The sequence below is a fragment of the Pararhodobacter aggregans genome (assembly GCF_003075525.1).
GTDB classification, from domain to species: Bacteria; Pseudomonadota; Alphaproteobacteria; order Rhodobacterales; family Rhodobacteraceae; genus Pararhodobacter; species Pararhodobacter aggregans.
Map to the genome: position 1 here is coordinate 553,084 of NZ_QDDR01000001.1, position 111,757 is coordinate 664,840.

The 111,757-nt window shown below is 69.3% G+C and carries 102 protein-coding genes and 1 tRNA gene (2 of these 103 running past the window's edge); 68 read left to right on the plus strand and 35 right to left on the minus strand.

Annotated elements, in window-relative coordinates:
- Window positions 1-125 carry the 3' portion of a ComEC/Rec2 family competence protein gene (locus DDE23_RS02785; protein WP_238149879.1) on the plus strand. It extends 2,005 nt beyond the left edge of the window, so only the last 125 of its 2,130 coding nucleotides appear in the window; its start codon lies beyond the left edge, outside the window; it ends in the stop codon at window positions 123-125.
- Window positions 126-305: 180 nt separating this feature from the next.
- Window positions 306-1,262, plus strand: a complete 957-nt coding sequence (locus DDE23_RS02790) for a Hint domain-containing protein (RefSeq protein WP_157957958.1) — start codon at window positions 306-308, stop codon at window positions 1,260-1,262.
- A 14-nt stretch (window positions 1,263-1,276) separates the two neighbouring features.
- Here DDE23_RS02790 and DDE23_RS02795 read toward each other — a convergent pair whose 3' ends face one another.
- The gene (locus tag DDE23_RS02795; RefSeq protein ID WP_107749852.1) at window positions 1,277-1,606 is read right to left on the minus strand and encodes a YidB family protein; all 330 of its coding nucleotides are present in this window, start codon (window positions 1,604-1,606) and stop codon (window positions 1,277-1,279) included.
- Between the two features lie 124 nt (window positions 1,607-1,730).
- The gene (locus DDE23_RS02800; protein ID WP_107749853.1) at window positions 1,731-2,024 is read right to left on the minus strand and encodes a hypothetical protein; all 294 of its coding nucleotides are present in this window, start codon (window positions 2,022-2,024) and stop codon (window positions 1,731-1,733) included.
- Between the two features lie 416 nt (window positions 2,025-2,440).
- Between DDE23_RS02800 and rpsD the strand changes: the two genes are divergently transcribed.
- From rpsD to recQ, 8 genes are all read left to right on the plus strand, one after another.
- Entirely contained in the window at window positions 2,441-3,061 is a 621-nt protein-coding gene (gene rpsD / locus DDE23_RS02805) for a 30S ribosomal protein S4 (protein ID WP_107749854.1), read from the plus strand.
- A gap of 188 nt (window positions 3,062-3,249) precedes the next feature.
- A complete protein-coding gene (gene hisC / locus DDE23_RS02810; protein WP_107749855.1) occupies window positions 3,250-4,335 on the plus strand; it encodes a histidinol-phosphate transaminase in 1,086 nt (361 codons plus the stop codon).
- Window positions 4,335-5,252, plus strand: a complete 918-nt coding sequence (locus DDE23_RS02815; RefSeq protein ID WP_107749856.1) for a prephenate/arogenate dehydrogenase family protein — start codon at window positions 4,335-4,337, stop codon at window positions 5,250-5,252. Before hisC ends, DDE23_RS02815 begins: the two co-directional genes overlap by 1 nt.
- 5 nt (window positions 5,253-5,257) lie before the next feature.
- The gene (locus DDE23_RS02820) at window positions 5,258-6,268 is read left to right on the plus strand and encodes an extensin-like domain-containing protein (RefSeq protein ID WP_107749857.1); all 1,011 of its coding nucleotides are present in this window, start codon (window positions 5,258-5,260) and stop codon (window positions 6,266-6,268) included.
- Between the two features lie 97 nt (window positions 6,269-6,365).
- Entirely contained in the window at window positions 6,366-7,541 is a 1,176-nt protein-coding gene (locus DDE23_RS02825; RefSeq protein WP_107750224.1) for an acetyl-CoA C-acyltransferase family protein, read from the plus strand.
- A 129-nt stretch (window positions 7,542-7,670) separates the two neighbouring features.
- On the plus strand, window positions 7,671-9,890 hold the full coding sequence (locus DDE23_RS02830) for a response regulator (RefSeq protein WP_107749858.1): 2,220 nt from the start codon (window positions 7,671-7,673) through the stop codon (window positions 9,888-9,890).
- A gap of 70 nt (window positions 9,891-9,960) precedes the next feature.
- Window positions 9,961-10,248, plus strand: a complete 288-nt coding sequence (locus DDE23_RS02835; protein WP_107749859.1) for a YggT family protein — start codon at window positions 9,961-9,963, stop codon at window positions 10,246-10,248.
- Window positions 10,249-10,252: 4 nt separating this feature from the next.
- Window positions 10,253-12,316, plus strand: a complete 2,064-nt coding sequence (gene recQ, locus DDE23_RS02840) for a DNA helicase RecQ (protein ID WP_238149880.1) — start codon at window positions 10,253-10,255, stop codon at window positions 12,314-12,316.
- On the opposite strand, the gene trhA is transcribed toward recQ, so the two are convergent.
- A complete protein-coding gene (gene trhA / locus DDE23_RS02845) occupies window positions 12,313-12,987 on the minus strand; it encodes a PAQR family membrane homeostasis protein TrhA (RefSeq protein ID WP_107749861.1) in 675 nt (224 codons plus the stop codon). The genes recQ and trhA overlap by 4 nt on opposite strands.
- Window positions 12,988-13,180: 193 nt before the next feature.
- Here trhA and DDE23_RS02850 point away from each other — a divergent pair, with 193 nt between their 5' ends.
- From DDE23_RS02850 to DDE23_RS02895, 10 genes are all read left to right on the plus strand, one after another.
- Entirely contained in the window at window positions 13,181-13,708 is a 528-nt protein-coding gene (locus DDE23_RS02850) for an acyl-CoA thioesterase (RefSeq protein ID WP_107749862.1), read from the plus strand.
- Window positions 13,709-13,777: 69 nt separating this feature from the next.
- Window positions 13,778-14,338 carry a hypothetical protein gene (locus DDE23_RS02855; protein WP_107749863.1) on the plus strand — a complete coding sequence of 187 codons (561 nt, stop codon included), beginning with the start codon at window positions 13,778-13,780 and terminating at the stop codon, window positions 14,336-14,338.
- Window positions 14,339-14,863: 525 nt separating this feature from the next.
- Entirely contained in the window at window positions 14,864-16,432 is a 1,569-nt protein-coding gene (locus DDE23_RS02860) for a 2-isopropylmalate synthase (RefSeq protein ID WP_107749864.1), read from the plus strand.
- Between the two features lie 255 nt (window positions 16,433-16,687).
- Window positions 16,688-17,725 (plus strand): rod shape-determining protein, encoded by a 1,038-nt coding sequence (locus DDE23_RS02865; protein ID WP_107749865.1) that lies wholly within the window; start codon window positions 16,688-16,690, stop codon window positions 17,723-17,725.
- A gap of 28 nt (window positions 17,726-17,753) precedes the next feature.
- The gene (mreC, locus tag DDE23_RS02870; RefSeq protein WP_107749866.1) at window positions 17,754-18,767 is read left to right on the plus strand and encodes a rod shape-determining protein MreC; all 1,014 of its coding nucleotides are present in this window, start codon (window positions 17,754-17,756) and stop codon (window positions 18,765-18,767) included.
- On the plus strand, window positions 18,760-19,299 hold the full coding sequence (locus DDE23_RS02875) for a rod shape-determining protein MreD (RefSeq protein WP_107749867.1): 540 nt from the start codon (window positions 18,760-18,762) through the stop codon (window positions 19,297-19,299). The genes mreC and DDE23_RS02875 overlap by 8 nt, the downstream gene beginning before the upstream one ends.
- The gene (mrdA, locus tag DDE23_RS02880; RefSeq protein ID WP_107749868.1) at window positions 19,296-21,245 is read left to right on the plus strand and encodes a penicillin-binding protein 2; all 1,950 of its coding nucleotides are present in this window, start codon (window positions 19,296-19,298) and stop codon (window positions 21,243-21,245) included. The genes DDE23_RS02875 and mrdA overlap by 4 nt, the downstream gene beginning before the upstream one ends.
- On the plus strand, window positions 21,242-22,390 hold the full coding sequence (gene rodA, locus DDE23_RS02885) for a rod shape-determining protein RodA (protein WP_107749869.1): 1,149 nt from the start codon (window positions 21,242-21,244) through the stop codon (window positions 22,388-22,390). The genes mrdA and rodA overlap by 4 nt, the downstream gene beginning before the upstream one ends.
- Window positions 22,387-23,313 (plus strand): 2-hydroxyacid dehydrogenase, encoded by a 927-nt coding sequence (locus DDE23_RS02890; protein ID WP_107749870.1) that lies wholly within the window; start codon window positions 22,387-22,389, stop codon window positions 23,311-23,313. Before rodA ends, DDE23_RS02890 begins: the two co-directional genes overlap by 4 nt.
- Complete coding sequence (locus DDE23_RS02895; RefSeq protein WP_107749871.1) at window positions 23,313-24,521, plus strand: NAD(P)/FAD-dependent oxidoreductase; 1,209 nt, start codon at window positions 23,313-23,315, stop codon at window positions 24,519-24,521. The genes DDE23_RS02890 and DDE23_RS02895 overlap by 1 nt, the downstream gene beginning before the upstream one ends.
- On the opposite strand, the gene DDE23_RS02900 is transcribed toward DDE23_RS02895, so the two are convergent.
- Genes DDE23_RS02900 through clpS form a run of 3 tightly spaced genes read right to left on the minus strand, consistent with a single transcriptional unit; the run spans window position 24,518 to window position 26,737 of the window.
- On the minus strand, window positions 24,518-25,324 hold the full coding sequence (locus DDE23_RS02900) for an SDR family NAD(P)-dependent oxidoreductase (protein ID WP_107749872.1): 807 nt from the start codon (window positions 25,322-25,324) through the stop codon (window positions 24,518-24,520). The two genes, DDE23_RS02895 and DDE23_RS02900, sit on opposite strands and share 4 nt — an antisense overlap.
- The gene (locus DDE23_RS02905) at window positions 25,324-26,394 is read right to left on the minus strand and encodes a class I SAM-dependent methyltransferase (protein ID WP_238149881.1); all 1,071 of its coding nucleotides are present in this window, start codon (window positions 26,392-26,394) and stop codon (window positions 25,324-25,326) included. Before DDE23_RS02905 ends, DDE23_RS02900 begins: the two co-directional genes overlap by 1 nt.
- Window positions 26,395-26,413: 19 nt before the next feature.
- Window positions 26,414-26,737 carry an ATP-dependent Clp protease adapter ClpS gene (clpS, locus tag DDE23_RS02910; protein WP_107749873.1) on the minus strand — a complete coding sequence of 108 codons (324 nt, stop codon included), beginning with the start codon at window positions 26,735-26,737 and terminating at the stop codon, window positions 26,414-26,416.
- A gap of 104 nt (window positions 26,738-26,841) precedes the next feature.
- Between clpS and DDE23_RS02915 the strand changes: the two genes are divergently transcribed.
- The 3 genes from DDE23_RS02915 to rnr all read left to right on the plus strand — a co-directional run bounded on the left by DDE23_RS02915 (window position 26,842) and on the right by rnr (window position 32,032).
- Window positions 26,842-27,543 (plus strand): HAD family hydrolase, encoded by a 702-nt coding sequence (locus DDE23_RS02915; RefSeq protein WP_107749874.1) that lies wholly within the window; start codon window positions 26,842-26,844, stop codon window positions 27,541-27,543.
- A gap of 171 nt (window positions 27,544-27,714) precedes the next feature.
- A complete protein-coding gene (locus DDE23_RS25845; protein WP_420330154.1) occupies window positions 27,715-29,757 on the plus strand; it encodes a D-alanyl-D-alanine carboxypeptidase family protein in 2,043 nt (680 codons plus the stop codon).
- 61 nt (window positions 29,758-29,818) lie between these two features.
- On the plus strand, window positions 29,819-32,032 hold the full coding sequence (gene rnr / locus DDE23_RS02925) for a ribonuclease R (RefSeq protein ID WP_107749875.1): 2,214 nt from the start codon (window positions 29,819-29,821) through the stop codon (window positions 32,030-32,032).
- Between the two features lie 74 nt (window positions 32,033-32,106).
- Here rnr and DDE23_RS02930 read toward each other — a convergent pair whose 3' ends face one another.
- Entirely contained in the window at window positions 32,107-33,045 is a 939-nt protein-coding gene (locus tag DDE23_RS02930) for a class I SAM-dependent methyltransferase (protein ID WP_157957959.1), read from the minus strand.
- Window positions 33,046-33,202: 157 nt separating this feature from the next.
- Window positions 33,203-33,343: a hypothetical protein gene (locus tag DDE23_RS24990; RefSeq protein ID WP_157957960.1), complete on the minus strand. Its 141-nt coding sequence runs from the start codon at window positions 33,341-33,343 to the stop codon at window positions 33,203-33,205.
- Between the two features lie 105 nt (window positions 33,344-33,448).
- Here DDE23_RS24990 and hemC point away from each other — a divergent pair, with 105 nt between their 5' ends.
- Window positions 33,449-34,396: a hydroxymethylbilane synthase gene (gene hemC / locus DDE23_RS02935; RefSeq protein ID WP_107749877.1), complete on the plus strand. Its 948-nt coding sequence runs from the start codon at window positions 33,449-33,451 to the stop codon at window positions 34,394-34,396.
- Between the two features lie 85 nt (window positions 34,397-34,481).
- On the opposite strand, the gene mnmH is transcribed toward hemC, so the two are convergent.
- On the minus strand, window positions 34,482-35,531 hold the full coding sequence (gene mnmH / locus DDE23_RS02940; RefSeq protein WP_107749878.1) for a tRNA 2-selenouridine(34) synthase MnmH: 1,050 nt from the start codon (window positions 35,529-35,531) through the stop codon (window positions 34,482-34,484).
- Between the two features lie 348 nt (window positions 35,532-35,879).
- On the opposite strand from mnmH, the gene DDE23_RS02945 reads away from it, so the two are divergent.
- Entirely contained in the window at window positions 35,880-38,798 is a 2,919-nt protein-coding gene (locus DDE23_RS02945; protein WP_107749879.1) for a valine--tRNA ligase, read from the plus strand.
- A 323-nt stretch (window positions 38,799-39,121) separates the two neighbouring features.
- Here the strand turns inward: DDE23_RS02945 and DDE23_RS02950 are convergent, their stop codons facing one another.
- On the minus strand, window positions 39,122-39,823 hold the full coding sequence (locus DDE23_RS02950) for an arylesterase (RefSeq protein ID WP_107749880.1): 702 nt from the start codon (window positions 39,821-39,823) through the stop codon (window positions 39,122-39,124).
- Between DDE23_RS02950 and DDE23_RS02955 the strand changes: the two genes are divergently transcribed.
- Both DDE23_RS02955 and DDE23_RS02960 read left to right on the plus strand, forming a co-directional pair.
- Window positions 39,822-40,529 (plus strand): ABC transporter ATP-binding protein, encoded by a 708-nt coding sequence (locus DDE23_RS02955; protein ID WP_107749881.1) that lies wholly within the window; start codon window positions 39,822-39,824, stop codon window positions 40,527-40,529. The genes DDE23_RS02950 and DDE23_RS02955 overlap by 2 nt on opposite strands.
- Window positions 40,526-43,045 carry an ABC transporter permease gene (locus DDE23_RS02960; RefSeq protein WP_107749882.1) on the plus strand — a complete coding sequence of 840 codons (2,520 nt, stop codon included), beginning with the start codon at window positions 40,526-40,528 and terminating at the stop codon, window positions 43,043-43,045. Before DDE23_RS02955 ends, DDE23_RS02960 begins: the two co-directional genes overlap by 4 nt.
- Before the next feature lie 1,158 nt (window positions 43,046-44,203).
- Here the strand turns inward: DDE23_RS02960 and DDE23_RS02970 are convergent.
- The 6 genes from DDE23_RS02970 to fabI form a co-directional block, all read right to left on the minus strand.
- Window positions 44,204-45,328, minus strand: coding sequence for an aminotransferase class V-fold PLP-dependent enzyme (locus DDE23_RS02970; RefSeq protein ID WP_107749884.1), 1,125 nt, complete (start codon window positions 45,326-45,328; stop codon window positions 44,204-44,206).
- Window positions 45,329-45,359: 31 nt separating this feature from the next.
- Entirely contained in the window at window positions 45,360-46,082 is a 723-nt protein-coding gene (locus tag DDE23_RS02975; RefSeq protein WP_107749885.1) for a polysaccharide deacetylase family protein, read from the minus strand.
- A 70-nt stretch (window positions 46,083-46,152) separates the two neighbouring features.
- On the minus strand, window positions 46,153-47,772 hold the full coding sequence (locus DDE23_RS02980; protein ID WP_107749886.1) for an MBL fold metallo-hydrolase: 1,620 nt from the start codon (window positions 47,770-47,772) through the stop codon (window positions 46,153-46,155).
- Between the two features lie 89 nt (window positions 47,773-47,861).
- Window positions 47,862-48,380 (minus strand): xanthine phosphoribosyltransferase, encoded by a 519-nt coding sequence (gpt, locus tag DDE23_RS02985; RefSeq protein WP_107749887.1) that lies wholly within the window; start codon window positions 48,378-48,380, stop codon window positions 47,862-47,864.
- Between the two features lie 11 nt (window positions 48,381-48,391).
- A complete protein-coding gene (locus DDE23_RS02990; RefSeq protein ID WP_107749888.1) occupies window positions 48,392-49,006 on the minus strand; it encodes a LysE family translocator in 615 nt (204 codons plus the stop codon).
- 1 nt (window position 49,007) lies between these two features.
- Window positions 49,008-49,832, minus strand: a complete 825-nt coding sequence (gene fabI / locus DDE23_RS02995; RefSeq protein ID WP_107749889.1) for an enoyl-ACP reductase FabI — start codon at window positions 49,830-49,832, stop codon at window positions 49,008-49,010.
- Window positions 49,833-49,974: 142 nt separating this feature from the next.
- Here fabI and pdxH point away from each other — a divergent pair, with 142 nt between their 5' ends.
- The 14 genes from pdxH (at window position 49,975) to DDE23_RS03065 (ending at window position 64,194) form a co-directional block, all read left to right on the plus strand.
- On the plus strand, window positions 49,975-50,613 hold the full coding sequence (gene pdxH, locus DDE23_RS03000) for a pyridoxamine 5'-phosphate oxidase (protein WP_107749890.1): 639 nt from the start codon (window positions 49,975-49,977) through the stop codon (window positions 50,611-50,613).
- A 91-nt stretch (window positions 50,614-50,704) separates the two neighbouring features.
- Window positions 50,705-51,223, plus strand: coding sequence for a cold-shock protein (locus DDE23_RS03005; RefSeq protein ID WP_107749891.1), 519 nt, complete (start codon window positions 50,705-50,707; stop codon window positions 51,221-51,223).
- A gap of 6 nt (window positions 51,224-51,229) precedes the next feature.
- Complete coding sequence (locus tag DDE23_RS03010) at window positions 51,230-51,715, plus strand: DUF192 domain-containing protein (RefSeq protein WP_107749892.1); 486 nt, start codon at window positions 51,230-51,232, stop codon at window positions 51,713-51,715.
- Between the two features lie 51 nt (window positions 51,716-51,766).
- Window positions 51,767-51,843 (plus strand) — tRNA-Pro (locus tag DDE23_RS03015).
- 344 nt (window positions 51,844-52,187) lie between these two features.
- Window positions 52,188-53,855 (plus strand): thiamine pyrophosphate-binding protein, encoded by a 1,668-nt coding sequence (locus DDE23_RS03020; protein WP_107749893.1) that lies wholly within the window; start codon window positions 52,188-52,190, stop codon window positions 53,853-53,855.
- A complete protein-coding gene (locus DDE23_RS03025) occupies window positions 53,852-55,942 on the plus strand; it encodes a hydantoinase/oxoprolinase family protein (protein ID WP_107749894.1) in 2,091 nt (696 codons plus the stop codon). Before DDE23_RS03020 ends, DDE23_RS03025 begins: the two co-directional genes overlap by 4 nt.
- Window positions 55,935-57,557 (plus strand): hydantoinase B/oxoprolinase family protein, encoded by a 1,623-nt coding sequence (locus DDE23_RS03030; protein ID WP_107749895.1) that lies wholly within the window; start codon window positions 55,935-55,937, stop codon window positions 57,555-57,557. The genes DDE23_RS03025 and DDE23_RS03030 overlap by 8 nt, the downstream gene beginning before the upstream one ends.
- Complete coding sequence (locus DDE23_RS03035) at window positions 57,554-58,762, plus strand: pyridoxal phosphate-dependent aminotransferase (protein ID WP_107749896.1); 1,209 nt, start codon at window positions 57,554-57,556, stop codon at window positions 58,760-58,762. Before DDE23_RS03030 ends, DDE23_RS03035 begins: the two co-directional genes overlap by 4 nt.
- 1 nt (window position 58,763) lies before the next feature.
- Window positions 58,764-59,582, plus strand: a complete 819-nt coding sequence (locus DDE23_RS03040) for an NAD-dependent epimerase/dehydratase family protein (RefSeq protein ID WP_107749897.1) — start codon at window positions 58,764-58,766, stop codon at window positions 59,580-59,582.
- A complete protein-coding gene (locus DDE23_RS03045) occupies window positions 59,579-60,787 on the plus strand; it encodes an NAD(P)/FAD-dependent oxidoreductase (RefSeq protein ID WP_107749898.1) in 1,209 nt (402 codons plus the stop codon). The genes DDE23_RS03040 and DDE23_RS03045 overlap by 4 nt, the downstream gene beginning before the upstream one ends.
- Before the next feature lie 83 nt (window positions 60,788-60,870).
- Window positions 60,871-61,584, plus strand: coding sequence for an SDR family oxidoreductase (locus DDE23_RS03050; RefSeq protein ID WP_107749899.1), 714 nt, complete (start codon window positions 60,871-60,873; stop codon window positions 61,582-61,584).
- An 8-nt stretch (window positions 61,585-61,592) separates the two neighbouring features.
- Complete coding sequence (locus DDE23_RS03055) at window positions 61,593-62,342, plus strand: SDR family NAD(P)-dependent oxidoreductase (RefSeq protein WP_107749900.1); 750 nt, start codon at window positions 61,593-61,595, stop codon at window positions 62,340-62,342.
- Window positions 62,343-62,471: 129 nt separating this feature from the next.
- Entirely contained in the window at window positions 62,472-63,380 is a 909-nt protein-coding gene (locus DDE23_RS03060; RefSeq protein WP_107750226.1) for a LysR substrate-binding domain-containing protein, read from the plus strand.
- A gap of 19 nt (window positions 63,381-63,399) precedes the next feature.
- Window positions 63,400-64,194 (plus strand): GNAT family N-acetyltransferase, encoded by a 795-nt coding sequence (locus DDE23_RS03065; RefSeq protein WP_107749901.1) that lies wholly within the window; start codon window positions 63,400-63,402, stop codon window positions 64,192-64,194.
- Window positions 64,195-64,200: 6 nt separating this feature from the next.
- On the opposite strand, the gene DDE23_RS03070 is transcribed toward DDE23_RS03065, so the two are convergent.
- Window positions 64,201-65,577 carry an FAD-binding oxidoreductase gene (locus DDE23_RS03070; protein ID WP_107749902.1) on the minus strand — a complete coding sequence of 459 codons (1,377 nt, stop codon included), beginning with the start codon at window positions 65,575-65,577 and terminating at the stop codon, window positions 64,201-64,203.
- A 126-nt stretch (window positions 65,578-65,703) separates the two neighbouring features.
- On the opposite strand from DDE23_RS03070, the gene DDE23_RS03075 reads away from it, so the two are divergent.
- Window positions 65,704-67,368 (plus strand): chloride channel protein, encoded by a 1,665-nt coding sequence (locus tag DDE23_RS03075; RefSeq protein ID WP_107749903.1) that lies wholly within the window; start codon window positions 65,704-65,706, stop codon window positions 67,366-67,368.
- A 220-nt stretch (window positions 67,369-67,588) separates the two neighbouring features.
- Here DDE23_RS03075 and DDE23_RS03080 read toward each other — a convergent pair whose 3' ends face one another.
- Window positions 67,589-68,005 (minus strand): hypothetical protein, encoded by a 417-nt coding sequence (locus DDE23_RS03080; protein WP_107749904.1) that lies wholly within the window; start codon window positions 68,003-68,005, stop codon window positions 67,589-67,591.
- Between the two features lie 149 nt (window positions 68,006-68,154).
- On the opposite strand from DDE23_RS03080, the gene DDE23_RS03085 reads away from it, so the two are divergent.
- The gene (locus DDE23_RS03085) at window positions 68,155-68,541 is read left to right on the plus strand and encodes a cupin domain-containing protein (protein ID WP_107749905.1); all 387 of its coding nucleotides are present in this window, start codon (window positions 68,155-68,157) and stop codon (window positions 68,539-68,541) included.
- Window positions 68,542-68,575: 34 nt separating this feature from the next.
- Here the strand turns inward: DDE23_RS03085 and DDE23_RS03090 are convergent, their stop codons facing one another.
- Window positions 68,576-69,871, minus strand: coding sequence for an HlyC/CorC family transporter (locus DDE23_RS03090; protein ID WP_107749906.1), 1,296 nt, complete (start codon window positions 69,869-69,871; stop codon window positions 68,576-68,578).
- Between the two features lie 139 nt (window positions 69,872-70,010).
- A complete protein-coding gene (gene mepK, locus DDE23_RS03095; protein ID WP_107749907.1) occupies window positions 70,011-70,580 on the minus strand; it encodes a peptidoglycan L,D-endopeptidase MepK in 570 nt (189 codons plus the stop codon).
- Between the two features lie 531 nt (window positions 70,581-71,111).
- Between mepK and DDE23_RS03100 the strand changes: the two genes are divergently transcribed.
- Genes DDE23_RS03100 through DDE23_RS03115 form a run of 4 tightly spaced genes read left to right on the plus strand, consistent with a single transcriptional unit; the run spans window position 71,112 to window position 75,378 of the window.
- Window positions 71,112-72,722, plus strand: coding sequence for a L,D-transpeptidase family protein (locus DDE23_RS03100; protein WP_238149882.1), 1,611 nt, complete (start codon window positions 71,112-71,114; stop codon window positions 72,720-72,722).
- 43 nt (window positions 72,723-72,765) lie between these two features.
- Window positions 72,766-73,869 carry a UDP-3-O-(3-hydroxymyristoyl)glucosamine N-acyltransferase gene (gene lpxD, locus DDE23_RS03105; protein WP_107749908.1) on the plus strand — a complete coding sequence of 368 codons (1,104 nt, stop codon included), beginning with the start codon at window positions 72,766-72,768 and terminating at the stop codon, window positions 73,867-73,869.
- Between the two features lie 15 nt (window positions 73,870-73,884).
- Entirely contained in the window at window positions 73,885-74,169 is a 285-nt protein-coding gene (locus tag DDE23_RS03110; RefSeq protein WP_107749909.1) for an acyl carrier protein, read from the plus strand.
- Between the two features lie 3 nt (window positions 74,170-74,172).
- Window positions 74,173-75,378 (plus strand): beta-ketoacyl-[acyl-carrier-protein] synthase family protein, encoded by a 1,206-nt coding sequence (locus DDE23_RS03115; protein ID WP_107749910.1) that lies wholly within the window; start codon window positions 74,173-74,175, stop codon window positions 75,376-75,378.
- Window positions 75,379-75,387: 9 nt separating this feature from the next.
- Here DDE23_RS03115 and DDE23_RS03120 read toward each other — a convergent pair whose 3' ends face one another.
- The 3 genes from DDE23_RS03120 to DDE23_RS03130 form a co-directional block, all read right to left on the minus strand.
- Complete coding sequence (locus DDE23_RS03120) at window positions 75,388-76,005, minus strand: invasion associated locus B family protein (RefSeq protein ID WP_107749911.1); 618 nt, start codon at window positions 76,003-76,005, stop codon at window positions 75,388-75,390.
- Window positions 76,006-76,315: 310 nt separating this feature from the next.
- Entirely contained in the window at window positions 76,316-77,533 is a 1,218-nt protein-coding gene (locus tag DDE23_RS03125) for an MFS transporter (RefSeq protein ID WP_238149883.1), read from the minus strand.
- A 449-nt stretch (window positions 77,534-77,982) separates the two neighbouring features.
- Window positions 77,983-79,371: a diguanylate cyclase gene (locus tag DDE23_RS03130; protein ID WP_107749912.1), complete on the minus strand. Its 1,389-nt coding sequence runs from the start codon at window positions 79,369-79,371 to the stop codon at window positions 77,983-77,985.
- Between the two features lie 136 nt (window positions 79,372-79,507).
- On the opposite strand from DDE23_RS03130, the gene DDE23_RS03135 reads away from it, so the two are divergent.
- The 4 genes from DDE23_RS03135 (at window position 79,508) to DDE23_RS03150 (ending at window position 82,213) form a co-directional block, all read left to right on the plus strand.
- A complete protein-coding gene (locus DDE23_RS03135; RefSeq protein ID WP_107750229.1) occupies window positions 79,508-79,786 on the plus strand; it encodes a DUF3572 domain-containing protein in 279 nt (92 codons plus the stop codon).
- 2 nt (window positions 79,787-79,788) lie between these two features.
- Complete coding sequence (locus tag DDE23_RS03140) at window positions 79,789-80,475, plus strand: HAD family hydrolase (RefSeq protein WP_107750230.1); 687 nt, start codon at window positions 79,789-79,791, stop codon at window positions 80,473-80,475.
- A 65-nt stretch (window positions 80,476-80,540) separates the two neighbouring features.
- Window positions 80,541-81,170 (plus strand): heme NO-binding domain-containing protein, encoded by a 630-nt coding sequence (locus DDE23_RS03145; RefSeq protein WP_107749913.1) that lies wholly within the window; start codon window positions 80,541-80,543, stop codon window positions 81,168-81,170.
- Entirely contained in the window at window positions 81,167-82,213 is a 1,047-nt protein-coding gene (locus tag DDE23_RS03150) for a diguanylate cyclase domain-containing protein (protein WP_107749914.1), read from the plus strand. The genes DDE23_RS03145 and DDE23_RS03150 overlap by 4 nt, the downstream gene beginning before the upstream one ends.
- Here the strand turns inward: DDE23_RS03150 and DDE23_RS03155 are convergent.
- The 8 genes from DDE23_RS03155 to DDE23_RS03190 all read right to left on the minus strand — a co-directional run bounded on the left by DDE23_RS03155 (window position 82,200) and on the right by DDE23_RS03190 (window position 90,646).
- On the minus strand, window positions 82,200-83,366 hold the full coding sequence (locus DDE23_RS03155) for a M24 family metallopeptidase (RefSeq protein WP_107749915.1): 1,167 nt from the start codon (window positions 83,364-83,366) through the stop codon (window positions 82,200-82,202). The genes DDE23_RS03150 and DDE23_RS03155 overlap by 14 nt on opposite strands.
- 182 nt (window positions 83,367-83,548) lie before the next feature.
- Window positions 83,549-83,986, minus strand: a complete 438-nt coding sequence (gene dtd, locus DDE23_RS03160; RefSeq protein ID WP_107749916.1) for a D-aminoacyl-tRNA deacylase — start codon at window positions 83,984-83,986, stop codon at window positions 83,549-83,551.
- Window positions 83,986-85,164 carry a TFIIB-type zinc ribbon-containing protein gene (locus DDE23_RS03165; RefSeq protein ID WP_238149884.1) on the minus strand — a complete coding sequence of 393 codons (1,179 nt, stop codon included), beginning with the start codon at window positions 85,162-85,164 and terminating at the stop codon, window positions 83,986-83,988. Before DDE23_RS03165 ends, dtd begins: the two co-directional genes overlap by 1 nt.
- 6 nt (window positions 85,165-85,170) lie before the next feature.
- On the minus strand, window positions 85,171-86,298 hold the full coding sequence (locus tag DDE23_RS03170) for an SPFH domain-containing protein (RefSeq protein ID WP_107749917.1): 1,128 nt from the start codon (window positions 86,296-86,298) through the stop codon (window positions 85,171-85,173).
- A gap of 35 nt (window positions 86,299-86,333) precedes the next feature.
- Window positions 86,334-87,287: a DUF2927 domain-containing protein gene (locus DDE23_RS03175; RefSeq protein ID WP_107749918.1), complete on the minus strand. Its 954-nt coding sequence runs from the start codon at window positions 87,285-87,287 to the stop codon at window positions 86,334-86,336.
- The gene (locus DDE23_RS03180; RefSeq protein ID WP_107749919.1) at window positions 87,265-88,431 is read right to left on the minus strand and encodes a toxic anion resistance protein; all 1,167 of its coding nucleotides are present in this window, start codon (window positions 88,429-88,431) and stop codon (window positions 87,265-87,267) included. The genes DDE23_RS03175 and DDE23_RS03180 overlap by 23 nt, the downstream gene beginning before the upstream one ends.
- Window positions 88,424-89,413 (minus strand): 5-bromo-4-chloroindolyl phosphate hydrolysis family protein, encoded by a 990-nt coding sequence (locus tag DDE23_RS03185; protein WP_107749920.1) that lies wholly within the window; start codon window positions 89,411-89,413, stop codon window positions 88,424-88,426. Before DDE23_RS03185 ends, DDE23_RS03180 begins: the two co-directional genes overlap by 8 nt.
- A gap of 192 nt (window positions 89,414-89,605) precedes the next feature.
- A complete protein-coding gene (locus DDE23_RS03190; protein WP_107749921.1) occupies window positions 89,606-90,646 on the minus strand; it encodes a pseudouridine synthase in 1,041 nt (346 codons plus the stop codon).
- Between the two features lie 119 nt (window positions 90,647-90,765).
- On the opposite strand from DDE23_RS03190, the gene DDE23_RS03195 reads away from it, so the two are divergent.
- The 7 genes from DDE23_RS03195 to DDE23_RS03225 all read left to right on the plus strand — a co-directional run bounded on the left by DDE23_RS03195 (window position 90,766) and on the right by DDE23_RS03225 (window position 100,370).
- A complete protein-coding gene (locus DDE23_RS03195; RefSeq protein ID WP_107749922.1) occupies window positions 90,766-91,200 on the plus strand; it encodes a nucleoside deaminase in 435 nt (144 codons plus the stop codon).
- A gap of 288 nt (window positions 91,201-91,488) precedes the next feature.
- Window positions 91,489-92,226, plus strand: coding sequence for a hypothetical protein (locus DDE23_RS03200; protein ID WP_107749923.1), 738 nt, complete (start codon window positions 91,489-91,491; stop codon window positions 92,224-92,226).
- 50 nt (window positions 92,227-92,276) lie between these two features.
- The gene (gene bcsA / locus DDE23_RS03205) at window positions 92,277-94,688 is read left to right on the plus strand and encodes a UDP-forming cellulose synthase catalytic subunit (protein WP_170121772.1); all 2,412 of its coding nucleotides are present in this window, start codon (window positions 92,277-92,279) and stop codon (window positions 94,686-94,688) included.
- Complete coding sequence (locus tag DDE23_RS03210; protein WP_107749924.1) at window positions 94,688-96,916, plus strand: cellulose biosynthesis cyclic di-GMP-binding regulatory protein BcsB; 2,229 nt, start codon at window positions 94,688-94,690, stop codon at window positions 96,914-96,916. Before bcsA ends, DDE23_RS03210 begins: the two co-directional genes overlap by 1 nt.
- The gene (locus DDE23_RS03215) at window positions 96,913-98,007 is read left to right on the plus strand and encodes a family 8 glycosyl hydrolase (RefSeq protein ID WP_107749925.1); all 1,095 of its coding nucleotides are present in this window, start codon (window positions 96,913-96,915) and stop codon (window positions 98,005-98,007) included. The genes DDE23_RS03210 and DDE23_RS03215 overlap by 4 nt, the downstream gene beginning before the upstream one ends.
- Complete coding sequence (locus tag DDE23_RS03220) at window positions 97,992-99,476, plus strand: outer membrane protein assembly factor BamD (protein ID WP_107749926.1); 1,485 nt, start codon at window positions 97,992-97,994, stop codon at window positions 99,474-99,476. The genes DDE23_RS03215 and DDE23_RS03220 overlap by 16 nt, the downstream gene beginning before the upstream one ends.
- Before the next feature lie 12 nt (window positions 99,477-99,488).
- Entirely contained in the window at window positions 99,489-100,370 is an 882-nt protein-coding gene (locus DDE23_RS03225; RefSeq protein ID WP_107749927.1) for a hypothetical protein, read from the plus strand.
- A 3-nt stretch (window positions 100,371-100,373) separates the two neighbouring features.
- Here the strand turns inward: DDE23_RS03225 and DDE23_RS03230 are convergent, their stop codons facing one another.
- Together DDE23_RS03230 and DDE23_RS03235 are read right to left on the minus strand one after the other, a co-directional pair.
- Window positions 100,374-102,266, minus strand: coding sequence for a heavy metal translocating P-type ATPase (locus DDE23_RS03230; protein ID WP_107749928.1), 1,893 nt, complete (start codon window positions 102,264-102,266; stop codon window positions 100,374-100,376).
- Between the two features lie 207 nt (window positions 102,267-102,473).
- Window positions 102,474-102,809: a lysozyme inhibitor LprI family protein gene (locus tag DDE23_RS03235; protein ID WP_107749929.1), complete on the minus strand. Its 336-nt coding sequence runs from the start codon at window positions 102,807-102,809 to the stop codon at window positions 102,474-102,476.
- 156 nt (window positions 102,810-102,965) lie between these two features.
- Between DDE23_RS03235 and DDE23_RS03240 the strand changes: the two genes are divergently transcribed.
- The 3 genes from DDE23_RS03240 to DDE23_RS03250 all read left to right on the plus strand — a co-directional run bounded on the left by DDE23_RS03240 (window position 102,966) and on the right by DDE23_RS03250 (window position 106,254).
- On the plus strand, window positions 102,966-103,700 hold the full coding sequence (locus DDE23_RS03240) for a transglutaminase-like domain-containing protein (protein WP_107749930.1): 735 nt from the start codon (window positions 102,966-102,968) through the stop codon (window positions 103,698-103,700).
- Window positions 103,701-103,858: 158 nt separating this feature from the next.
- Entirely contained in the window at window positions 103,859-105,442 is a 1,584-nt protein-coding gene (locus DDE23_RS03245) for a tannase/feruloyl esterase family alpha/beta hydrolase (protein WP_107749931.1), read from the plus strand.
- Window positions 105,443-105,750: 308 nt separating this feature from the next.
- Window positions 105,751-106,254 carry a type III secretion system chaperone family protein gene (locus DDE23_RS03250; RefSeq protein ID WP_107749932.1) on the plus strand — a complete coding sequence of 168 codons (504 nt, stop codon included), beginning with the start codon at window positions 105,751-105,753 and terminating at the stop codon, window positions 106,252-106,254.
- Here DDE23_RS03250 and DDE23_RS25675 read toward each other — a convergent pair.
- A complete protein-coding gene (locus DDE23_RS25675) occupies window positions 106,239-106,370 on the minus strand; it encodes a hypothetical protein (protein ID WP_272947867.1) in 132 nt (43 codons plus the stop codon). The genes DDE23_RS03250 and DDE23_RS25675 overlap by 16 nt on opposite strands.
- Before the next feature lie 87 nt (window positions 106,371-106,457).
- Between DDE23_RS25675 and DDE23_RS03255 the strand changes: the two genes are divergently transcribed.
- The 6 genes from DDE23_RS03255 to DDE23_RS03280 all read left to right on the plus strand — a co-directional run bounded on the left by DDE23_RS03255 (window position 106,458) and on the right by DDE23_RS03280 (window position 110,294).
- The gene (locus DDE23_RS03255; protein ID WP_107749933.1) at window positions 106,458-107,360 is read left to right on the plus strand and encodes a LysR substrate-binding domain-containing protein; all 903 of its coding nucleotides are present in this window, start codon (window positions 106,458-106,460) and stop codon (window positions 107,358-107,360) included.
- 56 nt (window positions 107,361-107,416) lie between these two features.
- Entirely contained in the window at window positions 107,417-108,229 is an 813-nt protein-coding gene (gene proC, locus DDE23_RS03260) for a pyrroline-5-carboxylate reductase (protein WP_107749934.1), read from the plus strand.
- The gene (locus DDE23_RS03265; RefSeq protein WP_107749935.1) at window positions 108,226-108,558 is read left to right on the plus strand and encodes a tRNA-binding protein; all 333 of its coding nucleotides are present in this window, start codon (window positions 108,226-108,228) and stop codon (window positions 108,556-108,558) included. Before proC ends, DDE23_RS03265 begins: the two co-directional genes overlap by 4 nt.
- Window positions 108,558-109,514, plus strand: coding sequence for a 2-hydroxyacid dehydrogenase (locus DDE23_RS03270; protein ID WP_107749936.1), 957 nt, complete (start codon window positions 108,558-108,560; stop codon window positions 109,512-109,514). Before DDE23_RS03265 ends, DDE23_RS03270 begins: the two co-directional genes overlap by 1 nt.
- Entirely contained in the window at window positions 109,504-109,887 is a 384-nt protein-coding gene (locus DDE23_RS03275; protein ID WP_107749937.1) for a hypothetical protein, read from the plus strand. Before DDE23_RS03270 ends, DDE23_RS03275 begins: the two co-directional genes overlap by 11 nt.
- Before the next feature lie 71 nt (window positions 109,888-109,958).
- Window positions 109,959-110,294, plus strand: coding sequence for a hypothetical protein (locus tag DDE23_RS03280; protein ID WP_337589824.1), 336 nt, complete (start codon window positions 109,959-109,961; stop codon window positions 110,292-110,294).
- Between the two features lie 238 nt (window positions 110,295-110,532).
- Here DDE23_RS03280 and DDE23_RS03285 read toward each other — a convergent pair whose 3' ends face one another.
- On the minus strand, window positions 110,533-111,276 hold the full coding sequence (locus DDE23_RS03285; RefSeq protein ID WP_107749938.1) for a methyltransferase family protein: 744 nt from the start codon (window positions 111,274-111,276) through the stop codon (window positions 110,533-110,535).
- 150 nt (window positions 111,277-111,426) lie between these two features.
- Between DDE23_RS03285 and DDE23_RS03290 the strand changes: the two genes are divergently transcribed.
- Window positions 111,427-111,757: the 5' portion of an MmcB family DNA repair protein gene (locus DDE23_RS03290; RefSeq protein WP_107749939.1), read on the plus strand. It continues 110 nt past the right edge of the window; 331 of the gene's 441 nt are visible here — the first part of the coding sequence; it begins with the start codon at window positions 111,427-111,429; its stop codon lies beyond the right edge, outside the window.

Here is a 111,757-nt window from a genome sequence, read left to right on the forward strand (position 1 = left end):
ACCCGCGGACCTTGCGGGCCACGGGCGCGCTGGCCTTCGATGCCGAGGGCGGGATGCGGACGGCGGCCGAGGCCTCGGGTCACCGGCTCTGGAGCCCGGCCCCGCGCCCGGGTCGCGCGGATTGAGTCCTGACGGCAACACACGGCGGGGAATGCGCGGGAATGGGGGCACATAAGGCTCGCCCGGTGACTCGGCGTTTGTTACGCTTGCGGAAACAAACAGGCAAAACAATGAGCAGTGTATCCGGGTTCAGCGGCGTGTATGCCGTGGAATGGGCGCAGACTGCGCCTGGAGAGGAGTGGGGTTTGCCGCCGGACCTGCTGGCGGTGGGCATGTCCTGGCGCTGGCGCGGCGTGGCGCAACGGCTTGATGCCGGGGTGGCGGCGCTGTGGCTGGATCGCCCGGCCGACCGGGAAGACCCGCGCAGACGGGCCCGGCGCCGGATGCAGCGCCTGTCGCTGGCCGCCATGCCCGAGGGCGCGGGCGAGGATCTGCAGGACGACGCCCCCGGCGGCGGCTCGCTGGTGCTGACCGATGGCGCGCGGCTCTATCCCGCCCGGATTGTCGAGCGGCACGGGAGGCGGCTGGCGGTGTTCCATCCGCTGCTGCCCGCCCCCGACACCGAACTCTGGATCGCCGCGCTGAGCCTTGCACCCGCGCTGACCCGCCGGGGCGGGGTGATCTGTTTCCTGCCGGGCACGCTGATCGCCACGCCCCAGGGACCGCGCGCGGTTGAGGCGCTGGAACCCGGCGAGACGGTCCTGACCCGTGACAATGGCCCGCAGCCGGTCGTCTGGCGGGGCGAGACGCGGCTTTCGGGCGCGGAACTCTACCTGCATCCCCATCTCCGGCCCCTGCGCATCGCCGCCGGTGCCTTGCCCGGCGGCCGGCCGGACAGCGACCTGCTGGTCTCGCCCGCGCACCGCCTGCTGATGCCGGCGCCCGAGGGGCTGGGTGCGGGCGAGGTGCTGGTCGCGGCGGCGCATCTGGAGGACGGGCGCGGCATCCGGCGCGATTTCGCGCTGCCCGCGGTGCGCTACATCCATCTGATGCTGGAGCGCCACGAGATCCTGACCGCCAATGGTCAGCCCTGCGAGAGTTTCCATCCCGGCATGGCCGATCCGGCGGTGCTCAAATGGCACGCGCGCAGTCTGGAAAAGGCGGCGCCGGGGCTGGTGGGCGATCCCGCGCGTTTCGGCGAGACGGCGCGGCGCTGCCTGACGCGGGGCGAAGCGGCAATCCTGCGCTTCGCCACCGCCTGATTACGCGATCCGGCTCAGGAGGGCATCCGCCCGCCCGGGGTCATGCCATCGACCGCGCCGGGCAGGTGCTGCGCCAGCTGTGCCAGCAGCGCCTGCGGGTCGAGGCCGGTGGTCGCGGCGAGGTTGTTCAGCGCCTCGGGGCCGAGCGCCTGCTGCACCTGTTCGGGGGTGACCGTCTGGTTCTGGCCGTTGCCGACCCAGCTTTGCGCGATGCCGCCCAGCCCGTTGCGCTCGAAATTCTGGAGCAGGCCCTGAACGCCGCCGTTGTTCTGCAGGACCTGTTCGATGACGCGCGCCGCGCCCGCGCCCACGATCCCGCCGAGGATACCGTCGAGGAGTCCCATGGTGCCGTTTCCTTCTCGCTGTTACTGACGCCCCGGCCGCAGCCGGGCAAGTCCACCGGACCACGCAGACCCCGGCTTGGCAAGCGAGGAACGGCAGGGCGGGGGGATTTGGGCGGCGGCTGGCTCAGCGGCGGCGGAACCGGCGCCAGAGCGCCCGGCCGCGCACCAGCAGCGCCGCGACCCGCGGGCGCAGGCCCGGCAGGTCGACGGCCAGCAGGATCAGCCCCATCGGGATCATCCAGAAGCCCAGCACCGGCAGGAAGCCCAGGAACCCGCCAAGGATCAGCAGAATCGCCACCGGCAGCCGGATCCAGAACCGCCCCGGCGCGGCGAGGCCCCTCAGCGGCCCTCCGACGCCCGGCAGGCTGCGGCCCATGCGGTCGAGCTGGCGCTCGAATCGGCGGTGGTGGCGGTTCATCGGGGCCCTCTGGCTGGTTGGCGGTGGCGATGTGGGGTAGGGCAGGGGCCGCGGCAAGGGGCCCGCGCCTCAACTTCCGGTCAGCGCCCGGGACGATCTCTCTGAACCGCCCGATTTCTCTGAACCGCCCGATCTCTCTGAACCGATTGACAGTGCCGGGCGGGGCTGTATAAGCGCGCCGTCCGGGTGGTCCGCCCCTCAAGGCGTTGGCCCGGATTTTCATTGGTGTTGGGGGACCCCGCAAGGGGAAGCCTGTCGCCGGGGAAACCCGGAAAGGACAACGCCCTTTTACGTGACTTGGCCCTGAGGGCCGGAGCCTACGGTCGAGCAGAGCGGCGCAGAGCTGTTCGAGGCCCGAAAAGTGGGAACCGGTTTTCGGATCAGCCGAGAAAGCCAAAACGAAAAGGAGATCAGCCGTGACCAAACGCACGACTGCCAAGTACAAGATCGACCGCCGCATGGGCGAGAACATCTGGGGCCGCGCCAAGTCGCCGGTCAACAAGCGCGAATACGGCCCCGGCCAGCACGGCCAGCGCCGCAAGAACAAGCTCTCGGACTTCGGCACGCAGCTGCGCGCCAAGCAGAAGCTGAAGGGCTATTACGGCGACCTGACCGAAAAGCAGTTCAAGAAGATCTACGGCGAAGCCGCCCGCGTGAAGGGTGACACCGGCGAGATGCTGATCGGCCTGCTGGAGCGTCGTCTGGACGCCGTCGTCTACCGCGCCAAGTTCGTTCCGACCATCTTCGCGGCCCGCCAGTTCGTGAACCACGGCCATGTCACCGTGAACGGCAAGCGCGTGAACATCGCGTCGTACCGCGTCAAGGAAGGCGACGTGATCGCTGTCCGTGACCGCTCGAAGCAGCTCGCCATCGTGCTGGAAGCCGTCGCTTCCGCCGAGCGTGACGTGCCCGATTACCTCGAAGTCGACCATTCCAAACTGACCGCGACCTTCGTGCGCACGCCGGGTCTGGGCGATGTGCCCTACGCGGTTCAGATGGAACCGAACCTCGTCGTCGAATATTACGCGAAGAACTGATCCGGCCACGGCTGAGGTCTTGCCTTTGGGGAAGGGCCGCGCCGGGGAACCGGTGCGGCCCTTTCGCATGCGTGGCGCCCGAAGAGCGTATTTTCGGCAGAATGAAGCCAGCGGGGCGATACGAGGGACCCGGGCGGGTAGCCGCCAGGGTCATCACCGGATAAATGCGTTCTGGGGGACATGAGAACATGAACGACGCCATCCGCCCGCAACCCGGGATCATGGATATCGCCCTCTATGTCAGCGGCGAGAGCAAGGTCGCGGGCAAGACCGAGGTGCTGAAGCTTTCCTCGAACGAGAACCCCTATGGCCCCTCGCCCCGGGCGCAGGCCGCCTTCGCGGAGGCCGCGGCGTCCTTGCATCGCTACCCCTCGACCGACCATGCCGAGCTGCGCGCGGCGATCGGCGCGGTGCATGGGCTGGACCCCGAGCGGATCATCTGCGGCGTGGGCTCGGACGAGGTGCTGCAATTCATCACCCAGGCCTATGCCGGGCCCGGCGATGAATGCATCACCACCGAGCATGGCTTTTCCATGTACCCGATCCTCGCCCATGCGGCGGGGGCGACCCCGGTCACGGTGGCCGAGCGCGAGCGGCGGGTCGATGTGGACGCGATCCTGGCGGCGGTGACGCCCCGCACGCGCGTGGTCTTCATCGCCAATCCCGCCAACCCGACCGGGACCATGGTGGCCGAGGCCGATCTGCGCCGTCTGGCCGAGGGGCTGGGTGCGGGGGTGATCCTGGTGCTGGACGGGGCTTACGCCGAATTCGCGGGCGATTTCGACGGCGGCGTCTCGCTGGTCGAGGAGTTTCCGCAGGTGGTGATGACGCGCACCTTCTCGAAGATCCACGGCCTCGGCGGTCTCAGGATCGGCTGGGGCTATGCGCGGCGCGAGATCATCGACGTCCTGAACCGCATCCGCCAGCCCTTCAACCTGAGCCTGGCGCAGATGGCGGCGGCCGAGGCGGCGGTGCGGGATGTGGACTACACCCGGTTCTGCGCCACCGAGAACGCCAGGTGGCGGGATTTCCTGCGGAATGGCCTGGTGCAGATGGGCGTCGCCTGCGACGAGAGTTTCGCCAATTTCGTCCTCGCCCGCTTCGCCAGTTCCGACGAGGCCGAGGCCGCCGACCGCGCCTTGCGCGAGGACGGGATTCTGGTGCGCAAGGTGGGGGGCTACGGCCTGCCGCAGTGCCTGCGCATCACCGTGGGCGATGAAGCCGCCTGCCGCCGCATCCTCGGCGTGATCGCCACCTTCAAGGGAATCCGCTGATGGCGCAGGTCTATGAGCGGGTCGCCCTGATCGGGCTGGGGCTGATCGCGGGCTCGATGGCCCATGCGATGAAGCGGCGGGGCCTCGCCGGCCATATCGCCGGTTTCGCCCGCACCGACGAGACGCGCAAGGCCGCGGCCGAGATCGGCTTTGTCGACAGCGTGCACGAGAGCGCGGCCGAGGCGGTGAAGGGCGCGGACCTCGTGGTCCTCGCCGTGCCGGTGGGTGCCATGGGCAAGGTGGCCGAGGAGATCGCCCCGCATCTGGCCCCGGGCGCGACGGTCACCGATGTGGGTTCGGTCAAGCAGGCGGTGATCGACGCGGTCGGGCCGCATATCCCCGAGGGCGTGCATTTCATCCCCAGCCACCCGCTGGCCGGGACCGAACATTCGGGGCCCTATTCGGGCTTTGCCACGCTCTTTGAGAACCGCTGGTGGCTGCTCACCCCGCCCGAGGGCGCGGACCCGGACGCCGTGGCGCGGCTCCGCGCGCTTTACGAGGGCGTCGGCGCCAATGTCGACACGATGGAGCCCGGGCATCATGATCTGGTGCTGGCGGTCGTGTCGCATACGCCGCACCTGATCGCCTATACGATGGTCGGCGTCGCCGACCATTTGCGCCGCGTCTCGCAATCGGAAGTCATCAAGTATTCCGCCTCGGGTTTTCGCGACTTCACCCGGATCGCGGCCTCGGATCCGACCATGTGGCGCGATGTTTTCCTGACCAACAAGGACGCGACGCTCGACATCCTCGGCCGCTTCACCGAAGAATTGTTCGTGCTGCAACGGGCGATCCGCATGGGCGACGGCGACCACCTCTTCGACTATTTCACCCGCACCCGGGCCATCCGGCGCGGGATCATCGAGGCCGGTCAGGACACCGACGCGCCGGATTTCGGCCGGGTGCGGAAGGGCTGAGGCGGGTGGCGTTCTGGCGCATCTCCCTGCTGGTTCTGGCGCTGATGGCGCCGGGGCCGGGCTGGGGAGAGGCGCCGCTGACCTCGCCCGCTCCGCGCGCCCGCCCGGCCACCCCGGGCATCGACGCGGCCGTCGCCGCCGCCCTGACCGCCCCGCCGCCGCGTCCGCCCGGTGCCGTCCCCCTGAGCGAGGCGGTCGCGGCCGAGGCACTGGCCGCCCAGCAGGCCGCCGATGCCGCCCGCCACGCCGCCGAAGCCGCGCAGGCAGCGCGCATCGAGGCCGAGCGGCAGGTGGCCGAGCGCGTCGCGCATGACGACGACGCGGGAGCGGCCGAGATCAGCCCGCTTGCCGTCGCCAGCAGCCTGTTTCCCCGGCGCCGGACCGCCTCGGTCGTGCAGCGCTTCGCCACGCTGGCGGGGATCCGGGCGCAGGCAAGGGCCGAACAGCAGGCCGCCGTCGCCGTGCCGAACCGCACCGGCGGCCCCTCGGGCAGCGGCCTTTGCGGCGTGCGGGGCCTTGCCGGGCGGGAATTGCCGCGCATCACCTCGTCCACGCAGGGCTGCGGCATCGCCCGGCCGGTCAGCGTCACCTCGGTCAACGGCATCCCGCTGTCCCTGGCCGCGACCCTCGATTGCGACGCGGCGACGGCCTTCGAACGCTGGGTCCGCACCGAGGCGCTGCCCGCCATCGGCCGCACCGGCGGCGGTGTCACCCAGATCCGCATCATGGGCCATTATTCCTGCCGTCCCCGCAACAACCAGCGCGGGGCGCGGATTTCCGAGCACGGGCGGGGCAGGGCGGTGGATGTCGGCGGCTTCCGGCTGGCCGACGGCACCGTCGTCACGGTCGAGCAGCATTACCGCCGCGGCCCCTACCGGCGCATGATGCGGCAGATGTATCAGGCGGCCTGCGGCATCTTCCGCACCACGCTCGGCCCCGATTCGGACCGCTTCCATCAGGATCACTTCCACTTCGACGTGGCCCAGCACCGGGGCGGCGGCACCTATTGCCGCTGAGCGCTTCTGACGCTGCGTGACTTTCGCGCAGGGCGCTTTGTGCAGGTGCAGCACGGGTCTATAGAAGGGGCGAGGAGCATCACGGAAAGGGATGGACATGGACGAGATCGTCATTCTCAGCGGCGCGCGCAGCGCCATCGGCACCTTCGGCGGCAGCCTTGCGGGTCTGCCCCCGGCCGAGGTGGCGACGCAAGTCTCGAAAGCGGCGCTGGAGCGCGCGGGCGTCGATCCCGCGATGATCGGCACCGTGGTCTTCGGCCACGTCATCAACACCATCCCGCGCGACGCCTATCTGTCGCGCGTCGCGGCCATCGGCGCGGGCATCCCCGACACGACCCCGGCGATGAACGTGAACCGGCTTTGCGGTTCGGGCGCGCAGGCCATCGTCTCGGCGGTGCAGGCGCTGGCGCTGGGCGACGCGGATTTCGCGCTGGCCGGTGGGGCCGAGAGCATGAGCCGTGCCCCCTATATCGTCCCGGCCGCGCGTTTCGGCCAGAAGATGGGCGACGCGCAGGTGCTCGACATGATGCTGGGCGCGCTGACCTGCCCCTTCGGCACCGGCCATATGGGCGTGACCGCCGAGAACGTCTCGGCCGAGCATGACATCAGCCGCGAGGCGCAGGATGCCTTCGCGCTGGAAAGCCAGAACCGCGCGGCGCGGGCCATCGCCGAGGGCCGTTTCGCCAGCCAGATCGTTCCGATCACGGTGAAGGGCCGCAAGGGCGACGTGGTCTTCGACACCGACGAGCACCCCAAGGCCACCTCGGCCGAGGCGCTGGCGGGCCTGCGCCCGGCCTTCAAGAAGGACGGCAGCGTGACGGCGGGCAATGCTTCGGGGATCAATGACGGGGCGGCGGCAGTGGTGCTGGCGCGGCGCGATGCGGCCGAGAAGGCGGGCCTGAAGCCCTTGGCGCGGATCGTCGGCTATGCCGTGGCGGGCGTCCGGCCCGAGGTCATGGGCATCGGCCCGATCCCGGCGGTGCAGCTGCTCTGCGCGCGCACCGGCCTCAAGGTCGAGGATTTCGATGTCATCGAATCGAACGAGGCTTTCGCGGCGCAGGCTCTGGCGGTGAACAAGGGCCTCGGCCTCGATCCGGCCAAGGTGAACCCCAACGGCGGCGCCATCGCGCTGGGCCATCCGGTCGGCGCCACCGGCGCCATCGTCACCGTCAAGACGATGTACGAGCTGGAGCGCATCGGCGGTCGCTATGGCCTCATCACCATGTGCATCGGCGGCGGGCAGGGCATCGCGCTGGCCATCGAACGGCTGTGACACGGCGGCCGTGACAAGACGCCCACCCGGCAAAAAACCCTACGCGGGTTAAGGACCTCTTCACCCATCCCGGGGATCCTCGGCGGACCGGCCCTTGTGCCGGTCCGTTGATTCAGGGTTACGGGGCAGATGACGCTCTTCGACAAGCTCACTCAGGAGCGGCGCGCGCGGCTGACCGCCGAGCAGCGCCTCGAACAGCGAACGCGGGAGCGGGATCAGGCGCTGGCCCAGGTCGATGCCATCCGGGCCGAGCTTCATTCCCTGCGCCAGCGCGGCCGCACCAGCGCGCTGGAGGAAGCGCAGCGCGCGGCCGAAGTGCAGACCCTGCAGCACCGCGCCCGGGCCGAGGCGGAGAATGCGCAGCGCCACGCCACCCAGGCGGAACGGCGGCTCTGGGATTCGATCAACACGATTCGCGACGGCTTTGCGGTCTTCAACAGCCAGCAGCAGCTGGTGATCGCCAATCAGGCTTATCTGGGCGTCTTTTCCGGCATCCCCGAGGTGCAGATCGGCATCAGCTACCGCCGGCTGGTCGAGATTCTGGTGCATGAAGAGCGCGTGCAGCTGGACGGCATCAGCAGGGAGGGCTGGATCGCCGCCATGCTGTCGCGCTGGGATGCCGAGGAGATCGAGCCGATGCTCCTGACCTTCACCCGGGGCGACACGGCGCGGATCTACGACCGGCGCGCGCGCGGCGGCGATATCGTCAGCCTGGTGCGCGACATCACCGAAAGCCAGCGCCACGCCGCCGAACTGGACGATGCCCGCCAGCGGGCGGAGGCCGCGAACCGGGCGAAATCGGCGTTCCTGGCCAATATGAGCCACGAGATCCGCACGCCGATGAACGGCGTCGTCGGCATGGCGGAACTGCTCTGCGACACCAGCCTCAGCGACGAACAGCGCCTCTATGCCGAGACGATCCGCTCCTCGGGCGAGGCCTTGCTCAACATCATCAACGACGTGCTCGATTTCTCGAAGATCGAGGCCGACAAGCTGACGCTGCATCCCGAACCCTTCGATCTGGAGCGCTGCATCCATGAGGTGCTGATCCTGCTGCAGGCGGGCGCCCGCAAGCGGCGCATCGACCTGCTGATGGATTACGACCTGTTCCTGCCCACCCGGTTCATGGCCGACCCTGGGCGCATGCGGCAGGTGATGACCAACCTGATCGGCAATGCGGTGAAGTTCACCCAGGACGGCCATGTGCTGATCCGCGTCGTCGGCATGGAGGAAGGCGAGGCCGCCTGCCGCGTCACGGTGACGGTCGAGGATACCGGGATCGGCATCGCCCCCGAACATGTCGAGCGGATCTTCGGCGAATTCGCCCAGGTCGACGAACAGGCCAACCGCAAGTTCGAGGGGACGGGCCTGGGCCTTGCCATCACCCGCCGCCTGATCGAGCTGATGGGCGGCCAGATCTGGGTCGAGAGCGAGCTGGGCAAGGGCTCGTGCTTCGGCTTCGCGCTGACCTTGCCGCTGGCCGAGGCCGGCGAGCCCTTCACCCATGCGCCGATCCGGCTGGACCATGTGATGGCCGTCGATGACAACGTCATCAACCGCACGATCCTGGACCGGCAGCTGGCCGCGCAGGGGCTGCGGGTGACGATGGCCGGCACGGCGCAGGCCGCGCTCGACCTCTTTGCCTCGGGCGCGGGGGAGGGGGTGGATCTGCTGATAACCGATCACGAGATGCCGGGTCTGGACGGGCTGGATCTGGTGCTGAAACTGCGCGCGGCGGGCCACGCGGTGCCGGTGATCCTGCTCAGCTCCAGCCCCGCGGTGCTGCGCGATCACCCGGCGATCGGCGAGTTGCGGGCGATCCTGCAAAAGCCGCTGCTGCGCCACGATCTGGTGCGCCAGCTGCACCTGCTCTCGGCGCCCGATGCCCCGCCCGTGCCCCGCCCGGTCGCCGTCCTGCCGCCGCCCCCCCACGCGCCGGGGCGGCGGATGCGGATCCTCGCGGCCGAGGATAACCGCACCAACCGGCTGGTCTTTTCCAAGATGATCGACGGGCTGGCGGTCGATCTGACCTTTGCCGAGGACGGTGTGCAGGCGGTCGAGGCGTTTCGCGACCGAAAGCCCGACCTCATCTTCATGGACATCTCCATGCCCGGCATGGACGGCCGCGCCGCCACGCGCGAGATCCGGCAGATGCCGGGCGGCGCGCAGGTGCCGATCGTGGCGCTGACCGCCCATGCGATGGAGGGGGACCGGGACGACATTCTGGCGGCGGGGCTGGATCACGTGATGACCAAGCCCCTGAAAAAGCCGCTCCTGATGGAAATGATCCAGCGTTACCACCCCGAAGGGGCCTGTCCGGTCGCCGCACCGCTGGAACGGCTGGCCTGAGCGGTGTTGAAGGCTTGCGGCGGGCCGGTGCAGGCCTTACCTGAGGGAGACCCCGACGAAAGAGGCTTCCATGACGTCCCTGATCCAGATCCTGCTGATGATTCTCGATGTCGTCTGGTGGATCGTCATCGTCCATGTGATCATGTCCTGGCTGATCAATTTCCAGGTGCTGAACCTGCGCCAGCCGCTGGTCGGGCAGATCTGGGACGGGCTGAACCGGCTGCTGGACCCGCTCTATTCGCGCATCCGCCGCCTCTTGCCCAATATGGGCGGGCTCGACCTGGCGCCGCTGATCGTGCTGCTGGCGATCTATGCGCTGCGGATCGTTCTGGTGAACAATTTCCTCTACGCCCGCTGATCCGGTGAGCGAGGCCGCCGCCCCGGATCGCAGCCGCGACCTGCTGGCGCGGGTCTTCGGCTTTGCCGCCTTCCGCCCCGGGCAGGAAGAGATCGTCGAGGCGGTGATCGCCGGGCAGGATGTGCTGGCGATCATGCCCACGGGCGGCGGCAAGTCGCTGTGTTTCCAGCTGCCGGCGCTGGCGCGGGACGGGCTGACGGTGGTCATCTCGCCGCTGATCGCGTTGATGCGGGATCAGGTGCGCGGCCTGCAGGAAGCGGGCGTGGCCGCGGGCGCGCTGACCTCGGGCAACACGCCCGAAGAGAACGAGGAAATCTTCGCGGCGATGGAGGGGGGGCGGCTCAAGCTCCTCTATATCGCGCCGGAGCGGCTGGCCTCCTCGGGCACCACGGCGATGCTCAGACGCTCGGATTGCCGGCTGATCGCGGTGGATGAGGCGCATTGCGTCAGCCAATGGGGCCATGATTTCCGCCCCGATTACCTGCGCATCGGCGAACTCCGGCAGGCGCTGGGCGTCCCGCTCGCCGCCTTCACCGCCACCGCCGACCGCGCCACGCAGGACGAGATCGTCCAGCGCCTCTTTGCCGGGGGCCAGCCCGAGACCTTCCTGCGCGGTTTCGACCGGCCGAACATCCGTCTGGCCTTTGCCGCCAAGGACAGCCCGCGCAAGCAGATCATGGCCTTCGCCGCCGCCCGCAAGGGTCAGTCCGGCATCGTCTATTGCGCCACCCGCGCCCGGACCGAGACGCTGGCCCGCGCGCTGGAAGAGGCCGGGCACAATGCCCGCGCCTATCACGGCGGGATGGAGGATTGGGAGCGCCGCAAGGTCGAGAGCCTGTTTCAGACCGAAGAGGGCCTGATCGTCTGCGCCACCGTCGCCTTCGGCATGGGGGTGGACAAGCCCGATGTGCGCTGGGTCGCCCATTCCGACCTGCCGAAATCCATCGAGGCCTATTATCAGGAGATCGGCCGCGCCGGGCGCGACGGGCTGCCCGCCGATACGCTGACCCTCTATGGTCCCGACGACATCCGCCTGCGCCGGGCCCAGATCGACGAATCGAACGCGCCGCCCGAACGGCGCGAGGCCGATCACGCCCGCCTCAACACGCTGCTGGGGCTGGCCGAGGCCACCGCCTGCCGCCGCCGGATGCTGCTGGCCTATTTCGGTGAAGTGTCAGAGCCGTGCGGCAATTGCGACCTCTGCGAGCGCCCGGCCAAGACCTTCGACGCGACCGAGGCGGTGCGCAAGGCCCTGTCGGCCATGCTGCGCACGGGCGAGAGTTTCGGCACCGGCCATCTGGTCGATATCCTGACCGGCACGCTGACCGACAAGGTCAAGCAATGGCGCCACGACGATCTGCCGACCTTCGGCGTCGGACGGGAGCTGAGCAAGCACGCCTGGCAGGCGGTTTTCCGGCAGATGATGGGCCGCGATCTGGTGCGCCCCGATGCCGAACGCCACGGCGCGCTCAGGATGACCGAAGCGGCGCGGCCGGTGCTGAAAGGTGAGCAGGCACTCACCTTCCGCGCCGATACCGTCGAGCGGATCGCCACCCGGACCGAACCCCGGGCGCTGGTCTCGGACGAGGACGCGCCGCTGCTCTCGGCCCTCAAGGCGATGCGCCGGGCGCTGGCCGACCGGGCCGGGGTGCCGCCCTATGTGATCTTCACCGACCGCTCGCTGATCGAGATGGCCGAACGGCGCCCGACCTCGCTGGACGATTTCGCGGCGATTTCCGGCGTGGGGGCGACCAAGCTCGAACGCTACGGCCAGACCTTCCTCGGCGTCATCACCGGGGCCGTGACGCCCGCCGCCCATCCCGCCCGCCGCAAGCTCGCGGGCAGCGAGGCGGGCGAGGTCATGGACCGCCTGGCCGAGGCGCAGGCAGCCCTCACGCGGGGCGAGGACGGCACCGGCAAATACCTCGTCTGTACCCATGCGACGCTGCGCGCCATCGCCGAGCGCCGCCCGCGCAGCCTGTCGGAACTGGAGCGGATCCAGGGCATGGGGACGGCCAAGGTCGAGCGCTTCGGCGAGGCGTTTCTGGGCGTGCTGGCCGATACCTAGGCCAGCGCCGCCTCCGGCCCCAGCAGCACGAAGACCAGCACCGCCGAGTAGAAGACGAAGCTCGCCGCCAGCACGAAGACGTGCCAGATCGTGTAATGGAAGGGCAGGCGGCGCCAGAGGTAGAAGACCACGCCCAGCGTATAGAGCCCGCCGCCCACCGCCATCAGCACCAGCACCGAGGTCGGCAGCGCCGCGAACAGCGGCCCGCCCGCCACCACGCCCGCCCAGCCCATGCCGAGATAGAGCGCCAGCGCGATCCATTTGAACCGCTCGGGCGAGACGATCTTCAGCGCGATCCCGGCCAGCGCCGCGCCCCAGACGCCCAGCGTCAGCGCCACGCCATGGCCCGACAGCAGGGTGAAGGGCGTGTAGGTGCCCGCGATCTTGAGGTAGATGGCGGAATGGTCCAGCCGCCTGAGCAGCCATTCCTTGGCCGTGCCATAGCCCGAGGTCTCGCCGATATTATACAGCGCCGAGAACAGGATCATGGCGATCAGCGCGCCGCCATAGACCGAGACGCCGGTGATCGAGGCCGCATCGCCCCGGTAGAGCGCGGTCAGCACGATCAGGACGGGCACCGCCATCAGGACCAGCATCAGCCCGGCGACATGCACCACGGCATCCGAGATCTGCTCGGCCTTGGAATAGGCGGTGCGGAAGGCGCCGGTCATCGTGGTCTCCGTGGGGTCACCCCATGCTAGGCGCGGGCGCGGGTCAGGGCAACGCCGACGCTTGGTCAACCTTGCACCCCGATTGTAACCGTTTCGTCAATCGGGCGGATTCCTGCCGGTTCTGACGCTGCGACGCGGGTTGACCCGGGCGCCCCGCTGGCCGAGGCAGGACCCCAGCCGCAGGAGGTCCCGCATGTATCCTCTTCTTCGCTTCCTCAAGGAATCGGTGACCCATCACCGCCGCCCGCTGGGCCTGTTCGAGACGCATGTCTCGCATCACCTCTGCTGGCCCTGGGACCTCGACCCCTGGATGGAGCTGAACAACGGCCGGACGCTGACGCTTTACGATCTGGGGCGGATCCCGCTCTGCACCCGGATCGGGCTGACGAAAGTGGTGTTCGGCAACCGCTGGGGCATGACGGTGGCCGGGTCCACCGTGCGCTATCGCCGACGGATCCGCGCCTTCCAGCGATTCGAGATGCACAGCCGGCTGCTGGGCTGGGACGGGCGGTTTCTCTATATCGAGCAGGCGATCTGGGGCGGGGGCGAGGCGCTGAACCACCTGCTGGTGCGGATGGCGGTGACCGGGCCGCGGGGGATCGTGCCACCCGTCGAGGTGGCGGCGCTCCTCGGTCAGGACCCGCCGCCACCGGAGCTGCCCGCCTGGGTCCGCGCCTGGATCGCGGCCGATGCCGAAAGGCCCTGGCCGCCGCAGGTCTGATCTGGCCGTTGCGGCTCTTCCCTTTGCCAGCCCGCGCGATACTCTGGCGCAAAGCGACAGGAGCGAGCCATGGCAGGTATCGGACATAACAACGGCCCGACGATGGAAGCGGGCGAAAGCTGGCGGCGCCACGCCTGGGGCAAGGCGCGGGCCCGGCTGATGCCCACCCTGCCGATCGAGGTGGTGCGCCTGCGGGTGAAACGGGCGGCCGAGATCGGGCTCGATTACCGGACCTATGCCTCGATCCGCGCGGCCTCGGGTCATGACGTGATCGCCTTCCTGTTCTCGACCAACGCGCTGCGGCTGCTGGCGCCGCAACCGGCGCTGCCCGAAGACCGGGCGGCAAGGCTCGCGACCCTCGCCGCGGGCCGCGCGGCGCTGGCCCGGGCGCCGATCTCCGCCGCCCAGGTGCTGGACCTGGCACCTGGCCTGATCGACCATGCCGCCCCCGCGCCCCGGCCCTTCGCCCCCTGGTCCGAGAGCCGCCGGGCGCTGCTTGCGGCGGTGGCCGAAGGTCGCTGGCCCGCCGACCGGGTGGTGATGGTGGGGGATACGGCCGAGGAACGCGACTGGTCCCGGGCCGCGCGGCTGGGGTATTACCTGAGCGCCGAACGGTACTTCGCGGCCTGAGGCCGGGCTGGAACATGCGGGGGGCCAGCCCCCTCGACTCCCGGCCGCGCCACGGGCGCGGCGTTCGCGGCTGAAACGCGCCACTGGCGCGTTTCCGAGACGCCGCTCACCCCCCGCCAAAGGGGACCCTCGGGCCCCCTTTGGAAACCCCCGAGGATATTTTTTGGAACAAAGATGAAGATTAAGAGGGCGTTAACCTGCCCATCTTCGTTCTGCAAATATCCTGCGGGAGGGTCCGGGAGGGTGCAAAACCCTCCCGGGGCTCGCCGCGGGCGGGCGGTTGCGGCCCCCCGGATGGGCGCATTTTCACTTTTCTTTTCCGAAAGCCCCCGTATAGTCCGGCCCATGAACCGCACGCGCCCCCTTGATGTCCTGAGCCTGCTGGCCTCCCCGGCCCGGCCCTTGCGCGCGCGCGGTCTCCTGCTCCTTAGCCTCCTCTGAGCGTGCCCCCGGGCGCGACCGCTCAGAGGTAGCCAGCGCCCGGATACGACGCTAAAGGACACCAAGGACAGGAAAGATTTTCCCATGACGGACGCAGCCAAAGCCCAAGATCATGTCTTGATCTTCGACACCACCCTGCGCGATGGCGAGCAATCGCCCGGCGCCACCATGAGCCATGACGAGAAGCTGGAGATCGCCGGCCTCCTGGACGAGATGGGGGTGGACATCATCGAGGCGGGGTTCCCCATCGCCTCGGAGGGCGATTTCGCCGCCGTTTCGGACATCGCCCGCAATTCCCGGAACTCGGTCATCTGCGGTCTGGCGCGGGCCAATTTCGCAGACATAGACCGCTGCTGGGAAGCGGTGAAGCATGCCGCGAAGCCGCGCATCCACACCTTCATCGGCACCTCGCCCCTGCACCGCGACATCACCGCGCTGGATCAGGAGGGGATGATCGAGAAGATCGCCGCCACCGTGGCCCATGCTCGCAACCTCTGCGACAATGTGCAATGGTCGCCGATGGATGCGACGCGGACCGAGCATGAGTATCTCTGCCGGGTGGTGGAAACCGCGATCAAGGCGGGTGCCACGACGATCAACATCCCCGATACCGTCGGCTACACCGCGCCGCGCGAAAGCGCCGACCTGATCCGCATGTTGCTGGAGCGGGTGCCGGGCGCCGACCGCATCGTCTTCGCCACGCATTGCCACAACGATCTGGGCATGGCGACGGCCAACAGCCTCGCCGCGGTCGAGGCGGGCGCGCGGCAGATCGAATGCACGATCAACGGTCTGGGCGAGCGCGCCGGCAACACGGCGCTGGAAGAGGTGGTGATGGCGATGCGGGTGCGCAACGACATCATGCCCTATCAGACCGGGATCGACACGACGAAGATCATGCATCTGTCGCGCCGGGTGAGCCAGGTCTCGGGCTTTGCCGTCCAGTACAACAAGGCGGTGGTCGGCAAGAACGCCTTCTTGCACGAATCGGGCATCCATCAGGATGGCGTGCTGAAGAACGTCCAGACTTTCGAGATCATGCGCCCCGAGGATATCGGCCTGACCTCGAAGAACATCGCCATGGGCAAGCATTCGGGCCGCGCGGCGCTGCGCGCCAAGATGGCCGAGCTGGGCTATGATCTGGGCGACAACCAGCTGAAAGACGTCTTCGTGCGGTTCAAGGCCTTGGCCGACCGCAAGAAAGAGGTCTATGACGACGACCTGATCGCGCTGGTCGCCGATACCTCGGCCTCGGGCGGGGACGATCATCTCCAGGTCCGCAAGCTGCGCGTGGTCTGCGGCACCGAAGGCCCGCAGGAGGCCGAGCTGACGCTGGCCGTGGGCGGCGAGGAGAAATTCGTCGATGCCACGGGCGACGGGCCGGTCGATGCCTGTTTCAACGCGGTGAAGATGCTCTATCCGCACAGTGCCAAGCTCGACCTCTATCAGGTCTCGGCCGTGACCGAGGGCACCGATGCCCAGGCCACGGTCAGCGTGCGGCTCAGCCGCGACGGGCGGGTCTATACCGGGCAATCGGCGGATACGGATACCGTCGTCGCCTCGGTCAAGGCCTATGTCAACGCGCTGAACCGGATGCATGCCGGGCAGGGGCGGGCCAACAATTCGGCGCTGCAGACCTCGGCCGCCGGGTAGGCGTGGGGGCCTGCCCCGTAGGATGGGCAATATTGCCCATCCTACCGGCACCGGCGCGGCGTATTTCCGGCAGAATGACGGGCGGGGGGCGCCAATCCCCCGCCCATACTGTTTCGTGAGCGGATAAGTGCCGTGCAAAGGCGGTCGCGGCGGGGCGGGGGCCTTTACGCGGCTGCCATAGGGGGCCTATAAGGGCCCCGCTTCGGCCCGCTGGCGCTGCGCTCGGGCCCTCCACATCTTCAGGAAGATCGCCGCATGTTGGGACTGACTGGCCTCTTTTCGTCGGATATGGCCATCGACCTGGGGACCGCGAACACGCTGGTCTATGTCAAGGGTCGGGGGATCATTCTGAATGAGCCGTCGGTCGTGGCCTATCACGTCAAGGACGGGCGAAAGCAGGTCCTCGCGGTGGGCGAGGACGCCAAGCTCATGCTCGGCCGGACCCCCGGCTCCATCGAGGCGATCCGCCCGATGCGCGACGGCGTGATTGCCGATTTCGACGTCGCGGAAGAAATGATCAAGCATTTCATCCGCAAGGTGCACAAGCGCTCGACCTTCTCGAAGCCGAAGATCATCGTCTGCGTGCCCTATGGCGCGACGCCGGTTGAAAAGCGCGCCATCCGCCAGTCGGTCCTCTCGGCCGGCGCCCGCCGCGCCGGGCTCATCGCCGAGCCCATCGCCGCCGCCATCGGCGCCGGGATGCCGATCACCGATCCCACCGGCTCCATGGTCGTCGATATCGGCGGCGGGACCACCGAGGTCGCCGTGCTCTCGCTCGGTGACATCGTCTATGCCCGCTCGGTCCGCGTCGGCGGCGACCGGATGGACGAGGCGATCATCTCCTACCTGCGGCGCCACCAGAACCTGCTGATCGGCGAATCCACCGCCGAGCGCATCAAATGCACCATCGGCACCGCCCGGATGCCCGACGACGGGCGCGGCAAGGTGATGCAGATCCGCGGCCGCGACCTGCTGAACGGCGTGCCGAAGGAAATCGAGATTACGCAGGGGCAGGTGGCCGAGGCGCTGAGCGAGACCGTGCAGACCATCTGCGAGGCGGTGATGATCGCGCTGGAAACCACCCCGCCCGATCTGGCCGCCGACATTGTCGATCGCGGCGTGATGCTGACCGGCGGCGGCGCGCTGCTGGGCGATCTGGATCTGGCGCTGCGCGAGCAGACCGGCCTTATCATCACCGTGGCCGACCAGTCGCTCAATTGCGTGGCGCTGGGGACCGGCAAGGCGCTAGAATACGAAAAGCAGCTCCGCCACGCCATCGATTACGAAAGCTGACCCTTTGGGTCCCGCGTAGGGGATCGCCGTGCCCAGCGACCGCAGCAACGAGGCCGATTACGTCCGCCCCGTGCGCCGACTCGTCATCGGCGTGCTGGTGCTGGTGTTGTTCGGCCTTTTCCTGCTCTGGCGGATCGATTCGCCGCGGATCGAGCGGTTCCGGACCGCCGTGGTCGATGCCGTGGTGCCCAACATGGATTGGGCCATGGCGCCGATCACCGGCGTCGCCCGGATGATCGAGGATTTCCGCAGCTACGCCCGGATCTACGAGCAGAACCAGGAACTCAGGCGCGAGTTGCAGCAGATGCGGGCCTGGCGAGAAGCGGCGCTGCAACTGGAACAGCGCAATGCGCAGTTGCTGGACATGGCGCGCGTCAGGCTTGATCCGCAGCTCACGCATGTCACCGGTGTGGTGATGGCCGACGCGGGCAGCCCCTACCGGCAATCGGTGCTGCTGAATGTGGGCGCGCGCGACGGGATCGTCGACGGCTGGGCGGTGATGGACGGGCTGGGCCTGGCCGGGCGCATCGCCGGGGTGGGGGACCGCTCGTCGCGCGTCATCCTGTTGACCGATTCGAACAGCCGCGTCCCGGTGATGGTGCAGCCCACCGGCCAGCGGGCGCTCTTGTCGGGGGACAACACCCCGCTGCCGGTCCTCGATTTCGTCGAATCGCCCGAGGCGCTCAGGCCCGGCGACCGGGTCATCAGCGCCTCGGACGGCGGGGTCTTTCCGCCCGGCCTGCTGGTGGGCGAGGTGGTGATGGCCACCGACGGGCGCCTCAGGGTGCAGCTGGCGGCCGATTACGGGCGGCTCGACTTCCTGCGCGTCCTGCGCTCGCGTCCGGCCGAGCGGATCGAGCAATCGGGCACGCTGCTGCGCCCGGTGGCGGGCGACGGGACGCTGCTGGATCCCGCGACCGGCGCGCCCGCGCAGCCGCCCTTGCCCGAGACGGTGCCCGACCCGGCCGCGGGCAGTGTCGAGGCCGTGCCCGCGGTGCCCTTGCCCGGGGCGGGCACCAGCGACGGGCCGCCCGATGAATGAGACGCTGCGCTTCGATACGCTGGCCTATCTCGGCCTCTATCTGCTGATCGCCAGCGTCTCGATCCTGAGCCGGATCCTGCCACTTGGCGTGCTGGAAGCAGGCTGGCCGTTGCCGGACCTGCTGCTTCTCTTGACCATGGCCTGGGTGCTCAGGCGCCCCGCGCATCTGCCGGCGCTGGCCATCGTGCTGGTCTTTCTGGCCGAGGATCTGTTCATGATGCGTCCGCCCGGCCTCTGGGCGCTGGCGGTGCTGGCCGGGACCGAGTTCCTGCGCCGCCGCAACCAGGTGGTGCGCGAGATGAACCTGCTGCTGGAATGGGCCATGGTGGCGGCGGTTCTGGTCGCGATGACCGTCGCGTACCGGCTTGTGCTCATGATCGTGATGTCCCCGCGCGAGCCGCTCGACTTGAGCCTGAAGACACTTGTCGTCACAATCCTTGTCTATCCGCTGGTCGTCTGGGTCTTGCAGGTCGTGCTGCGCGTGAAGAAACCCGCCACCGGCGAAGTGGACGAACTGGGCCGCAGGCTATGAAGAGACCGCCCAAGGACAACGAGGACAGCGCGCGCGTCATCTCGCGCCGGGCGATGCTCATGGGCGGCGCGCAGATGGTCTTTGCCGGGGCGCTGGTGCTGCGCATGCGCAACCTCCAGCTGGGCCAGGCCGAGGAATTCCGCCTGCTGGCCGATGAAAACCGGATCAACATCCGCCTGCTGCCGCCGTCGCGCGGGCTGATCGTCGACCGCAACGGCACGCTTCTGGCGGGCAATGTGCAGAATTACCGCATCGTTCTGGTGCGCGAGGATGCCGGTGAGCCGCGGGCGGCGCTGGAGCGTCTGGCGCAGCTGATCCCGCTCTCGCCCGACGAAATCGACCGGGCCGAGCGTGAGATCATGCGCCACCGCCCCTTCGTGCCGGTCACCATCGTCGACCAGCTGAACTGGGAGGAGGTGGCGCGCGTCGCCGCCAATGCGCCTGCCATGCCCGGCATCACGCCCGAGGTCGGTTTCAACCGGCACTACCCCTTCGGCGCCGAATTCGCGCATTCCGTGGGCTATGTCGGCCCGGTGTCCGAGGCCGATCTGGCGGCGCGCGAGACGCCCGAACCGCTGCTGATGATCCCGCGTTTCCAGATCGGCAAGATCGGGGTGGAGCGGGAATACGAGGAGACCCTGCGCGGCACCGCCGGGCACCGCCGGGTCGAGGTCAACGCCGTCGGCCGCGAAATGCGCGAGCTGGACCGGCAGGAGGGCGACCCCGGCTCGACCCTGCAACTGACGCTGGACCGCCAGCTTCAGGCCTTCACCCTGGCCCGGCTGGGCGAGGACAGCGCGGCCGCCGTGGTGCTGGAGGTGCAGACCGGCAATGTGCTGGCGCTGGCCTCGGCCCCGTCCTTTGATCCGAACCTCTTCGTGCGCGGGATCTCGGTCGCGGATTACGGCGCGCTTCGGGACAACGACCACCGGCCGATGTCCAACAAGACCGTGCAGGGCGCCTATCCGCCGGGCTCGACCTTCAAGATGGTCACGGCGCTGGCCGCTTTCGAGGCGGGGCTGGCGACGCCCGACGAGCGGGTCTATTGCCCGGGCTATATCGAGGCTGCGGGCCGCCGGTTCCATTGCTGGAACCGGGGCGGGCACGGGCGGGTCAACCTGACCTCGGCGCTGTCCGAAAGCTGCGACGTCTTCTTCTACGACATGGCGCAGCGCGTCGGCATCGACCGGATCAACGCCATGGCCGAGCGGCTGGGCCTCGGCATCCGCTACGACCTGCCGCTGTCGGGGATCTCCTCGGGGCTCAACCCCTCGCGCGAGTGGAAGCGCGAGCGGCGCGGCGCCGAATGGGTGGTGGGCGACACGATCAACGCCTCGATCGGGCAGGGCTATGTGCTGGCCACGCCCCTGCAACTGGCGGTGATGACGGCGCGGCTGGCCACCAACCGGGCGATCCTGCCGCGGCTGATCCACGCCATCGACGATATCGAGCAGCCGATCCCCGACCAGCCGCCGCTGGGCCTGAGCGCCGCCGCGCTGGCGCAGGTGCAGCGCGGCATGTGGGAAGTCTCGAACGCGCAGCGCGGCACGGCCTATGGCTCGCGCATCGTCGACGCCAATCTCAGGATGGCCGGCAAGACGGGCAGCAGCCAGGTCTTCTCGATCACCGCGGCCGAGCGGGCGGCGGGCGTCCGGCGCCAGGATCAGCTGCCGTGGAACCGGCGCGACCACGCGCTTTTCGTCTGCTACGCCCCCGATACCGACCCGCGCTATGCCGTCTCGGTCGTGGTGGAACACGGCGGCGGCGGCTCGTCGGTCGCGGCACCCATCGCCCGCGACATCATCCTGGCCGCGCAATCGGGCGGCCTGCCGCCGATCGAGGCCTATCCCCAGCCGCAGCGCAACCGGATCGAGACCATGATGCGCACCATCAGCGAGCAGATCGGCCCCGCCGTCGCGCCGCCGACCGGGCGGAGCCGCGCATGAGCTACCTCGAATACAACGTCAAACGCTCGCCCTCGGGCTTTCGCAAGGTGCTGCATGTCAACTGGGCGCTGGTCCTGCTGCTGGCAGCGGTGGCCTCGATCGGCTTTCTGCAGCTCTATTCCGTCTCGGGCGGGAATTTCGAGCGCTGGACCGAGCCGCAGATGCAGCGCTTCGCTTTGGCGCTGGCGGTGATGTTCGCCATCGGCTTCGTGCCGCTGTGGTTCTGGCGCTCGCTGTCGGTCATGGCCTACGGGGTCTCGTTCGTCTTGCTCCTGGGGGTCGAGTTCTTCGGCTCGGTCGGCATGGGCGCGCAGCGCTGGCTGGAACTGGGGCCGATCCGGCTGCAACCCTCGGAAATGATGAAGATCGCCATCGTCATGATGATGGCCGCCTATTACGACTGGCTCGACATCAAGCGCGTCTCGCATCCCTTCTGGGTGCTGGTGGCGGTGGCGCTGATCCTGGTGCCGTCGTTTCTGGTGCTGATCCAGCCCGACCTCGGCACCGCGCTGATGATTATCGGCGCGGGGGGCATGGTGATGTTCTTCGCCGGCGTCAGCCTGTGGTATTTCGGCGGCGTGATCGGCGCGGGCGCCGGGCTGGTCACGCTGGTCTTCGCCTCGCGGGGAACCTCGTGGCAATTGCTGCGCGACTACCAGTTCCGCCGCATCGACGCCTTCCTCGACCCTTCGCTGGACCCGCTGGGATCGTCCTACCACATCAACCAGGCGATGATCGCGCTGGGCTCGGGCGGCTGGTCGGGGCGGGGCTTCATGCAGGGCACCCAGTCGCGGCTGAACTTCCTGCCGGAAAAGCACACCGATTTCATCTTCAACACCCTGGCCGAGGAATTCGGCTTCATCGGCGGCATCTTCCTGCTGACGCTCTATGTCGGCATCATCGTCACCTGCGTGATCGCGGCGATGCAGTCGAAGAACCGCTATGCCTCGCTGTTGATCCTCGGCATTGCCGGCAACTTCTTCCTCTATTTCGCGATCAACATGGCCATGGTCATGGGGCTGGCGCCGGTGGTCGGCGTGCCTCTGCCGCTGGTCAGCTACGGCGGATCGGCCATGCTGATGATCCTGATCGGCTTCGGCCTCGTGCAATCCGCCTGCATCCACCGCCCGAGGGAGAAGGCATGAAGGTTCTGTTTGCCGCCGGTGAAAGCCGCTGGCCCGCTTACGAGGCGCCGCTGCGCGCCGCGCTCGCCGAGGCGGGTCTTGATGTCGATCTGGTGCGCGACGCCGCGCCCGAGACGGTCGATGCGATGATCTACGCCCCGGGCGGCGAGACGCCCGACGATTTCACCCCCTACACCGCCTGCCGCGCGGTGCTCAGCCTCTGGGCCGGGGTCGAGAAGATTGTCGGCAACCGCACGCTGACCCAGCCGCTGTGTCGCATGGTCGATCCCGGCCTGACCGAGGGGATGGTCGAATACGTGACCGGCCATGCGCTGCGCTATCATCTGGGAATCGACCGGGTGCTGGCGACGCAGGACCGCTGGGAGCCGGTGGTGCCGCCGCTGGCGCGTGAACGGCCGGTGGCGGTACTGGGCCTCGGCGCGCTGGGTGCGGCCTGCGCCGGGGCGCTGGCGGGGCTGGGCTTTCCGGTGCTGGGCTGGAGCAGGACGCCGAAGGATCTGCCGGGCATCGCCTGCCACCACGGCCGGGACGGGCTGAAGGCGGTGCTGAGCCGGGCGCAGATCGTGGTTACGCTGCTGCCCGCGACGCCGGGGACCGAGAACACGCTGAACGCCGAGACGCTGGGCTGGCTGCCGAAGGGCGCCGCGATCATCAACCCCGGCCGGGGTCCGCTGATCGACGACGAGGCGCTGCTCGCCGCGCTGGCCTCGGGCCAGGTCGGCGCCGCGACGCTCGATGTCTTCCGGGTGGAGCCCCTGCCGCCGGACCATCCCTATTGGGCGCATCCCAAGGTCACCGTGACGCCCCATATCGCCGCCGAAACCCGCGCGGTGACCGCCGCCCGCGTGGTGGTCGAGAACCTGCGGCGGCTGAGCGCGGGCGAGCCGCTTCTGCATCTCGTGGACCGGGCCGAGGGCTATTGATGGAGATCGCGGTCGTCGGCGCGGGCATCATCGGCCTGACCGTCGCCCATCGGCTGGCGGGCGAGGGGCATCGCGTCACCCTGATCGCCCCGGCCGAGGAGCCGCACAAGGCCTCGACCGGCAATGCGGGGACCATCGCGGGCTATGCGGTCGATCCGGTCGGCACGCCCGAGGTGCTGCGCGACCTGCCGCGGCTTTTGCTCAACCGCGACAGCCCCCTGGCGATCCACCGCCCCTCGGCCCTGCGGCTGGCGCCCTGGCTCTGGCGGTTCGCCCGGCAGGCGGGCCCCCGGGGGGCCGAGGCCAACCGCCGCGTGCTGGCCCGTATCCTGGGCGATGCCGACAGCCGCTGGCGGGGGCTGGCCTTCTCGCTGGGGGCAGGGGGGCTGCTGAGGGAGGCGGGCGCGCTCTATGCCTATGACACCGTCGAGGGTCTGAACGCGGCCGAGGCCGGGATGGACCGCCGTCGCGCCCATGGCGTCACGGTCGAGCGGCTCGATGCCTCGCAACTTCTGGCGCTGGAACCGCGCCTGCCGCCGGGACGGTTCGGGGGCGGGATGCTGTTTCCGGGCACGCTGTGGCTCAGCGATCCGGCCGCCATGCTCACCCGGATCGAGGCCGCGCTGCGCGTGGCGCGGATCGAGGCGCGGGTGACGGCGCTGACCCGGCGCGGCGCGGGCTGGCAGGTCACGCATGAAGAGGGCGCGCAGGAGGTCGAGGCCGTGGTGCTGGCCGCCGGGGCCTGGTCGGCGCGGCTGCTCAAACCGTTGGGCGTGCGGGTGCCGCTGACCGCCGAGCGCGGCTATCATCTGGAATTCGACCGGGTGGAGAAGGTCGCGCGCCCGCTCTGTCCGGTGCGGCGCGGCTTCTATTTCACGCCGATGGCAGGGCGGCTGCGCGCGGCTGGCACGGTCGAGCTGGGCGGGATCGGCGCGGCGCCCTCGCCCCATCGCTGGGACTGGCTGGAAGAGGGGGTGCGCAGCGTCTTTCCCGACCTGCCGCCGCCGTCCCGCCGCTGGATGGGGCTGCGCCCCTCGGTCCCTGACAGCCTGCCGGTGGTGGGGCTGGCCCGCAAGGGGCTGGTCTGCGCCTTCGGCCATGGCCATCTGGGCCTGACGCTGGCGCCCTGGACGGCCGAGCGGGTCTCGGCTGCGCTGGCGGGCGGGCCGCTGGACGAGGCGGTCAGCCCGCTGCGCTTCAACCGTTAATGGGCGGGCCGCTGCACGGTGTCCAGCACCGAGCGCCCGCCATCCAGCGTGACGATCTGCCCGGTCATGAAGGCCGAGGCCGACGAGGCCAGGAACTGCGCCAGCTCCGCCACTTCCGAGGCCGTGCCGATCCGGTGCAAGGGCGTTCCGGCGATGATCGCCTCGCGGTATTCGGGATGCTCGGCAATCGTGTCGCGCAGGGTGCCCGACATGAGCGACCCCACGGCGATGGCATTGACCCGGATCGCCTGCGGCGCCAGCGACACGGCCAGCGAGCGGGTCATCTGTTCCAGCGCCGCGTTCGAGATCGAGAAGCCCAGCAATTCCGGCTGCGTCCGATGCGCGGCGATGGACGAGATATTGATGATCGCGCCCGCCACCTGCGGCTTGGTATCCTCTTGTTCCGCCTGCAGGATCATCCGCCGCGCCACCGCCTGCGAAGTGCGGAGCGCGACATTGAGGTTATGGTCCAGCAGCGTCTCGACCGAAGTGTCGGTCGGGTCCAGCGGGTCGGTCACGGCGAAGCTGCGCGTGGCGTTGATCAGGATATCCACCCGGTCGAAAGCGTCGAGCGCGGTCGACAGCAGGTTCGCCACGTTCAGCTTCTCGCGCAGGTCACCGGCAAAAAGGCGGCAGTTCGGCAGGTCCGCCAGATCGTCGCACCCCGATTTCAGCCGCTTCTCGTTCATGTCCGAAAAGACGACATTGGCGCCTTCATCGACGAAATGCCGGGCGATGGCATGGCCGATGCCGGTGGCGGCGCCGGTGATGATCGCGGTCTTGCCCTCGATGGAAAAGCTCATCAGCGCCGTCCTCTGCTGTGGGTCGCACGGGCGCGCGCGGCCGGGGCCGCGGCGGGCGCCCGCTGGGGGCCTTCGGCATGGAAGATCTTGAAGCCCGGGCTGCCGGGAAGCTCGCTGTGCTTGCGGAAGGCCTCGGCCAGGGTCTGCTCGTAGGGCAGGTGGCGGTTGGCCACCAGAAACAGCTGGCCCGAGGGTTTCAGCATCGCCGCCGCGCTGCGGATGAAGGCCGCGCCCAGCTGCGGCCGCGCCTCGCGGCCCTGATGGAAGGGCGGGTTCATCACCACGGCGTCAAGCGGCAATTTCAACGGGTTGGTGGCATCGGCCCAATGGAACTGCGCCCGGGGATCGGTCACGTTCTGGCGCGCGCAGGCCAAGGCGCGGGCGTCGGCCTCGATCAGGTGCAGCGTGGCGATGCCGGGCGCGCGGGCAAGTATCTGCGCCGAGAGATACCCCCAGCCCGCGCCAAGGTCCGCCACCACGCCCTTCAACCCGGCGGGCAGCGAGGCCGCCAGCAGCGCCGAGGCCGGGTCGATCCCGTCGGCGGAAAAGAGGCCGGGCAGCGTGCGATAGATCCGCTCGCCGTCCTGCGCCTCGCCCGGGGCCGCGCGCCAATCGGCCAGCGCCGCACCCGGCGAGGGGAACCAGGCGATCTTGCCGTGGCCCTTGGCGATGGCCGCGCTCAGCTCCACCCGGTCGCGCAATTCGCGCAGCATGGCGTCAACGCCGTCGTTCTTCTGCCCGTCGATGATGACCGGGCCCGAGGTCAGCGCCGCGGCCTGGGCGATCAGGTCGCGGGCCTCGACCCGCGAACGGGGCAGACAGACCAGCGCCGCGGCATAGGGCCCCTCGGCCGCCTGCGCGCAAGCCAGGCCCCGGGCGGTGAAAAAGCCGTGGTCGGGCGCGAAGGGCGTCACGATCTGCAGCTGCGAGGAGGGCAGGGGGCCGAAATCCTCGCCCGCGCGGGGGTGGAGGACGGCAATGGTGCCCGCATCGGGCAGGGCCAGGCCTGCCTCGACGGCAAGCTCCAGCCGCAGCGCACGGGGCGCCGGTTCATGAAAGGACATGGTCATCGGCGGGCGCAGACGCGCCTCACTCCTTTTCCAGGGTGCATTGCAGCGGATGCTGGTGGCGGCGGGCGAAGTCCATCACCTGCGCGACCTTGGTCTCGGCGATCTCGTACGAGAAGACCCCGACCACGGCCAGACCCTTCTTGTGGACCGTCAGCATGATCTCGAACGCCTGGGCGTGGCTCATGCCGAAGAAGCGTTCAAGCACATGCACGACGAATTCCATCGGCGTGTAATCGTCGTTCAGCAGCATCACCTTGTACATCGGCGGGCGCTGGGTGCGGGTGCGGGTCTTGACCGCGACGCCCGGATCGCCCTCACCGGGGCCATGCTTGCGCTCGGTCATCGTAACGGTCTGAGCCATGCGGTTGGGGCCTGGGGTGACAGATTCGGTTGCAGGGCAGTATATAGCGCCCACAGCGGCCAAGAAAACCCTAGCGGACAAAAGCCATGACGCGCCTGACCACGATTGCCCTCGATGCCGATGATACGCTCTGGCACAACGAGCGTTTCTTCCACCTGACACAGGCCCGGTTTGCCGAGCTTCTGGCCGATCACGCCGCGCCCGAGGATCTGGCGGACCGTCTTCTGGCCTCCGAGCGGCGCAACATCGGCCGTTATGGATTCGGCATCAAAGGCTTCATGCTGTCGATGATCGAGACGGCGGTCGAGGTGACCGAGGGCCGGGTGCCCGGCCATGTCATCGGCCAGATCATCGCCGCCGGGCAGGACATGCTGGCCCATCCGATCGAACTGCTGCCGGGGGTGGCCGAGACGGTCGAATCACTGGCCGGGGTGCATCGGCTGGTGCTGATCACCAAGGGCGACCTGCTGGATCAGGAACGGAAGCTCGCGCAATCGGGGCTGGGCGATCATTTCGCCGGGGTCGAGATCGTCAGCCACAAGAATCCCGAGACCTATGCCACTGTTTTCGCCCGCTATGGCGGGGCCGAGGGCGCGCTGATGGCGGGGAATTCCATGGCTTCGGACGTGGTGGCGCCGATCCGGGCCGGGGCCTGGGGGGTCTTTGTGCCGCACGGGCTGGAATGGGCGCTGGAAAGGGCCGACCCGCCCGAGGACCACCCCCGCTATCGGCGGATTTCCACCTTGTCGGATCTGCCCGATCTGATCCGCGATATCGAGCAATCCTGAATGTAGTAGCCCCGCGCGGAGAATCCGCGAAATCTTGATGCCGTCTCAAGATCGTCGGGAAAGGCGTTGAAAACACGGGGGGTTTTCATGTCGTGCCTTTGGTGGTAGCCTGTTGTTGAGCAAAATTGACGCCGCCGGATAAACGGGGGCGCAGAGGCAGAGGACAGGCACGTGACAACGCGATTCGGGCGTTGGTTCCGCGGCTTTGGCGTGATCGGCATGACGGCCCTGGTGGCTGTGATGGTGGTACTATGCGTCGCACCGCGCGCCCATGCGCAACCCTTCGCCGCGGTGGTCATGGACGCCCGCACCGGCGAAATCCTGTATCAGACCGACAATTCCACGTCGCGACTGCATCCCGCGTCGTTGACCAAGATGATGACGCTCTACATCGCCTTCGAGGCGTTGCAGAACGGCGAGATCACCGAGGACACGCCGGTGCGCATCTCGCGCCATGCCGCCTCGCAACCGCCCTCGCGGCTGGGTCTGCGGGCGGGCCAGACCATCGCCTTCCGCTATCTGATCCGCGCCGCCGCCCTGCGCTCGGCCAATGACGCGGCGGTGGCGATTGCCGAGGCTCTCGAAGGCTCGGTCCCGGCCTTCGCCGAGCGGATGAACCGCACGGCCCGCGCCATCGGCATGTCGCGCACCACCTTTCGCAACCCGCACGGGCTGACCACGGACGGGCATCTGTCCACCGCGCGCGACATGTCGATCCTGGGGCGGCAGCTCTATTTCGACTATCCCAGCTATTACGGCATCTTCTCGCGCCGGTCGGACAACGCCGGGATCGCCACGGTGAACAACACGAATCGGCTGTTCCTGGGCAGCTATCGCGGGGCCGACGGGATCAAGACCGGTTTCACCAATGCCGCGGGCTACAACCTCACCGCCATGGCCGAGCGGGACGGCGTGCGGCTGCTGGTCACCGTCTTCGGCGCGCGGTCGTCGCAGGACCGGCTGCGGCGGGTGTCGCAGCTGATGGACCGCGGCTTCCGCGACGCGCCGCGGCGCGCGGCGGTACGGCGTCCGGCGCGGCCCGATTACGTGCGCGGTGCCGATGATCGCGGCAGCGGCCCCGCCGCCGGTCGGGTGATCCGCCTGCAGACCGCGCCCACCACCTCGCGCTTTCCGCGGGCCCGCCCGCAACCGGGCGAGGCCCCGGCCGAGGAGCTGATCGCCGCCCTGAGCACCGGGATCGACGAGCTGATCGAGGAAATCCGCGAGCCCGATCCGGCCTCGGATACCGACGATCCGGGTGTCGCGCCCGGCGTGACCTCGGAAGAGCCCGAAGAGAGCGATGCGCCCGAGGGGCTGGCCGAAGCGGTCGACCAGGTTCTGGTCGCCGCCGTCGCCCCCGAGCGTTCGCCCCTGCCGCGGGGCAGGCCGGTGGACGAGGCGGTGACGCTGGCCGCCGCCGACCCCGCCGAGGCCGGGGAAGAGATCGCCATCGCGGCGCGCTCGGGTAGCGGTCCTCTGGGCACCGAGGATTACGTGGCGCTGGCCGAAAGCGGCGTGCAGGTGCCGGTGACGCCGCCCGCCCGGCCCGAGGATCTGGTCGCCGCCCTGGTCGGGGATCTGCCCGCCGATGGCACCGAGGCTCCGGCCGGGGACGCCGTGGCGCTGGCCGATGTCTCGACCGACGGCGGGGCGCTGACCATCCCCGGCCTGCCGCCGATCCCGCTGGCAGAGGGGGCCGAGGCGCCCGAAACCCAACCCGAAACCCAGCTTGCCGCGCTCGAAACCCCGGCCGAGGCGCCGCTGATGCCCTCGCTCGAACCCGTGGCCTCGGAGCTTTCCGTCGATGACGACGGCCGCATCCTGTGGCGCGACGAGGAACTCCTTCAGGCGCTGAGCCACGAGGACCCCGAAGAGCCGGTGCTGGCGCCGACCATCGTGCTGACCAGCTCGTCCGATGCCGATGTGGTGGCCAGCACCCCCACGCCCGAGATCGTCACCCATGTCTCGACTTCGGGCGGGCGGCTGTGGCGGGTGGAACTGGGCCGCTTCAACACTCCCTTCGACGCCGAGCGCGTGCTGCTGCGGGTGGCGCTGTCCGAGGCCGGGACGCTGCGCAACGGCGTGCGCCGGGTCACGGCGCGCGGCGGGCGCCACGTGGCCGAGGTCAATTCGCTGACCCATGAAGAGGCGCAGCTTGCCTGCCTGCGCCTTGCCGCCCGCGATCAGGATTGCACGGTGGTGGACCCCTCCTGAGGTCCGCCACCGGCGCCGGTTTGCGCGTGACGACGCCCGCCCCGCGTGGTAGCGCCGGGGGATGAAACGTCTGCCCTCGAAACCCGAAATCGCCCAGTGGCTCTCTGAACACGAGGGGCGCCCGGCCTTTCACGACATCAGCCGCGCCTTCGGCATCAAGGGCGCGGCCAAGATCGACCTCAAGCGTATGCTGGCGGAACTGGAGGCCGAGGGTCTCTACGAGGGTCGCAAGAAGCGCCGTCCCCGGGGCGAGGGCCTGCCGCCGGTTGGCATCATCCGCGTGACCGGCCCCGATGCGCAGGGCGACCTGCTGGCCGAACCCGCCGACGGCGAGGGTGACGCGCCGCGCATCCTGGTGATCGAGCGCAAGGACCAGCCGGCGCTGGGCGCGGGCGACCGGGTGCTGGCCAAGCTCACGCAGACCGAGGACGGCTGGCACGCCCATCCGATCCGCAAGCTGCAATCGGGCCCGCGCACCGTGCTGGGCATCTATCGCGCCGGGTCCGAATTCGGGCGGATCCTGCCCATCGACAAGGGCGCCGATCTGGAATTCCGGGTGGCGGCGGCCGATGCCCGGGGCGCCAAGGACGGCGAATTGGTCGAGGCCGAGCAGACCTCGCCGCCCCGTCTGGGCCTGCCCAAGGCGCGGATCGTGCGGCGGCTGGGCGATCCGGGCGCACCGCGCGCGGTCAGCCTGATCGCCATCCACCAGCACGGCATTCCCGACCATTTCCCCGACTCGGTTCTGGCCGAGGCCGATTCCGCCCCCGCCGATCCCGGCGGTAAGCGCGAGGATCTGCGCGGGCTGCCCTTGCTGACCATCGACCCCTCGGATGCCCGCGACCATGATGACGCGGTCTGCGCCGAGCCGGGCGCGGACGGCGGGTTCGTTGTCTGGGTCGCCATCGCCGATGTCGCGGCCTATGTGCGCCCCGGCTCGGAACTGGACCGCGAGGCCCGCAAGCGCGGCAATTCCAGCTATTTCCCCGACCGCGTGGTGCCGATGCTGCCCGACCGGCTGTCGGGCGACCTGTGTTCGTTGCACGAGGGCGTGGACCGCCCGGTTCTGGCCGTGCGGATGGAGGTCAGTGCGCAAGGCGAGAAGACCGGCCATCGTTTCGTTCGGGGGATGATGAATTCCCGCGCCTCGCTGACCTATGAACAGGCGCAGGCCGCCTTCGAGGGGCGGCTCGACTCGCAGACCGACCCGCTGGCCGAGGGGCTGAGCCATCTCTACGCCGCCTGGCAGGCGACGCTGACGGCCCGCGCCGCCCGCCAGCCGCTGGATCTGGACCTGCCCGAACGCCGGATCGTGCTGGACGAGGACGGAACCGTGACCTCGGTCGCCTTCAAGGACCGGCTCGACGCGCACAAGGTGATCGAGGAATTCATGGTGATGGCCAATGTCGCCGCCGCCGAGGAATTGATCGCCCGCCGCTCGCCCCTGCTGTTCCGGGTGCACGAGGAACCAACCATCGAGAAAATCGAGGCATTGCGCGAGGTTGCGCAGGGGGCGGGGCTGGTGCTGGCCAAGGGGCAGGTGTTGCAAACCCGGCACCTGAACAAGCTGCTGGCCGATGCCGAGGGCTCGGAATTCGACGAACTCATCAACATGGCGACGCTCAGGTCCATGACCCAGGCCTATTACGCGCCCGAGAATTTCGGCCATTTCGGCCTCGCGCTGCGCAATTACGCGCATTTCACCTCGCCGATCCGGCGCTATTCCGACCTGATCGTCCACCGCGCCCTGATCGCGGCCCATAAATGGGGCAAGGACGGGCTCAGCGACTGGGACACCGAGCATCTGGCCGAGACCGCGACTCAGATCTCGGAAACCGAGCGCCGCTCGATGGCGGCCGAGCGCGACACCTCCGACCGTTATCTGGCGGCCTTCATGGCCGACCGGATCGGCGCCGTGTTCCGGGGCCGGATCAGCGGCGTGGCGCGCTTCGGTCTCTTCGTGAAACTCGACGAGACGGGGGCGGACGGGCTGGTGCCGATCCGCTCGCTGGGCGACGAATATTTCCACCACGATGCCGACAGCCAGACGCTGCGCGGCGAGAAGACCGGCACGGTTCTGGGCCTTGGTCAGCGGGTGGAGGTGAAACTGGCCGAGGCCGAGGCGATGACCGGCGGCCTGCTGCTGGAACTGCTGGAGGTCGAAGGCGCCCCCATGGCCCGCGCCCGCCGGGGCAAGGGTCGCGGCAAGGGGCCGGTCTCGCGCAAGGGGGCCGCCGCCAAGGCCGGCCGCATCCGCCGCCGCCGCGAGCGCTAGGCGCCCGCCAGCCCCCCCAAATGCAGCGGGCAGGACCGAAGTCCTGCCCGTTCTTCCACCACCCGAGGGACTGCTCAGTCGCGGGTGCAGATCACCCGGACCGAATCGTATTTCTTCCGCGGCTCGGCCAGCGCGGTCGCGGCAAACAGCCGGGCCGAATGGCGGACCTGCGCGTCGATGTCGGCCTGCGTGACGTCGCGGCGCTCCATCTCGGCGGTGATCCGGGCCTCGTCGACCATCCAGTCAGGCAGGAATTGCCGGACATAGCCGCGATAGAGCACGGCCTGCACCTTCAGCCCCGCGGCCTCGGCGCAGGCCTGCAGGCTTTCCGGCGTGAAGAAATTCAGATGGCGCGGCACGTCCAGCCAGCGCCAGCGCGGGCCCATCCGGCGGCTGCCCTCGGAGGCGTTGTTCGGCACTTCGACCGACATGACCCCGTCCTCGGTCAGCAGTTCACGGGCATTGGCCAGCGCCAGAACCGGGTCCAGCGTATGCTCCAGCACATGCGAGAAGACGATGAGGTCGTAGCGCCGGTCCTGCACCTCGGCGGGCAGCTGTTCGGCCGTGCCCTCCATCACGTCGAGGCCGCGCTCCCGCGCCACCCGGACCGCGCGCGGGTCGGGCTCCACCCCGCGGACATGGCGCAGATGGGGCCCGAAGGTCCGCATCCGGTCACCGTCGCCGCAACCGATTTCCAGCCCGTTCTCCGATCCCGCCGGAATGATCGAGCGCCACCAGGCCGAGGTGGGCTCCGCCCCGCGCTCGAACCGATAGGCCAGCGCGCCCAGCACCTTGCCCAGCAGACCCACGCTTTCGGCCTCGGCCTCCACATCGGGTTTGTAACGCTCGGCATGGGTGTAATAGGCGTCGATGTCGTAGAAACTGGCGACTTCGGAGGGGCGCGGCCGCGGGAAGACCTGGCCGAAACCGTCGTCGGCGTTCCACCAGATCTGCCAGGCGCGCCGGTCAGCGGGGCGGCGCCAGTCGATGGGCACCGTAAGACCGGGGTGCATGACAGACCCCGTGAGGGGGCAGCATGGGTAGATGCTCAGCGGGGCAATCGTTTCCGACATGCCTGCGAAGTCCTTCATGGGTCGTCTCCATCCGCTTGGAATGGATCGGTCGTGATCCCACAATGAGGCAACACTTGGGCAATGTATCGGAAAACCTTCAGATCGCGCCGGAGAAAATTGCAGGATGCAACGCCGCGACCTCGGTCGCGCCATGGCCGAGGGCCGAGACGGTCCCGGCGATCAGCAGGGCGGCGGCGACGGCGCCCCAGAGGCGGGCGGCTTTGAAATGGCGGGGCATGGCGGTCTCCTTTCACGCTGATGCCCATGGGTCGTGCGGCATCGCGCGCCGGTTCAAAAATGCGCGCCCCGTTGCGCGCCTTCGCGCGCGGGGCTAAGGAAAGCCATGAGCGTGACCCTGCCTTCCCCCTCCGACCCGTTGCGTATCGGCACCCGCGGCTCGCCGCTGGCGCTGGCGCAGGCCCATGAAACGCGCGCCCGGCTGATGGCGGCCTTCGACCTGCCGGAAGCGGCCTTCGAGATCGTCACCGTGCTGACGACCGGCGACCGCGTGCAGGACCGCGCGCTGAAGGAGCTGGGCGGCAAGGGCCTTTTCACCCGCGAGATCGAGGAGATGATGCTGGCGGGGACGCTGGACATCGCCGTCCATTCGATGAAGGACATGCCGGTCGCGCAGCCCGAGGGGCTGGTGCTGGACTGCTACCTGCCGCGTGAAGATGTGCGCGACGCCTTCGTCTCGCCGCAGGTCGGGCGGCTGGCGGATCTGGCGCCGGGGCAGGTGGTCGGCACCTCGTCGCTCAGGCGCCGCGCGCAGCTTCTGCACCGGCGGCCGGACCTGAAGGTCGTGGAATTCCGCGGCAACGTGCAGACCCGGCTGCGCAAATTGTCCGAGAAGGTCGCCGATTGCACCTTCCTCGCCATGGCGGGCCTCAACCGGCTGGGCATGGCCGAGGTGGCGCGCTCGGCCATCGCGCCCGAGGAGATGCTGCCGGCGGTCGCCCAGGGCGCCATCGGCATCGAGCGGCGGCAGGACGACCGGCGCGCGGCCGAGATGCTGGCGATGATCCACCACGGGCCGACCGGCCAGCGGCTGGCCGCCGAACGCGCCTATCTGGCGACGCTCGACGGCTCCTGCGAGACGCCGATCGCCGGGCTGGCGGTGCTGGAAGGCGGCGAGATCTGGCTCAGGGGCGAGATCCTGCGCCCCGACGGCTCGGACGCGCTGGCCGAGGAAGGCCGCGCCCCGGTCGCCGAGGGTGCGGCGCTGGGCGAGGAGATCGCCCGCCGCCTGCTGGCCCGGGCACCGGCCGGATTCTTCGACTGGCGGGCCTGAAGGCCTGACATTTCACTGATGTTGGAAAACTGAAACTCCGGCCGCCATGGCGCCGGGGTTTTCGTATTCCCCTGTCGGGAAAGTGTCAGCCGAGCCAGGCGGCGATGCGATCCGCCAGACCCTCCTGCGCGGCGTCGTCCAGCCTGTCCGCGACCAGGACCTCGGTCGCCGGGGCCTGCCGCAGCCGGGTCTTGGCATAGCGCGGATCGTAATGTTCCTGCATCAGCCGCGCCGCCAGTGGTGCGAAATCGCCCGCCCCGGCCAGCGCCTGCCACTCGGCAATGGTCTCGCGCGCGTGATAGGGGCCAAGGGCGGCGATACGTGCCGCCAGCTCCTCGGGGTCGGCGCTGATATCGGCATAGGCGCGGGTCAGCCATGCGGCCCGCGCCGCCACCGGCGCGGCGATCTCGATCCGCGGCGCCTCCTGCATCGCGCGCCACAGCGCAGGCGGCAGGCGCAGCTCGCCGATCCGGTTCGATTCCGCCTCGACCAGCACCGGCCGGGTGGGATCGAGCCGCGCCATGGCATGGGCAAGCGCGCTCTCGAAGCCCTTCTGCGCCGGCTGGGCATCGCCCGGCACCAAGCCGAACAGGCTGCCCCGGTGCCGCGCCAGCCCCTCCAGGTCGATGACCTGCCCGCCGCGCGCCCGCACCTTCGCCAGGATCGCGGTCTTGGCGCTGCCGGTATTGCCGTCGAGCACCGCGACCGGGCCGGGGAAGGGCGCCTCGTAAAGCGCCTGCTGCACCAGCCGCCGCCAGCTGCGCCAGCCGCCCTCCAGCACGCCGACCCGCCAGCCGATCTGGCCGTAGATCAGGGCAATGGAATTCGAGCGCATGCCTCCGCGCCAGCAATAGACCAGCGGGCGATAGGTGGCGGGCTTGTCGGCCAGATGGGTCAGCAGGTGCCCGGCGGCGTTCCGCGCGACATAGGCGGCGCCGAGGCGCCGGGCGAGGAAGCGGCTTTCCTGCACATAGATCGTGCCGATCTCGGCCCGTTCCGCGTTGCTGAGCGACGGGAGGTTAACGGCGCCGGGGACGTGATCCTCGGCGTATTCGGCGGGCGAACGGGTGTCGATCACCTCGTCATAGGGAAGCGAGGCGAGATCGGCGATCGAGGTGAGGGTGACGCGCTGCATGGCTCTGGCTTAGCGGAGCGAAGGCAGGCCGGGAAGGGGTTTCGCCCTGGGCTGCACCTGCGGGCGACCGGGGCAGGTGGCTGCCGCCGCCAGAGAAGGCAAGACGCGGGGGGCTGCCGCCCCCCGCACCCCCTGCCCAAAGGGGGGCACGCCCCCCTTTGGAAACCCCGTGGATATTTGAAGAACAAAGATGCGGATTAGCGTTTCGTTAACCTGCATCTTTGTTCTTCAAATATCCCACGGGGGTCCGGGGGTGTGAAACCCCCGGGGCCTGCAACCAGTGCGCCGCTCTTCCCCTTTGCGCTTTGCTTGGCTAAACACCGGCGAAACCTCCCGAGGATTGCGCAGATGACGATGGACAAGACTTTCGACGCCACCGAAGCCGAGGCCCGGATCGCCCGCCTTTGGGAGGAGCGTGGCGCCTTCAGGGCCGGGGCCGGCGCCCGCCGCGACGAGACCTTCTGCATCATGATCCCGCCGCCCAACGTCACCGGGTCCCTGCATATCGGGCATGCCTTCAACAACACGCTGCAGGACATCCTGGTGCGCTGGCACCGGATGCGCGGTTTCGACACGCTCTGGCAGCCCGGTCAAGACCACGCCGGGATCGCCACCCAGCTGGTGGTCGAGCGCGAACTGGCCAAGACCAACCGCCGCCGCACCGATTTCAGCCGCGATGAATTCACGGCGCTGGTCTGGGAGCAGAAGAAGAAATCCGGCGGCACGATCATCGGCCAGCTGCAGCGCCTCGGCTGTTCGCTGGACTGGTCGCGCAATGCCTTCACCATGTCGGGCGCCCCCAATGCGCCCGCGGGCGAGGAGGGCAATTTCCACGATGCCGTCATCAAGGTCTTCGTCGATCTCTACACCAAGGGCCTGATCTATCGCGGCCAGCGGCTGGTGAACTGGGACCCGCATTTCGAGACGGCGATCTCGGACCTCGAGGTCGAGAACACCGAGGTCGCGGGCCATATGTGGCATTTCAAGTATCCGCTCGCGGGCGGCGCCACCTATGAATACGTCGAGCGCGACGAGGACGGGAACGTCACCAAGCGCGAGACCCGCAACTACATCTCCATCGCCACCACCCGGCCCGAGACCATGCTGGGCGATGGTGCGGTGGCCGTGCATCCCTCGGACGAGCGCTACAAGCCCATCGTCGGCATGCTCTGCGAGATCCCGGTGGGCCCGAAGGAACATCGCCGCCTGATCCCGATCATCACCGACGACTACCCCGACCCGACCTTCGGCTCGGGCGCGGTGAAGATCACCGGCGCGCATGATTTCAACGACTACGCCGTGGCGCAGCGCAACGGCATCCCGCTTTACAACCTGATGGACACCAAGGCGCGGATGCGCGCCGACGGGCTGTCCTATGAGGAAAGCGCGACGATCGCCGGGGCGATTGCCCGGGGCGAGCGCGAGGCGGGCGATGTCTCGGCGATCAATCTGGTGCCCGAGGAGCTGCGCGGCCTCGACCGCTATGACGCCCGCAAGGCCGTGGTCGCGGCGATCAATGCCGAGGGGCTGGCGGTGACGGTGCTGAAGAAGAGCATCGACCCCGAGACCAACGCCGAGCATCTGGAGAAGGTGCCGCTGGTCGAGGACAAGCCGATCATGCAGCCCTTCGGCGACCGTTCGAAAGTGGTGATCGAGCCCTATCTGACCTGGCAATGGTTCGTCGATACCTCGAAACTCGTGGGTCCGGCGCTGGACGCCGTCCGCAAGGGTTGCGAGGCCGACCGCGCGGGCGGCTTCGACGAGACCGCCGGCTATACCCGGATCCTGCCGGAATCGGGCGAGAAGACCTATTACCACTGGCTGGAGAACATCGAGCCCTGGTGCATCTCGCGCCAGCTGTGGTGGGGGCATCAGATCCCGGTGTGGTACGACGAGGAGGGCAATCAGTATTGCGCGCCTTCCGAGGCCGAGGCTCAGGCCATGGCGCCGGGCAGGACGCTGACCCGCGACCCCGACGTCCTCGACACCTGGTTCTCCTCGGGCCTCTGGCCGATCGGCACGCTGGGCTGGCCGGAGGAAACGCCGGAACTGGCCAGATATTTCCCCACCGACGTGCTGGTGACGGGGCAGGATATCCTGTTCTTCTGGGTCGCCCGGATGATGATGATGCAGCTGGCCGTGGTGGGCGAGGTGCCGTTCCACACGGTCTATCTGCATGGCCTCGTTCGCGACGCCAAGGGCAAGAAGATGTCGAAATCCGTGGGCAACGTCATCGACCCCTTGGAAATCATTGACGAATTCGGCGCGGATGCGCTGAGGTTCACCAATGCCGCCATGGCCTCGCTGGGCGGCGTGCTGAAGCTCGATACCCAGCGGATCACTGGCTACCGGAACTTCACCACCAAGCTCTGGAACGCGACCCGCTTCGCCGAGATGAACGGCGTGTTCGAGGGCGCGCCGGTCATGGGGATCCCTGCGGCCACGGCGACTGCCAACCGCTGGATCATCGGTGAGACGGCGCGCACCCGGGCGGCGGTGGACGAAGCGCTGGCCAGCTACCGCTTCAATGACGCGGCCAATGCGCTCTATGCCTTCGTCTGGGGCAAGGTCTGCGACTGGTACGTCGAATTCGCCAAGCCCCTGTTCGACGGCGAGCAGGCGGCCGAGACCAAGGCGGTGATGCGCTGGGTGCTGGACCAGTGCTTCGTCCTGCTGCACCCGATCATGCCCTTCATCACCGAGGAGCTCTGGGCCCTGACCGGCCCGCGCGAGACGCTCTGCGTGCACGCGCCCTGGCCGGAATACGGGCCGGACCTGGCCGATGCCGAGGCGGATCGCGAGATGTCCTGGGTGATCGGGCTGATCGAGGCGATCCGCTCGTCGCGCACGCAGATGCGGGTGCCCGCGGGGCTGAAACTGCCGATGCTGGTGGTGGACGAGGACGCGACGGCGACCCGGCGCTATGCCCGCAACGAGGCGCTGATCGAGCGTCTGGCGCGGCTCGACGGGCTGCACCGCGGGGCGCCGGTGCCGCGCGCGGCGCTGACCGTGGCGGCCGAGGGCGCAACCTATGCGCTGCCGCTGGAGGGTGTGATCGACGTCAAGGCCGAGGCGGACCGGCTGGGCAAAGGACTGGAGAAGCTGGAGAAAGAGATCGGCGGGCTGAAGGGCCGGCTCGACAATCCCCGCTTCGTCGCCAATGCTGCCGAGGAGGTGGTCGAGGAGGCCCGCGCCACGCTGGCCGAGAAATCGGACGAGGCGGCGCGGCTCTCCGAGGTGCTGGCGAAGCTGCGGGCGATGGCCTGAGGCGGGATCGGTTTCGCCCTCGTTCCTCGGGCGACCAAGGCGGGGGGCTGCCGCCCCCCGCACCCCCCGCCCAAAGGGGGGCACGCCCCCCTTTGGAAACCCCGTGGATATTTGAAGAACAAAGATGGGAAAGCGGCGTGGCCACCGGGACCAGGCCGCCCTCTTCGTTCACGGTCATCGGCTTCCCAGCCTGTACCGTGGCCTCAGGATGGTGCGTTAACCTTAAGGGTCGGTAAACTGCGCCATCTTTGTTCTCCAAATATCCTCCGGGGGGTCCGGGGGGTGGAAAACCCCCCGGCCTCGCCACCAGCGCATCGCTCCGCTCAGGGCGTGATGCGGGCCAGGAGATCCTCGACCGCCGGACCCAGGGCCTCAACCACCAGGTCCACACCCTGCGGGTTGGGGTGGATCATGTCGTTCTGAAACAGCGACCCGGGCGCCGCCCCCGCCTCGACCGCGGCGCCGATCGGGGCCAGCATGTCGGGGACGAGGAGCGCGCCGTGTTCCGCCGCGACCTCGGGATACATCGCCGCGAAGGCCTGCTGATACTCCGGCCCGTAATTGCCGGGGGCGGGCAGGCCGACCAGCAGCGCCGGGATCCCCTCGTCCGAGAGCCGGGCCAGGATCGCGTCGAGGTTGGCGCGGCTCAGCGCCGGGTCAATCCCGCGCAACAGATCATTGCCCCCCAGCGCCACGATCACCGCCTGCGGCCCATCGGCCAGCGTCCAGTCGAGCCGCGCCAGCCCCCCGGTCGTCGTATCGCCGCTGACCCCCGCATTCTGCACCGCCACGTCATGCCCGCGCGCCCTGAGCCAGGCTTCCAGCTGCGGCACCAGCCCTTCGTCCTGCATCAGCCCGTAGCCCTGGGTCAGCGAATCCCCCAGTGCGGTGATGCGCAATGTTTCGGCAGAGGCGACGGAAAACGGCGCGGCCAGCGTGAAAACCAGCGCTGCCGCCGCCATCCAGCGCTTGCCTGTGCGCCCCGAGACCCCATATCGGCCTAAACCGCCAAGGAAATTCTTCATGCCCGATCCTGTCCTGTCGCTTCGCGATGCCCGTCTGACCTTGCAGGGCAACGCCGGGCCTGTCGATATCCTCAAGGGCATCTCGCTGGAAGTTGAGCGGGGGCAATCGGTCGGTCTGGTCGGGCCCTCGGGCTCGGGCAAGTCCTCGCTCCTGATGCTGATGGGCGGGCTGGAGCGCGCCACCGGCGGCAGCGTGCGGGCGCTGGACCAGGACCTGACCGCGATGAACGAGGATCAGCTGGCCCGCTTTCGCCGGGGCAATATGGGGGTGGTCTTCCAGTCCTTCCACCTGATCCCGACCATGACCGCGCTGGAAAACGTCGCGACGCCGCTGGAACTGGCGGGCCGCAAGGACGCTTTCGAACGGGCCGAGGCAGAGCTCACCGCCGTGGGTCTCGGCGCCCGGATGCACCATTACCCGGCGCAGCTGTCGGGCGGCGAACAGCAGCGCGTGGCGCTGGCCCGTGCCGCCGCGCCCCGGCCGGCGATCCTCTTGGCCGATGAGCCGACCGGCAACCTCGACGGGCCGAACGGGCAGGCGATCATGGACATGCTCTTCGGCCTGCGCGACCGGCACGGGGCGACGCTGGTGCTGGTCACCCATGCGCCGGACCTCGCCGCGCGCTGCGACCGGGTGATCCATCTGCGCGACGGGATGATCGAGACCGAGACCCGGTCGACGCCCCGCGCCGAGGCCGCGCAATGAGCCTCGCCATCGCCGCAAGGCTGGCCCGGCGCGAGCTGCGCAGCGGGTTGGGCGGGTTCCGCATCTTTCTTTTGTGCCTGACGCTGGGCGTGGGGGCCATCGCCGCCGTGGGTTCGGTCCGCTCGGCCATCGAGGGCGGGCTCGCCCGCGAGGGGCGGGCGCTTCTGGGCGGTGACGCCGAACTGCGCCTGACCTATCGCTTCGCCGATGAGGCCGAACGCGCCTGGCTGACCGAGCATGCCGCCGCCTGGTCGGAGGTGGTCGATTTCCGCTCCATGGCCACCGCGCCCTCGGGTGAGCGGTCGCTGACCCAGGTCAAGGCCATCGACGACAACTGGCCGCTGGTCGGCGCCCCGGTCTTCGAGCCGCCGATGGACGTGGCCACCCTGCTCGCCGGGCGCGACGGGCTGCCGGGCGCGGCGCTCGACCCCTTGCTGATCGACCGGCTGGGCCTCGCCGTGGGCGATACGGTGCGCCTCGGCACCCAGGATTTCGCCCTGATGGCCGCGGTGGTGCGCGAGCCGGACACCGTGGGCACCACCTTCGGCTTCGGCCCCCGCAGCCTGGTGGGGATCGAGGCCCTGCGCCAGTCCGGGCTGGTCGGCGCCGGGTCGATGTTCGACACCTCGTACCGGCTGCTGCTGCCCGAGGGCGCGACCCTGGCCCAGACCCGCCGCTCGCTGATCGACACCTTCCACGACGCCGGCATCCGCTGGCGCGATTCGACCCGGGCCGAGCCGGGGATCGAGCGTTTCGTCGACCGGATCGGCGCCTTCCTGGTGCTGGTCGGGCTGGCCGGGCTCGCCGTGGGCGGCATCGGCGTCTCGGCGGCGGTGCGGGCCTATCTCGACGCGAAGACCGGGGTCATCGCCACGCTGAAGACGCTGGGGGCCGAGGGGCGGGTGATCTTCGCCACCTATTTCCTGCAGATCGGCGCGCTGACCCTGCTGGGCGTGGCGCTGGGCGTGGCGTTGGGCGCCGGGGCGCTGCTGGTCGCTGTGCCGCTGGCGCAGGACAGCCTGCCGGTGCCCATTGCCAACGGCATCTACCCGCGTCCGCTGGCCGAGGCCGCGCTCTATGGCCTGCTGACGGCGCTGGTCTTCACCCTCTGGCCGCTGGCCCGGGTCGAACGGGTCCGCGCCGCCGCGCTGTATCGCGGGCAGGGGGGCGAGGCCCGGGCCCGGCCGCGCGCCTTGCTGATGCTGGCGCTGGCGCTCTCGGTCGCGGCGCTGATCGGCGTGGCGGTCTGGTTCTCGGGCACCTGGCAGCTGGCGCTGGGCACGGCGCTGGGCATCGCCGGCTCGCTCGGGCTGCTGGCGCTGGTGGCGGTGGCGCTCAGGGCGCTGGCCCGGCGGGCGGCGCGGTCGCGCGCACTCAGGGGGCGGACGGCGCTGCGGTTGGCGCTGGGCGCGGTCGGCAACCCGAGGGAAGGCGCGGTGGCGGTGGTGCTGTCGCTGGGGCTGGGCCTGACGGTGCTGGCCACCGTCGGGCAGATCGACGCCAACCTGCGCGGCGCCATCTCGACCGAGATGCCCGACCGCGCGCCCTCGTTCTTCTTCCTCGACCTGCAACCCGATCAGGTGGAACCGTTCCGGATGGCGCTTTCGTCCTTCGAGGGCGTGAGCGACATCGAGACGGCGCCGCAGCTGCGGGGGGTGATCGCCCAGATCAACGGCCGCCCGGCGCGGGAATACGGCAACCATTGGGTGCTGAGGGGCGACCGTGGCCTGACCTATGCCGCCGATCAGGGGCGGCTCAGGCTGACCGAGGGCGAGTGGTGGCCCGAGGATTACGCTGGCCCGCCGCTGATCTCCTTCGGGGCCGAGGAAGGGGCGGAGCTGGGACTGAAGCTCGGCGACACGATCACCGTGAACGTGCTCGGCCGCGACATCACCGGCACCATCGCCAATTTCCGCGAACTCGACTTCCGCACCGGCGGGATCGGCTTCGTCATGACCTTCAACCCGGGCGCCTTTACCGGGGCGCCGCATACGGTGATCGCCACCGCCCGTGCGCCCGAGGGCAGCGAGGGGGCGATCCTGCGGGCATTGGGGCGGGACTTCCCGAACGTGACCGCCATCCCGATCCGCGAGGCTGCCGAGCGGCTGGGCGAGGCGCTGGGCGCGCTGGCCGCCGCCACCTCGCTGGCGGCGCTGGCGACGCTCGCCACCGGCTTCGTGGTGCTGATCGGCGCTGCCGCCGCGGGCGAAAGGGCGCGGGTCTTCGAGGCGGCGGTGCTGAAGACGCTGGGGGCGACGCGCGGCCGGATCCTCGCCAGCTTCGCCCTGCGCTCGGCGCTGATGGGGGGCGCGGCCGGGCTGGTGGCGATCGGCGCGGGCGGGTTTTCCGCCTGGGCCGTGCTCACCCAGGTGATGGAGATCCCGTTCCGCTTCGACCCGGTCTCGGCCCTGCTGATCGTGCTGGGCGGAATCCTGGCGGTGCTGCTCGCGGGGCTGTTGTTCGCGCTCCGTCCGCTGGCGGCGCGGCCTGCGGGCGTGCTCCGCGCTCAGGAGTGAGGAAGGAAGCGGGGGCCAGCCCCCTCGACTCCCGGCCGCGCCACGGGCGCGGCGTTCCCGAGACGCCGCTCACCCCCCGCCAAAGGGGACCCTCGGGCCCCCTTTGGAAACCCCCGAGGATATTTTTAGAACAAAGATGAAGATTAAGAGGGCGTTAAGCCGCAATCTTCGTTCTTCAAATATCCTCGGGGGGTGAATGCCCGCAGGGCAGAGGGGGGCAGACGGCCCCCCTTCTTCGGCGCGGCGGCACGCCGCGCCGCTGGTCGCCCGAGGCGCCCGCGATAGCGGGTAACGAGGGCGAAACCCCTCTGCTGCCCGCGCCTCCGTGCCGCAAGTCTGGCCGGTGCCTCCCCGGCTGGCACCCGCGCCGACGCCATTCAGGCGGTGGGGCTCAGCCGTTCGCCCAGAAACATTGCCCTGGCGCCGAGGGCAATCACCGGACCGCTCAGCTGCGCCTCTGCCGCGCGGGCGGGGCCCGGGATCGCCTGCCGGAGCGGAGAACCCAGCCCCGAGGTCACCGCGCCCCATAGCGCCGCGCGCAGCAGGTCCCGGGGCTGGCTTTGCCCCAGCCGCGGGGCAGGAAGGCCAGAACCAGCAGCGGCATTGCCAGCAGGAGATGCCCGGCCGGCGCCCCGAGCGGCGGGCAGGCCTCCCGCCCGGGCGGGGACCATTATCCCGCACCCGGCGCTACCCCCGCCGACAGCAGCGCCGCGGTTGGAGCGGGCGGCGCCCTCATCCCGGGCGGCGGCGGGGTTGTGGCTTCCGTCGGCGCCTCCGCGGCCTCGGCAAGGCGCCGTCTGCCCGGCTGCAGCGCCCTTTGTCAGCGCTTTCCCTGCCTTCCGGTGAACAGGACCAGCGCCCTGACGCCCGCGTCGAGCGCTCTTTGGGCCAAGGAGAAACCCGGCAGGTGGAGCGTCGGCCACAGGGCCGCCCAGGTCATCAGGAGCGCGGGCCCCGTCCGCGTGTCGGGCAGCAGCGCCGCCGGCCCCGCCAGCGCCGGCACAACGCCGCGCTGGGGGCTTCGCGCTCGCCACCACCCGGATCACGGCAAGGGGCAGGGCCTCGGTGAGCCCTGCCCTTGTCGCTGCCCGGCACAGCAGCGAACTGGCCGCGCGGGCCCCCGTCACCAGCGCCGCGAGCAGCGCCCGGCGTATCGCCTCAGGCGACCGCCTTCAGCGCCGCGTCGAGGCGGGCCAGCGTGCCGGGGACGTCCTTCAGCTTGTCGAGCCCGAAGAGGCCGATGCGGAAGGTGCGGAAGCCCTCGCCCTCGCCGATCATCAGGGGCACGCCGGCGGCGATCTGGTATCCCGCGGCGGCGAAGGCCGAGCCGTTCTGCAGCTCGGGCCGGTCGGTATAGCAGACCACCACCCCCGGCGCGCCGAAGCCCTCGGCCGCCAGCGGCTTGTGGCCATAGGCGGCGAGCAGCGCCCGCGCGCCCTTGCCCAGCGCGTGTTGCGCGGCCTTGGCGGCGTCGAAGCCCATCGCCTTCGTCTCCAGCATCGCGTCGCGGAAGCCCGCCAGCGCGTCGGTGGGCATGGTCGCGTGATAGGCGTGGCCGCCGTCCTCGTAGGCCTTCATGATCGCGCGCCATTTCTTCAGGTCCAGCGCAAAACTGTCCGAGGTCGTGGCCTCGAGCCGCTGTTCGGCGCGCGTGCCCATCACCACGATCCCGGCCGAGGGCGAGGCGCTCCAGCCCTTTTGCGGCGCCGAGACCAGCACATCGACGCCGAGCGCCTTCATGTCGACCCAGGCCGCGCCCGAGGCGATGCAGTCCAGCACCATCAGCGCGCCCACTTCATGCGCGGCGTCGGCCATCGCCTTGATATAGGCGTCGGGCAGGATCATCCCGGCCGAGGTCTCGACATGCGGCGCGAAGACCGCTTCGGGCTTTTCCGACAGGATCCGGGCGGTGACTTCGGCGATGGGGGCGGGGGCGAAGGGGGCCTCGGACTCGTTGCCCTGGGGACGGGCGTTCATCACCTCGGTCCCGTCGTTCAGGTGGCCCGCGTCGAAGATCGCGCTCCAGCGGAAGCTGAACAGGCCGTTGCGGACCACGAGGCATTTGCCGCGGCCGAACTGGCGGGCGACCGATTCCATGGCGAAGGTGCCGCCGCCGGGCACGAGCGCCACGGCCGAGCCGTTGTAGACCTCTTTCATCGTGGCCGAGATGTCCGTCATCACGCCCTGAAAGCGCTTGGACATGTGGTTGAGCGAGCGGTCGGTGAAGACGACCGAGAATTCTTCGAGGCCGCCGGCGTCGATATGGTCGTGGAGGGCGGGCATCTCAATCTCCGTGTTTGATGTCGCGCGCACACTAGGGTGTGGCGGGGCCGGGCGCAACGCCGCCCGCGGCCAGCAGGTCGGGCACGGTGACCAGCTGGAAGCCCCGGCCGCGCAGCCCGTCGATGATCGCGGGCAGCGCGGCGCGGGTAGCGGCGCGGCTCTCGTACATCGCATGCAGCAGGATGATCGACCCCGGCCGCGCCTGATCGATGGCGGCGCGGGCGATGCGTTCGGCCCCGGCGTTGGGGTCGCTGTCGGGTTCGACATCCCACATCACCGTCAGCCGGTCCTGTTGCGCCAGCACCCAGGGCAGGGAGAACAGCTTCTTGCCATAGGGCGGGCGGAAGGGCAGCGGCCCCTCGTAGCCCGCGGCGCGGATCGCGGCATCGGTGCGGGCCAGTTCCTGGACGACCTCGGCCGGGCGCATCAGGACCATGCGCTGGTGGCTCCAGGAATGGTTGCCCAGCGCATGGCCGGCGGCGACCAGGGCGGCGGTCTCGGCCGGGTATTCGGCGGCCTCGCGGCCGGTGACGAAGAAGGTCGCCCGCACCCCGCGCCCGGCCAGGATGCCGAGGATCTGGTCGGTATAGCCCGGGGTCGGCCCGTCGTCGAAGGTCAGCGCGACCAGCGGGCGGTCGGTCGCCACATGGGCAATGAGCCGCCCGAAAAGCTGGAACTCCCGCGCCCGGGACAGCTGCCAGAGGCCCAGCACGAGGGCGGCGACGGCCGCGAGGAGCACCAACCAGCGAGTCATCCCGGCAGTCTGGGCGGGAAGGCCGAAGCCGTCCAGCCGCCCGCGCGGCCATGCGCGGAAGGGTGCCTAGTCAGCCGCCGTGTCCCGCCTGCCAGTCCTCCAGCGCGGCGCGCAGGCGGCGGATCAGCACGCCGCGGGCCTTTTCGTCGCCCGCGCCCGACAGCGCCTCGTTGAGGTCGAGGAAAAGCGTCGACACGTCGTTGTGCCAGTCGAGGTTGGCCACCGCTGCCGGGGGCAGGCGGGGGGCGGGGCGGCCCTGACCCTCGTCGAGTTCCTGCGGGCCCGAGGGGGTGAGCCGGTAGCTTGCGTCCAGCGCCGGTTGCAGGACGGGCAGGGGGGCCAGCGCCTCGGACTCGGACCGGGCCAGCGCTTCCATGGCCGGGGGCTCGCCATGGGTCAGGAACAGGGCCTGCCGCACCGGGGCGCGGGCGGCGATCCAGGCGGTCAGTTCCGGCCCGTCGGCGTGGCCGGAATAAAGGTCGATCACCCGGATCCGGGCCTGCACGTCATAGCCCTCGCCCTGGATCCGCACCTGTTTCGCGCCGTCGACCAGCAGCCGCCCCAGCGTCCCCTGCGCCTGATAGCCGACGAAGAGGACCGTCGCCGCCTCGGACCAGAGCCAGCGTTTCAGCCGGTGGCGGATGCGCCCGGCCTCGGCCATGCCCGAGGCGGCGATGACGATGTGGAAGCCCTCGACCTGATCGAGGCGCTTCGACTCCTCGACATCCTGGGTGAAATGCAGGTTCGGGTTGTGCAGCCCCTTGGCCAGCGCATTGCCCTTCTCCAGCGTCCGGCGGTGGCGGTCGAAAACCTCGGTCGCGCGGGCGGCCAGCGGGCTGTCCACATAGATCGGGATCGGCGGCAGAACGCCCTCGTCCATCAGCCGGGTCAGGTCGGCGATCAGTTCCTGCGCGCGCTCGACGGCGAAGGAGGGGATCAGCAGGGCGCCATCGGGCCGGATCGCCGCGCGCACCTCCTCGCCCAGGATGGCGCGGCGCACCTCGTCCGAGGCACCCAGCCGGTCGGTCCCGCCATAGGTGCTTTCGCAGATCAGGTAATCGACACCCGCAGGCCCCTCGGGATCGGGATGCAGGAGCTTGTAGGCCGGGCCGATATCGCCCGAGAAACACAGCACCATCGGCTCGCGGTGGCCGGGCAGCATCACCTCCAGCTCGACCGAGGCCGAGCCCAGCATATGCCCCGCGTTCCAGAACCGCGCCCGGAGCCCGGGCAGGACCGCGACCCAATCGCCGTAATCATGGCCCCGCATCTGCGCCATGGTCCGGTCGACGTCGGCGCCGTCATAGATCGGCGTCACCGCGTCCTTCTGCCAGCGGGCGCGGCGGCGGTTGAGCTGCTGCACCTCCAGCGCCTGGATATGCGCGGAATCGGGCAGCATCACGCCGCAAAGGTCGACCGTGGCGCGCGTGGCATGGATCACGCCGGCAAACCCGTCATGCACCAGCTTCGGCAGAAGCCCGGAATGGTCGATATGGGCATGGGTCAGGACCACCGCGTCGATATCCGCGGGGTCGAAGGGGAAGGGGCGGTAGTTCAGCTCTTTCTCGGTCTTGGAACCCTGGAACATGCCGCAATCGACAAGGATCGTCCCCGCCGCGCACTTCAGCCGGAAGCACGAGCCGGTGACACCGCGCGCCGCACCGTGAAAGGTCAGTTCGGGAAAGGACATGGCCACCTCCGCCGCCAGTCTCGCGCCAAGGCGTGGAAACGGCAAGGAAAAACCCCGGCCTTTCGGTCGGGGTTCGGGGTGGGCGCCGGTCAGTCGCGGCCGCGGAAGGGCTCGACGTATTGCAGCGCCATGTCCCAGGGGAAGAAGATCCAGGTATCCTGGCTGACGCCGGTGATGAAGGTGTCGGTCTGCTTCTCGCCCTCGGGCTTGGCATAGACGCAGGCGAAATGCGCCTTGGGATAGAGCTTGCGCACCAGTTCCAGCGTCTTGCCGGTATCGACCAGATCGTCGACGACAAGAATGCCTTCGCCGTCGCCCATCATCTCGGCATTGGGGGATTTGATGACCTGCGCCTCGCGCCGCTGGTCTTCCTTGCCGCCGCCCGAATGGTAGGACTTCACGCTGATCGTATCGACGGTGCGGATGTCGAGCTCGCGGGCGACGATCATCGCCGGAGCCATACCGCCCCGGGTGATGGCCACCACCGCGCGCCAGCTGCCGTCATCGGGACCGCGGCCCTGCAGGCGCCAGGCCAGCGCGCGCGCGTCGCGGTGCAGCTGGTCCCAGCTGACGTGGAAGCCCTTTTCATGAGGCAGGCGGTCGATCATCGGGAACTCCTTCAGCGGGACAGAAGCAGGCGCAGCCCCAGCGCGCCCAGCACCGCCCCAGCGGTCCGGTCGATCCAGAGCTTGGCGCCGAGATAGGCCGCCCGCGCCGCAGGACGCGAGAGGATCAGCGCCAGAAGCGTATAGCCGAGGATCTCCAGCAGGAAATGGGCCGCGACGACGAACGTTGCGTCACCGAAGCCCAGCCCGGCAGGGAAGATCACCACCAGCACAGCGGCGGAAAAGAGCACCGATTTCGGATTGGCGAGGTTGACCAGCAGACCCGACCCGAAAGCCCGGCTCCAGCGCCGCCGCCCGTCCGAGGGGCCCTGACCCAGCGGGCTGCCCGCGTCGCGCCAGATCTGCACGGCGATCCACAGAAGATAGAGCGCGCCCGCCAGCTTCATCGCCGCAAAGGCCCAGGGCACCAGCACGAACAGCGCCCCCAGCCCCGCCAGCGCCGCCGCCGTCCAGCCGGCCGCGACCAGCGCCAGCCCGGCGCCGGTGGCGATCCCCGCCCCCAGCCCGCCGGTCAGCGTGTTCCTCAGCGCCAGCAGCATCGCCGGACCCGGCACGATGAAGGCCGCGGAGAGGGTCAGCACGAAGGCGGCAAGCTGGGCGGCGGTCATGTCACTCGCCCTTGCGGCCGGTCACCACGTCGATATCGGGCGCGTCCACCGCCTTCATGCCGACGACGTGATAGCCCGCATCGACATGCAGCGTCTCGCCCGTGGTGCCCGAGCCCAGATCCGACAGCAGGTAGAGCGCGGCCTTGCCGACCTCTTCCTGCGTCACGTTGCGGCGCAGCGGCGAGTTCAGCTCGTTCCACTTCATGATGTAGCGGAAATCGCCGATCCCCGAGGCCGCCAGCGTCTTGATCGGCCCGGCCGAGATGGCGTTGCAGCGGATGCCGTCCTTGCCCAGATCCTCGGCGATATACATGACCGAAGCCTCCAGCGCCGCCTTGGCGATGCCCATCACGTTGTAATGCGGCATGACCTGCTCGGCCCCGTAATAGGTCAGCGTCAGCAGCGAGCCGCCTTTGGGCATCATCGCCGCGGCGCGCTTGGCGACGGCGGTGAAGGAATAGACGGAAATATCCATCGTCATCAGGAAGTTGGCGTGGCTGGTATCGACATAGCGGCCGCGCAGCTCGTTCTTGTCGGAAAAGCCGATGGCGTGGACCACGAAGTCGATCTCGGGCCAGTCGGCCTGCAGCGCGGCGAACATCGAATCGACCGAGTCCATGTTCGAGACGTCGCATTCGAAGAGCCGCGGCGCGCCCAGGCTCTCGGCCAGCGGCACGACCCGCTTCTTCAGCGCTTCGCCCTGATAGCTGAAGGCCAGTTCCGCGCCCTGCGACGCCAGCGCCTGAGCAATGCCCCAGGCGATGGATTTGTCGTTGGCGAGGCCCATGATAAGGCCTTTTTTGCCCGCCATAAGTCCTGCTGACATCGCGCTCTCCGGCTCCTGAGTTTACGTAGGGGCCAGCTTTAGGCCAAAGCCCCTGACGCATCAAGGGCGCGCAGGACTTGCGGCCTGGCCGGGTTTGCTGCGAGTGTCGGCCCCGCGATCCGCCAGCAAGGAAGGCCCGGCCATGAGCGACGACCACGACGACAGCATCCGTACCGGCATCTTCGCGGGCGAGGATCCCTTCGTCATCGCCCGCCGCTGGCTGGCCGAAGCCGAAGAGAGCGAACCGAACGATCCCAACGCAATAGCCCTTGCGACGGTTGACCCCGAGGGGCTGCCCAATGTCCGCATGGTGCTGCTCAAGGACATCGAGAGCCACGGCGGCGGCGACGGCGCCTTCGTCTTCTATACCAATTACGGCAGCCGCAAGGGGGCCGAGATCGAGGGCGCGGGCAAGGCGGCCTTCGTCATGCACTGGAAGTCGCTGCGCCGACAGATTCGCGTCCGCGGCACCGTGACCCGCGAAGAGGGGCCTCAGGCCGACGCCTATTACGCCAGCCGCTCGCTGCAATCGCGGCTCGGCGCCTGGGCCAGCAAGCAGTCGCAACCGCTCGAGTCGCGCGGCGCGCTGATGGCGGAGGTTGCAAAGATGAGTCTCAAATTCGGCATAAACCCGCCGAGACCTGAATTCTGGGGTGGATTTCGTCTCCTTCCGGTTGAAATTGAGTTCTGGGCAGACGGCGCCTTCCGGTTGCATGACCGGTTCCGCTTTACACGCAGTCAGGGAACGGGACGATGGACCAATATCCGGCTGAATCCGTGAAATTCACGCTTCGCGAAACGCCTTCCCCTTGCACTTGCTGCAAAATGCGAAGATGCTGAACGCGGTTGGGACTTCTATGGTTGGGAATACAATGGTCGAGGTTGAGCGGGGCCTCCCGCGCGTCCGTGGCAGCGTGAAATGGTTCGATCCTGCGAAAGGGTTCGGATTTATCGTTGCCGAGTCGGGGGGGCCGGACATTCTGCTGCATGTGAATGCGCTGCGGAATTTCGGGCAGAGTTCGGTATGTGACCGCGCGGGAATCGTGGTCAGTGTGCAGCAGACGCAACGCGGGCTGCAAGCGGTCGAGGTTTTCGAGGTGTCGCCGCCCGATGACGGCGAGGTCGATATGCCCGAACTCGACCCGGCGGACGAGCTGCTGACGCTCGAACCGGCGCGGGTGAAATGGTTCGACAAGGTCAAGGGCTTCGGCTTTGCCAATGTCTTCGGCCGGCCCGAGGATGTCTTCATTCACATGGAAGTGCTGCGCAAATCGGGCTTCGCCGAGCTACAACCCGGTGAGGCCGTGGGTCTGCGCATCGTCGAGGGCGAGCGGGGCCGCATGGCGGTGTCCATCTCGTCGTGGGAAACGGCGTTGCACAAGAAGGAGTGAGGGCGGATGCGTGAGGGGTTGGTCGGCGGCGTGCTGACGGGTTTCATCGCCCTGGTGATGATGGCGGTTCCGGCGCTGGCGTCGGAATGCCGCGAGGACCGGGTCCAGCTGCGCAGCGCGCAGGGGACCGCCGCCTTTACCGTCGAGATCGCCGACACCGACGCCGAGCGCGCCCAGGGGCTGATGCATGTCGCCTCGATGCCGCGCTTCAACGGCATGCTCTTCGTCTTCGACCGGCCGCAGCGCGCGGTCTTCTGGATGGAGAACACGCTGATCCCCCTCGACATGCTGTTCATCGACGAACAGGGTGTGGTCCAGGCCGTGCACGAGAATGCCGTGCCGCTGGACCGCACCCCCATCGACGGGGGCGAGGGCATCCGCTACGTCCTCGAGATCAACGGCGGCATGGCCTCGCGCCTGCACCTTGCGCCGGGGGCCGAGCTGCGTCATCCGGCCATCGCGCAAGATCTCGCGGCCTGGCCCTGCGAGTGACCCTTTCCACTTCGCGCGCACTGGTCTAAGAGGCCGGTGACGAGGGATCATCGGGGCGTGGCGCAGTCTGGTAGCGCGACGGTTTTGGGTACCGTAGGTCGTAGGTTCGAATCCTATCGCCCCGACCATCCCGCGTTGAGGACCCGGCCCTGAGGGGCAAGGGGCCGAATGGCTGGGGGCGCTGCCAAACCTCCCGTGTTTCAGTCGTCTGCGGTGGATCCGAAACAGCCTGCCCGGTTGGCGGGGCGGTGCGCGTCATGTGGTTGCGCGTCGCGTGGCCGGCAAGCGCAAGGGTTGCTCTGCGGTCCGGCCGGAATGCCACTTCAAAGCGTCCGGCGACCCCGGGCCCAGGGGCAGGGCCCGCGCCTGAACACCAAAGCTGACCTTTCCTTTCGCGCAGAGAAGTTGATTTTCCGCGCCGGTCTTTCTTGTCACACTCCTCCGGCATCCCCTGCGGCATCGAAGGACGATCATGACACGAACCGGCGGACAGCTCCTTGTCGATTGCCTGCTCGCGCTCGGCGCCGAGACGGGCTTCGGCGTTCCGGGCGAGAGCTATCTGGCGGTGCTGGACGCGCTGCATGACACCCGGGGCCGCCTCGATTTCATCAATTGCCGCAACGAGGGTGGCGCCGCGTTCATGGCCGCGGCCTGGGGCAAGCTGACCGGCCGGCCGGGCCTGTGCTTCGTGACCCGCGGTCCGGGAGCAACCAATGCCGCGATCGGGGTGCATACGGCGATGCAGGACAGCGCGCCGATGATCCTGTTCGTCGGCCAGGTCGGCACAGACATGAAAGGCCGCGAGGCGTTTCAGGAACTCGATTACCGCGCGGTCTTCGGCTCGATGGCGAAAGCGGCGGTCGAGATCGACAGCGCCGACCGCGTCCCCGAGATCCTGGCCCGCGCCTGGACCACGGCGACCACCGGCCGCCCCGGCCCGGTGGTCATCGCGCTGCCCGAGGACATGCTGACCAGCCCCACCGAAGCCCTCCCCCTGACCGGCCCCGCCTTCGTCGCCGAAGCCGCGCCCTCAGCCGCCACGATGGACCGGGCGCGGGCGATCCTGGGCGACGCCCGGCGTCCGCTGATCCTGATCGGCGGCTGCAACTGGACGGCCGCGGGCCGGGCGGCCCTGCAAGCCTTTGCCGAGGCCAGCGACATCCCGGTCGTCGCCGCCTTCCGCTTTCAGGACCAATACGACAATTCCTCGCGGGTCTATGTCGGCGAGGCCGGGGTCGGCATGAACCCGAACGTGCGCCGGGCGATCAGCGAGGCGGATGTGATCCTCGCCCTCAACGTCCGGTTCGGCGAGATGACGACGGATGGCTATACGCTTCTCGACGTGCCGGTCCCGAAACAGCGGCTGATCCATGTCCATGCCTCTCCGGCCGAGATCGGCAAGATCTACCAGCCAGAGCTGGGCGTGCAGGCCGGACCCAACGCCTTCGCCATGGCGCTGAACCCGGTACAGGGCCCGTGGTCCGCATGGCGGGCGAGGGCCCGGGCCGAGTGGGAGGCGGGATTCGCCCTGCCGCCGCAGCCCTCGCCGGTCGATATGGGGGAGGTCACGGCGCATCTGCGTGACGTGCTGCCCGAGGATGTCATCCTGACCAATGGCGCGGGGAATTTCACCGTCTGGCCGAACAAGTTCTTCAAGTTCGGCCCGCGCGCGCGCCTGCTCGCGCCCCAATCGGGCGCCATGGGCTACGGCCTGCCCGCCGCCATCGCCGCCCGGATCGCCGACCCGTCGCGCCGGGTGGTCTGCTTCGCCGGGGACGGTGATTTTCAGATGAATTGTCAGGAGCTTGCCACCGCCGCGCAATATGGTGCGCAGCCGATCGTCCTGATCCTGAACAACGGCATCTATGGCACGATCCGCGCCCATCAGGAGCGGCATTATCCCGCCCGCGTTTCGGGCACCGACATGACGAACCCTGATTTCGTGGCTTTGGCAAAGGCTTACGGGTTCCACGCCGAACGCGTCGCCACCACCGGGGATTTCGCCCCGGCCTTCGCCCGGGCGCTGGCCTCGACGACCGGGGCGGTGCTGGACCTCGACATTTCGCCCGAAGCCCTGACCCCCCGCCAGACGCTCAGCCAGATGCGCGCGGCGGCGCTTGCCCGGAAGGCCGCGCCATGACCTCTTCGATCCGACTGGGGGCCGATATCGGCGGCACCTTCACCGATATCGCGCTGGAATATCGCGGTGCGATCCACTCGACCAAGGTACTGACCAGCTACGCGGCGCCGGAGCAGGCGATCCTCGACGGGATCGACATCGTGCTGGCCGAGACCGGGATCGGCTATGCGGATCTGGAGATCGTGATCCACGGCACGACGCTGGCCACCAACGCGCTGATCGAACGGCGGGGCGCGAAGACCGCCTTCGTCACCACCGAGGGCTTCCGCGACGTGATCGAGATGCGGACCGAAAGCCGCTTCGACCAATACGACCTGACGATCCAGCTGCCCAAGCCGCTGGTCCCGCGTGAGGATCGCTTCGCCGTGGCCGGTCGGATCGGCGCGCAGGGGCAGGAGCTGGCGCCGCTGGACGAGGCGGCGCTGGCGGCGGTGGCCGAGCGGATCGCGACGGGCGGCTACGCGGCCGTGGCGATCGGTTTCATCCATGCCTATCTGAACCCCGCCCATGAGCGCCGGGCGCGCGAGATCATCGCCGCGCACTGCGACCTGCCGATCTCGCTCTCCAGCGAGGTCTCGCCGCAGATGCGCGAATTCGAGCGGTTCAACACCGTCTGCGCCAATGCCTATGTCCGGCCGCAGATGGCCAGCTATCTGCAGCGCCTGCAGGTCCGGCTGACGGAGAGGGGCGCGCGCTGCCCGGTCTTCATGATCCATTCGGGGGGCGGGCTGGTGTCCGTTGAAACCGCGGCCGAATTCCCGGTGCGGCTGGTCGAATCCGGGCCGGCCGGCGGCGCGATCTTCGCCGCCGATGTGGCGCGGCGCTTCGGGCTGGAGCGGGTCGTCAGCTACGACATGGGCGGCACCACCGCCAAGATCTGCCTGATCGAGGATTTCTCGCCCAAGACCGCGCGGACCTTCGAGGTGGCGCGCACCACGCGCTTCGCCAAGGGCTCGGGCATGCCGGTGTCGATCCCGGTGATCGAGATGATCGAGATCGGGGCGGGCGGCGGCTCCTTGGCCTGGGTCGATGCGATGGGCCGCATCCAGACCGGCCCCGAAAGCGCGGGGTCCGAACCCGGGCCCGCCTGCTATCAGCGGGGCGGGGCGCGTCCGGCGATCACCGATGCCGATCTGGTGCTGGGCAAGATCGACCCCGAGAATTTCGCGGGCGGCGCCATCCGGCTGTCTCGCGATCTGGCCGAGGCGGCGATCCTGGGCGCGGTCGGCGACCGGCTCGGCCTCGACGCCGGGGCCGCGGCCTTCGGCATCGGCGAGGTGGTGGACGAGAACATGGCCAATGCCGCCCGGGTCCATGCGGTCGAGAACGGCAAGAACATCTCGGACAATATCATGGTGGCTTTCGGGGGGGCCGCGCCGCTTCATGCCGCCCGGCTCTGCGAGAAGCTGGGCATCGGCGACTGCCTGATCCCGCCGGGCGCGGGGGTGGGCTCGGCCATCGGCTTCCTGAAAGCCCCCTTCGGATACGAGGCGCTGGCCTCGCGCATCATCGGCATGTCGGCCTTCGATGCGGAGCAGGTCAACGCCCTGATCGCGGACCTGAAAGCCACCGCCGAGGGCTTCGTGCGTCAGGGGACCGAGGGCGCGATCCTGTCCGAGATCACCGCCTTCATGCGCTACCGCGGGCAGGGATGGGAGATCCCGGTGCCGCTGCCCGACCGCCCCTTCACCGCGGAGGACGCTGTCCTGATCGGCGCCGATTTCCGCGCGGCCTATGCGCGCTTCTTCGGCCGGGCCATCGACGGGCTTTCGGGGCTGGAGGTCGAGATCGTCACCCTGTCGGTCAAGGCGATGGACGAACGCCCGGCACCGGCGCCGGTCACGCTGACCCGGGGCGCGCGGATCCACGAGCCAAGCGTCTGGCGCGCGGTCTTCGACCCGGCGGCGGCGCGGCATCTCGACACCGCCATCGTTGCCCGCGCCGACCTTTCCCCGGGCGACCGGGTCCGCGGCCCCGCCGTCATCACCGAGCGCGAGACCTCGACCATCGTCACCTCGCCCTTCGATACCGTCATGCAGCCTGACGGCTCGCTGCTCCTCCTGCGCAAGGATATGGCCGATGAGTGACCGGACCCGCGAGATCCGCCTTCAGGTGATGTGGAACCGCCTGATTTCCGTGGTCGAGGAACAGGCGATGACGCTGCTGCGTACCGCCTTTTCCACCTCGGTCCGGGAAGCCGGGGATCTTTCCGCCGGGGTCTTCGACCCTGAGGGCCGGATGCTGGCGCAGGCGGTGACCGGCACCCCGGGCCATGTCAACACGATGGCCGAGGCGGTGCTGCATTTCGCCCGGGAGATCGGCTATGACGACATGTACCCGGGCGACACCTATGTCACCAACGACCCCTGGAAGGGGACCGGGCATCTGCATGACATCACCATGGTCTCGCCCTCGTTCAAGGGCGACCGGCTGGTCGGCTTCTTCGCCTGCACCGCGCATGTGGTCGATGTCGGCGGGCGCGGCTTCGGGGCCGATGCCAAGACCGTCTACGAGGAAGGGATCCAGATCCCGATCATGAAATTCGCCGAGCGGGGCGTGGTGAACAAGGACTTGGTGCGGATGCTGCGCGCCAATGTGCGCGAACCCAATCAGGTGGTGGGCGATTTCTATTCGCTGGCCGCCTGCAACGATGTCGGCCACCGCCGCCTCATCGCCATGATGGAGGAGATCGGGCTTGAGACGCTGGACGAGCTCGGCGCCTTCATCTTCGAGCGGACGCGCGCCGCCACGCTCGACCGGATCGCGGCGCTGCCTCGTGGGGCGTGGACCAACACGCTGGTCACGGACGGCTACGACCAGCCGGTGACGCTGAAAGCGACGCTGGAGACGCGCGGCGATACGGTGAATGTCGACTTCACCGGCACCGACGCGCCCAGCCGCTGGGGCATCAACGTGCCGATCATCTACACCAAGGCCTATGCCTGCTACGCGATGAAATGCGTGATCGCGCCGGACATTCCCAACAACTGGGCCTCGCTTGCGCCCTTCACCATCTCGTCGCCCGTCAATATCCTGAACGCCGAACGCCCGGCGCCGGTCAGCCTCAGGCATGTCTTCGGCCATATGGTGCCGGATCTGGTGCTGGGTGCGCTGGCGCAGGCGCTGCCCGGAAAGATCCTGGCCGAAGGGGCGGGGGCCCTGTGGAACATCCACATGTCGGTGCGTCCGGCCGGGGGGCAGGCGGGGCGGCAGGCCGAGATCCTGATGTTCAACTCGGGCGGCATGGGGGCGCGGCCGGGGCTGGACGGGCTCTCCGCGACCGCCTTCCCCTCGGGCGTGATGACCATGCCGATCGAGGCCACGGAACATACCGGCCCCATCGTCATCTGGCGCAAGGAGTTGCGGCCGGATTCCGGCGGCGACGGCGAGTTCCGGGGCGGTCTGGGCCAGGTGATCGAGATCGAGCCGGCGCCGGGGCATGAATTCGACTTCTCGGCCATGTTCGACCGCATCCACCACCCGGCGCGGGGCCGCGACGGCGGGCAGGAGGGCGCGGCGGGCTCGGCCTCGCTGGACGATGGGACGGTGCTGAAGCCGAAGGGCTGGCAGCATGTCCCCGCCGGGCGCCGTCTGGTGCTGGAACTGCCCGGCGGCGGCGGCTATGGCGATCCCGCGCGGCGCCCGGCCGAGGCGCGGGCGGGCGATCTGTCGAAGGGCTATGTCACGGAGAGGCGGAAATGAGCTATGTCGCAAGCCGCCTGTCGGCGGTGAAACCCTCGGCCTCGATGGCGGCCTCGCTGGCGGCCAAGGCGCTGAGGGCCAAGGGGGTTGACGTGATCGACCTCGGTCTGGGCGAGCCGGATTTCCCGACGCCCCGCCATATCATCGACGCCGCCCATCAGGCCGCGCTCCGGGGCGAGACGCTCTACACCGCCGCCGGAGGCACGCTTGAACTGCGCCAGGCGGTGGCCGGAAAGTTCCGGCGCGAGAACGGGCTCGATTACAGCGTTGACGAGATCGCCGTGGCCAATGGCGCCAAGCAGATCATCTTCAACGCGCTGATGGCGACGCTGAACGAGGGGGACGAGGCCGTGCTGCCCGCGCCCTATTTCGTCAGCTACCCCGAGATGGTGAAGCTCTTGGGCGGTGTCCCCGTCACCCCGGTCTGCGGCGCGGGCTCGGGCTTTCGCCTGACGCCCGAGGCGCTGGAGGCCGCCATCACCCCCCGCACGAAATGGCTGTTCCTGAACATGCCCGGCAACCCCTCGGGCGCGGTCTATGGCATGGACGACCTGAAGGCGCTGGGCGCGGTGCTGGCCCGCCATCCGCAGGTGCTGATCCTGTCGGACGAGATCTACGAACACATCCTGTTCGACGGCCGCGCCTTCGTCAGCTTCGGTCAGGCCTGCCCGGAATTGCGCGACCGGACGCTCATCGTGAATGGCGTGGCCAAGGCCTATGCCATGACCGGCTGGCGCGTGGGTTATGCGGCGGGTCCGGCGCCCTTGGTGAAGGCGATGAACACCGTGCAAAGCCAGTCCTGCACCTCGGTCGCGGCACCGATGCAGGCGGCGGCGCTGGCGGCGCTCAATGGCCCGCAGGATTGCGTGGCCGAGTTCCGCGCGGCCTTCCAGCGCCGCCGGGATCTGGTCGTGGCGGGCGTGGCCGCGATCCCCGGCCTGACCCTGCCGCCGCCCGAAGGCGCCTTCTACGCCTATATCGGCTGCGCCGGGCTCCTTGGTAAACGCACGCCCGACGGCGCGATCCTGACCGACGACACCGATGTCGTGGCCTATCTGCTGAACGCGGGCCATGTCAGTTCGGTCCCCGGCGCCGCCTATGGCGTGTCGCCCTATTTCCGCATCTCGACCGCCACCGCCGATGCGGTGCTGGCCGAGGCGCTTTCGCGGATCGGCAAGGCCGTCGCCGCGCTGACGGAGGCCTGAGATGAGCACCCCCTTCGACACGATCCTGATGACCGGCGCCGCCGGACGGCTGGGCACCGAATTGCGCCGCGGCCTGAAACCGCTGGCGCGCAAACTGCGGCTGGCCGATGTGACCGAGATCGCCGACCTTGCCCCGAACGAGGACGCCGTGACCTTCGACCTGGCCGATGAGGCGGCGGTCATGGCGGCGGTCGAGGGCGTCGATGCCATCGTCCATTTCGGCGGCGCACCGCTGGAACGGCCCTGGCAGGAGGTGCTCGATTCCAACATCCGCGGCAGTTACCACATCTACGAGGCGGCGCGGAAACACGGCGTGAAGCGCGTGGTCTATGCCTCGTCGGTGCATGCGATCGGCTATCACCGGCTCACCGACCAGATCGACGCCGAGGCGCCGCATCGCCCCGACAGCCTCTATGGTCTGTCGAAATGCTTCGTCGAGGACCTGGGCCGCCTGTACTGGGACAAGTTCGGCATCGAAAGCGTGATGCTGCGGATCTTCTCGTCCTTCCCCGAACCCGCCGACCGCCGGATGCTCTGGTCCTGGCTCTCGTTCGAGGATTGCAACCGGCTGGTGAGCGCGGCGCTGACCGCGCCCAGCGTCGGTTTCACCATTTCCTTCGGCATGTCCGACAACAGGGTCAAGCCCGTGGACAACCGGCTGGCCGGGCATCTGGGCTATCAGCCGCAGGACAATACCGAAGCCTTCCGCGCGGGCGTCGAGGCGCGGCTGCCCCGCCCGGACGGCACCGCCCCCGCCGTGCAATGCCTGGGCGGCTGGTTCGTCGATCTTGGCCATCCTGACGATGAGGCGCAAAAGTGAAAGCGTCCTATGACGTGGTGATCGTGGGCGGGGCCGTGATCGGCTCGTCCGTCGCCTATTTCCTGGCCGCGAACCCGGATTTCGCGGGCTCAGTGCTGGTGGTCGAACGTGACCCGACCTATCGCTTCGCCGCGACCTCGCTGTCGGCCGCCTCGATCCGGGTGCAATTCTCCAACCCGATCAATGTGAAGATCAGCCAGTTCGGCAGCGCCTTCATCCGCGATTTCGCCCGCACCATGCAGGTGACGGGCGAGGCCCCGCCCGACCTCAATTTCCACAAGGGCGGCTATCTGTTCCTCGCCGCCACGCCCGAGCAGGAGCAGACCCTGCGCGAGAACCACGCCGTGCAGCGGGCCTGCGGCGCGGATGTGGTGCTGTGGGGGCCGGAGGACCTGTCGCGGGCCTTCCCGCATCTCAATGTCGCGGATGTGCGGCTGGCGAGCTACGGTCAGTCGAGCGAGGGGTGGTTCTCCAACACCGGCCTGATGAACGGCTTCCGGGCCAAGGCGCGGGAACTGGGCGTCGATTACGTCACCGACGAGGTGGTCGCCATCACCCGGACCGGCGCGCGCGTGGCGTCGGTCACGCTGAAATCCGGCGCGGTGGTGGGGGCGGGGACCGTGGTCAACGCCTCGGGCCCGCGGGCGGCGCTGACGGCGCGGATGGCGGGGCTGGACGTGCCGGTCGAACCCCGCAAGCGCACGCTCTTCGTCTTCGATTGCGCGACGACGCCGGAGGGCAGCGCCACGGTCAACGAGGGCCGTCTGCCGCTGATGATCGACCCGACCGGCGTCTTCTGCCGGCCTGAGGGGCGTTACTTCCTGACCGGCTGCCCGCCGGTCGAGGATCCGGCCGCCGATTGGGACGATTTCGAGCCGCGCTATGAGGAATTCGAGGATATCATCTGGCCCGCGCTGGCCGACCGCTCGCCTGCCTTCGAGGCGATCAAGGTCGTCAACCGCTGGGCCGGGCATTACGATTTCAACGTGCTGGACCACAACCTGATCGTCGGCCGCCACCCGGAGGTGACGAATTTCATCTTCGCCAACGGCTTTTCGGGCCACGGCCTGCAGCAGGGTCCGGCGGCGGGGCGGGGGGTGGCCGAGCTCATCACCTATGGTGGGTTCCGCACGCTCGACCTGAGCGAGGTGGGCTATGAACGGGTGCTGGAAAACCGGCCCTTCCTGGAGAAGGCGGTGATCTGAGGGGCGCGCACCCCGGCCATGCGAGCCCTCCTTCCCCGGCGACGGGGGCGGAGCCCTGACCCGAGCAGAAAGGCGGAACCCCGATGGACAGGATCCTCATCACCGGCGCGACCAGCGGCATCGGCCGGGCCATGGCGCTGACGCTGGCGCAGGCGGGCTACGCCGTGCTGGCGCTGGGCCGCAACCGCGCCGCGCTGGCGGCGCTCAGCGCCGAGGCGCCCGGGATCGAGGGGATTGCCCTCGACCTCGCCGACCACGCCGGGCTGGCCGAGGCGCTGGCGGGACGGGCCATCGACGTGCTGGTCAACAATGCCGGGATGATGCCGCGCCCGGGACCCTTCGCCAGCATGGAGCCCGAGGCGATCGGGCGCACGCTGGCGGTGAACCTCGCCGATACGCTGGCGCTCACCCGGCTTGTGCTGCCCGGGATGCTGGCGCGGGGGGCGGGGCATGTGGTTTTCACCGGCTCTTCGGCCGCGCATGCGCCGGGGGCGGGGTTCGCCGCCTATGCCGCCTCGAAAGCCGGGATCGCCGCTTTCGCCACCGCGCTCAGGGCCGAGGTCTCGGCCCATGGCCTGCGCGTCACCGAGCTGGTCCCGGGGCGGGTGGAGACCGGGCTCTATTCCGGCGTTCTGCCCGAAGAGGCGCGGGCGGCGATGTATCACGACGGCCATGCGCTGCAGCCGCAGGACGTGGCCGATGTGCTGCTGGCGGTGCTGCGCCTGCCCGCCCGCGCCTCGGTCACGCGGGTCGATCTGATGCCGACCCGTCCCGTTTCCCCCGTCCCCCTGTCATGAGGAACCAGATGCAGGATATGAGCTGGGTCATCGTCGGCGGCGCCTCGGGCCTCGGCGCCCTGCTGGCCGAGATGGCGGCCGAGGCCGGCGCGCGCGCCGTCGGCATCATCGACATCGACGGCGCGGCGGCCGAGGCCGCGCTGGCCCCGGCCCGCACCAAGGGCCTGACCACCGCCTTCGCCGCCTGCGATATCCGCAGGGCCCCGGCCTGCAATGCCGCCTTCGCCGAGGTGGCCGGGGCGCTGGGGCGGGTCGACACGCTGGTCAATTCCGCCGCGATCTATCCCCGGCGCCCGACTTTGGGCGTCACGGATGAAGACTGGGACCTGTCCAACGCCATCAACATCAAGGGCACCTATCACATGATGGTCGCGGCCATCGCCCATATGCGGACGCAGGAACCGCGCGGGCATATTCGCGGCCGGATCGTCAACATCACCTCGGTCGATGCCTTCAAGGCCCATCCCAACAACATCCATTACGCCGCGACCAAGGCGGCGGTGGTCAGCCTGACCCGCTCGGTCGCCGATCACGTGGCGCCCGACGGGATCCTGGTCAATTCGGTGGCCCCGGCCGGGATGGCGACGGAAAAGGCCCGCCAGGCCGGGTTCCTGCCGGAACTGGCCAAGGCCAGCCCGCTGGGCCGCGGCGCGCTGCCGCGCGAGATCGCCGAATGGGTGCTGGTCGCGGGCGGGCCGAAGAACACCTACATGACCGGCGAGAACATCATCGTCTCGGGCGGCTATATCTACGCCTGACGGGGCAGGGGGCGACAAAGCTGGGCTTTCGGGTTGCGGGCAGCGCCAGCCCGAGGGCGCTTTGCCTCGTCAGCCTGAACGCGCTATGACCGGAGGACAGAACTTTCGCCCCCGATGAAGGAGGTCGCCGTGACGGGCCGCGTGCGTCTGCCCTCGCTCAATGCGCTGCGGGTCTTTCACGCGGTGGCGCGCTCGCGCTCGCTGGTCAAGGCGGCCGAGGAATTGCGCGTCTCGCCGCAGGCGGTCGGCCAGCAGATCCGTCAGCTGGAAGAGGCGCTGGGCGTCACGCTGGTCGAGCGCGAGGGCCGCTCGATCCGCCTGACCGATGCGGCGATCGCGCTGTCCTACCATGTCCGCGCCGGGTTCGACGAATTCGAGGAGGGGATCCGCCGCATCACCACCACCTCGGATCGGCCGCGCATCGCCTTCAACGTGAGCCCCTATTTCGGCACCCGCTACCTGATGCCGCGCCTCGCCGATTTCCGCAAAGCGGTGCCCGATGCCGAGATCGTGCTGACCACGCTCATCGACCTCGTGGACCTCGAACGCGACGAGATCGACCTGGCGGTGCAATGGGGCTACGGCGACCGCAAGGATGTGCAAAGCCACCTGCTGCTGCGCGATCCCAAGGTGATCTGCTGCCACCCCGATCTGGCCCGGGCGATCCGGGGGCCCGCCGATCTGCTGACGGTCGGCCTGTTGCAGCCCTCGCGTTCGACGCGGCTCTGGCCCGATATCCTGCTGTATCTGGGTCTGACGGTGCCGAAGCCGGACCGCCAGCTGACCTTCGACGATTCCGCCACCATGCGCCGCGCGGCGCAGCAGGGGCTGGGCGTGGGCCTCGTCTCGCGCATCGACGCCGAGGAGGATCTTGCCGCGGGCAGGCTGGTCGCGCCGCTGGGCCTTGATGCGCTGGTCGGCATGCCCGAGGCGGCGATCCCCGGTTTCTACGTCATCAGCACCAGGCCCCGGCTGCGCGTGAAGCCGGTTGCGGCCCTGCACCGCTGGCTGCTGGAGCAGGATTGGTCCCGCCCCTGAAAGGTGGTTAGGTGGCGCCATGACCTTCCTGACCCTCACCCCCGAGACCCTGCCCGACAGCCATATCTGCTGCGCGATGTCCGACCGGCGCTACGCCGCGGGCACCGAGGCCAAGAAGCGCTGGCTGGCCGAAACCCATGCGCAGGGCTACCGCTTCTCGCGGCTGGACGAACGCGGCAAGGTGCTGATCGAATACGGGCCGGGGGCCGAGGCCTGGCAGCCGGTGGTGGCGCCCGACTGGATGGTGATGGGCTGCTTCTGGGTCTCGGGCCGGTTCAAGCAGCAGGGGCACGGCAAGGCGCTGCTGGGGACCGCGCTGGAGGCGGCGCGCGGGGCAGGGCTGGCGGGATTGGTCGCGGTGGTGGGGCGGCGGAAGCTGCCCTTCCTCAGCGATGGCGCCTGGCTGCGCAGACAGGGCTTTCACGAAGTCGATGCGACCGACAGCGGCTTCAGCCTGCTGGCGCTGGGCCATGAGGGCGCGGCCGCGGCGCCCGCCCCCCGCTTTGCCGACAGCGCCCGGCGGGGGCTGCCTGCGGGGACGCAGGGACTGACCGTCTTCTATTCCGACCGCTGCCCCTTCACCGAGTTTCACATCGGCACGGCGCTGCGCGAGACCTGTGCCAAACGGGGGCTGAGCCCGACCATCGTCAAGCTCGACAGCCGCGAGAAGGCGCAGAACGCCCCCTCACCGGCGACGATCTTCAGCCTGTTCGCCGGGGACCGCTTCGTCACGAATGATCTGAGCGTCTGCCTCGACCACCGTTTCGACGCCATCCTGGCCAGGGCGGGCGTGGACCCGGCGCCCGGCCTCTAGCCGCGCTCAATTCCCCGGCAGCAGCTTGCCCGGGTTCATCAGCCCCTCGGGATCGAGCGCCGTCTTGATCGCGCCCATCACGTCCCAGGCGTCGCCATGCTCGGCCCGCATGTATTTGGTCTTGCCCATGCCGATCCCATGCTCGCCGCTGACCGTGCCGCCCAGCCTGAGCGCCCGCTCGGCCATGTTGGACGCCAGTTTCACCGCCGCCGCCTTCTGCACCGCGTCGCCCTTGCGGGGCAGCAGCAGCGCGTGGAAATTGCCGTCGCCGACATGGCCGACGATGGGGCCGGGGATGCCTGCTGCGGCGATTTCCGCCGCCGTCTCCTCGACCGCCTGCGCCAGTTTCGAGATCGGCACGCAGATATCCGTCGTCAGCGGGTCGCTGTCCGGATAGGCCCTGAGCGTGGTGCGATAGGCGTTGTGGCGCATGGCCCAGAGGGCCGTGCGGTCCTCGGGCTTCTCGGCCCAGCGGAAGTCTTGTCCGCCGAAATCGGTGGCGATCTCGGCGAAACGCGCCATCTGTTCGGTGACGCCCGCCTCGGTGCCGTGGAATTCCAGCATCAGATGCGGGGCGTCGGGCCAGTCCGATCCGGCGCCGCGGTTGAAGGCCTCGGCCGCGGCCCGGTCGACGAATTCGATCCGCGCCATGGGGATGCCCGACTGGATCGTGGCGATCACCGCATCGACCGCGCCCGCCATGCTGTCGAAGGCGCAGACCGCGGCCCGCACCGCCTCGGGCTGGCCGTGCAGTTTCAGGGTCAGTTCGGTGATGAGGCCCAGCGTGCCCTCGGCGCCCACGAACAGCGCCGTCAGGTCATAGCCGGTCGAGGACTTGGGCGCCCGCGTCCCGGTGCGGATGATGCGGCCATCGGCCAGCACCACCTCCAGCCCCAGCACATTGGCCCGCATCGTGCCATAGCGCACCGCCGTCGTGCCCGAGGCCCGGGTCGAGGCCATGCCGCCGAGGCTGGCATTGGCGCCGGGGTCGATGGGGAAGAAGAGCCCCGTGGCGCGCAGTTCGGTGTTCAGTTCCTCGCGGGTGATGCCGGGCTGGACGGTGACGACCATATCCTCGGGCGCGACCTCCAACACCTTGTTCATGCGGGTGAAATCGACCGTGACCCCGCCCCGCGGGGCCAGCGCGTGCCCTTCGAGCGAGGTGCCGGCCCCCCAGCCGATCAGCGGCAATCCGGCAGCGCGGCACAGGCGCACGATCTCGGCCACCTCGGCGGTCGTCTCGGGATAGGCAACCGCGTCGGGCGGCATGTCCTGGAAATGCGCCTCGGAGCGGCCATGCAGCGCCCGGTCCGAGTCCGAGCGGTTGAGCCGCGGGCCAAGCAGGTCGCTCAAGGCCTCCAGCGCATCGTTCTTGGTGCTCATCCCTTCCTCCCCCGGGGTATTTCCGTCCCGCCCGGACCCTAGCGGCTGGGCCGGGCGCTGACCAGAGGGGGCAAATCGCTTGCAACCCCGCCTGCTTGCGTGCTTTTCACAAGGTGAGAGGATGCGATGCGCAAACACCATCACCGCCCCCGGCTGACCCGATTGCTGACCCTGGCCCTGCGGCGCATCCGCCAGCAGGGACCGGACGAGGTGCAATTCTGGGTCATCGCCTTCTTCCTCGGCACCGCGGCGGGGGCGGCGGCGCTGTTGTTCCGGCTGGGGATCGGGACGCTGGAGACGCTGCTCTACGGCGCGCAGAACCACGCGGTCCTGGCGGCGGCCTCGGCGATGCCCTGGTGGGCGCTGGTGGCGATCCCGACACTGGCCGGGCTGCTGGTCGGGCTGATCCTGCACCGCTTCACCCCGGACGGACGGGTGCGCGCGGTGGCCGACGTGATCGAGGGCGCCGCCCTGCGCGGCGGCCGGGTCGAAACGCGCGAGGGACTGGCCTCGGCCCTGGCCTCGATGGTCACGCTGGGGGCAGGGGGCTCGGCCGGGCGCGAGGGGCCGGTGGTGCATCTCGCGGCCGTGCTGGCCACGCGGGTGGCGGACCGGATCCATGCCTCGGGCGTCACCGGGCGCGACCTGCTGGGCTGCGCGGTGGCCGCCGCCGTCTCGGCCTCGTTCAACGCGCCGATTGCCGGGGCGATCTTTGCCATGGAGGTGGTGCTGCGCCATTACGCGCTGCACGCTTTCGCGCCCATCGCCATCGCCTCGATCATGGGGACGCTGGTCAACCGGCTGGCCTTCGGCGATGTCGCCGAATTCACCCTGCCGGTGCGCAACATGGTGGCCTTCTACTGGGAGATCCCGGCCTATCTGATCCTTGGTCTGGTTTCGGGCGCGGTGGCGGTGGCGCTGATGCGCTCGGTCTTCTTCGCCGAGGATCTGGCCAACCGGGTGCAGGCCCGGACCGGCCTGCCGCGCTGGCTGCGCCCGGCGGTGGCGGGGGCGCTGGTCGGCGCGCTGGCCATCGTCGCGCCGCAGGTCATCGGCATCGGCTACGAGGTGACGACCCTGGCCCTGACCGGGCACATGCTGCTGCACGAGGCGATCCTGATCGCCTTCGCCAAGGTGGTGGCGGTGTCGATCACGCTGGGCGGGCGGATGGGCGGCGGGGTGTTTTCCCCCTCTCTGGTGGTGGGGGCGCTGACCGGGCTCGCCTTCGGCCTGGTCGCGACCGCGCTGATCCCGGCCTATTCCGGCAGCGCCACGACCTATGCGCTGGCGGGCATGGGGGCGGTGGCGGCGGCGGTGCTGGGGGCGCCGGTCTCGACCACGCTGATCGTGTTCGAACTGACCGGCGACTGGCAGACGGCGATCGCGGTGCTGGCCGCGGTCTCGACCGGCTCGGCGGTGGCCAGCCGCTTCGTGAAACGCTCGTTCTTCCTGGCGCAACTGGCCCGGCGCGACGTGCGGATCGCCCAGGGGCCGCAGGAATACCTGCTGCAACTGGTCAGCGTCTCGGGCTCGACGCGCAAACCCGGCAGTCCCGGGGCGCCCCCGCTCGAGGAATTGGAGGCGCTGGCCGCCCAGGGCCGCAGCATCCCCTGGGAGGCGCGGCTGAAACCGGCGCTGCGGATCTTCGACCGCACCGGCGCCTCGCATCTGGCGGTGATGCAGCGCGGGGCGGACGGGGTGGTGAAGGTCGGCGGCAGCCTCAGCCATGTCGATGCGCTGAAGGCCTTCAACCGGGCGCTGGCGGCGACGGCCGCCGAGGAGCATTCCTGAGGGGACGGGTGAGCAAGGAGCGGGGGGCCAGCCCCCCGCACCCCCCGCCAAAGGGGACCCTCGGGCCCCCTTTGGAAACCCCCGAGGATATTTAGAGAACAAAGATGCAAGTTAAGAGGGCGTTAAGCCGCCTTCTTTGCGCTCCAAGTATCCTCGGGGGGTGAATTGGCCGTCAGGCCAAGAGGGGGGCAGAAAGCCCCCCTTTGCACCGGCCGGGGCCTCAGCGCCGGAACGCGGCCACCTCGGTCTGCCAGTCGCGGAACGACAGCGCGAACCCGGGCGTGTCGGGGCGGGCGGCGCTGGCGCGGGCGACGGCGTCCGGGGTGACGCAGGAATACCAGCTGCGTCCGTCGCTGTTGGTCAGGGCGATGCAGATCCCGCCATGCGCCACGTCGATCTCGCCCGAGAAGAGGTTCCACACCCCGGCCAGATCGCCGCTCTCGGTCGTCAGGTTGCAGGTCCGCACGATTCCGGTCCCGCCGTCCCAGGCGTATTGCGTGGCGGTCGTCAGCGTGCCCATGGTCTTGGCCGGATAGACTTCGGCATTGGCGAAATGGCTGCCTTCGCTGCATCCCAGGGCAAGGGCGGGGCCGGTGGCGAGCAGGGAGAAGGCGGCGACGAGCAAGGTCTTGTGCATGAATGAAATCCGGAAATGGCTGCAAAGAGGGTCATGATGCCATGAATTGGGGCACGGCCCCAGCCCCCGGGTTTCAGGATCGCGTGAGCGGGCTCTTGACCGGCGGGGCGGGGGATCCGATCCTGCCCGGCGCTGCACAGGAGGCCCGCATGACCCGCCGCGATTTCGACCCTGCCGAGGTCCTGCCCGATGGCCGCCCGGCCGCCTCGGCCCGGCTCTTCGATCCGGCGGGCGGCGGTCCCTGGCGCGGGGTGGTCGAGGGGGCGGCGCTGGCCGGGCCGGTCACGGTGCTCGCCTATGGCACGGACCAGCCGGGCGAGGGGCCGCCCTGGCATGTCCATCCCTATGACGAGACCTTCGTCGTGCTCGAGGGCCGGGCGCGGTTCTTCGTGGGGGAGGCGGTGATCGAGGCTGCGGCGGGAAGCGTGCTGCTGGGCCCCCGCGGCGTGCCGCACCGGTTCGAGAACCTCGGGCCCGGGCGCCTGCAGACGCTCGACATCCATCACGCGCCGCGCTGGATCCAGACCAACCTCTGAGGCCGCGGGGTAGGGTGGGCGATTCGCCCACCCCTCACATGGCGCGGATGCGCAGCCGGGTCAGGCGGTTCTCCAGCCGTTCGACCACGGTGAAGCGGAAGCCGTGGAACTGGAACACCTGCCCCGCCTCGGGGATCAGTTGCGCCTCGTGGATCACCAGCCCGGCGACGGTATTCGCCTCCTCGTCGGGCAGCGACCAGTCCATCGCCCGGTTCAGGTCACGGATCGTCATCGTGCCGTCGATCTCGATCGCGCCCGAATCGAGGCGGGTGATCGGGTCCTCGGTCGGCAGGTCGTGTTCGTCGACGATCTCGCCCACGATCTCCTCGAGGATGTCCTCGAGCGTGATGAGCCCCTGCAGCGCGCCGTATTCGTCGATCACCAGGCCGAAGTGGCGCCGCTGCTGCAGGAATTGCTGCATCTGTTCGTCCAGCGGCGTGGTGTCGGGCACGAAATAGGGCTCGCGCGCGACCGAAGCGATGTCGAGCTTGTCGACGGCCGAGAAATCGCCCTTCGCCTCGGTCACCAGGCGATGGACCTCACGCATCAGGTCGCGGACATGGATCACGCCGACGATGTTTTCCGGGTCGTCCTTCCAGGCGGGCAGGCGCGAATGCGGCGAATTGACCGAGAGGGCGATGATCTCGGCCGGGGGGGCGGCGAGGTTCACCGTCTCCAGCTGCGAGCGGTGCAGCATCACCTCCTCGACCGTGCGATGGCCGAGGTCGAGCGCGCCCAGCAGCCGGTCGCGGTCCTGCTTGTCGACCGTGCCCTCGGAATGGCCCAGCGCCAGCGTGCCGGCGATCTCCTCGTGATACGAAAGGATCGCGCTGTCGGGATCGGTGCGCACGCCGACCAGCGCCAGCAGGGCCCGCACCAGCATCCGCACCGCCGTCACGATCGGCGCGAAGACCAGCACGATCAGCCGGATCGGCCGGGCAACCAGCGAGGCCGCGGTCTCGGGGTTGGTGATGGCATAGGTCTTGGGCATCACCTCGGCGAAGATGAGCAGCAGCAGCGTCATCACCAGCGTGGCCAGCGCCACGCCCGAATCGCCGAAGAGCCGGGTAAACAGCGCGGTGGCCAGCGAGGCCGAGAGGATGTTGACCAGGTTGTTGCCCAGAAGCACCGAGCCGATCAGCCTTTCGCTGTCCTCGGTGATCTTGAGCGCGGTCTCGGCGCCCGAGGAGCCACGGTCGGCCAGCGCGCGCAATTTGGCGCGCGATGAAGCGGTGAGCGCGGTCTCGCTGCCCGAGAAGAAGGCGGAAAGCACGATCAGCGCCAGAATGGCGCCGATGGTCAGCCAGAAGGAGGTGTCGAGAACGGGCATGATCCGATGAATGTTGGGAAGCCCTCAATCTAGGGTGCCGGGGGGGGGCTGCGCAAGGTCGCGCGGCACAACAAAAAAACGACGCCCCGCGACCGGGAGGGCGCGGGGCGTCGTGTGACGGGCTGACGATCTGGACGGATCAGCCGCCCCAGCTGCGGACCGGGCCGCAATCCATGTGGGTGAAGTTCGAGCGCGAGTAGCGGCCGACGCCCCCGGCGTTGCAGGCGAGCGCCGCGCGGGCGACCTGGCTGACCGAGCGGTTGCTCATCCGCACATCGGCGGCCTGACCGACCATGTGGCGCGAATTGCGGGCCACGCCCGAGGACCGCGCACGCAGCATGGCGTTGGTTTCGGGCGAACGGTAGCCCGAGAGCAGCATATAGGGTTCCGAGACGTCGAGCAGGTTATGCGCGGCGGCGAGGATATCGACGGTGCGGGTGTCGATCAGATGCTCGCGGTCGTTGCGCCAGTCGCGGAAGAAGCGGTTCACTTCGGCCAGCACTTCGGGGATGTATTCGCCGTCGACCCAGTAGATCGTGTCCAGCGTTTCGCCCGAATGGCCCGAGTACATGCGGAGGCGGCGGATGTCGCCCGCGCCACGGTTGAAGCCGAAGGCTTTCGACATGGTCGGAGCGGCGGTTACGGCGGTCGCGGCGAAGATGCCAAGCAGCGAACGCCGGGAAAAACCGGTCTCAGCCGAGGAAGTCATCGTTGTCCTGTCCCATCCCAAGTTCAGTTGAGAGCCTTTGCGGCTTATGGTCATGAGCATTCCCCTTCTGGGTTGCGCCGCGCTGGGGCGGTCACCGGGGGCTGTGCATCACGAAGATATTTTCCTGTCTGATGCTTCTATGCCACAACGATGTCGTTATCCCAAGCGCGGATTCGGGTGGTTCCCTGGACTGAGGACAAAATAGGCGGGAATCTGCTGAAATTCCCTTAAGGTGCCCAAAAATCTTTTGTTAACATGTCGCTGCACGCGGACCTTCATGTGGATAACGCGGTCCCGAGGGGGCCTCTGACAGGCTCCGAGGCAAGAATTCCGGGCGCGCCGCATCGCGGCACGGAACCGGATCGGGGGCAGGCGCGTTGGGCCGGGAATCGGGTGTGTCTCGACATTGTGAATCGACCCCAAATCTGCAATCTTGGCACAATTCCGTGAACTTACGGGTGTCGGGATACGACACACGCGCAACAACAGCCGGGCGACAGATCCCGGCGAACCTCTGAACGGGAGACAGCGATGCAAACGATGCGACGGACCTCGACGGGCATGCGGGCGGCGCTGACGGCGCTGACGCTGGGCATGGGCGCCGCGGCTCCTGCGCTGGTCACGCTGATGGCGCCTTCGCCCGCGGTGGCGCAGCAATTCCCCGCCTTCCGCCAGGCGCTGGCCGAGGGCGTGGCCGAGAATCGCGAGCTGGCGGCCTTCTACCGCGAGAACGGCTATCAGGCGATCTGGACCGGGGCCGAGGATGCGGCGCGCCGCACCGCGCTGGTTTCGGCGCTCAGCCGCGCCGCCGAGCATGGCCTGCCCGAAGCCCGCTACGACCTGCCCGGCCTGATCGCCGCCTTCGAGGCCGTCGAGACCGAGCGGGACCGTGGTCTGCTGGAGGCCCGCGCCTCGATGACCTTCCTGCAATATGCCCGCGACATCCATTCGGGCGTGCTGGAGCCGCAGGCGCTGATCCCCGATATCGTCCGTGTCCTGCCGCGTCCCGATCCGACCGAACTGATGCGCGACTTCACCAGCGGCGAGCCGGTCAGCTTCATCCGCAACCTGGCGCCCTCGTCGCCGGAATACGCGCGGCTCTACCGCGCCCGGCAGGAACTGGTGCAGACCATCGCCGAGGGCGGCTGGGGCCCGCAGGTGCAGGCGGGCAGCCTGCGTCCGGGCGACCGCGGCGAGGCCGTGATCCAGCTGCGCAACCGGCTGATCGCCCAGGGCTTCCTGCCGCGCATCGCCACCGCCAGCTATGACAGCCTGATGCAGCAGGCGGTACAGGAATTCCAGGAATCGGTCGGCATCGACGCCGACGGCATCGCCGGAAGCGCGACCATCCGGGCGATCAATGTCGACCCGCAGGAGCGTCTGCGCGCCATCACCGTGGCGCTGGAGCGCGAGCGCTGGCTGAACATCCCCCGCGGCGACCGCCATATCTGGGTGAACCTCACCGATTTCGTCGCCCGCATCGTCGATTTCGACCAGGTGACCTTCGAGACCCGGGCCGTCGTCGGCTCGCGCAGCAACCAGACGCCCGAATTCTCGGACGAGATGGAATACATGGAGATCAACCCCGACTGGACGCTGCCGCGGTCGATCATCGGGGAATACTGGGGCGCGCTGTCGTCGGGCGGCGCCAACCACCTGCAATTCGTCGACGGCGCGGGCCGGGTTGTGCCGCGCGAATACGTCAACGTCGCCGCCTACACGCCCCAGACCCTGCCGTTCGAGGTTCGCCAGCCGCCGGGGCCAGGCAACGCCCTGGGCGAAATCAAGTTCATGTTCCCCAACCAATACGCGATCTACCTGCACGACACGCCCTCGCGCTCGCTCTTCGCGCAGGATACGCGGGCCTTCTCGCATGGGTGCATCCGGCTGCAGGACCCGCGTGAATTCGCCTATGCGCTGCTCGCCCCGCAGGAAGCCGATCCGGTGACCTATTACCACGCGATCCAGCGCACCGGCCGTCAGACCCGCGTGCCGCTGATCGACCATGTGCCGGTGCATTTGGTCTATCGCACGGCCTATACCTCGGTCACCGGGCGCATGCAGTACCGCGCCGATGTCTATGGCCGCGACGCGACCCTCTATAACGCGCTGGTCAACGCCGGGGTGGAAGTGGGGGCCTGAGTGCCGTACACCGGGGGAACGTCCTGACCGGAGTTCCCCCCACATGCCGCACAAGGTTTCCGAGATCGCCGCCGCGCTGGGCGCGGATTATGCCGGATCCGGTGACCTGACGGTGACAGGGGCCGCCGAGCCAGCCTCGGCCGGCCCCTTCGATCTGGCGATGGCCATGGATCCCCGCTTCGCCGAGGGCATCGCCAAGGGCCGCGCCCGGGCGGCGATCCTTTGGGCCGGGGCCGACTGGCAGGCGCTGGGCCTGCAGGCGGCGATCTTCGCCCCCCGCGCCCGGCTCGCCATGGCCCGGCTCACCCAGGTCTTCGATCCCGGCCCCGGGCTGCTGCCGGGTATTTCGCCCCTTGCCTCGATCCATCCCAGCGCCGAGATCGGCGAGGATGTCGCCATCGGCCCCTTCACCGTCATCGGCCCCGACGCCCGGATCGGCCCACGCTCGCGCATCGCCGAGCAGGTCTCCATCGGCGCGGGCGCGGTGATCGGCGCGGATGCGCTGATCCTGCCCGGGGTCAGGATCGGCGCCCGGGTGACCATCGGGGCGCGCTTCATCGGCCAGCCGGGCTGCGTGATCGGCGGCGACGGTTTCAGCTTCGTGACGGAAGAGCGCTCGCGCGTCGAGGAAGCCCGCGCCACGCTGGGCAAACCCGGCGAGACCAAGCCGCAATCCTGGCTGCGCATCCATTCGCTGGGCGCGGTGAGCATCGGCGACGATGTCGAGGTCGGCGCGAACAGCTCCATCGACCGCGGCACGATCCGCGACACCCGGATCGGCCGGGGCACCAAGCTCGACAGCCTCGTGCAGGTCGGCCACAACGTGGTGGTGGGCGAGGATTGCCTGCTGTGCGGGCAATGCGGGGTGGCGGGGTCGACCCGGATCGGCGACCGCGTGGTCCTGGGCGGGCAGGTCGGCGTCGTCGACAACATCTTCGTCGGCGATGACGTGGTGGTGGGCGGCGGCTCGATCGTGAGCTCGAACGCCCCCGCGGGCCGCGTGCTGATGGGTTTTCCGGCAGTGCGCATGGATCAGCATGTCGAGATCTACAAAGCCAGCCGCCGTTTGCCGAGAATCCTCACCCAAATCGCCGAGCTTCAGAAAACTGTCGCACGTCTCATGGAGAAGGGGCCGAAAGGCTCTTGATCGGGAGATGACAGGATGGACGGCAGTTTTGTGGCGCTCGGAGACGGGCTGCATCGCCGCGTGATCGCGATTCTGGCCGCGCAGGCGCTGCGCGAGCCTTCGGGGCTGACCCGCGAGATGAGTCTCGAAAGCCTGGGCATCGACTCCTTGGGCATGGCCGAGATCCTTTTCGCCATCGAAGAGGCCTTCGAGGTGCAGGTGCCCTTCAACGCCAACGAACCCGGCGCGACGATGGACCTGAGCACCGTGGGCGCGATCTGCGACGCGGTCGAGGCGCTGGTGGCCGCGGACCGGGCCTGAGCCATGGCCCGGCGCGTGGCGATCACCGGCGCGGGAAGCGTCAACGCGCTGGCCCTCGATGTGCCCGGCACCTTCGCCGCGCTGACAGCAGGGCGGGTGGCGATCGGTCCGCTCGAGTTCGAGGATGTCGAGCGGCTGACGGTGCGGATCGGCGGCCAGATCCGGGATTGGGACGCCGAGGCGCGGCATGGGCGGCAGGAGCTGGCGCTCTATGACCGCGCCGTGCAATTCGCGCTGGAGGCAGGGCGGCAGGCCGTGGCGCAATCCGGGCTCTCGCTGACGCCGGACGAGGCGCTCAGGGCGGGCGTGGTCATGGGGACGGGTGGCGGCGGCTACACGACCATCGACGACAGCTATCGCGCGGTCCTGTCGCAGGGCAAGAACCGGGTCCACCCCTTCACCATCCCCCGGCTGATGCATGCCGCCGCCGCCGCGCATCTGGCCATGCGCCACGGGCTGAAGGGCCCGGCCTTCACCGTCTCGACCGCCTGCGCCAGTTCCAACCACGCCATGGGGCAGGCCTTCCAGATGATCCGCTCGGGTGGCGCCGATGTCATGCTGGCGGGCGGGGCGGAGGCCACGCTCTGCTTCGGCGGGCTCAAGGCCTGGGAGGGGCTGCGCGTCATGTCGCCCGACGGCTGCCGCCCCTTTTCAGCCGACCGCAACGGCATGGTGCAGGGCGAGGGCGCGGCGGTCTTCGTCTTCGAGGATTGGGACCGCGCCACGGCGCGCGGCGCGCGGATCCTGGCCGAGGTGGCGGGCTTCGCCATGACCTCGGACGCGGGCGATATCGTCATGCCCGACCCCGACGGCGCGGTGCGGGCCATGCAGGGGGCGCTGGAGGATGCCGGGATGGCGCCGGCCGAGGTCGGCTACATCAACGCCCATGGCACCGGCACCGCGGTCAATGACCGCTCCGAGGCGCAGGCGATCCGCCGGGTCTTTGCCGCACCGCCGCCGGTCAGCTCCACCAAGTCGATGCACGGCCATCTGCTGGGCGCGGCCGGGGCGGTGGAGTTGCTGGCGGTGCTGCTGGCACTGGGCGAGGGGGTGATCGCCCCCACCGCCGGATGGACCACCGAGGATCCCGAGGTGCTGGGCCTCGACGTGGTGCCGAATGTGGCGCGCCGCGCCCGGGTGGACGCGGCGCTGAGCAATGCGTTCGCCTTCGGCGGCCTGAACGCCTGTCTGGCGCTCAGGCGGGCCTGAGGACGAGGGTTACTGGCCGGAGCGGGCGGCGGCGGCGGCCTCGGACAGGCGGGTCTGCAGGTCGTCATAGGCGGCGGTGAACCCGGCCAGCGAGACGTTGACCCGGATCGGCTGGTCGATGGCCACGAAGGGCGCGATCATGATCGTCGCCGAGGAGCCGGATTTCATGCTGTCGACTTCCTCGACCGAGAGGCCCATGCGGACCACGCAGCCGACCACGGTGCAGACGCGGAAGCCCTCGACCCGCATCTGGCCATCGGCGGGCTCGGTGCCGACGTAGAAGCCCATCCCGGTCGGCAGGAAGGTCTCCAAGGGCGTGGTCACCGTGGCGCCGGCGGCGAATTCCGCGCCCAGCGGCAGGGCGGCGATGCTGATCTCGGCGATCGGGTTGTTGGTCTGGTCGGTGAGCAGCTGGTACATCTCGCATTGCTGCGGCTGGCCCTCGACCTCGGGCGAACAGACGATCTGCCAGTCGCGATGGGTCGCGGCCACAACCGGCGCGCCCTGTTCGGGGGCGGCGGTGGCCGGAGCGGCCGGAGCGGCGGTCGTCGTGTCCTGCGCCAGCGCGGGCGCGGCCAGCAGGGCGGCGCCGAAAAGGCCCGAAAGCAGGGCGGAACGGAGGGTCATGGAAGCATCCTCTGGTGCGTGACTGTCGGCCTTGGGCCTAGCATGAAGCCGGGGGCAAGTCAGGGGGAAATCACCCGCCGGACGGGGCGATGACAAAAAAGCGAAAGGGGCCCGCAAGCTGGACCCCTTCCGACTTTTTTGCTCCCTGTCGGACTGGCCGACTTATTGAACCCGACGCTATGGACAAAAACTTCATGCGTCAACAGGAAATCAACGGTCCGTGATCAGGCCGCCGCACGGGGCGACAAGTCTCTGAAAGCGGGTGATTTTTCGGGCAAGCTGACGATTTCGGCAGCGGTTTCGGTCTGGCTCAGGCGGCGCGGGGGCGCATCGCCAGCCAGATCAGCGCACCGCCCGCCAGCACCAGGAAGGGCAGCATGGCGACATTGACCAGCTGCCAGCCGGTTTCCACGTTCGAGCCCGAACAATTCATCAACTGGCCCGAACTGATCGAGGCCAGCGTGACGCCGCCGAAGACGATGGCGTCGTTGACGCCCTGGATCGTGCCGCGCTCGGCCTGGGTATGCGACCGCGCCAGCATCGTCGTGCCGCCGATGAAGCCGAAGTTCCAGCCGATGCCCAGAAGGACCAGCGCGATGAAGAAATGCTCGAGCTCGACGCCCGACAGCGCCACCGCGCCGGATCCCGCCAGGATCACGAGGCCCGCGGCGATGATCTTCTCGACCCCGAAACGGGCGATCAGATGCCCGGTGAAGAACGAGGGCGCATACATCGCCAGCACATGGGCCGAGACGATATCGGCCGCGTTCGAGGTCTGGAACCCGCAGCCCACCACCGCCAGCGGCGTCGAGGTCATGACCAGGTTCATCAGCGCGTAGCTGACCGTGGCGCAGATGATGGCGACGGCGATCACCGGCTCGCGCAAGAGCTGCATCCGGCTGCGGCCCTCGCGCGGGGTGCCCTTGGGGGCCAGGACCGGGCGCGGGATGTCGAGGAAGGCAAAGAGCCACATGCCGATGAGGTTCAGCACGATGACGCCGAAATAGGTGCCGAGGAAGGGCACGACCATGGAGTCGGCCGTGACCTTGACCAGCTGCGGCCCGATCACCGCGCTCAACAGGCCGCCGGCCATGACATAGCTGATCGCCTTGGGCTTGTAGCCATCGGACGCGGTATCGGTCGCGGCGAAGCGGTAGAAGCCCTGGGCCGACATGTAGACCCCGGTGAAGAGCGCGCCGATGACGAACAGCATGAACGAGCCGTTCAGCAGCCCCAGCGCCCCGATCGCCGCGCCCAGCGCGCCCGCCAGCGACCCCAGCACGAAGCCCTGCCGCCGCCCGCGCCGCTGCATGAAGGCCGACATCGGCGCGGCCGAGAGCATCGAGCCCAGCACGCTGGCCGAAATGGGCAGCGTGGCCCAGCAGGGGTTGGGCGCCAGCGATTGCCCGGCCAGACCCGCGGTGGTGAAGATCATCGGCATCTGCGCGCCGAGAATGGCCTGGGCCGCCACCAAGACGGTGACATTGCGCTTGGCGCGCCGGTCGTCGGAGAGGGGCATCGTGCTCATGCCGATGGCGTAGCGCGGGCTCCGGGGGAAGGGAAGTGAAAATGTTCACAGTTGAAGTTTTGTCGCGGGTGGCGGGTTGGGGGCAAAGCGGCGGGAGGCACGCTCCCACCCGCCCGCCCCGCGCGCCTCCCGCCGCGGAGAGGACGGTGTGCGTGGCAGCGCCGGGGGTTTCACACCCCCGGACCCCCGTGGGATATTTGCGGAACAAAGAAAGGGGCAGGTCGCCCCTGGTCTCATCTTTGCGCCTCAAATATCCACGGGGATTTTCAAGGGGGGCGTGCCCCCCTTGAAGCAGGGGGTGCGGGGGGCGGCAGCCCCCCGCTCTTTGCGTTCTCTGGGGGCGGCAGCCGTCCGCTTGCGGTCGCCTGAGGGCACAGAGGGCGAAACCGCTCCGACGTCCAAAGGCCACCGCTCTGCCGGGGAGGATCCCGCTCTGGCCCGCCGTCGCCTCAGGCGGCGCTGGCGATCGTCACCTGGTTGCGGCCCTCGGCCTTGGCGCTCATCAGCGCGCAATCGGCGCGGTTCAGCGCCTCGCGGGCGGGGGATTCCTCGCCGGGGCCATGCGGCGCGGGGCCCATGGCCAGGCCCACCGAGATCGTCACCGCGACCGAGCCGCGGCCGTCGGGCAGCGGCACGGGCTCGTCGCCGACCACGCGGCACAGGCGTTCCGCGGCGAGGCGCGCGGAGCCCAGCGTCGCGTCGGGCAGGGCCACGAGAAATTCCTCGCCGCCGATCCTCGCCACCAGATCCGAGGGGCGCAGGTTGTTGCGCAGCCGGGTCGCCACCGTTTCCAGCACCGCGTCGCCCGCGACATGGCCGAAGGTGTCGTTCACCGATTTGAAGCGGTCGAGGTCCAGCACCATGATCGCATAGCGCCGTCCCTGTTCGGCGGCGCGGCTGGCGATCCGGTCCAGATGGGCCAGCGCGTAGCGGCGGTTGTAGAGCCCGGTCAGCGGGTCGGTCACCGCCAGCCGCAGCCCGGTGTTCACCGCCCGCCTGAGCTGGTCGGCGCGGCGCTTGCGGGTCACGTGCAGCGTGATGCGCAGCGCGGTTTCCTGCGGGTCGAGCGGCAGCGTCAGCAGGTCCGAGGCGCCGAGATCGAGCGCCATGGCGGCGATGTCGGGATCGGCCTCGGGCAGGACCAGGGCGATGGCGGCGTGGCGGCTGGCTTCGCGTGCCCGCAGATCCGCCACCAGCCGCTGGCCCGAGCCATGGCTGCCCAGATCGGCGGCGATCAGGTAGAAATCCGGGATCGCGCCCTGCGGCATGTCGCTGAGCGCGGCATTGGGGGTCATCACCGCCAGCCGTTCCTGCACATGCGGCGCGAGCGCCGCGCGCCATGCCATGGCGATGGCGGGCTCGGCGGCGACCAGCGCCACCCGGCCGGGCATGGCGAAGACGGACTCGCCCTCGGCCAGGTCCAGATCGCCCCAGGTTTCCGAGCGCAGGCGAAGCTCCGCCTCGGTCTCGCGCGCCCTGAGGAGCGCCCGGATCCGGGCCAGCAGGATCACCTCGTTCAAAGGCTTGGTCAGGAATTCGTCGGCGCCTGCCTCCAGCGCGCTGAGCCGCGCCCGGCGGTCGTTCGAGGCGGTGATGATTACCACCGGGATATGCGTCGTGGTCGGGTCGGCGCGCAGCTGGCGGCAGACCTCGATCCCCGAGATATCGGGCAGGACCATGTCGAGGAGAATGAGCTTCGGCTGTTCGGTCCGGGCCACGGCCAGCGCCTCGGCCCCTGTCGCGGCCTGCAGCGTTTCATAGCAGGCCGCGTTCAGCTTGACCTTGAGTATGATCCGGTTGGTGGCCAGATCGTCGACGATGAGTATTCTGCCTGACATCGATGCTATCCTGCCTGTGCCCGCCCCGGTCATTTCGCTTGATCCCGGTGATCCGGGGGCTTAGCTGAAACGATAGCCTAACAATGGTTAACGAAACCTTTCATCCAGCAAACTTGTGCGCGAGATTCTGATTTTCATGAGGCAAGAAGACGCCGAAATTGTGGCCGCGACCCTGCTCGCCTGGCTGACCGGGGATTCCGAGCGGCTGGGCAGCTTTCTGGGCTGGTCGGGCGAGTCGCCCGACTCGCTCCGGTCGCGCCTCTCGGACCCGGGCCTGCTGCTGGCGGTGCTGGAATTCATCATGGGTGACGAAGCCCTCTTGCTCGAGGCCTGCCGGGTGCTCAATCTGCCGCCGGAAACCCCCGGCCGGGCACGCGCGGCGCTGCCCGGCGGCGCAGAGATGCATTGGACCTGATGATGAAGGGCATTCGCGGCATCCTTTTCGACAAGGACGGCACGCTGTTTGATTTTCAGGCGACCTGGGGCGCCTGGGCGCGGCAGCTTCTGGGCGAACTCTCGGGCGGCGACCCGGCCCGCGCCGCGGCGATGGCCGAGGCGATGGCCTTCGACCTGGACCGCGGGCGTTTCCGGCCGGAATCGCCGGTGATCGCCGGCACCGGCCGCGAGGTGGCCGAACTGCTGGCGCCGCTCGCGGGCCTGACGGCCGATGCGCTGGAGGCCCGGATCGCCCGCGCCGCGGCCGAGGCGCCGCTGGCCGAGGCGGTGCCGCTCAGGGCGCTGCTGGAGCGGTTGCGCGGGGCGGGCCTGAAGCTGGGCGTCGCCACCAATGATTTCGAATCCGTGGCCCGGCAGCACGTGGCCGGGGTGATCGAGCTTTTCGATTTCGTCGCGGGCTTCGATTCCGGCCATGGCGGCAAGCCCGAGCCGGGGATGCTGCTGGCTTTCGCCCGGACCGCCGGGCTCGCACCCTCGGCGGTGCTGATGGTCGGCGATTCCCGGCATGACCTGATCGCCGGACGCCGCGCGGGCATGGCGACGCTGGCGGTGCTGACCGGCGTGGCCGAGGCCGCGGATCTGGCCGACCTTGCCGATGCGGTGCGCCCCGATATCGGCCATCTGCCGGCGCTGCTCGACCTGGCCTGAGGCCGTTTGCAATTTGTTAACGCATTCACGCGACTCTCAGGGGCGGTGGAGTACGGGGACTGGGAATGCATGGTCTGGTCAACAAGGCGTTGCAGAGTTTCATCAGCGATGCCTTCGGCGGCGTGGTCTGGCACGACGTGGCGCAACACTCGGGAATCACGCAGCTTCTGGGTGCGGACGGTTTCGAGGCGATGCAAAGCTATGACGATTCCCTGACGGAATCGGTGATCGAGGCCGCCGTCATCCTGCTGCGCCGTCCGCGCGATTCGCTGCTCGAGGATCTGGGGACCTACCTCATTTCCCACGAGCGGATGGAGCCGCTGCGCCGCCTGCTGCGCTTCGGCGGGGTCAGCTTCACCGATTTCCTCTATTCGCTGGACGAATTGCAGGGCCGCAGCCATCTGGCGGTCCCCGATCTGGCGCTGCCCGATCTCGTCATCAGCGAGGCCGGGCCGGACAGTTTCCTGCTGACCTGCACCGGCGGGCCGCTTGGCTTCGGCCATGTCATGGTCGGCATCCTGCGGGCGCTGGCGGACGATTACGGGGCGCTCGTGGTGCTGGAACATCGCGGGATGCAGCGGGCCGACCGGGCGGACGGCACCCCCGGCACGGTCGACCTGATCGGGATCGAGGTGCATGATCCGGCCTATCACGCCGGCAGACGCTTCGACCTCGCCACCGAGGCGGCACAATGATGGAGGGGGATCTGCGCCAACCCGGCTTTCACCTCGGCCCCGGCGCGCTGGGGCAATTGATGCCAATGTATCTGTCGCTCGACTCCGCCTGCCGCATCCGCGGCGCCGGGCCGACGCTGCTGAAACTGATGGGCGAGGGGGCGATCGGCAAGCCGCTGGAGGAGGTCTTCACCCTGCGCAAACCCCGCAACGCGGCGCAGGCCAGCGTCCTGTTGCGCGCGCAGCGCCTGCAGATGTCGCTGCGCGGCACCCCCGCCACCACGTTCAAGGGCACCGCGGTGCCGCTTCTGGGCGACGGGGTGCTGCTGAACCTCTCCTTCGGCTTCGGCGTCAGGGATGCGGTGCGCGAACACGGGCTTTCTGCCACCGATTTCGCCGATACCGACCTCGCCATCGAACTTCTCTACCTCTACGAGGCCAAGACCGCCGTCATGGGCGAACTGACCCGCATGGCCGACCGGCTGCGCGGCGCCCGCGTCCGGGCCGAGGAACAGGCGGCGACCGATCCGCTGACCGGCCTCGGCAACCGCCGGGCGATGGAGGCGGCGCTGGACCGCCTGCTGCGCGGGGGCGAGGGCTTCGCGCTGCTGCATATCGACCTCGATTACTTCAAGCAGGTCAACGATACGCTCGGCCATTCCGCGGGCGATCATGTCCTGGCCGAAGTCGCCTCGCGGCTGCGGCGCAGTGTCCGCGCGGGCGATCTGGTGGCGCGGGTGGGGGGCGACGAATTCGTCATCCTGCTGGCCGGAGTCCTCGACCGCGCGGCGCTGGCCCGGGTCGGCGCCACGATCTACGACCACATGCGCCTGACCATCACCCATGAGGGGCACCCCTGTCCCGTCGGCCTGTCGATCGGCGCCGTGCTGGTCGGGCCGGGCAGCGACCAGGGCGAGGCAGCGCTCGTCTCGCTGGCCGATCTGGCGCTCTATGCTTCGAAACGGGCCGGACGCGGGCGCATGATGCTGTGGAACGCCGATCAGTCGGTGTCGCAGGAACTGGCCCGTGCCGATGGGGCCGAACGGCGGATCATGACCGGATGAACAGCGCGCCGGGCAGGGTGCTCAGCTTCTCGACCCCGGTCTCGGTGATCAGGATCGGTTCGGTGATCTCGATCCCGCCATCGTCGAGCCAGAGCGCCGGCATGAAATGCAGCGTCATGCCCGGCTGCAGGGGCGTCAGATCCCCGCGGCGCAGCGACAGCGTGCGCTCGCCCCAGTCCGGCGGATAGCTGAGGCCGATGGAATAGCCGGTGCGGCTGTCCTTGCGGAACCCGTGCCGCCCCAGCGTGTCGTAGAAGGCGATCGCCATGTCCTCGCAGGTATTGCCCGGCCGGGCCCTGGCCAGCGCCGCCTCGGTCGCCTCCTGCACCGCGGTCTCGGCCCGCCGGTAGGTGGCGGGCGGCTCGCCGAAGAACAGCGTGCGCGATTGCGGGCAATGATAGCGCCGGTAAACCCCGGCGATCTCGAAGAAATGCGCCTCGCCCCGCTGCATCGGCCGGTCGTCCCAGGTCAGATGCGGCGCCGTCGCGTCCATGCCCGAGGGCGCCATCGGCACGATCGCCGGGTAATCCCCCCAATGCCCGCCCGCGCCCGTCGCCCCGGCATGCAGGATCTCGGCCACCAGCCGGTTCTTGGGCAGCCCGGGCTCCGCCACCTCCAGGATGCGCTTGTGCATCGCCTCGACGATGCCCGCGGCGCGCCGCATCCGGGCGATTTCCGCGGGCGATTTCACCAGCCGCTGCCAGTTCACCAGCCCCGTGGCATCGGCCAGGTCCAGATGATCGGCCAGCACGGCATGGGCCTTGGCCGAATAATAGTAATTGTCCATCTCGACGCCGACGCGCCCGCCAGCCCAGCCCTGATCGCGGATCAGCGCGGCCAGCACCTCCATCGGGTGCTTGTCCGGGTTCTGCACATAGCTGTCGTCATAGCCATGGATCGCCTCCTCGCCCATCCAGACCGTGCGCCGGGCGCCTGCCGCATCCATGCCGCGCCCCCACCAGAGCGGCGGGCCGGAAGGCCCGATCACCACCCCCTGATGCACATAGAAGGACCAGCCGTCATAGCCGGTGGCCCAGGCCATGTTCGACGGATCGCTGACGATCAGCGCCACGAGGCCCTGCGCCGCCATCGCCACCCGGATCCGCGCCAGCCGCGCCTCGTATTCACTCAGGGAAAAATCGGTCTCGTCCATGGCACCCCCTCGGTCATGCCCGAGTGTGGCACGCCAGAGACGCGCCACCAAACCCGATCTTTGTTCCCCAAATATCCACGGGGTTTCCAAAGGGGGGCGTGCCCCCCTTTGGCGAGGGGGCGCGGGGGGCGAGCAGCCCCCCGCCTTTGTCGCCCGCAGGCGTCAGCCCAGGGCGAAACCGCTCAGAGGTCCAGCCAGATGGTCATCGGCCCGTCATTGACCAGCGAGACCTGCATCTCCGCCCCGAAGACCCCGCGCCCGACCGTCACGCCGCGCGCGGCCAGCGTCGCCGCGAAATGCTCATAAAGCGCGCGACCCAGATCGGGCGGGGCGGCGGCGGAAAACCCGGGGCGGTTCCCGCGCGAGGTATCGGCGGCCAGGGTAAATTGCGACACGACCAGCGCGCCGCCCCCGACATCGGTCAGCGAGCGGTTGGTCTTGCCCGCCTCGTCCCGAAAGATCCGCAGTTTCAGGATCTTGTCCGCCAGGGCCTCGGCCTTTGCCGTGTCGTCGCCCTGCATGGCGCAGACCAGGATCATCAGCCCCGGACCGCAGGCGCCGACGATCTCGGCCTCGACCGCGACCGAGGCCGAGGTCACCCGTTGCACCAGCGCGCGCATCAGCGGCCCTGCGTCACATAGAGGACGACGCCCGCCACGATCAGTGCCACGACCACGGCGCCGGCGATCTTCCAGGCCGACCAGGGCCGCTCGCCCTGCACCTTGCCGGTCTGGCCGTTGACGATGAAGCGGTAGGATTTGTCGCGGTAGCGATAGGCCGCCATCCAGATCGGCAGGAGGACGTGCTTGAACTTCTCGTTGTCGTGGTCGGTATCGACCGAATGCACCCGCTGCTCATCGCCGCCGATGTCGCGGCGCACGTCCTGGCGGATCACCTCGTCCATGCGCTGGACGCCGATCACATGCCCCTCGGGCAGCTGCACCGTATAGCCCTCGGCCCGGAAACCCGACAGGTATTGCGGGTTGTAGGGGGCGAGTTCGCCCAGCATCCAGGGCTCCAGCGCATGGGCGAAATTGCGCGGCAGCGATTGCGAGGCCATGACCAGCATGTCGCGAAAATCCCGCGCGACGCGGCCAGACACCGGCGTCCAGCGGATCCGGCGCACCCGTTCCGTCTCGGTCTTGCCGTTGCGGGTGACGGTGCGCGTCTCGTAATAGGCGTCGCCCCGCTCGCCGCGGTAGCGGCTGCGCGTGTCGGCGTCGAAGGACCAATAGGGCACATAGAGCCCGTCCAGCCGCGAGCCGTCCGAGCGCGCGTAATCCTTCAGCTTGTTCGGCGCGAACCACAGCCGCCCCAGCCAGCCGCGCATCGCGTCATGCGCCTCGCGTTCGGTCAGCTTGAAGGGCAGCACGGCGCCCGGCTTGATCTGCCGTTGCGTCCCGGTGTCGGTGACGACCGGCGAGCCGCAGAACGGGCATTGCGCCGCGTGCTGGGCGGGGTCGAATTCCACCTGCGCCCCGCAGTTCGAGCAGCTGAGGACCCGGTGTTCCTCCATCGCCTGCGGCGGCAGGTGATTGGCCAGCGCTTCGCGCAGGTCATAGGCTTCGAGCGCCGTCTCGCGTTCGCCCTCGGAATAGGGGATGTCCTGTTCGTGGCCGCAATACTGGCAGGTCAGCCGCCGCTGCCCCGGCGCGAAACGCAGCTGGGCGCCGCAATTCTCGCAGGGAAAGCGGTGCTCGTCGCTGCCCGCGGGCTCAGGGGCGGGCGCAGGGGGTGTCGGTTGCCCCCAGGGCGCCGCGCCGGGCGGCGGCGGGGGCGTGTCGTCGCTGGGGCACATGGCGGCTTACCCCGCGGGCGGGGGCGGGGGCGGCATCGCGGCGAAGAGGGACGCCAGCGCCGGCACCTCGCCCGCCTTGGCCCAGCCGGCCATGCCCTGCGTCCAGACCATCGTGTCGCGGTCGAACTGCCCGGAGCCCATCATCTGCTGCAGCGCGGCCGTGCCGAAGGGGCCGGTGGTCTGCCCGTCCTTGGCGACGTGGAACTGCGCCGCGGCGGGCGGAGGCGGAGGCGGCGGGGCGGCACCGGCGGGCGCCTGGTTGCCCTGCTGGCCCCCCATGCCGCCCATCGCATTGGCCATGGCCTGCGCCATGCCCATCCCCATCCCCATGCCCATCCCGGCGCCCATGGCGTTGTCGCCCCCGGCACTGGCCGCGTTCTGCATCGCCTGCGCGGCCGAGAACTGGGTGTATTTGTTCAGATCGCCGACGATCCCCATCGACGAGCGCTGGTCGAGCACCTTCTCGACCTCGGGCGGCAGGGAGATGTTCTCGATATAGAGTTCCGGCATCGACAGGCCGTATTCGGTCAGCGTCGGCTGGATCGCATCGCCGACGATCTTGGACAGGTCCTGCGTGTTCGCCGCCATGTCGAGCGCGGGGATGCCCGAGGCCGCCAGCGACTGGCTGACCTTCTGCACCACGATGTTGCGGATCTGGCCCGAGATCTCGTCCTGGGTGAACTCGCCATCGGTGCCGACGATCTCGGTCATGAACTTGGCCGGGTCGGTCACGCGGATCGTGTAGCTGCCGAAGGCCCTGAGGCGCAGCGCCCCGAATTCCGGGTCGCGCAGCATGATCGGGTTCTGCGTGCCCCATTTCAGACCGGGGAAGCGCCGGGTGTTGACGAAATAGACCTCGGACTTGAAGGGCGACTTGAAGCCGTGGTCCCAGTGCTGCAGCGCCGTCATGATCGGCATGTTGTTGGTTTCAAGCTCGTAGAGCCCGGGGCCGAAGATATCGGCCAGCTGGCCTTCATGGATGAAGACGGCGGCCTGCCCCTCGCGCACGGTCAGCTTGGCGCCCATCATGATGTTGTTGCCGTAGCGCTCGAAGCGGTAGACGAGTGTGTCCCGGCTGTCGTCGAGCCACTCGATGACATCGATGAACTGGCCCTTGAGGAAGCTGAAAACCATGGGTCACTCCTGCGGAAATGCTTTCAAATCTGCGGTCAACTTGCACCCGCCACCAGTTCGGACGCAATGGAAAAGATGATCGGGCGGGCTTCACGTTCTGTCATGCCGGGGCGCAGGCGGGGGTCGTAATGGATCTGCAGCAGCAGCAGGTCCAGATCGGTCAGCAGCGCGAATTCCTGATCGTCGTTGAAGATCGAGGGCCGCGCGCGGCCCGAATCCGCGGCCAGTCCCAGGCCCTGGCTCAGTTCTTCGTGATAGCAGGCGAGCCGCGTCAGGTCGGGGTGTTCGGCGCGGATCACCGCCACCGCCTCGGTATAGGCAGCCGAGCCGTCGCGGGCAAAGGCCATGGCCAGGCAGAAGGTCTCGCGCGGCATGTCGGTGATCAGCCGCACGGCCCGCTCGTCGATGCCGGGGATCAGGGTGCGGATGCGCTGGCCCGCCTCCTGGCGTTCGGATTCCGACAGCACCAGGACGTGGAAATTCCCCGAACTGTCGCCCAGGGGCGCCACCGTGATCGGATGGTTCGCGGCGGTGCCCATCCGGGCGGCCAGCGCGCGGACGTCCTGATAGTCGCGCACCCGCGTCGCGCGCCCGGTCGAGGCGCCGAATTCGAGGCTGTAGCGCACCGGCACCTCCCAGCGGCGCAGCACGCTGGCGCTGCTGGTGTCGGGGGTGGCGAGTTCGTTGTTGAGGGCGATGGCGATATAGGTCTCGGCCAGCCGCGCCGGGGTCACGACGACGTCCTGCGCCCCGGGATCGGTGCGCATCAGGCCGCGGGCGCGGCGTTCGTCCTCGATCCGGGTGTAATAGGCGCGCATATCGGCCGACCTTGGGTCAACCGGCAGCACCTCGGCCGGGCGTTGCGGGGCGGCGCTGGGGCCGGGCGCCGGTTCCCCCCGCTGCAGCGCGGTGCAGCCCGCGGCGAGGGCCGCGGTCAGCATCAGCGCAAAGAGGGCGGCGGCCCGCTCAGGCCGCCGGGTTGTCGCCACGCGCCTTCGCCGCGGCGAGCGAGTCGCGCAGTTCGGCCTCCATCTTGCGCAGTTCTTCCTCGGCGGCGGCGCGCTTTGCCTTGCCCTCGTCGGCGATCTGCAGGCTGTCCTGGATCGTGGCGATCAGGCTTTCGTTGGCGTGCTTGACGGCCTCGATGTCGAAGACCCCGCGCTCCATCTGCTCGCGCACCACGCGGTTCGTCTCGCGCAGGTTGTCGGCGTTCTTGGTCAGCAGTTCGTTGGTCAGATCGTTCGCCGCGCGGATCGATTCCGCCGCCTCTTTCGAACGCTGGATGGTCAGCGCCTGGGCCAGCTGAGTCTCCCACAGCGGCACGGTGTTGACCAGCGTCGAGTTGATCTTGGTCACCAGCGACTTGTCGTTTTCCTGCACCAGCCGGATCGAGGGCAGGGATTGCATCGTCACCTGACGGGTCAGTTTCAGGTCATGCACCCGGCGCTCCAGATCGTCGCGGGCGGCGCGCAGATCGCGCAGTTCCTGCGCCACGACGATCTTCTGGTCTTCCGAGGCGGCCTCGACTTCGGCCATCTTGGCGGGGATGGTGGTGGCGTCGAGGTCTTTCAGCTTTTCTTCGCCCGCGGCGATGTAGAGCGCCAGTTCCTGATAGAAGTCGAGGGTCTTTTCATAGAGCAGATCCAGCGACTTGATGTCTTTCAGCAGCACCGTCTCATGGCCGAGCAGGGTCTCGGTGATCTTGTCGATCTGGCCCTGCACCGTTTCGTAACGGGCCATGAAATTGGCCAGCGGCGCCGCCTTGCCGGTCAGGCGTTCCCACCAGCTGCGCTCGCGCCGGGTGTCCAGCTCGCTGACCGAAAAGCCGCGGATCGTGGTGACGATCTGGCGCAGGCTGTCGCCCGCGGGGCCCACGTCCTTGTTGCGCACATCGTCCAGCATCGCCTGGCTGATGGTCTGCAATTCCAGCTGCGCGCGCGAGCCGAAGCCGATGATCGACGAGGTTTCCGTCATGTCGATCTCGTTCATCCGGCTGCGGATGGCCTCGGCCACCGGCGCATCGGCCTGTTCGATGGGGACGAGTTCGCCGACCGGCTCGGGCAGGCGCAGCGCGGTCGCTTCCTGGATGGCGGTCGTCAGTTGCGTGGCCTGCTGGCGAACGTCGTCAGACATCGGGGTTTCCTTTCACGGGGACTTTCGTCTGGTTCTGAAATGCCGGAGAGAGCGGGTCAATGGCGGGATTGGCCGGGGGCAGGGCGGGGCGCAGCCCCTCGCGTTCAAGGCGTTCGCGCAGCACGTCGATCTCGATCTCCATCGCCTGGCGGTCGGAATCGCGCAAAGTCTCGGTGCGCAGCATGAAATTCTCTTCCAGATCGTCCAGAAGGTCGAGGTAATCCTTGCGCGCGCCGGGATCGCGCTGGCGCTCGTAGACCTCGACGAACTTGACCGTCGCGTCGCGGGCACCCTGCAGATAGACGCTGAGATAGCGCCGGGCGGCGGTCAGGTTCTGCGGATCGTCCTCGACTGCGCGCAGCAACTCGCGGACATGCGACTGGAAGCGGGTGAGCCGGGCCTCCAGATCGCGGTCGCGGGCGCGCAGCATGGCGTCGGACATGGCGCGCAGATAGGCCTCGGCGCCTTCGACGGCCCGGGCCACGCGGTCGGTCTGGAATTCGTCGACCCCTTCCATCCCCTTGCTGGTCAAGGGATCGGGGCCAAAGGCGGTGAGATGCAGCGCGCCGCCGATCAGGCCCAGCACCACCGGCACCGCCATGCCATAGGCGCTGCCGACACCGGCCAGCGCCAGGCCCAGCCCCATCGCGACAGAACCGAAGATCTTGCGCGGGATGGCCGGGCGGCGGGCGACGCGGCGCTGGTCATAGGCGTCCTGGGCGATCACCCCCTCGCGCGTCAGCCAGGCCGAGAACATCAACAGCGCGAAGACCCCCAGATGCTGCGCCATGCCCGCGGGATCGCGGAAAAACGCGCTGAACGCCCAGAGGAAGGGCATCACGAACAGCAGGTTCACGCGAAAGCCGGCCGGATGGCGGCGGGCCCGCTGGCGGCGCGCGGAACGGGGCGCGGGCGCTGTGCGCTCGTTCTCCGGGCGCGGATCGCCGCCGGGGCTGTTGGGGCCGCCATAGCGTCGTGCCATGCTCAGCCCCCCACGACCCAGGCGTAGACGAGAAGCGCGATCAGCAGCGCATAGGCGGTTTTCTGCAAGCCGGTGGTGGTCACGTCCGTTTCCCTGTCGTTACCCGGTGGGGAGGCCTTAGCCCCCAGATATAGGGCGTGTTATGGAAACTATAAGACAGCTGTCGGGCGAATGGAAAGCGCCGATGGCGGGTCAGCCGCGGGGCTTGGGCCGACCTTTGGGCGCATCGCCTGTCGGGCGGGCAGATTTGGTACCCCAGGATTTCGGCTTGGCCGGTTCGCCATCGGGGCCCTTGCGCCCGCCGTGGGACTTCATCCCCCAGGAGACGCGCTGCGGCTTGCCATCCTCGCCCACCGGCGTCCTGGTCGGGGCGCGGCCGGGTTTGGCGGGCGCTTTCGGCGCGCTCTTGGCGGGCGGGGCAGGGGGCGCGGCGCGGCCCTCGGCCACATCGTCCGCCGCAAGGCCCAGCTGGTCGCGCAGCACCCGCGGACGCAGTTCCTCGACCGCGCCGGGCTCCAGATTGCCCAGCTGGAACGGGCCATAGGCGGTACGGATCAGCCGGTTCACCGTCAGCCCGACCGTATCCAGCGCGCGGCGGATCTCGCGGTTGCGGCCCTCGCGGATGCCGACGGTCAGCCAGGCGTTGGCGCCCTGCTGGCGGTCGACATTGACCATCATCGGCTGGAATTTCTCGCCGTCGATGGTCACGCCCAGCTTCAGGGGGGCCAGCATCGCCTCGGTCGGGGTGCCGTTCACCCGCACCCGGTACTTGCGCAGCCAGCCGGTCGAGGGCAATTCGAGCCGCCGCTTCAAATCCCCGTCATTGGTCAGCAGCAGGAGGCCTTCGGAATTGAGGTCGAGCCGCCCGACCGACAGCACGCGCCCCAGTTCGGGCGGCAGGGTCTCGAACACCGTGGCGCGGCCCTTTTCGTCCTTCTCCGAGGTCACCAGGCCCAGGGGCTTGTGATAGAGCCAGACGCGCGTCGGCTCCTTGGCGCCCAGCGGCTGGCCATCGACGGTGATCTTGTCGCGCGGCGTCACGTTCAGCGCCGGGCTGTCGATGATCGTGCCGTTGACCGAAACCCGGCCCTCGGCGATCAGCGTCTCGGCCGCGCGGCGCGAGGCGACACCGGCGCGGGCCAGCACCTTGGCGATGCGCTCGCCCGCCCGTTTGTCGCCCTGGGGCAGGGCGGTGGCGGCAGGACGGGGGGGGGGCTTGGGCGTCAGGGTCATCGGGTTCCGGGAAAGGGTCTGGGCTTGCATGGGCTTGCATGGGGGCGCGCAAGCGGGCATCCAGTCCCATCAACCGCGTTGCGCCCGCCATGTCAATGAAGCCCGTTCCTGTCAGCCCCATGCAGATCGCCCTCGACGAGGCGCGGGCGGCCGCCCTCCGGGGCGAGGTGCCTGTCGGCGCGGTGGTGGTGGACCCCTCGGGACGCATCGTGGCGCAGGCCGGCAACCGCACGCGCGAGCTGTCCGACCCCACCGCGCATGCCGAGGTGCTGGCGCTGCGCGCGGCCTGCGCCGCAGCGGGCAGCGAGCGGCTGCCGGGCCACGCGCTGTGGGTCACGCTCGAACCCTGCCCGATGTGCGCCGCCGCCATCGGCTTTGCCCGCATCGCCCGGCTGTACTACGGGGCCTCGGACCCCAAGTCGGGCGGCGTGGCGCAGGCGCCGCGGGTCTATACCCATCCGCAGTGCCATCATGCGCCCGAGGTCTATGACGGGATCGCCGAGGACGAGGCCGCGCGATTGTTGCGTGACTTCTTTACCACCCTGCGGCGATGAATGTCTGACCTTTCACGCACTACAAATGCCGCCCCGCAGAGCAACGGGCGCAAATTGTGGACGAGATCTTAAGAAAATCCCTAAAATTCGAGCGTTTGTGGCCCGTTCTGAGAAAGTGGATTGCGCGATTTCGGCAAATTCAGTAGATTTGCAGGCAAAACAATAAACCGAGGCACAGGCAGAAACGCGTTCCCGGCTGGGCGCAGGCACAGGGTGAGCCCCGGGGCCTGCAGTCTGCCGCTACGGGTGGTTCGCTGCACTCCTCGGAAAAAAGGCAGAGCAGGCACCATGTTTGACCGGTCACGGGCCAAGGGCCCCATCCGCCGCGATGCGTCCGATTCCGGGCGTTCGCTCTCGGTTCGCGCGCTATGGGGCGGGCTTGCCGCGCTGGCCCTTCTGGCGGGATGTTCGCAGGAGGCGGGCGATCAGGCGGCTGGCGGCCTCAACCGTTTCTTCAACTCCACCAACCACCCGGGGATGGAGACGCTGGAGAACACGGTCGAGTTCACCATTGTCCAGCCCTCGCGCGCCATGGTCAACGCGCCCGAGGCGCTGCTGGTCTTCGAGCGCAACCTCAACGGCGCCATAGAGCAACGGATCATCCTGCCGAACGCCACCGCGGTCCGGGGTGACAACCTGCTGCATATCCGCGCCCAGACCGGCCGCAGCGCCGAGCTGACTCGCTTTGACTTCGACGAGATGCGGGCCCGCTTCGGCGGCCTGCCGCCGCCCTTCGAGCGGGTCTCGGCCTCGGGGCTGAACACCGGGTCGGACGCGCTGGGCAGCTATGTCTACGCCACCGAATCGGTGGGCGCGGGCACGCTTTGCGTGCTGGTGCTGCGGCGGATGGGGGTCGGCGCCCGGCCGCTGCCGCGCGGCACGCAGGCGCTCGACGTGATGATGCGCAATTGCGTCAACGGCTCGCTGGAGCAGGCGATGGAGCCGATGGGCGGGCGCGCCTTCGGGGTCGGCGGCGCCAGCGGCACGATCTACACGATGTCGCCGCATGCGGCGCCACAGGGCTGAGCCCGACACCCAAGTTCGGGAAGGTAAAGAGTTTTGCAGGGACAGGTGACATGGGCAAGATGATCGGGACGCGGACGCTGTCCCTGGGCGACAAGACGAATTTGCTGCTCTGGCTGGGTCTGATGGTCCTGGTGGCTGGTCTGGTCAGCGTACCGACCTCGATCCAGGTGCAGGCCACGCTGGGCATCGCCTCGTTCCTGGTTGTCGTCGCGCTCAAGCCGGTTGCCATGGAAAGCATGGTCGCGCGGTTCGCGATGATGTCCATCGCCTCGACCCTGGTGCTGCGCTACTGGGCCTGGCGCGTGACCGAAACCCTGCCGCCGGTGACCGATGTCATCTCGTTCATCCCGGCCATCGTGCTGTTTCTGGTCGAGACCTACGCGATCGGCGTCTTCTTCCTGTCGGCCTTCATGACCGCGGATCCGGTGAACCGCACGCTGCCGCCCCGGGTCGCTGCCAGCGATCTGCCGACCGTCGATATCCTCGTGCCGTCCTATAACGAGCCGGTCGAGATGCTGGCGGTCACCCTCTCGGCCGCCAAGAACATGCATTACCCCGAGCACAAGCGCACCGTGGTGCTGTGCGACGACGGCGGCACCGACCAGCGCTGCAACAGCGACAATCCCGAACTGGCCGAGAAGGCCAGGAAGCGGCGGCGTGACCTGATCCAGCTCTGCGCCGAGCTGGGGGTGATGTATTCGACGCGTGAGCGCAACGTTCATGCCAAGGCCGGCAACATGTCAGCGGCGCTGGAGAAACTCGACGGCGATATCGTCGTGGTGTTCGACGCCGACCACGTTCCCAGCCGCGATTTCCTGGCCCGCACGGTCGGCTATTTCGTCGAGGATCCGAAGCTGTTCCTGGTGCAGACGCCGCACTTCTTCCTCAACCCCGATCCCATCGACCGCAACATCGGCCTGCGCGACGATTGCCCGCCGGAAAACGAGATGTTCTACCACCTCAGCCACCGCGGGCTGGACCGCTGGGGCGGGGCGTTCTTCTGCGGCTCGGCGGCGCTGTTGCGCCGCAAGGCGCTGGACGAGGCGGGCGGTTTCGCCGGTGACACGATCACCGAGGACGCGGAGACCGCGCTGGGCATCCACGCCCGCGGCTGGAAGTCGCTCTATGTCGATCACGCGATGATCGCGGGCCTGCAGCCCGAGACCTTCGTCTCCTTCATCGAGCAGCGCGGCCGCTGGGCGACGGGGATGATGCAGCTGCTGATCCTGAAGAACCCGCTGAAATACCGCGGCCTCAGCCTGACGCAGAAGCTGTGCTACCTGAACTCGATGACCTTCTGGCTGTTCCCGCTGGTGCGGATGACCTTCATCCTCGCGCCCTTGATGTACCTGTTCTTCGGCCTGCAGATCTTCGTCGCCACCATCGGCGAGGTCGCGGTCTACATGACCAGCTACATGGCGGTGAACTTCCTGATCCAGAACGCGCTTTACGGCAAGGTGCGCTGGCCGCTGGTCTCCGAGATCTACGAGACGGCGCAGGCCCCCTATCTGGCGGCGGCGATCTTCAAGACCTTCTGGAACCCGCGCGGCGCCAAGTTCAACGTGACCGCCAAGGACGAGGTCCTGGAAGAGGATTTCGTCTCGCCGATCTACAAGCCCCTGATCTTCATCTTCGCGCTGACCCTGCTGGGCGTCGTCGCCGCGGCGGTGCGCTGGGTCATGTTCCCGGGCGATCACAACATCATCATGGTGGTGGGCGGCTGGGCGATCTACAACTTCCTGCTGGTCGGCGCCTCGATGCGCGCCGTCGCCGAGCGCCAGCAACGCCGCGCCGTGCCGCGCGTGCCGGTGAATGTGCCCGCGACGGTGGCGCTGGGCCTCGATCATCCGGTGTTCATGCCCGCCACGGTGGTCGATGCCTCGACCTCGGGCTGCCGGCTGGTGCTGCGCTCGAAACCGCTGGCCGATGGCACCACGCCGGTGATGCCCCGCGTCGCCGACACCTTCTATTTCACGCCCGAATTCCCCCGTTCGCCGCATCTGGAGAACGCGGTCCGCGTTCAGGTCCAGAGCGTCACGCGTGAGGGCGAGGCGGTCGCGCTGGGCGTCAAGTTCGACCCGACCCAGCCGATGATCGTGCGCGAGACCATCGCCCACATGATCTTCGGCGACAGTGCCTCGTGGGAGGCGATCCGCGCCCGCCGCCACAAGAAGATGGGCCTGATCCGGGGCATGCTCTACGTGTTCCAGCTGTCGTTCCAGGGCATCTATCACACGCTGCGCGCGCTGGCCGAAGAGCCCGCCCGCCAGCAGCGCGTGCGCGAGCGCGAGCGCAACGCCCAGGTGACCCGCACGGTGCCCGCCCACATGATGGCCTTTGGCGAGGCGTTCGACCCGCCCACCACCGACCGGCCGATCAGCCTGCTGCAGGCGGCGATTTCGCAAAATGCCGGGCGGGGCGTGCCGCCGCAGGGGGCCAACACCCCGGGGGAGGCCTATTGATGCGCCGCTTCCGTCCCCTTCTGGCTGCAGCCCTGCTGTCCCTCGCCCTGCCGGTCGCGGCTTTCGCGCAATCGGGCGGGATCATCCCGCTGCCTCTGGACAGCGATCCGTCGGGCGGCGTCTCGGACAGCATGATCGACCAGCTCAACGCCGACCGGATCGAGGCCGAGGCCCACCGCGGCACCTATGTCGAGGAAATCGCCGTCGACCCCACGGTCATCAGCCCGCTGCGCCCGATCGAGGCCCGCGGCCGACCCGCGGGCAGCGCCATCCGCTTTGACGGCGAACGGCGCACGCTGCAATTCGCCCTCTTCGTGCCGCGCCCCGATCAGGTGCGCGCGCTCAGGATTTCCACGCTCTCGTCGATCAACGTCCTGCCCGAGCGCTCGCATTACCGCGTCTGGGTCAACGAGACGATGGTGGGCGAGGGGCGGCTGGAGAATTTCACCAGCTTCGGCACCGTCGACTTCCCGATGAACGCGGCTGCCGTGCTGCCCGGGCAGAACAATGTCCGCATCGAACTGGTGCAATACCACCGGATCTATTGCGGGCCGGAAGCCTCGTTCGCGCTGTGGTCGGACATCGACCTCGCGAATTCGGGTGCGGTGCTGGCCTCGTCCGAGGGCATCTCGGGGCAGGAGGGGTTCCTGATGGGCCTCGCCGCCGCCGCCGCCACCGGCTCGGGGATCGAGATCCGCGGCGCCGACGGGCTCGGCGCCTATCGCGACGCCTGGGTCTCGACCATCACCCAGCGGATCAGCGCCGCGCTGGGGGGTGACCCGATCCCGTTCCGCTTCACCGAATACTGGTCGGTGCAGGGCGCGGCCCGCTCGGCTGCGCGGATCACCTTCCTGCCGTCGACCGCCAACCGGCTGACCTTCCGCGTCTCGGGCGACGGGGCGCAGGTCATGGTGGTCGAATTCGTCCCCGACGAACGCCCGCACGCCCTGCCTGAATTCGAGAACATCCTGCCGCGCGTCGCCGACCGGGCCCAGCCGCCCCTGATCGACACGATGCGCCCGGTCGCCTTCTCGGAATTCGGCTTCGAGACGACCGAGGTCTATGACCATTACGCCCGCATCGACACGCGCTTCCGGCTGCCCGACGACTGGATTGTCCTGACCAACGACAAGGCCGAGATCCGGCTCGACTATATCTTCATCGAGGGCCTGCCCGACCAATCGGTGCTGCTGGTCCATATCAACAACGAAAACGTTCGCCTGCTGCCGATGTGGCGCGGCGGCGGCGAGCTGATCGAGCAATTCCCGGTCCGCTTCGAGGCGCGGCTGCTGCGGGCGGGCATCAACACGCTCAGCTTCGAGGTGCTGGTCCCGGGCTCGCCCCCCGACATGCCGTGCCCCTTCAACGACACGCCGATCCTGGCCATCGGCCAGAGCTCGACCCTTTCGGTGCCCTACAGCCCGTCGATGTATCTGCCCGACATGCACATCGCCTTCGCCGGGCTGACCCCGGCCAGCGTCGAGACCAACGAGATGTCGGCCCGCTCCTTCGACGACAACGACGTGGTGACGCTGCAGGCCGCGCTCAGCGGCGGCGAGCGGCCCGACGCTGTGGCGCTGAACACGCATCTCTACCTGCTGGCGCTGGACGATCTGGGTTCGGTGCCGCTGGGGGGCTATCAGCTCAGCCGCCGGGCGCTTGAGGCGGCGCTTCTGCACAACGACACCGCCCCGGCCGCCACCGGCGCCGAGCCCGCGCATGCGCTGCTCAGGGCGCGCGAGCGGTCGGACAGCGGGGCGGCGCTGTCGCGCGGCTGGGACTGGCTGAAGAACGGGTTCCAGACGGCGCTGCAATGGCTGCAACCGCGCTCGGGCCTGTTGCTGGAACAATGGCTCGAGCGCCAGAACGCCCAGGCGGTGCTGTTGCAGCTGGATCCCGGGCGGCCCAACCAGCTGTGGATGGTCCGTGCGCCCGAAAGCGACATCAGCGCCATCGCCTCGGCCATCGTTGCCGCGCGCACCAATACCGACGGGCCGCGCGGGCAGGTCTCGGTCCTCGACCGGGACGGCCGCTGGCAGAACTGGACCGCGCCCGACCGCCAGCCGGTGCTGCTGGAGGCCGTCACCCTGTCCAACGTCCGCCACGTGGTTGGCAATGTCGTCTCGGCCATGCCGATCCGCTACGTGGCCGGCCTCTTCTTCCTTGCCCTCGTCTCGGCGCTTTTCGCGCTCAGACTGGTGATCGCCACGCGGGAGCACAAGCAATGAACCGACGCCATTTCCTGACGCTGGCCGGAGTCGCGCCCTTTGCCGCGGCCTGCGCGGGCGGGGAGGCGGGCGCGCAGGGCCTGCTGACGACGGCGGATCTGGCGCAGACTGCCGCCCCGGTCTGGCAGGCGTGGAAAGCCGCCTATCTGCAGAACGACGGCCGGGTGGTCGACGGGTTGCAGCAGAACGCCAGCCATTCCGAAAGCCAGGGCTACGGCCTGTTCCTGTCGACCGAATTCGGCGATCAGGATGCGTTCCGGCGGATCTTTGACTGGACCGAGATGAACCTCTCGATCCGCGGCGACGGGCTTCTGGCCTGGCGCTTCCTGCCGGGGCAGGCCAATCCGGTGCCCGACCTCAACAATGCCTCGGACGGCGATCTGTTCTACGCCTGGGCGCTGGTCCGTGCCGCCAACCGCTTCAACGAGCGCCAGCATCTGGTCCGCGCCCAGCAGATCGCCACGGCGCTGGCCGAACGCTGCATCGTCGCTTCGCTGGCCAATGCCGGCGAGACGGTGTTCCTGCCCGCGGCGCAGGGTTTCGTGCATGAGGACCGGCTGGTCTTCAACCCCAGCTACATCATGCCGCTGGCGATGCGCGAGGTGGCGATGGCCACGGGCGTGGTCGAACTGGCCCAGACCGCCCAGCATGCCGAGGCGATGCTGGTGCGGATGGCCGACAGCGGGCCGGTGCCCGACTGGGTGCAGGTCACGGCCCGCGGCATCGTTCCGGCCGAGGGCTTTTCGACCGCCGCGGGCTACGAGGCGATGCGCGTGCCGCTCTATCTGGTGTGGTCGGGCCTGAACCGTCACCCGGCGGTCACGCAGATGATGCGGGTCTATGCCCGCACCGTGCAGCCCGGGGTGCCGGTGCCCACGCGGGTGGACCCGCTGTCGGGCGCGGTGCTCGAGGCCTCGTCCGACGCGGGCTACCGGGCGCTGGCCGCGCTCGTGTCCTGCGCCGGTGCCGCGGGGAGTGTGGGGTCGGACATGCCGCCCTTCGACCCCTCGCAACCCTATTACCCGGCGACGTTGCAAATGTTCGCGATGATCGCTGCCAACCAGGTGAGCCCCGAATGCGTGCCGATCTGATCCCCGCCCTCCGCCCCCTTCTGGCCAGCGCCGCGACCGCTCTGGCGCTCAGCCTGATGGCGCCGATGCCGGCCATGGCCCAGGCCCCCGCGGCCGAGGATCTCAGGGCGCTGATCTATTACCTCGACCACGACGACCAGCGCGCCGTGCAGGCCGAGATGCGCCGCCTGCGCGCGCAATTCCCGCGCTGGACGCCGCCCGGCGACGTGAACGAGCTGCGGGCGATGGGCGCCACCGCCACCGCCTCGGTCGATGTGGCGCCGATCTGGGCGCGGATCGAGCGTCAGGATTATCTGGGCGCCCGCGGCCTGATCGACGAGGCCCGCACGCGCGTGCCCGGCTGGCAGCCCGATGCCGAGATGCTGCGCGTGCTGGAACTGAACGAATCCCAGGCCGCCTTCGACGAGGCCTATGCGCGCCGCGACGCGGCCGGGGCCATCGCCGCCGCCCGCCGGGTTCCGGCGCTGATGCGCTGCGACCGGATCAACAACGCCTGGCGCCTTGCCGAGCTTTACGCCGGGGCCGGGCAGAACGGCAACGCCGTGACCACCTATCGCGGCGTGCTGTCGTCGTGCACCCGCGCGGGCGACGTCATCCCGACCCTGGAAAAGGCCAATGACGTGGCCAGCTGGGACGAGATGGTCCAGCTGTTCGAGGTGGCGCGCCAGACCGCTCCGGCGAACCGCACCCAGCTCGACCCGCTGGAAGAGCGCCTGCGCGCCGGACGGGGCGGCAGCGCCCCCCGGGCCAGCACCCCGCGCGCGCCTGCCGCGGCGACCACCACCGCCGCCGCGCCCGCACCCGCCGCCGCCGCCCCGGTCGTCAGCGCCGCGCCCAGTGTCGGGGGCCCGGCGCCCTCGGTCCCGGTGCCCGCGGGGCGCCTCGGGCTCAGGGGCGACGGCCGCGTCGGCCAGACCCGCGCGCTGAAGGAACAGGGCAACTGGCCCGCCTGCCTTGCCGCCTCGGCCAATCCGCGCTCGATCGAGCTGCTCTACGAACGCTCGTGGTGCGCCTATAACCTCGACCGCACGGGCGAGGCGCTGGCCGGTTTCTCGACCACGGTGCAATCGGGCGGCGGGCTGGGCGGCAACGTGCCGCGGGACGCGCGTTTCGGCATGATCCTGTCCTATCTGGCGATGAACATGACCGAGGAAGCCGCGCGCCTCGCCGCCGCGACCAACCTCACGCAGGAACAGCGGATCACCGCGGAATCGTCGATCCTGGACCAGCGCGGCGTCCGGTCCTTCCACCGCCGCGATTACGCCCAGTCGATCGCCTATCTCAATGCGCTGGAGCAACTCACCGGGCCCCTGCGGCGGGATCTGGCGATGCTGCGCGCCTATGCCTATCAGAACAACGACCAGCCGCGTCAGGCGCTGGCCGAGTTCGAGCGGCTGAACAACGAGCTTTCCACCGACGAGACCCGCGCGGCGCTTGAAAACGCCCGCAGCTCCGTGGCTGGCGGCTAGGGACGCAGCAGAGTGCGCCTTGTCCTCCATATCGGCGCGCATGGCACTGACCGGGGGCAAGTCGCGGCCTGGATCGCCCAGAACCGCGCCGCGCTCGAGGCCGAGGGGATCGCCGCCCCGCCGCCGCGCCTGTTCCTGGCGCGTATCTCCGAGGCGCTGGATCTCCAGCGCGACGCCGACCCGCTGACGCGCGAGGAGGCGCTGCTCAGGGGCCTTGGCGCCACCGGTCAGCGGCGGCGCATGGTGGTCAGCGCCCCGGGGCTTCTGGGCAGCGTCGCCGATGTGCTGGCGCCCGACGGCTTTTACACCCGCGACGTGGCGCGCCGCCTTTATGGGCTGCGCACGCTCTTTCCCCGCACCGGGCTCAGCTTCCTGCTGGCGGTGCGCAAGGCCTCGGGCGTGATCCCGGCGATCCTGCCCGACGATGCAGGCGCGGTCGAGACGCTGGTGCCGCTGCTGACCGACGATACGCTGCCCTGGTCGCGGCTGGCCGGGACGATCCGCCGCCAGACGCCGGGCGCCTCGCTGCTGGCCTGGCGGCACGAGGATCTGCCGCAGGTCTGGCCCGGAGTGCTGGCCGAGATCGTCGGCAATCGCGCGCCCCTGCCGCCCGCGGGCCTGCTGGATTTCGCCGCCGCCGGGCTGGGGGCCGAGGCGCGGCTGCGGCTCACCCGCTATCTGGCCAGCGCCGAGGCGCCGCCCGCCAGCGCCGGGCAGTTGCGGCAGGTGGCCGGGGTCTTCGCCCGCCGCTACGGGGCGGCGCCCGATCCCGACCCGGCCGCCGGGTTGCCGGCCTGGGCGCGGGTGCGGCTGCAGGAACTCGATGCGGGCTATGCCACGGAATGGGGCGATCTGGCGGGGATCGAGGGCGTCAGGGTGCTGATGCCCGGCTGAGCCTCAGCGCCCCCGGCGGTCGCTGCGGATCGGGTCGGCCAGCAGCCGCAGCCCGTTCAGCACCACCAGCACCGTGCCGCCTTCGTGTCCGATCACCGCCAGGGGCAAGGGCAGCTCGAAGAACAGCCCGCCGGTCACCAGCACCGCCATGGCCCCCAGCGCGAAGGTCAGGTTCTGCCTGACGATCCGGGCGGTGCGGCGGGCCAGCCGGTGGGCCTCGGCCAGACGGGTCATGTCCTCGCTCAGCAGCGCCACATCGGCGGCCTGCAACGCCACCTCGGAGCCCGCCGCGCCCATGGCGATGCCGACATCGGCCCGCGCCAGTGCCGCCGCATCGTTCACCCCGTCGCCGACGAAAGCCACCTTGCCGCGTTCGGTCATCGCCGCGATGAGCCGCACCTTGTCGCCGGGCAGGAGGTCGGCGTGGATCTCGTCCGGGCGCAGGCCCAGCTCGGCGCCGATCCTCAGCGCCACGGCCCGCCGGTCGCCGGTCATCATCGCCCGTTCGGTGACGCCGCCCGCGCGCAGCGCCCTCAGCCCCGCGGCCGAGGTGACGCGCGGCCGGTCGGCCACCGTCACCGCGCCGAGGAGCCGCTCGCCGCGCCCGGCATAGATCAGCGTCTCGGCCCCCTCGGCCAGTGCGGCGAGGGCCGGGGCGTCCGATCCAGCGCCGCGCCGGGCCACCATCCGGGCGTTCCCGGCCCAGAGCGTGCCCTCCGCATCCCGCCCCTCGATCCCCTCGGAAGGGGCGGAATGCACCGCCGTCACCGGGGCAGGCGACAGGCCCCGGCGCTGGGCCTCGGCCCGGACCGCGCGGCCGATCGGGTGCTCGGATTGCGCCTCCAGCCCCGCCAGCGCGCTCAGGAACCCGGCCTCGTTCCCGTCCGGCGTCCAGATTCCCGTCACCTCGGCCCTGCCGGTGGTCAGCGTGCCGGTCTTGTCGAAGGCAAAGGCCCGGACCTCGGCCAGCGTCTCCAGCGCGGCGCCGCCCTTGAAGAGGACACCGCCCCGCGCCGCCGCCGACAGCGCACTCAGGATCGCGGCGGGGACCGAGATCACCACCGCGCAGGGCGAGGCCGCGACCAGCAGCGTGGCCGCGCGGTAGAGCGCCAGGTCATGGCCCCAACCGAGCGCCAGAAAGATCCCGAAGGCCAGGATCGCGCCCAGCAGCACCGCGACGGTATAGCGCTGCCCGAACCATTCGCTGAACCGCTCGGAGGGGGCCTTGGCCGCCTGCGCCTCGGTCACCAGGGCGATCATCCGGGCGACGGTCGATTCCGCCGTGCCCCGGGTCACCGTCACCGCCAGCACGCCGTCCAGGTTCACCGTCGCCTCGAAGACCGGCGCGCCGGGGCCCTTGTGCACGGGCATGGATTCGCCGGTGATGGTGCTTTCATCGAGGGCGCCGCTGCCCTCGGCGATGGTGCCATCGACCGGCACCCTTGCGCCCGGGCGCAGGACCACGACATCGCCCGGAACCAGCGCCGCGACCGGCACCTCGCGGGTGGCAGCGCCCTCGCGCCTCAGCGCCGTGTCGGGCCTGAGCGCCATCAGCGCCTCGACCGCGCGGCGGGCGCGGCCCATGGCCCGGTCCTCGAGCGTGCTGGACAGCGAGAAGAGCGTGAGCAGCACCGCCCCCTCCATCGCCGCCCCCACGGCCAGCGCCGCCAGTGCCGCGACCACCATCAGCAGGTCGATGTCGAGGACGCGTTGGCGGATCAGCTCCCGCCCGGCCCTGAGAAATGCCGGAACGCCCCCCGCCAGATAGGCGAGGAGATAGCCTGCGGCCTCCACCCCCGGCTGCGGAAGGGCCCAGCGCGCCAGCGCCGCCACCAGCAGGCCGGTAAGGGTCAGGGCGGTGAAAAGGAGGTCGGCGTCAGGCAGTCGGAACTTCATTGCGGCTCATCCCCGGCTCCTGCTGCTATGATACGCAGCGGGCCGGGGGGCAAGCCGGATCGCCGCCGGGCCTGGTCGGCACGGCGCGAGGCGGTCGCGCGCACGCAGTCCGAGGGATCGTGGGCAGCGTCGAGCGGGCCGGGCTGCGCCCGCTCCTCGCTTTCCCCAACGAAGGCCGGTGCCTCCGTTGTGGCGAGGCCCGGCGTTTCAGATCGGCCGGTCGATCCCGTCATAGATCGCCTGCAAGGCGTCGATCCGCTGGCGATAGGCATGGCGGATGCAGGCGGCGTCGGGGCCGCAGGCCATGCGGGTTTGCAGCCAGGCGCGCTGGTCGTCCTGCATGGCGCCGCGCATGCCCATGCCAAAGAGGCCGCTGAGCAGGCGGAACATGGTCGCCATCTCGACATCCATGTCGTTGAGGTCGCGGGTCTGGCAGATCGCCCGCTCGTTGGGGGTGAGCGTCGGCAGGGAGCAATCATAGCTCGCGGCGCTGGCGGGCAGGGGCAGGGCAAGCAGGACGGCGAGCAGCAGGGCAGGGCGCATCGGAACCTCCGGGCGGCTGTGCGGGGCCCTCAGCCTACGCCCGGCCGCCGCCCGCGCCTATCCCCTGTCACGCGCTCGTGCGGGGCGGGCGAGAAAGGGCTTGATCCTCCAGTGACTGGAGGAATTACCACCGCGCTGCCCATCCCGGAGATCATGATGAACGACCTTGCCCCGACCCGACCCGCGCTGCTGGCCCGGACCCCGCTTCTGGATTTCGACCACCCGGCGCTGACCGCGCTGATCGCCCGCCGCGGCTGGGCGACGCTGCCCGAGGCCGGGCGGATCGGCGCCACCTATGACTTCGTGCGTGACGAGATCGCCTTTGGCTACAACCGCGAGGATGCGATCCCGGCCTCCGAGGTGCTGGCCGACGGCTACGGCCAGTGCAACACCAAGGCGGTCCTGCTGATGGCGCTGCTCCGGGCGCTGGGCGTGCCCTGCCGGTTGCACGGCTTCACCATCGACAAGCGCCTGCAAAAGGGCGTGGTGCCGCCGCTGGTCTATCCGCTTGCCCCCCGCGATATCCTGCATTCCTGGGTCGAGATCCGCCATCAGGGGCGCTGGCTGGATCTGGAGGGCTTCATCCTCGACGCCGACTACCTTTCGGCGCTGCAACGCCGCTTCGGGGCCGGGGCGCTGTGCGGCTATGGCGCGGGGACCGAGTGTCTTGGGGCGCCCGGCGTCGCCTGGCAGGGCGAGAGCACCTATATCCAGCGCACCGGCATCAACGCCGATCTGGGACTCTGGGACAGCCCGGATGCCTTCTATGCGAGCCATGCGCAGGGTTTCGGCGGGCTGCGCGGCTGGCTCTACCGGCACGCCATCCGGCATTGGATGAATGCGCGGGTGCGGCGCCTGCGCGAGTCTGGATCGGCAGGAATGTATACATAAACCCGGCAAGGGGCGGAAATCGGCCCGTTTCAGACTCCGGTTGAATACATCGTTGACAATACAACCGGATCGCCCATAGCGTGCGACATGGCCTCCAATGACACGCCGGAGGGGAGGCCTGCACCAGGAGGGGTGCCTCCGGCCTTGGAGGAGAGATCATGTTTTTCAAAATTTCGGTCCCGCTCGCCAGCGGGGTGATGGCGCTTGCCGTCCTGCCGGTTCAGGCCCAGATCGCCTGCGATGCCTTGGGCGCGCAGGCCCTGACCGGCGTCAGCGTGACCTCGGCCCAGCCTGTCGCCGCCACCGATGCCCAGCCCGCCCATTGCGAGGTTCTGGCGCAGGTGCCGCCGAGTGACCCCGAGGGCTGGCCGATCAATCTGCGCGTCGTCCTGCCCGAGGAGTGGAGCGGCGCGGCCGTGCAATTCGGCGGCGGCGGCTATAACGGGATCATCCCCCGGCAGGATGGCGGGCGCTGGCAGACCGCCGACGCAGCCGCCGCCTTCCCGCACCGGGGCCATGTGACCTTCTCGGGCGACAGCGGCCATTCCGTCGACAACCTGCCGCTCGGCCCCGAGGCGGATCCGCGCCGCGCCTCCTTCGCGCTGAATGACGAGGCCTTCACCCGCTACGCCCGCACCTCGGTCGGCGAGACCTACGAGGCGGCGATGCAGATCATCGAGGCGCATTACGGCCGCGCGCCGGAGTTGCGCTATTTCATCGGCTTCTCGCAGGGCGGGAAAGAGGCGATGATCGCCGCGCAGGACCACCCGACCCGCTACAACGGCATCCTCGCGGGCGATCCGGTGTCGAACCTGTCGGGCCTCAACTTCGCGCATCTGCAATCCTCGATGGGCTTTTACGGCAACGAGGGCGCGGGCTGGGTCAGCCCCGAGCTTGCGCCGCTGGTGACCGAGGCGGTCTATGCCCAATGCGACCCGCAGGACGGGCTGGCGGATGGCTGGATCGCCGATTTCGAGGGCTGCGCGCCGGATCTGACCGGCCTGCTCTGCGCCGAGGGCGCGACCGAGGGCTGCCTAACGCAGGCGCAGATCGACGCGGTGACCAACATGCACCGCCCGGTCACGCTGGACTATGAACTGGCCAACGGGCTGACCGGCCATGCGGGCTATCCATGGGGCAACACTGCCTGGCAGGGCAGCTTCGCCGGCAGCCGCGCCCAGCCTTCGCGCCCGGCCCCGAACCAGGGCGCCAATGACGGCTATGTCTGGGGTCTGGGCGACGCCTATGCCCGCTTCATCCTCGCCCGCGATGAGGCTTATGACAGCTTCGGCTTCGACCCGAACGACCCCGCCCTGCGCGACCGGATCCAGGAGATTTCGGCCCTGCTGGACGCGACCAACCCGGACCTCTCGGCCTTCCATGACCACGGCGGGCGTTTGATCCTCTATGCTGGCGGCGCCTCCGAGGTTCCCCCGGCCGAGGTCGCCGCCTATTGGACCCGCGTGATCGAGACGCTGGGCAGTGAAGTCGTGCAGGATTTCGCCCGCTTCTACATCTTCCCCTCGATCAACCACGGCGGCGTCGGGCCGGCGGGGATGCCGAACCGGGCGGATCTGTTCAGCGTGCTGGAAGCCTGGGTGACCGAGGATCAGGCGCCGGGCGAGCTGGTCAATGCCTCGGAGGATGGCAGCGTGACCCGTCCGCTCTGCCTCTATCCGACCTGGCCGCAATACCAGTCGGGGCCCGAGGCCGAGGCAGCCAGCTTCCGCTGCGTCGAATAGTCGAGGCCTGGCTAATCAAGGCTTGGCCGCACCATCCGGGCCCGCGTTCCTCGCGGGCCCTTTTGCCATCCCGCGCCGGGGCAGGGCGGTTGTGCCCCCGGGCGATCCGGCCACGGGCGCAGTTATCCCCAGCTATTTCGGGAATTCCCGGCGCCTTGTCGCTTGTCCACAGGAAATTTCCTTTACAGGCATGGCCTTTTCTCCCACCATATCTAGTATCGACGGTGACAAAGATCGCCGCACCTTGCCTGAGCCCGCAGTAATAGTGGGCGTGGCGTCTGTTGAGGCTAAGCAGGAAAGACCGGGATATGCCCCTGTCCGAGCACGACCTCCTGACGGATGAGATTCATCCGATCGACATCGTCGAGACCCTCGCCGAGCACCATGCCTGGGAATTCGACCGGGTGGGCGACGACCAGATCGCCATGGCGGTCGAGGGTCAGTGGCGGACCTATTCGCTGACGCTGGCCTGGTCGGCGCCGGACGAGACGCTGCGGCTGATCTGCACCTTCGAGATGGAGCCGCCCTCGGCCCGGATGCCCGAACTCTACGAAGTTCTCAATCTGGCCAATGACATGGTCTGGTCAGGGGGCTTCAGCTATTGGGCGCAGCAGGGGCTGATGGTCTGGCGCTACGGCCTGTTGCTCAGCGGCGGCCAGATCGCCGCCAGCGAACAGGTCGACCAGATGATCCAGGCCGCCGTCGCCGCCTGCGAGCGGTTCTACCCGGCTTTCCAGCTGGTTGCCTGGGCCGACCGGCCGCCGGAAGAGGCGCTGAAACTGGCGATCACCCGGGCCTACGGGCGGGCCTGAGCGGGCCTCTCGAACGGCAGATCGGCGCGCTCGCGTTCGCTCATGCGGGCGATATCGGGGTGGCTCAACGGGTCGCGCCACCAGCGGGCGCATTCTTTCACGGCTTTCCAGAACATCGGAACCTCCTTGGCTTGGCTTTATCCTGCCTGAAGTCAGCTCGCCTGAAAATTGACGAATCGAGGGCTGGGGTTTAGAAAACCTCCATGCGTCACCTCAACCTCCTGCCCCTGTCGGCGCTGCGCGTGATCGAGGCCGCCGGGCGGCTCGGCAGCCTGACCGCGGCGGCGGCCGAGCTGGGCGTGACCCCCGGCGCCCTCAGCCAGCGGCTGCGCAAGGCCGAGGAGGCGATCGCCCGCCCGCTCTTTCACCGCCAACCTGACGGCCTGACCCCGACCGAGGCGCTGGCCGATATCCTGCCGCGGCTGACCCAGCACATGGCCGGGCTCGACGCCGCCGCGGGCGCGCTGAGGGGCGGCGAGCCCGGGGTGCTGGTGCTGTCGGTCGCGCCGGTCTTTGCCTCGCGCTGGCTGATCTGGCGGCTGCACCGCTTCGCCGAGAGCCACCCGGAGGTCACGCTCAGGCTGGAGCCGAGCGTGACGCTCGTTGACCTCGACGCCTCGGGCGTCGATGCGGCGATCCGGGTGGGACGTGACGCCGGGCCGGGCGTTCAGGCGCTGAAGTTGATGGAGCGGCGGTTCTTTCCGGTCTGTGCGCCCGCGCTGGCGGCTGGGATCCGCAGCCTTGACGACCTCTACCGCCATCCGGTGATCCGGGGGCGCGAGGATCTGGACGATTGGGCGGTCTGGCTCGCCGCCGAAGGGCGCGGGACGCAGGGGCTGCAACCGGGACCGGCCTATGGCGATGCGGCGCTCTGCCTCGACGCGGCGATGACCGGGCAGGGGCTCTTCATGGGGTGGGAGGCGGTGGCGGGCGATGCCGTCCGCCGCGGCACGCTGGCCGCGCCCCTGCCGCGCCGGGTGCCGAGCGGGCAGGCCTTCTGGTTCGTGACCTCGCCCCTCTCGGCCCGCAAACCGGCGGTCCGGGCCTTCCGCGACTGGCTGATCGCCGAGATCGCCGCGGCCGAGGCCGATTGGGCCGCGCTCTGAGGGCTTTTCCCTGCCGCCCGGCGCGGCTAGGCTGCGGCCGAACGATGGGGGTTTTCATGGACATGAACGATATCGCCACGCGCGGGCTGGTGCTGCTGGGCTGCGGCAAGATGGGCTCGGCGCTGCTGGAGGGCTGGCTGCACCAGGGCCTGCCCGCGACCTCCGTGCATGTGCTGGAGCCGCGGCCGTCGGACTGGCTGACGGCCACCGGCGTGCATCTGAACGGCCCTCTGCCCGCCGCGCCCGCCGTGGCGCTGCTGGCGGTCAAGCCGCAGATGATGGGCGAGGCGCTGCCCGCGCTGCAGGCGCTGGGGGGCGGCGGGACGCTGTTTGTCTCGATCGCGGCGGGCACCTCGCTCGCCTCGCTGGAGGCGGCGCTGGGCGCGGGCACGCCGGTGGTGCGGGTCATGCCCAACACCCCGGCGGCGGTCGGGCGCGGCATCAGCGCGCTGATCGGCAATCCCTTCGTTTCCCCCGCCGAACTGGCGCTGGCCGAGAGCCTGATGGCGGCCGTCGGCCAGACGGTGATGCTGGAACACGAGGGGCAGATGGACGCGGTGACGGCCGTTTCGGGCTCGGGTCCCGCCTATGTATTCCACCTGATCGAGGCGCTGGCCGCGGCGGGCGAGGCCGAAGGCTTGCCCGCCGCGATGGCCATGCAGCTGGCCCGGGCGACGGTCTGCGGCGCGGGCGAACTGGCGCGGCAATCGCCGGAAAGCGCCTCGCAGCTCAGGATCAACGTCACCTCGCCCGGCGGGACCACGGCGGCGGCGCTGGGCGTGCTGATGGCCGAGGAGGCGGGCTTTCCCCCCCTCCTGCGCCGCGCGGTGAAGGCCGCGGCCGACCGCTCGCGGGAGCTGGGCCGATGATCGACTTTGCCGATTTCGAGAAGGTGGATATCCGCGTCGGCACGGTGGTCGCCGTCGACGACTTCCCCGAGGCCCGCAAACCCGCGTGGAAGCTGACGGTCGATTTCGGGCCGGAGGTGGGCGTCAAGCGCTCCTCGGCGCAGATCACCGTGCATTACGGCAAGGAGGATCTGCTGGGCCGTCAGGTGATGGGCGTGGTGAATTTCCCGCCCCGCCAGATCGGCAAGTTCATGTCCGAGGTGCTGGTGCTGGGCCTTTATGACGCGGGCGGCGCGGTGGTGGTGATCGGGCCGGAACGCGCGGTCCCCAACGGGTCGAGGATGTGCTGATGAAGCTCTTTGTCTCGCGGCCCCTGCCTGAGGCGGTGATGGACGCCGCCCGGGCGGCCTTTGAGGTGACGATGCGCTCCTCCAACGCGCCGTTGTCGCATGACGAGATGGTCGCCGCGCTGAGCGACCACGACGTGGTGCTGCCGACCCTTGGCGACCGCTTTCAGGCGCCGGTCTTCGCCGCCGTGACCGCGCCCCGGGCGAAACTGCTGGCGAATTTCGGCGTCGGCTACAACCATATCGACGTGGCGGCGGCCAAGGCGGCGGGGCTCGCCGTGACCAACACGCCGGGCGCGGTCACCGAAGCCACCGCCGACATTGCCCTGACGCTGATGCTGATGAGCGCGCGGCGGGCGGGCGAGGGCGAGCGGCTGGTGCGCTCGGGCCGCTGGGAGGGCTGGCATCCGACGCAGATGCTGGGCCTGCACCTGTCGGGCAAGCGGCTGGGCGTGATCGGCATGGGGCGGATCGGGCAGGCCATCGCCCGGCGCGCGATGCATGGGTTCGGCATGAAGATCGCCTATTTCACCCGCTCGCCCAAAGACTTGCCGGATCTGCCGGGGGCCGAGGCGGTGACCTCGCTGACCGGGCTGATGGCGCAATCGGACGTGGTGGTCGTGGCGCTGCCCGCGACCCCCGCTACCCACCACCTGATCGGTGCCGAGGCGCTGGCGGCGATGCAGCCGCATGCGCATCTGGTCAATATCGCCCGGGGCGACATCATCGACGAGGCGGCGCTGATCGCCGCGCTGGCCGAGGGGCGGATCGCCGGGGCGGGGCTCGATGTCTATGAATTCGAGCCCCGGGTGCCCGAAGCCCTGCGCGCCTTGGAGAATGTCGTGCTGCTGCCGCATCTGGGCACCGCCGCTCTGGAAGTGCGGACCGAGATGGGGCTGATGGCCGTGGCCAATGCCGTGGCTTTCAAAGAGGGAAGGGACCTGCCCAATGCCGTCTGAAACCGGATCGCGGCTGAAACAGCTGGGGCTGGCGCTGCTGAATGCGACGCTGATGCTGGTGGCGCTGGTGCTGCTGCTGGCGGTGGTGCTGGTCTGGCAACTCCGGGGGCTGGCCACGGATTTGCGCACCGACCTCGGGGCGATGCAGGCTCAGGTTCAGGCCGCGCGGACCGAGGCGCGCGAGGCGCTGGCGGCGCTGGACGATCCCGAGCGCGCGGGCGCCGCGCGCGAGGATCTGCGGGCGCTGGTCACCCGGCTCGAGGCGATGGAGGAGGCGCCCGACCTTGGCGACGGCGCGCTTTTGCACCGGCTGGCGCTGGCGATCATCGCCACCGCGGCGCAGGGGCTGATCGGGCAGGGGGCCGAGCGCTAGGGGGCGCGACATTCGACCCTCTGGCATTTTCCGGTCAGGCGCCTATCCTTTGGGGACAGGAGGCGCCTGCCATGACCATGATGCCCGACCCCGACCCCGGACTGCCCAAACTGGTGAAGCTCTACCTGCGGCAGGTGGCGGTGGGTTTCGTACTGTCGGCGATCTTCGTCGGCCTGCTTCTGGGCTTCAACGTCGCCAATCTGCGCGGGCTGATGCTGGCGACGCAGGGCGGCTATATCGCCGCCTTCATGCTGTTCTTCTTCAACGGTCTGGTCTTCGCCGGGGTGCAATTCGCCATCTCGATCATGCGCATGGCCGACAAGGACGATCAGGGCCCCAAGGGCGGCCACCGTCAGCGGGTCCGGTACGGCCAGCCTGTCCCCGTCCGGGTGGCGGCCGGTCGCTGAGAAAAGGGAAAGGTGGCGGGCCCGCAGCGACCGTATCGGGCTGTGTTTTCCCGAGAGCCTGACGAATCAGGTGGGCGCCAGATACCGGGACCAGAATCCCGGCAGAGCCAGCCCCCTCGGAAATGCTTATCGGCCACTGGAAAAGTGCCGTCCTCGAGAAGAGCAGAACCCGCCACTGCCCAATGTAGGGGGGCGCCCCGCTTCCGGCAAGGGCCATCACGATCGCACGTCACCGGGCTCAGCGCCCGGCGACCTCCAGCCAGCCGCGTTTCTTGGCGGTGATGGCCAGAAGCTCCAGCACGGCGGCCAGCACCATCAGCCAATGCCAGCCCGGGGCGATGCCGTCACTGCCAGCGGGCAGATTATGCAGGCCCAGCTCGATCAGGTACAGGATCGCCAGCCCGCCGAAGATCGAAGCATGCTCGCGCCGGATCACCGTTTTCAGCGAAAAGGGCATCCCGGGCGCCCGCCAGCCATGAAGGCGCGGCAGGAAGGCGGGCGTCTCGGCCGCCCAGTCGCGATAGGGCTGGCCGAATTTCCCGACCAGAAAGCTCTCTTCGGCGGCGATGATCCGCTCGTAATAGAGGATCAGCGACAGGCTCAGCACCGCCACCACCCACAGATGCTGGGTGAACAGCGCCGCCCCCACATACATCAGGCAATTGCCCAGATAGAGCGGGTTGCGGGTCTGCGAATAGAGCCCGCCGGTGTTCAGGACCGACGCCACCTGACCCACCAGAGTGTTGCGCCCCGAAGTGCCGGCGGGGACGAAGCCCACGGTGGCGATGCGCAGCGCCTCGCCCGAAAGGACCATGAGGATGGCCAGCGCCTCGACCGTCTGGCCCAGAGCCTCGCCCCAATGCGCCTCGATGCTCTCCCCGTCCCGGACGGCCCAGACAAAAAGCGGCAGGAACACCAGCAGCGCATAGCTGCGCCAGCGGAACAGGACGTGGCCGGTGGCCACCATGCGATCGGACAGCATCGAGAAACGTCTCCCCTTGACGGGTCAGCGACAGCATGCGCCGCCGTCCGGCGTCAATGGCGATCTGGGGGGAAAACCGGCCGGGAAGGCCGCTCTCCACCTGCGGTTTGAGGCTTGGAAAGCTGGTGTTCATGATTTATTCTCGTGCCCATGCCCGATGATCTGCTGATGCCCGGCCAAAGGATCGCGCGCGGCGTCTGCCGCCTGCTGCGCAGCCACGATTTCGCCTGCCTTGACGAGGTGGTGCCGAAGCCGGGCCTGCGCGTCGATGTCATGGCGCTGGGACCGAAGGGCGAGATCTGGGTGGTGGAATGCAAATCCTGCCGCGCCGATTTCACCTCGGACCGCAAATGGCAGGGCTATCTGGAATGGTGCGACCGCTTCTTCTGGGCCGTGCCGCCGGATTTCCCGACCGAGATCCTGCCGCTGGACAGCGGGGCCGGGCTGATCCTGGCCGATGATTACGGCGGTGAGATCCTGG

What these genes read in the sequence shown, in the direction of transcription:
- DDE23_RS03075 (WP_107749903.1), top strand. Translation starts at nt 65,704, where the DNA reads ATGCGCAAACACCATCACCGCCCCCGGCTGACCCGATTGCTGACCCTG.
- DDE23_RS03055 (WP_107749900.1), top strand. Translation starts at nt 61,593, where the DNA reads ATGCAGGATATGAGCTGGGTCATCGTCGGCGGCGCCTCGGGCCTCGGC.
- DDE23_RS03185 (WP_107749920.1), bottom strand. Translation starts at nt 89,413, where the DNA reads ATGGCACGACGCTATGGCGGCCCCAACAGCCCCGGCGGCGATCCGCGC.
- DDE23_RS02875 (WP_107749867.1), top strand. Translation starts at nt 18,760, where the DNA reads ATGAATGAGACGCTGCGCTTCGATACGCTGGCCTATCTCGGCCTCTAT.
- DDE23_RS03020 (WP_107749893.1), top strand. Translation starts at nt 52,188, where the DNA reads ATGACACGAACCGGCGGACAGCTCCTTGTCGATTGCCTGCTCGCGCTC.
- DDE23_RS03005 (WP_107749891.1), top strand. Translation starts at nt 50,705, where the DNA reads ATGGTCGAGGTTGAGCGGGGCCTCCCGCGCGTCCGTGGCAGCGTGAAA.
- DDE23_RS03070 (WP_107749902.1), bottom strand. Translation starts at nt 65,577, where the DNA reads ATGAGCACCAAGAACGATGCGCTGGAGGCCTTGAGCGACCTGCTTGGC.
- DDE23_RS03210 (WP_107749924.1), top strand. Translation starts at nt 94,688, where the DNA reads ATGCGCCGCTTCCGTCCCCTTCTGGCTGCAGCCCTGCTGTCCCTCGCC.
- DDE23_RS02980 (WP_107749886.1), bottom strand. Translation starts at nt 47,772, where the DNA reads ATGTCCTTTCCCGAACTGACCTTTCACGGTGCGGCGCGCGGTGTCACC.
- DDE23_RS03180 (WP_107749919.1), bottom strand. Translation starts at nt 88,431, where the DNA reads ATGTCTGACGACGTTCGCCAGCAGGCCACGCAACTGACGACCGCCATC.
- DDE23_RS25675 (WP_272947867.1), bottom strand. Translation starts at nt 106,370, where the DNA reads ATGTTCTGGAAAGCCGTGAAAGAATGCGCCCGCTGGTGGCGCGACCCG.
- DDE23_RS03130 (WP_107749912.1), bottom strand. Translation starts at nt 79,371, where the DNA reads ATGTCAGGCAGAATACTCATCGTCGACGATCTGGCCACCAACCGGATC.
- DDE23_RS03170 (WP_107749917.1), bottom strand. Translation starts at nt 86,298, where the DNA reads ATGGTTTTCAGCTTCCTCAAGGGCCAGTTCATCGATGTCATCGAGTGG.
- DDE23_RS02860 (WP_107749864.1), top strand. Translation starts at nt 14,864, where the DNA reads ATGACGGACGCAGCCAAAGCCCAAGATCATGTCTTGATCTTCGACACC.
- DDE23_RS02950 (WP_107749880.1), bottom strand. Translation starts at nt 39,823, where the DNA reads ATGAAGAATTTCCTTGGCGGTTTAGGCCGATATGGGGTCTCGGGGCGC.
- DDE23_RS03235 (WP_107749929.1), bottom strand. Translation starts at nt 102,809, where the DNA reads ATGCGCCCTGCCCTGCTGCTCGCCGTCCTGCTTGCCCTGCCCCTGCCC.
- rnr (WP_107749875.1), top strand. Translation starts at nt 29,819, where the DNA reads ATGAAACGTCTGCCCTCGAAACCCGAAATCGCCCAGTGGCTCTCTGAA.
- DDE23_RS03215 (WP_107749925.1), top strand. Translation starts at nt 96,913, where the DNA reads ATGAACCGACGCCATTTCCTGACGCTGGCCGGAGTCGCGCCCTTTGCC.
- DDE23_RS03025 (WP_107749894.1), top strand. Translation starts at nt 53,852, where the DNA reads ATGACCTCTTCGATCCGACTGGGGGCCGATATCGGCGGCACCTTCACC.
- DDE23_RS03280 (WP_337589824.1), top strand. Translation starts at nt 109,959, where the DNA reads ATGACCATGATGCCCGACCCCGACCCCGGACTGCCCAAACTGGTGAAG.
- DDE23_RS02865 (WP_107749865.1), top strand. Translation starts at nt 16,688, where the DNA reads ATGTTGGGACTGACTGGCCTCTTTTCGTCGGATATGGCCATCGACCTG.
- DDE23_RS03050 (WP_107749899.1), top strand. Translation starts at nt 60,871, where the DNA reads ATGGACAGGATCCTCATCACCGGCGCGACCAGCGGCATCGGCCGGGCC.
- DDE23_RS02825 (WP_107750224.1), top strand. Translation starts at nt 6,366, where the DNA reads ATGGACGAGATCGTCATTCTCAGCGGCGCGCGCAGCGCCATCGGCACC.
- DDE23_RS02795 (WP_107749852.1), bottom strand. Translation starts at nt 1,606, where the DNA reads ATGGGACTCCTCGACGGTATCCTCGGCGGGATCGTGGGCGCGGGCGCG.
- DDE23_RS02830 (WP_107749858.1), top strand. Translation starts at nt 7,671, where the DNA reads ATGACGCTCTTCGACAAGCTCACTCAGGAGCGGCGCGCGCGGCTGACC.
- DDE23_RS02835 (WP_107749859.1), top strand. Translation starts at nt 9,961, where the DNA reads ATGACGTCCCTGATCCAGATCCTGCTGATGATTCTCGATGTCGTCTGG.
- DDE23_RS03230 (WP_107749928.1), bottom strand. Translation starts at nt 102,266, where the DNA reads ATGAAGTTCCGACTGCCTGACGCCGACCTCCTTTTCACCGCCCTGACC.
- DDE23_RS02905 (WP_238149881.1), bottom strand. Translation starts at nt 26,394, where the DNA reads ATGACCATGTCCTTTCATGAACCGGCGCCCCGTGCGCTGCGGCTGGAG.
- DDE23_RS03240 (WP_107749930.1), top strand. Translation starts at nt 102,966, where the DNA reads ATGAACGACCTTGCCCCGACCCGACCCGCGCTGCTGGCCCGGACCCCG.
- DDE23_RS03200 (WP_107749923.1), top strand. Translation starts at nt 91,489, where the DNA reads ATGTTTGACCGGTCACGGGCCAAGGGCCCCATCCGCCGCGATGCGTCC.
- clpS (WP_107749873.1), bottom strand. Translation starts at nt 26,737, where the DNA reads ATGACCGAGCGCAAGCATGGCCCCGGTGAGGGCGATCCGGGCGTCGCG.
- DDE23_RS03150 (WP_107749914.1), top strand. Translation starts at nt 81,167, where the DNA reads ATGATGGAGGGGGATCTGCGCCAACCCGGCTTTCACCTCGGCCCCGGC.
- DDE23_RS02990 (WP_107749888.1), bottom strand. Translation starts at nt 49,006, where the DNA reads ATGACCGCCGCCCAGCTTGCCGCCTTCGTGCTGACCCTCTCCGCGGCC.
- DDE23_RS03125 (WP_238149883.1), bottom strand. Translation starts at nt 77,533, where the DNA reads ATGAGCACGATGCCCCTCTCCGACGACCGGCGCGCCAAGCGCAATGTC.
- DDE23_RS03285 (WP_107749938.1), bottom strand. Translation starts at nt 111,276, where the DNA reads ATGCTGTCCGATCGCATGGTGGCCACCGGCCACGTCCTGTTCCGCTGG.
- hisC (WP_107749855.1), top strand. Translation starts at nt 3,250, where the DNA reads ATGAACGACGCCATCCGCCCGCAACCCGGGATCATGGATATCGCCCTC.
- DDE23_RS03100 (WP_238149882.1), top strand. Translation starts at nt 71,112, where the DNA reads ATGCAAACGATGCGACGGACCTCGACGGGCATGCGGGCGGCGCTGACG.
- DDE23_RS03275 (WP_107749937.1), top strand. Translation starts at nt 109,504, where the DNA reads ATGCCGTCTGAAACCGGATCGCGGCTGAAACAGCTGGGGCTGGCGCTG.
- DDE23_RS03085 (WP_107749905.1), top strand. Translation starts at nt 68,155, where the DNA reads ATGACCCGCCGCGATTTCGACCCTGCCGAGGTCCTGCCCGATGGCCGC.
- DDE23_RS03220 (WP_107749926.1), top strand. Translation starts at nt 97,992, where the DNA reads ATGCGTGCCGATCTGATCCCCGCCCTCCGCCCCCTTCTGGCCAGCGCC.
- proC (WP_107749934.1), top strand. Translation starts at nt 107,417, where the DNA reads ATGGACATGAACGATATCGCCACGCGCGGGCTGGTGCTGCTGGGCTGC.
- DDE23_RS02960 (WP_107749882.1), top strand. Translation starts at nt 40,526, where the DNA reads ATGAGCCTCGCCATCGCCGCAAGGCTGGCCCGGCGCGAGCTGCGCAGC.
- DDE23_RS03115 (WP_107749910.1), top strand. Translation starts at nt 74,173, where the DNA reads ATGGCCCGGCGCGTGGCGATCACCGGCGCGGGAAGCGTCAACGCGCTG.
- DDE23_RS03035 (WP_107749896.1), top strand. Translation starts at nt 57,554, where the DNA reads ATGAGCTATGTCGCAAGCCGCCTGTCGGCGGTGAAACCCTCGGCCTCG.
- DDE23_RS03195 (WP_107749922.1), top strand. Translation starts at nt 90,766, where the DNA reads ATGCAGATCGCCCTCGACGAGGCGCGGGCGGCCGCCCTCCGGGGCGAG.
- DDE23_RS03080 (WP_107749904.1), bottom strand. Translation starts at nt 68,005, where the DNA reads ATGCACAAGACCTTGCTCGTCGCCGCCTTCTCCCTGCTCGCCACCGGC.
- trhA (WP_107749861.1), bottom strand. Translation starts at nt 12,987, where the DNA reads ATGACCGGCGCCTTCCGCACCGCCTATTCCAAGGCCGAGCAGATCTCG.
- DDE23_RS03265 (WP_107749935.1), top strand. Translation starts at nt 108,226, where the DNA reads ATGATCGACTTTGCCGATTTCGAGAAGGTGGATATCCGCGTCGGCACG.
- DDE23_RS02970 (WP_107749884.1), bottom strand. Translation starts at nt 45,328, where the DNA reads ATGCCCGCCCTCCACGACCATATCGACGCCGGCGGCCTCGAAGAATTC.
- DDE23_RS02975 (WP_107749885.1), bottom strand. Translation starts at nt 46,082, where the DNA reads ATGACTCGCTGGTTGGTGCTCCTCGCGGCCGTCGCCGCCCTCGTGCTG.
- DDE23_RS03190 (WP_107749921.1), bottom strand. Translation starts at nt 90,646, where the DNA reads ATGACCCTGACGCCCAAGCCCCCCCCCCGTCCTGCCGCCACCGCCCTG.
- DDE23_RS03255 (WP_107749933.1), top strand. Translation starts at nt 106,458, where the DNA reads ATGCGTCACCTCAACCTCCTGCCCCTGTCGGCGCTGCGCGTGATCGAG.
- DDE23_RS02895 (WP_107749871.1), top strand. Translation starts at nt 23,313, where the DNA reads ATGGAGATCGCGGTCGTCGGCGCGGGCATCATCGGCCTGACCGTCGCC.
- DDE23_RS02900 (WP_107749872.1), bottom strand. Translation starts at nt 25,324, where the DNA reads ATGAGCTTTTCCATCGAGGGCAAGACCGCGATCATCACCGGCGCCGCC.
- DDE23_RS02800 (WP_107749853.1), bottom strand. Translation starts at nt 2,024, where the DNA reads ATGAACCGCCACCACCGCCGATTCGAGCGCCAGCTCGACCGCATGGGC.
- DDE23_RS03030 (WP_107749895.1), top strand. Translation starts at nt 55,935, where the DNA reads ATGAGTGACCGGACCCGCGAGATCCGCCTTCAGGTGATGTGGAACCGC.
- DDE23_RS03270 (WP_107749936.1), top strand. Translation starts at nt 108,558, where the DNA reads ATGAAGCTCTTTGTCTCGCGGCCCCTGCCTGAGGCGGTGATGGACGCC.
- DDE23_RS02915 (WP_107749874.1), top strand. Translation starts at nt 26,842, where the DNA reads ATGACGCGCCTGACCACGATTGCCCTCGATGCCGATGATACGCTCTGG.
- DDE23_RS03110 (WP_107749909.1), top strand. Translation starts at nt 73,885, where the DNA reads ATGGACGGCAGTTTTGTGGCGCTCGGAGACGGGCTGCATCGCCGCGTG.
- dtd (WP_107749916.1), bottom strand. Translation starts at nt 83,986, where the DNA reads ATGCGCGCGCTGGTGCAACGGGTGACCTCGGCCTCGGTCGCGGTCGAG.
- DDE23_RS02955 (WP_107749881.1), top strand. Translation starts at nt 39,822, where the DNA reads ATGCCCGATCCTGTCCTGTCGCTTCGCGATGCCCGTCTGACCTTGCAG.
- DDE23_RS03140 (WP_107750230.1), top strand. Translation starts at nt 79,789, where the DNA reads ATGAAGGGCATTCGCGGCATCCTTTTCGACAAGGACGGCACGCTGTTT.
- DDE23_RS02945 (WP_107749879.1), top strand. Translation starts at nt 35,880, where the DNA reads ATGACGATGGACAAGACTTTCGACGCCACCGAAGCCGAGGCCCGGATC.
- rodA (WP_107749869.1), top strand. Translation starts at nt 21,242, where the DNA reads ATGAGCTACCTCGAATACAACGTCAAACGCTCGCCCTCGGGCTTTCGC.
- DDE23_RS02850 (WP_107749862.1), top strand. Translation starts at nt 13,181, where the DNA reads ATGTATCCTCTTCTTCGCTTCCTCAAGGAATCGGTGACCCATCACCGC.
- DDE23_RS03040 (WP_107749897.1), top strand. Translation starts at nt 58,764, where the DNA reads ATGAGCACCCCCTTCGACACGATCCTGATGACCGGCGCCGCCGGACGG.
- DDE23_RS03165 (WP_238149884.1), bottom strand. Translation starts at nt 85,164, where the DNA reads ATGTGCCCCAGCGACGACACGCCCCCGCCGCCGCCCGGCGCGGCGCCC.
- lpxD (WP_107749908.1), top strand. Translation starts at nt 72,766, where the DNA reads ATGCCGCACAAGGTTTCCGAGATCGCCGCCGCGCTGGGCGCGGATTAT.
- pdxH (WP_107749890.1), top strand. Translation starts at nt 49,975, where the DNA reads ATGAGCGACGACCACGACGACAGCATCCGTACCGGCATCTTCGCGGGC.
- DDE23_RS03120 (WP_107749911.1), bottom strand. Translation starts at nt 76,005, where the DNA reads ATGACCCTCCGTTCCGCCCTGCTTTCGGGCCTTTTCGGCGCCGCCCTG.
- hemC (WP_107749877.1), top strand. Translation starts at nt 33,449, where the DNA reads ATGAGCGTGACCCTGCCTTCCCCCTCCGACCCGTTGCGTATCGGCACC.
- mnmH (WP_107749878.1), bottom strand. Translation starts at nt 35,531, where the DNA reads ATGCAGCGCGTCACCCTCACCTCGATCGCCGATCTCGCCTCGCTTCCC.
- DDE23_RS03010 (WP_107749892.1), top strand. Translation starts at nt 51,230, where the DNA reads ATGCGTGAGGGGTTGGTCGGCGGCGTGCTGACGGGTTTCATCGCCCTG.
- DDE23_RS03135 (WP_107750229.1), top strand. Translation starts at nt 79,508, where the DNA reads ATGAGGCAAGAAGACGCCGAAATTGTGGCCGCGACCCTGCTCGCCTGG.
- DDE23_RS03245 (WP_107749931.1), top strand. Translation starts at nt 103,859, where the DNA reads ATGTTTTTCAAAATTTCGGTCCCGCTCGCCAGCGGGGTGATGGCGCTT.
- DDE23_RS02890 (WP_107749870.1), top strand. Translation starts at nt 22,387, where the DNA reads ATGAAGGTTCTGTTTGCCGCCGGTGAAAGCCGCTGGCCCGCTTACGAG.
- gpt (WP_107749887.1), bottom strand. Translation starts at nt 48,380, where the DNA reads ATGATCGACCGCCTGCCTCATGAAAAGGGCTTCCACGTCAGCTGGGAC.
- DDE23_RS02815 (WP_107749856.1), top strand. Translation starts at nt 4,335, where the DNA reads ATGGCGCAGGTCTATGAGCGGGTCGCCCTGATCGGGCTGGGGCTGATC.
- DDE23_RS03090 (WP_107749906.1), bottom strand. Translation starts at nt 69,871, where the DNA reads ATGCCCGTTCTCGACACCTCCTTCTGGCTGACCATCGGCGCCATTCTG.
- mepK (WP_107749907.1), bottom strand. Translation starts at nt 70,580, where the DNA reads ATGACTTCCTCGGCTGAGACCGGTTTTTCCCGGCGTTCGCTGCTTGGC.
- DDE23_RS03250 (WP_107749932.1), top strand. Translation starts at nt 105,751, where the DNA reads ATGCCCCTGTCCGAGCACGACCTCCTGACGGATGAGATTCATCCGATC.
- DDE23_RS24990 (WP_157957960.1), bottom strand. Translation starts at nt 33,343, where the DNA reads ATGCCCCGCCATTTCAAAGCCGCCCGCCTCTGGGGCGCCGTCGCCGCC.
- DDE23_RS02930 (WP_157957959.1), bottom strand. Translation starts at nt 33,045, where the DNA reads ATGCACCCCGGTCTTACGGTGCCCATCGACTGGCGCCGCCCCGCTGAC.
- DDE23_RS02855 (WP_107749863.1), top strand. Translation starts at nt 13,778, where the DNA reads ATGGCAGGTATCGGACATAACAACGGCCCGACGATGGAAGCGGGCGAA.
- mrdA (WP_107749868.1), top strand. Translation starts at nt 19,296, where the DNA reads ATGAAGAGACCGCCCAAGGACAACGAGGACAGCGCGCGCGTCATCTCG.
- bcsA (WP_170121772.1), top strand. Translation starts at nt 92,277, where the DNA reads ATGGGCAAGATGATCGGGACGCGGACGCTGTCCCTGGGCGACAAGACG.
- DDE23_RS03155 (WP_107749915.1), bottom strand. Translation starts at nt 83,366, where the DNA reads ATGGACGAGACCGATTTTTCCCTGAGTGAATACGAGGCGCGGCTGGCG.
- fabI (WP_107749889.1), bottom strand. Translation starts at nt 49,832, where the DNA reads ATGTCAGCAGGACTTATGGCGGGCAAAAAAGGCCTTATCATGGGCCTC.
- DDE23_RS03065 (WP_107749901.1), top strand. Translation starts at nt 63,400, where the DNA reads ATGACCTTCCTGACCCTCACCCCCGAGACCCTGCCCGACAGCCATATC.
- DDE23_RS03145 (WP_107749913.1), top strand. Translation starts at nt 80,541, where the DNA reads ATGCATGGTCTGGTCAACAAGGCGTTGCAGAGTTTCATCAGCGATGCC.